General features: G+C 65.3%; 120 protein-coding genes (1 of these 120 only partly in view). 57 read left to right on the forward strand and 63 right to left on the reverse strand.

Annotation, left to right across the window (positions count from 1 at the left end):
• Positions 1-298: 298 nt before the first annotated feature.
• Positions 299-1,465 carry a mandelate racemase/muconate lactonizing enzyme family protein gene (locus HMI57_RS04275; RefSeq protein WP_171584708.1) on the reverse strand — a complete coding sequence of 389 codons (1,167 nt, stop codon included), beginning with the start codon at positions 1,463-1,465 and terminating at the stop codon, positions 299-301.
• A gap of 112 nt (positions 1,466-1,577) precedes the next feature.
• On the opposite strand from HMI57_RS04275, the gene HMI57_RS04280 reads away from it, so the two are divergent.
• The 4 genes from HMI57_RS04280 to HMI57_RS04295 all read left to right on the forward strand — a co-directional run bounded on the left by HMI57_RS04280 (position 1,578) and on the right by HMI57_RS04295 (position 5,379).
• Positions 1,578-2,231: a GntR family transcriptional regulator gene (locus HMI57_RS04280; RefSeq protein WP_171584709.1), complete on the forward strand. Its 654-nt coding sequence runs from the start codon at positions 1,578-1,580 to the stop codon at positions 2,229-2,231.
• 121 nt (positions 2,232-2,352) lie between these two features.
• A complete protein-coding gene (locus HMI57_RS04285) occupies positions 2,353-3,534 on the forward strand; it encodes a mandelate racemase/muconate lactonizing enzyme family protein (RefSeq protein WP_171584710.1) in 1,182 nt (393 codons plus the stop codon).
• Positions 3,531-4,238 carry a FadR/GntR family transcriptional regulator gene (locus tag HMI57_RS04290; protein ID WP_171584711.1) on the forward strand — a complete coding sequence of 236 codons (708 nt, stop codon included), beginning with the start codon at positions 3,531-3,533 and terminating at the stop codon, positions 4,236-4,238. The genes HMI57_RS04285 and HMI57_RS04290 overlap by 4 nt, the downstream gene beginning before the upstream one ends.
• On the forward strand, positions 4,231-5,379 hold the full coding sequence (locus HMI57_RS04295; protein ID WP_171584712.1) for an acetylxylan esterase: 1,149 nt from the start codon (positions 4,231-4,233) through the stop codon (positions 5,377-5,379). The genes HMI57_RS04290 and HMI57_RS04295 overlap by 8 nt, the downstream gene beginning before the upstream one ends.
• A gap of 3 nt (positions 5,380-5,382) precedes the next feature.
• Here HMI57_RS04295 and HMI57_RS04300 read toward each other — a convergent pair whose 3' ends face one another.
• Entirely contained in the window at positions 5,383-6,027 is a 645-nt protein-coding gene (locus tag HMI57_RS04300) for a hypothetical protein (protein ID WP_171584713.1), read from the reverse strand.
• Positions 6,028-6,275: 248 nt separating this feature from the next.
• Here HMI57_RS04300 and HMI57_RS04305 point away from each other — a divergent pair, with 248 nt between their 5' ends.
• The gene (locus HMI57_RS04305; protein ID WP_171584714.1) at positions 6,276-7,316 is read left to right on the forward strand and encodes a LacI family DNA-binding transcriptional regulator; all 1,041 of its coding nucleotides are present in this window, start codon (positions 6,276-6,278) and stop codon (positions 7,314-7,316) included.
• 7 nt (positions 7,317-7,323) lie between these two features.
• On the opposite strand, the gene HMI57_RS04310 is transcribed toward HMI57_RS04305, so the two are convergent.
• The 6 genes from HMI57_RS04310 to HMI57_RS04330 are packed head-to-tail and all read right to left on the reverse strand — an operon-like array spanning position 7,324 to position 14,782.
• The gene (locus HMI57_RS04310; protein ID WP_171584715.1) at positions 7,324-8,859 is read right to left on the reverse strand and encodes an alpha-N-arabinofuranosidase; all 1,536 of its coding nucleotides are present in this window, start codon (positions 8,857-8,859) and stop codon (positions 7,324-7,326) included.
• 57 nt (positions 8,860-8,916) lie between these two features.
• Entirely contained in the window at positions 8,917-10,890 is a 1,974-nt protein-coding gene (locus HMI57_RS04315) for a beta-galactosidase (RefSeq protein ID WP_346655134.1), read from the reverse strand.
• Positions 10,891-10,931: 41 nt separating this feature from the next.
• Positions 10,932-11,567 carry a hypothetical protein gene (locus HMI57_RS19475; RefSeq protein WP_346655135.1) on the reverse strand — a complete coding sequence of 212 codons (636 nt, stop codon included), beginning with the start codon at positions 11,565-11,567 and terminating at the stop codon, positions 10,932-10,934.
• Between the two features lie 2 nt (positions 11,568-11,569).
• On the reverse strand, positions 11,570-12,475 hold the full coding sequence (locus tag HMI57_RS04320) for a carbohydrate ABC transporter permease (protein ID WP_171584717.1): 906 nt from the start codon (positions 12,473-12,475) through the stop codon (positions 11,570-11,572).
• Positions 12,472-13,458: a sugar ABC transporter permease gene (locus HMI57_RS04325; RefSeq protein WP_171584718.1), complete on the reverse strand. Its 987-nt coding sequence runs from the start codon at positions 13,456-13,458 to the stop codon at positions 12,472-12,474. Before HMI57_RS04325 ends, HMI57_RS04320 begins: the two co-directional genes overlap by 4 nt.
• Before the next feature lie 28 nt (positions 13,459-13,486).
• Complete coding sequence (locus HMI57_RS04330; RefSeq protein ID WP_171584719.1) at positions 13,487-14,782, reverse strand: extracellular solute-binding protein; 1,296 nt, start codon at positions 14,780-14,782, stop codon at positions 13,487-13,489.
• A gap of 190 nt (positions 14,783-14,972) precedes the next feature.
• Here HMI57_RS04330 and HMI57_RS04335 point away from each other — a divergent pair, with 190 nt between their 5' ends.
• Entirely contained in the window at positions 14,973-15,956 is a 984-nt protein-coding gene (locus HMI57_RS04335) for an acetylxylan esterase (RefSeq protein ID WP_171584720.1), read from the forward strand.
• A 59-nt stretch (positions 15,957-16,015) separates the two neighbouring features.
• Here the strand turns inward: HMI57_RS04335 and HMI57_RS04340 are convergent, their stop codons facing one another.
• The 4 genes from HMI57_RS04340 to HMI57_RS04355 form a co-directional block, all read right to left on the reverse strand.
• Positions 16,016-18,589, reverse strand: a complete 2,574-nt coding sequence (locus tag HMI57_RS04340) for a rhamnogalacturonan lyase (RefSeq protein WP_171584721.1) — start codon at positions 18,587-18,589, stop codon at positions 16,016-16,018.
• 171 nt (positions 18,590-18,760) lie between these two features.
• Positions 18,761-19,699, reverse strand: coding sequence for a glycosyl hydrolase (locus HMI57_RS04345; RefSeq protein WP_171584722.1), 939 nt, complete (start codon positions 19,697-19,699; stop codon positions 18,761-18,763).
• Between the two features lie 15 nt (positions 19,700-19,714).
• Positions 19,715-20,047 carry an L-rhamnose mutarotase gene (locus HMI57_RS04350; protein WP_171584723.1) on the reverse strand — a complete coding sequence of 111 codons (333 nt, stop codon included), beginning with the start codon at positions 20,045-20,047 and terminating at the stop codon, positions 19,715-19,717.
• 70 nt (positions 20,048-20,117) lie between these two features.
• Positions 20,118-21,116 carry a LacI family DNA-binding transcriptional regulator gene (locus HMI57_RS04355; protein WP_171584724.1) on the reverse strand — a complete coding sequence of 333 codons (999 nt, stop codon included), beginning with the start codon at positions 21,114-21,116 and terminating at the stop codon, positions 20,118-20,120.
• 248 nt (positions 21,117-21,364) lie between these two features.
• Between HMI57_RS04355 and rhaI the strand changes: the two genes are divergently transcribed.
• The 3 genes from rhaI to HMI57_RS04370 are packed head-to-tail and all read left to right on the forward strand — an operon-like array spanning position 21,365 to position 26,084.
• Positions 21,365-22,531 (forward strand): L-rhamnose isomerase, encoded by a 1,167-nt coding sequence (gene rhaI, locus HMI57_RS04360; RefSeq protein ID WP_171584725.1) that lies wholly within the window; start codon positions 21,365-21,367, stop codon positions 22,529-22,531.
• A complete protein-coding gene (locus HMI57_RS04365) occupies positions 22,519-24,579 on the forward strand; it encodes a bifunctional aldolase/short-chain dehydrogenase (protein ID WP_171584726.1) in 2,061 nt (686 codons plus the stop codon). The genes rhaI and HMI57_RS04365 overlap by 13 nt, the downstream gene beginning before the upstream one ends.
• Positions 24,576-26,084: a rhamnulokinase family protein gene (locus HMI57_RS04370; RefSeq protein ID WP_171584727.1), complete on the forward strand. Its 1,509-nt coding sequence runs from the start codon at positions 24,576-24,578 to the stop codon at positions 26,082-26,084. The genes HMI57_RS04365 and HMI57_RS04370 overlap by 4 nt, the downstream gene beginning before the upstream one ends.
• Here HMI57_RS04370 and HMI57_RS04375 read toward each other — a convergent pair.
• The 3 genes from HMI57_RS04375 to HMI57_RS04385 form a co-directional block, all read right to left on the reverse strand.
• On the reverse strand, positions 26,032-26,718 hold the full coding sequence (locus HMI57_RS04375; protein ID WP_171584728.1) for a M23 family metallopeptidase: 687 nt from the start codon (positions 26,716-26,718) through the stop codon (positions 26,032-26,034). The two genes, HMI57_RS04370 and HMI57_RS04375, sit on opposite strands and share 53 nt — an antisense overlap.
• Positions 26,719-26,829: 111 nt before the next feature.
• Positions 26,830-27,198, reverse strand: coding sequence for a cupin domain-containing protein (locus tag HMI57_RS04380; RefSeq protein ID WP_171584729.1), 369 nt, complete (start codon positions 27,196-27,198; stop codon positions 26,830-26,832).
• 9 nt (positions 27,199-27,207) lie between these two features.
• Entirely contained in the window at positions 27,208-27,654 is a 447-nt protein-coding gene (locus HMI57_RS04385) for a VOC family protein (RefSeq protein WP_171584730.1), read from the reverse strand.
• Between the two features lie 85 nt (positions 27,655-27,739).
• On the opposite strand from HMI57_RS04385, the gene HMI57_RS04390 reads away from it, so the two are divergent.
• Positions 27,740-28,720 (forward strand): DUF5937 family protein, encoded by a 981-nt coding sequence (locus HMI57_RS04390; protein ID WP_171584731.1) that lies wholly within the window; start codon positions 27,740-27,742, stop codon positions 28,718-28,720.
• A 64-nt stretch (positions 28,721-28,784) separates the two neighbouring features.
• On the opposite strand, the gene HMI57_RS04395 is transcribed toward HMI57_RS04390, so the two are convergent.
• Entirely contained in the window at positions 28,785-29,279 is a 495-nt protein-coding gene (locus HMI57_RS04395) for a GNAT family N-acetyltransferase (RefSeq protein WP_171584732.1), read from the reverse strand.
• 89 nt (positions 29,280-29,368) lie between these two features.
• On the opposite strand from HMI57_RS04395, the gene HMI57_RS04400 reads away from it, so the two are divergent.
• On the forward strand, positions 29,369-30,367 hold the full coding sequence (locus HMI57_RS04400) for an acetamidase/formamidase family protein (RefSeq protein ID WP_171584733.1): 999 nt from the start codon (positions 29,369-29,371) through the stop codon (positions 30,365-30,367).
• A gap of 9 nt (positions 30,368-30,376) precedes the next feature.
• On the forward strand, positions 30,377-31,138 hold the full coding sequence (locus tag HMI57_RS04405; RefSeq protein WP_171584734.1) for an SDR family oxidoreductase: 762 nt from the start codon (positions 30,377-30,379) through the stop codon (positions 31,136-31,138).
• Between the two features lie 139 nt (positions 31,139-31,277).
• On the opposite strand, the gene HMI57_RS04410 is transcribed toward HMI57_RS04405, so the two are convergent.
• The gene (locus HMI57_RS04410) at positions 31,278-32,105 is read right to left on the reverse strand and encodes a DUF1206 domain-containing protein (protein WP_171584735.1); all 828 of its coding nucleotides are present in this window, start codon (positions 32,103-32,105) and stop codon (positions 31,278-31,280) included.
• Positions 32,106-32,215: 110 nt separating this feature from the next.
• A complete protein-coding gene (locus HMI57_RS04415) occupies positions 32,216-32,971 on the reverse strand; it encodes a MerR family transcriptional regulator (RefSeq protein WP_171584736.1) in 756 nt (251 codons plus the stop codon).
• Positions 32,972-33,242: 271 nt separating this feature from the next.
• Between HMI57_RS04415 and HMI57_RS04420 the strand changes: the two genes are divergently transcribed.
• The gene (locus tag HMI57_RS04420; RefSeq protein WP_171584737.1) at positions 33,243-33,734 is read left to right on the forward strand and encodes a nucleoside deaminase; all 492 of its coding nucleotides are present in this window, start codon (positions 33,243-33,245) and stop codon (positions 33,732-33,734) included.
• Positions 33,735-33,749: 15 nt separating this feature from the next.
• On the opposite strand, the gene HMI57_RS04425 is transcribed toward HMI57_RS04420, so the two are convergent.
• The 4 genes from HMI57_RS04425 to HMI57_RS04440 are packed head-to-tail and all read right to left on the reverse strand — an operon-like array spanning position 33,750 to position 36,100.
• A complete protein-coding gene (locus HMI57_RS04425) occupies positions 33,750-34,037 on the reverse strand; it encodes a DUF1905 domain-containing protein (protein ID WP_171584738.1) in 288 nt (95 codons plus the stop codon).
• Positions 34,038-34,081: 44 nt separating this feature from the next.
• Positions 34,082-35,344 carry a hypothetical protein gene (locus HMI57_RS04430; RefSeq protein WP_171584739.1) on the reverse strand — a complete coding sequence of 421 codons (1,263 nt, stop codon included), beginning with the start codon at positions 35,342-35,344 and terminating at the stop codon, positions 34,082-34,084.
• A gap of 12 nt (positions 35,345-35,356) precedes the next feature.
• Positions 35,357-35,632: an SHOCT domain-containing protein gene (locus HMI57_RS04435; RefSeq protein WP_171584740.1), complete on the reverse strand. Its 276-nt coding sequence runs from the start codon at positions 35,630-35,632 to the stop codon at positions 35,357-35,359.
• 39 nt (positions 35,633-35,671) lie between these two features.
• Positions 35,672-36,100: a DUF6325 family protein gene (locus HMI57_RS04440; RefSeq protein ID WP_171584741.1), complete on the reverse strand. Its 429-nt coding sequence runs from the start codon at positions 36,098-36,100 to the stop codon at positions 35,672-35,674.
• A gap of 273 nt (positions 36,101-36,373) precedes the next feature.
• On the opposite strand from HMI57_RS04440, the gene HMI57_RS19005 reads away from it, so the two are divergent.
• The 4 genes from HMI57_RS19005 to HMI57_RS04460 all read left to right on the forward strand — a co-directional run bounded on the left by HMI57_RS19005 (position 36,374) and on the right by HMI57_RS04460 (position 41,080).
• Positions 36,374-39,052: a LuxR C-terminal-related transcriptional regulator gene (locus tag HMI57_RS19005; protein WP_171584742.1), complete on the forward strand. Its 2,679-nt coding sequence runs from the start codon at positions 36,374-36,376 to the stop codon at positions 39,050-39,052.
• A gap of 29 nt (positions 39,053-39,081) precedes the next feature.
• Positions 39,082-39,510 (forward strand): PLD nuclease N-terminal domain-containing protein, encoded by a 429-nt coding sequence (locus tag HMI57_RS04450; protein ID WP_171584743.1) that lies wholly within the window; start codon positions 39,082-39,084, stop codon positions 39,508-39,510.
• Positions 39,507-40,076, forward strand: coding sequence for a two pore domain potassium channel family protein (locus HMI57_RS19480; protein ID WP_171584744.1), 570 nt, complete (start codon positions 39,507-39,509; stop codon positions 40,074-40,076). Before HMI57_RS04450 ends, HMI57_RS19480 begins: the two co-directional genes overlap by 4 nt.
• 158 nt (positions 40,077-40,234) lie before the next feature.
• Positions 40,235-41,080: a hypothetical protein gene (locus HMI57_RS04460; RefSeq protein ID WP_171584745.1), complete on the forward strand. Its 846-nt coding sequence runs from the start codon at positions 40,235-40,237 to the stop codon at positions 41,078-41,080.
• A gap of 1 nt (position 41,081) precedes the next feature.
• On the opposite strand, the gene HMI57_RS04465 is transcribed toward HMI57_RS04460, so the two are convergent.
• Positions 41,082-41,885 (reverse strand): MBL fold metallo-hydrolase, encoded by an 804-nt coding sequence (locus HMI57_RS04465; RefSeq protein WP_171584746.1) that lies wholly within the window; start codon positions 41,883-41,885, stop codon positions 41,082-41,084.
• Between the two features lie 52 nt (positions 41,886-41,937).
• Here HMI57_RS04465 and HMI57_RS04470 point away from each other — a divergent pair, with 52 nt between their 5' ends.
• The 4 genes from HMI57_RS04470 (at position 41,938) to HMI57_RS04485 (ending at position 43,492) form a co-directional block, all read left to right on the forward strand.
• Complete coding sequence (locus tag HMI57_RS04470; protein ID WP_171584747.1) at positions 41,938-42,579, forward strand: NUDIX hydrolase; 642 nt, start codon at positions 41,938-41,940, stop codon at positions 42,577-42,579.
• Between the two features lie 106 nt (positions 42,580-42,685).
• Entirely contained in the window at positions 42,686-42,940 is a 255-nt protein-coding gene (locus HMI57_RS04475; RefSeq protein WP_171584748.1) for a hypothetical protein, read from the forward strand.
• Positions 42,937-43,236: a hypothetical protein gene (locus HMI57_RS04480; RefSeq protein ID WP_171584749.1), complete on the forward strand. Its 300-nt coding sequence runs from the start codon at positions 42,937-42,939 to the stop codon at positions 43,234-43,236. Before HMI57_RS04475 ends, HMI57_RS04480 begins: the two co-directional genes overlap by 4 nt.
• On the forward strand, positions 43,229-43,492 hold the full coding sequence (locus HMI57_RS04485) for a hypothetical protein (protein ID WP_171584750.1): 264 nt from the start codon (positions 43,229-43,231) through the stop codon (positions 43,490-43,492). The genes HMI57_RS04480 and HMI57_RS04485 overlap by 8 nt, the downstream gene beginning before the upstream one ends.
• 41 nt (positions 43,493-43,533) lie before the next feature.
• Here the strand turns inward: HMI57_RS04485 and HMI57_RS04490 are convergent, their stop codons facing one another.
• Positions 43,534-44,319 carry a hypothetical protein gene (locus tag HMI57_RS04490; RefSeq protein ID WP_171584751.1) on the reverse strand — a complete coding sequence of 262 codons (786 nt, stop codon included), beginning with the start codon at positions 44,317-44,319 and terminating at the stop codon, positions 43,534-43,536.
• Positions 44,316-44,855 (reverse strand): sigma-70 family RNA polymerase sigma factor, encoded by a 540-nt coding sequence (locus HMI57_RS04495; RefSeq protein ID WP_171584752.1) that lies wholly within the window; start codon positions 44,853-44,855, stop codon positions 44,316-44,318. The genes HMI57_RS04490 and HMI57_RS04495 overlap by 4 nt, the downstream gene beginning before the upstream one ends.
• Positions 44,856-45,034: 179 nt before the next feature.
• Between HMI57_RS04495 and HMI57_RS04500 the strand changes: the two genes are divergently transcribed.
• From HMI57_RS04500 to HMI57_RS04515, 4 genes are all read left to right on the forward strand, one after another.
• On the forward strand, positions 45,035-45,745 hold the full coding sequence (locus HMI57_RS04500) for a CHRD domain-containing protein (RefSeq protein WP_171584753.1): 711 nt from the start codon (positions 45,035-45,037) through the stop codon (positions 45,743-45,745).
• Between the two features lie 192 nt (positions 45,746-45,937).
• Positions 45,938-47,113: a DUF2092 domain-containing protein gene (locus HMI57_RS04505; RefSeq protein WP_171584754.1), complete on the forward strand. Its 1,176-nt coding sequence runs from the start codon at positions 45,938-45,940 to the stop codon at positions 47,111-47,113.
• Positions 47,110-48,090, forward strand: a complete 981-nt coding sequence (locus HMI57_RS04510) for an ATP-binding cassette domain-containing protein (RefSeq protein WP_171584755.1) — start codon at positions 47,110-47,112, stop codon at positions 48,088-48,090. The genes HMI57_RS04505 and HMI57_RS04510 overlap by 4 nt, the downstream gene beginning before the upstream one ends.
• A gap of 49 nt (positions 48,091-48,139) precedes the next feature.
• Positions 48,140-48,937, forward strand: a complete 798-nt coding sequence (locus HMI57_RS04515; RefSeq protein ID WP_171585017.1) for an ABC transporter permease — start codon at positions 48,140-48,142, stop codon at positions 48,935-48,937.
• A gap of 75 nt (positions 48,938-49,012) precedes the next feature.
• Here the strand turns inward: HMI57_RS04515 and aceB are convergent, their stop codons facing one another.
• Entirely contained in the window at positions 49,013-50,611 is a 1,599-nt protein-coding gene (gene aceB, locus HMI57_RS04520; RefSeq protein ID WP_171584756.1) for a malate synthase A, read from the reverse strand.
• A 246-nt stretch (positions 50,612-50,857) separates the two neighbouring features.
• On the opposite strand from aceB, the gene HMI57_RS04525 reads away from it, so the two are divergent.
• Together HMI57_RS04525 and HMI57_RS04530 are read left to right on the forward strand one after the other, a co-directional pair.
• On the forward strand, positions 50,858-51,619 hold the full coding sequence (locus HMI57_RS04525) for an IclR family transcriptional regulator (protein WP_171584757.1): 762 nt from the start codon (positions 50,858-50,860) through the stop codon (positions 51,617-51,619).
• Positions 51,620-51,682: 63 nt separating this feature from the next.
• Positions 51,683-52,312, forward strand: coding sequence for a GNAT family N-acetyltransferase (locus HMI57_RS04530; RefSeq protein WP_216607116.1), 630 nt, complete (start codon positions 51,683-51,685; stop codon positions 52,310-52,312).
• Here the strand turns inward: HMI57_RS04530 and HMI57_RS04535 are convergent, their stop codons facing one another.
• Complete coding sequence (locus tag HMI57_RS04535; protein ID WP_228720932.1) at positions 52,313-52,675, reverse strand: VOC family protein; 363 nt, start codon at positions 52,673-52,675, stop codon at positions 52,313-52,315. It abuts the gene before it with no gap.
• Positions 52,676-52,766: 91 nt separating this feature from the next.
• On the opposite strand from HMI57_RS04535, the gene HMI57_RS04540 reads away from it, so the two are divergent.
• Positions 52,767-53,786, forward strand: coding sequence for a PHP domain-containing protein (locus tag HMI57_RS04540; protein WP_171584758.1), 1,020 nt, complete (start codon positions 52,767-52,769; stop codon positions 53,784-53,786).
• Positions 53,787-53,835: 49 nt separating this feature from the next.
• Entirely contained in the window at positions 53,836-54,600 is a 765-nt protein-coding gene (locus HMI57_RS04545; RefSeq protein ID WP_171584759.1) for an SDR family oxidoreductase, read from the forward strand.
• 16 nt (positions 54,601-54,616) lie between these two features.
• Here the strand turns inward: HMI57_RS04545 and HMI57_RS04550 are convergent, their stop codons facing one another.
• On the reverse strand, positions 54,617-54,883 hold the full coding sequence (locus HMI57_RS04550) for a hypothetical protein (RefSeq protein ID WP_171584760.1): 267 nt from the start codon (positions 54,881-54,883) through the stop codon (positions 54,617-54,619).
• 175 nt (positions 54,884-55,058) lie between these two features.
• Here HMI57_RS04550 and HMI57_RS04555 point away from each other — a divergent pair, with 175 nt between their 5' ends.
• Positions 55,059-55,460, forward strand: coding sequence for a helix-turn-helix domain-containing protein (locus HMI57_RS04555; protein ID WP_171584761.1), 402 nt, complete (start codon positions 55,059-55,061; stop codon positions 55,458-55,460).
• A gap of 19 nt (positions 55,461-55,479) precedes the next feature.
• Here the strand turns inward: HMI57_RS04555 and HMI57_RS04560 are convergent, their stop codons facing one another.
• Positions 55,480-56,691, reverse strand: a complete 1,212-nt coding sequence (locus HMI57_RS04560) for a helix-turn-helix domain-containing protein (protein ID WP_171584762.1) — start codon at positions 56,689-56,691, stop codon at positions 55,480-55,482.
• A 279-nt stretch (positions 56,692-56,970) separates the two neighbouring features.
• On the opposite strand from HMI57_RS04560, the gene ald reads away from it, so the two are divergent.
• Positions 56,971-58,083 (forward strand): alanine dehydrogenase, encoded by a 1,113-nt coding sequence (gene ald, locus HMI57_RS04565; protein WP_171584763.1) that lies wholly within the window; start codon positions 56,971-56,973, stop codon positions 58,081-58,083.
• A gap of 1 nt (position 58,084) precedes the next feature.
• On the opposite strand, the gene HMI57_RS04570 is transcribed toward ald, so the two are convergent.
• The 4 genes from HMI57_RS04570 to HMI57_RS04585 all read right to left on the reverse strand — a co-directional run bounded on the left by HMI57_RS04570 (position 58,085) and on the right by HMI57_RS04585 (position 60,741).
• Positions 58,085-59,104 (reverse strand): Gfo/Idh/MocA family oxidoreductase, encoded by a 1,020-nt coding sequence (locus tag HMI57_RS04570; protein ID WP_171584764.1) that lies wholly within the window; start codon positions 59,102-59,104, stop codon positions 58,085-58,087.
• A gap of 65 nt (positions 59,105-59,169) precedes the next feature.
• Positions 59,170-59,361 (reverse strand): hypothetical protein, encoded by a 192-nt coding sequence (locus HMI57_RS04575; RefSeq protein ID WP_171584765.1) that lies wholly within the window; start codon positions 59,359-59,361, stop codon positions 59,170-59,172.
• A 51-nt stretch (positions 59,362-59,412) separates the two neighbouring features.
• Positions 59,413-60,483 carry a lantibiotic dehydratase C-terminal domain-containing protein gene (locus HMI57_RS04580; RefSeq protein WP_171584766.1) on the reverse strand — a complete coding sequence of 357 codons (1,071 nt, stop codon included), beginning with the start codon at positions 60,481-60,483 and terminating at the stop codon, positions 59,413-59,415.
• An 87-nt stretch (positions 60,484-60,570) separates the two neighbouring features.
• Entirely contained in the window at positions 60,571-60,741 is a 171-nt protein-coding gene (locus tag HMI57_RS04585) for a hypothetical protein (RefSeq protein WP_171584767.1), read from the reverse strand.
• 379 nt (positions 60,742-61,120) lie between these two features.
• Between HMI57_RS04585 and HMI57_RS04590 the strand changes: the two genes are divergently transcribed.
• Together HMI57_RS04590 and HMI57_RS04595 are read left to right on the forward strand one after the other, a co-directional pair.
• Entirely contained in the window at positions 61,121-62,089 is a 969-nt protein-coding gene (locus HMI57_RS04590; protein ID WP_171584768.1) for a helix-turn-helix transcriptional regulator, read from the forward strand.
• A 47-nt stretch (positions 62,090-62,136) separates the two neighbouring features.
• Positions 62,137-63,432, forward strand: coding sequence for a PLP-dependent aminotransferase family protein (locus tag HMI57_RS04595; RefSeq protein WP_318779210.1), 1,296 nt, complete (start codon positions 62,137-62,139; stop codon positions 63,430-63,432).
• A 7-nt stretch (positions 63,433-63,439) separates the two neighbouring features.
• On the opposite strand, the gene HMI57_RS04600 is transcribed toward HMI57_RS04595, so the two are convergent.
• From HMI57_RS04600 to HMI57_RS04620, 5 genes are all read right to left on the reverse strand, one after another.
• Complete coding sequence (locus tag HMI57_RS04600) at positions 63,440-63,676, reverse strand: hypothetical protein (protein ID WP_171584769.1); 237 nt, start codon at positions 63,674-63,676, stop codon at positions 63,440-63,442.
• Between the two features lie 28 nt (positions 63,677-63,704).
• Positions 63,705-65,057 carry a dihydrolipoamide acetyltransferase family protein gene (locus HMI57_RS04605; protein ID WP_171584770.1) on the reverse strand — a complete coding sequence of 451 codons (1,353 nt, stop codon included), beginning with the start codon at positions 65,055-65,057 and terminating at the stop codon, positions 63,705-63,707.
• A 9-nt stretch (positions 65,058-65,066) separates the two neighbouring features.
• Positions 65,067-66,041: a transketolase C-terminal domain-containing protein gene (locus tag HMI57_RS04610; protein ID WP_171584771.1), complete on the reverse strand. Its 975-nt coding sequence runs from the start codon at positions 66,039-66,041 to the stop codon at positions 65,067-65,069.
• A complete protein-coding gene (locus HMI57_RS04615) occupies positions 66,042-67,214 on the reverse strand; it encodes a thiamine pyrophosphate-dependent dehydrogenase E1 component subunit alpha (RefSeq protein WP_171584772.1) in 1,173 nt (390 codons plus the stop codon).
• 119 nt (positions 67,215-67,333) lie between these two features.
• A complete protein-coding gene (locus HMI57_RS04620) occupies positions 67,334-68,473 on the reverse strand; it encodes a histidinol-phosphate transaminase (protein WP_171584773.1) in 1,140 nt (379 codons plus the stop codon).
• Positions 68,474-68,524: 51 nt separating this feature from the next.
• On the opposite strand from HMI57_RS04620, the gene HMI57_RS04625 reads away from it, so the two are divergent.
• On the forward strand, positions 68,525-68,917 hold the full coding sequence (locus HMI57_RS04625; protein WP_171584774.1) for a phage holin family protein: 393 nt from the start codon (positions 68,525-68,527) through the stop codon (positions 68,915-68,917).
• Positions 68,918-68,953: 36 nt separating this feature from the next.
• On the opposite strand, the gene HMI57_RS04630 is transcribed toward HMI57_RS04625, so the two are convergent.
• Together HMI57_RS04630 and HMI57_RS04635 are read right to left on the reverse strand one after the other, a co-directional pair.
• Entirely contained in the window at positions 68,954-70,204 is a 1,251-nt protein-coding gene (locus HMI57_RS04630) for a hypothetical protein (protein ID WP_171584775.1), read from the reverse strand.
• Positions 70,201-70,509 (reverse strand): hypothetical protein, encoded by a 309-nt coding sequence (locus tag HMI57_RS04635; protein WP_171584776.1) that lies wholly within the window; start codon positions 70,507-70,509, stop codon positions 70,201-70,203. The genes HMI57_RS04630 and HMI57_RS04635 overlap by 4 nt, the downstream gene beginning before the upstream one ends.
• A 175-nt stretch (positions 70,510-70,684) precedes the next feature.
• Here HMI57_RS04635 and purB point away from each other — a divergent pair, with 175 nt between their 5' ends.
• Positions 70,685-72,115 carry an adenylosuccinate lyase gene (purB, locus tag HMI57_RS04640; RefSeq protein WP_171584777.1) on the forward strand — a complete coding sequence of 477 codons (1,431 nt, stop codon included), beginning with the start codon at positions 70,685-70,687 and terminating at the stop codon, positions 72,113-72,115.
• 102 nt (positions 72,116-72,217) lie between these two features.
• Positions 72,218-73,138, forward strand: coding sequence for an AEC family transporter (locus HMI57_RS04645; RefSeq protein ID WP_171584778.1), 921 nt, complete (start codon positions 72,218-72,220; stop codon positions 73,136-73,138).
• 24 nt (positions 73,139-73,162) lie between these two features.
• On the opposite strand, the gene HMI57_RS04650 is transcribed toward HMI57_RS04645, so the two are convergent.
• The 6 genes from HMI57_RS04650 to HMI57_RS04675 form a co-directional block, all read right to left on the reverse strand.
• Positions 73,163-73,672: a 2'-5' RNA ligase family protein gene (locus tag HMI57_RS04650; RefSeq protein WP_171584779.1), complete on the reverse strand. Its 510-nt coding sequence runs from the start codon at positions 73,670-73,672 to the stop codon at positions 73,163-73,165.
• Between the two features lie 9 nt (positions 73,673-73,681).
• Entirely contained in the window at positions 73,682-74,596 is a 915-nt protein-coding gene (locus HMI57_RS04655) for an FHA domain-containing protein (RefSeq protein WP_171584780.1), read from the reverse strand.
• A 3-nt stretch (positions 74,597-74,599) separates the two neighbouring features.
• Positions 74,600-74,851: a hypothetical protein gene (locus tag HMI57_RS04660; RefSeq protein WP_171584781.1), complete on the reverse strand. Its 252-nt coding sequence runs from the start codon at positions 74,849-74,851 to the stop codon at positions 74,600-74,602.
• Positions 74,852-75,016: 165 nt separating this feature from the next.
• Positions 75,017-75,403, reverse strand: coding sequence for a phage holin family protein (locus HMI57_RS04665; protein ID WP_171584782.1), 387 nt, complete (start codon positions 75,401-75,403; stop codon positions 75,017-75,019).
• 106 nt (positions 75,404-75,509) lie between these two features.
• Positions 75,510-77,228 (reverse strand): alpha/beta-hydrolase family protein, encoded by a 1,719-nt coding sequence (locus HMI57_RS04670; protein ID WP_171584783.1) that lies wholly within the window; start codon positions 77,226-77,228, stop codon positions 75,510-75,512.
• A gap of 86 nt (positions 77,229-77,314) precedes the next feature.
• Positions 77,315-78,772, reverse strand: a complete 1,458-nt coding sequence (locus HMI57_RS04675) for a cryptochrome/photolyase family protein (RefSeq protein WP_346655136.1) — start codon at positions 78,770-78,772, stop codon at positions 77,315-77,317.
• 95 nt (positions 78,773-78,867) lie between these two features.
• Between HMI57_RS04675 and HMI57_RS04680 the strand changes: the two genes are divergently transcribed.
• On the forward strand, positions 78,868-79,923 hold the full coding sequence (locus tag HMI57_RS04680; protein ID WP_171584785.1) for a lactonase family protein: 1,056 nt from the start codon (positions 78,868-78,870) through the stop codon (positions 79,921-79,923).
• A gap of 117 nt (positions 79,924-80,040) precedes the next feature.
• Here HMI57_RS04680 and HMI57_RS04685 read toward each other — a convergent pair whose 3' ends face one another.
• Positions 80,041-80,619 (reverse strand): dihydrofolate reductase family protein, encoded by a 579-nt coding sequence (locus tag HMI57_RS04685; protein WP_228720933.1) that lies wholly within the window; start codon positions 80,617-80,619, stop codon positions 80,041-80,043.
• A 96-nt stretch (positions 80,620-80,715) separates the two neighbouring features.
• Between HMI57_RS04685 and HMI57_RS04690 the strand changes: the two genes are divergently transcribed.
• On the forward strand, positions 80,716-81,108 hold the full coding sequence (locus HMI57_RS04690) for a VOC family protein (RefSeq protein WP_171584786.1): 393 nt from the start codon (positions 80,716-80,718) through the stop codon (positions 81,106-81,108).
• Positions 81,109-81,214: 106 nt separating this feature from the next.
• Here HMI57_RS04690 and HMI57_RS04695 read toward each other — a convergent pair whose 3' ends face one another.
• Complete coding sequence (locus HMI57_RS04695) at positions 81,215-81,568, reverse strand: metalloregulator ArsR/SmtB family transcription factor (protein ID WP_171584787.1); 354 nt, start codon at positions 81,566-81,568, stop codon at positions 81,215-81,217.
• A gap of 110 nt (positions 81,569-81,678) precedes the next feature.
• Here HMI57_RS04695 and arsB point away from each other — a divergent pair, with 110 nt between their 5' ends.
• The 4 genes from arsB to HMI57_RS04715 are packed head-to-tail and all read left to right on the forward strand — an operon-like array spanning position 81,679 to position 85,241.
• A complete protein-coding gene (gene arsB / locus HMI57_RS04700) occupies positions 81,679-82,779 on the forward strand; it encodes an ACR3 family arsenite efflux transporter (protein WP_171584788.1) in 1,101 nt (366 codons plus the stop codon).
• Complete coding sequence (locus HMI57_RS04705) at positions 82,772-83,185, forward strand: arsenate reductase ArsC (protein WP_171584789.1); 414 nt, start codon at positions 82,772-82,774, stop codon at positions 83,183-83,185. The genes arsB and HMI57_RS04705 overlap by 8 nt, the downstream gene beginning before the upstream one ends.
• Complete coding sequence (locus HMI57_RS04710; protein WP_171584790.1) at positions 83,182-84,546, forward strand: FAD-dependent oxidoreductase; 1,365 nt, start codon at positions 83,182-83,184, stop codon at positions 84,544-84,546. Before HMI57_RS04705 ends, HMI57_RS04710 begins: the two co-directional genes overlap by 4 nt.
• 47 nt (positions 84,547-84,593) lie before the next feature.
• Positions 84,594-85,241 carry an arsenate reductase ArsC gene (locus HMI57_RS04715; protein ID WP_171584791.1) on the forward strand — a complete coding sequence of 216 codons (648 nt, stop codon included), beginning with the start codon at positions 84,594-84,596 and terminating at the stop codon, positions 85,239-85,241.
• 6 nt (positions 85,242-85,247) lie between these two features.
• Here the strand turns inward: HMI57_RS04715 and HMI57_RS04720 are convergent, their stop codons facing one another.
• Positions 85,248-85,796 (reverse strand): TetR/AcrR family transcriptional regulator, encoded by a 549-nt coding sequence (locus HMI57_RS04720; protein WP_171584792.1) that lies wholly within the window; start codon positions 85,794-85,796, stop codon positions 85,248-85,250.
• A 61-nt stretch (positions 85,797-85,857) separates the two neighbouring features.
• Between HMI57_RS04720 and HMI57_RS04725 the strand changes: the two genes are divergently transcribed.
• Positions 85,858-87,405, forward strand: coding sequence for an MFS transporter (locus HMI57_RS04725; RefSeq protein ID WP_171584793.1), 1,548 nt, complete (start codon positions 85,858-85,860; stop codon positions 87,403-87,405).
• A 55-nt stretch (positions 87,406-87,460) separates the two neighbouring features.
• Here HMI57_RS04725 and HMI57_RS04730 read toward each other — a convergent pair whose 3' ends face one another.
• Entirely contained in the window at positions 87,461-88,105 is a 645-nt protein-coding gene (locus HMI57_RS04730) for a DUF3105 domain-containing protein (RefSeq protein ID WP_171584794.1), read from the reverse strand.
• Positions 88,106-88,157: 52 nt separating this feature from the next.
• Positions 88,158-88,796, reverse strand: a complete 639-nt coding sequence (locus HMI57_RS04735) for a DUF305 domain-containing protein (RefSeq protein ID WP_171584795.1) — start codon at positions 88,794-88,796, stop codon at positions 88,158-88,160.
• 152 nt (positions 88,797-88,948) lie between these two features.
• Between HMI57_RS04735 and HMI57_RS04740 the strand changes: the two genes are divergently transcribed.
• The 3 genes from HMI57_RS04740 to HMI57_RS04750 are packed head-to-tail and all read left to right on the forward strand — an operon-like array spanning position 88,949 to position 91,841.
• Positions 88,949-89,260, forward strand: a complete 312-nt coding sequence (locus tag HMI57_RS04740; RefSeq protein ID WP_171584796.1) for a metal-sensitive transcriptional regulator — start codon at positions 88,949-88,951, stop codon at positions 89,258-89,260.
• Between the two features lie 29 nt (positions 89,261-89,289).
• Positions 89,290-89,514 carry a cation transporter gene (locus tag HMI57_RS04745; RefSeq protein ID WP_171584797.1) on the forward strand — a complete coding sequence of 75 codons (225 nt, stop codon included), beginning with the start codon at positions 89,290-89,292 and terminating at the stop codon, positions 89,512-89,514.
• A 35-nt stretch (positions 89,515-89,549) separates the two neighbouring features.
• Positions 89,550-91,841 (forward strand): heavy metal translocating P-type ATPase, encoded by a 2,292-nt coding sequence (locus HMI57_RS04750; protein WP_171584798.1) that lies wholly within the window; start codon positions 89,550-89,552, stop codon positions 91,839-91,841.
• Between the two features lie 4 nt (positions 91,842-91,845).
• Here the strand turns inward: HMI57_RS04750 and HMI57_RS04755 are convergent, their stop codons facing one another.
• Entirely contained in the window at positions 91,846-92,652 is an 807-nt protein-coding gene (locus HMI57_RS04755; protein ID WP_171584799.1) for a hypothetical protein, read from the reverse strand.
• 56 nt (positions 92,653-92,708) lie between these two features.
• A complete protein-coding gene (locus HMI57_RS04760) occupies positions 92,709-93,677 on the reverse strand; it encodes an EamA family transporter (protein ID WP_171584800.1) in 969 nt (322 codons plus the stop codon).
• 86 nt (positions 93,678-93,763) lie between these two features.
• On the opposite strand from HMI57_RS04760, the gene HMI57_RS04765 reads away from it, so the two are divergent.
• Entirely contained in the window at positions 93,764-94,309 is a 546-nt protein-coding gene (locus HMI57_RS04765; protein WP_171584801.1) for a CGNR zinc finger domain-containing protein, read from the forward strand.
• Between the two features lie 9 nt (positions 94,310-94,318).
• Here HMI57_RS04765 and HMI57_RS04770 read toward each other — a convergent pair whose 3' ends face one another.
• The 4 genes from HMI57_RS04770 to HMI57_RS04785 form a co-directional block, all read right to left on the reverse strand.
• The gene (locus HMI57_RS04770; protein ID WP_171584802.1) at positions 94,319-94,747 is read right to left on the reverse strand and encodes a DUF1761 domain-containing protein; all 429 of its coding nucleotides are present in this window, start codon (positions 94,745-94,747) and stop codon (positions 94,319-94,321) included.
• A gap of 106 nt (positions 94,748-94,853) precedes the next feature.
• Entirely contained in the window at positions 94,854-95,192 is a 339-nt protein-coding gene (locus HMI57_RS04775; protein WP_205207778.1) for a hypothetical protein, read from the reverse strand.
• Positions 95,193-95,251: 59 nt separating this feature from the next.
• Positions 95,252-95,866: a hypothetical protein gene (locus HMI57_RS04780; protein WP_171584803.1), complete on the reverse strand. Its 615-nt coding sequence runs from the start codon at positions 95,864-95,866 to the stop codon at positions 95,252-95,254.
• A 111-nt stretch (positions 95,867-95,977) separates the two neighbouring features.
• Complete coding sequence (locus HMI57_RS04785; protein ID WP_171584804.1) at positions 95,978-97,315, reverse strand: MATE family efflux transporter; 1,338 nt, start codon at positions 97,313-97,315, stop codon at positions 95,978-95,980.
• Between the two features lie 122 nt (positions 97,316-97,437).
• Here HMI57_RS04785 and HMI57_RS04790 point away from each other — a divergent pair, with 122 nt between their 5' ends.
• Positions 97,438-97,794, forward strand: coding sequence for a hypothetical protein (locus tag HMI57_RS04790; RefSeq protein WP_171584805.1), 357 nt, complete (start codon positions 97,438-97,440; stop codon positions 97,792-97,794).
• Here HMI57_RS04790 and HMI57_RS04795 read toward each other — a convergent pair.
• Positions 97,791-98,432, reverse strand: coding sequence for a WHG domain-containing protein (locus tag HMI57_RS04795; RefSeq protein WP_171584806.1), 642 nt, complete (start codon positions 98,430-98,432; stop codon positions 97,791-97,793). The genes HMI57_RS04790 and HMI57_RS04795 overlap by 4 nt on opposite strands.
• Positions 98,433-98,508: 76 nt before the next feature.
• Entirely contained in the window at positions 98,509-99,387 is an 879-nt protein-coding gene (locus HMI57_RS04800; protein ID WP_171584807.1) for a DUF4031 domain-containing protein, read from the reverse strand.
• Positions 99,388-99,477: 90 nt separating this feature from the next.
• Between HMI57_RS04800 and HMI57_RS04805 the strand changes: the two genes are divergently transcribed.
• From HMI57_RS04805 to HMI57_RS04840, 8 genes are all read left to right on the forward strand, one after another.
• The gene (locus HMI57_RS04805) at positions 99,478-99,966 is read left to right on the forward strand and encodes a histidine kinase (RefSeq protein ID WP_171584808.1); all 489 of its coding nucleotides are present in this window, start codon (positions 99,478-99,480) and stop codon (positions 99,964-99,966) included.
• Between the two features lie 80 nt (positions 99,967-100,046).
• Positions 100,047-100,892: a DUF4097 family beta strand repeat-containing protein gene (locus tag HMI57_RS04810; RefSeq protein ID WP_171584809.1), complete on the forward strand. Its 846-nt coding sequence runs from the start codon at positions 100,047-100,049 to the stop codon at positions 100,890-100,892.
• Between the two features lie 38 nt (positions 100,893-100,930).
• Entirely contained in the window at positions 100,931-101,875 is a 945-nt protein-coding gene (locus tag HMI57_RS04815; protein WP_171584810.1) for an ATP-binding cassette domain-containing protein, read from the forward strand.
• On the forward strand, positions 101,872-102,705 hold the full coding sequence (locus HMI57_RS04820) for an ABC transporter permease (RefSeq protein ID WP_171584811.1): 834 nt from the start codon (positions 101,872-101,874) through the stop codon (positions 102,703-102,705). Before HMI57_RS04815 ends, HMI57_RS04820 begins: the two co-directional genes overlap by 4 nt.
• Positions 102,706-102,838: 133 nt before the next feature.
• On the forward strand, positions 102,839-103,927 hold the full coding sequence (locus HMI57_RS04825) for an exo-alpha-sialidase (protein ID WP_171584812.1): 1,089 nt from the start codon (positions 102,839-102,841) through the stop codon (positions 103,925-103,927).
• 1 nt (position 103,928) lies between these two features.
• The gene (locus HMI57_RS04830; RefSeq protein WP_171584813.1) at positions 103,929-104,228 is read left to right on the forward strand and encodes a MoaD/ThiS family protein; all 300 of its coding nucleotides are present in this window, start codon (positions 103,929-103,931) and stop codon (positions 104,226-104,228) included.
• A 19-nt stretch (positions 104,229-104,247) separates the two neighbouring features.
• Positions 104,248-104,598, forward strand: a complete 351-nt coding sequence (locus HMI57_RS04835) for a DUF1801 domain-containing protein (RefSeq protein WP_171584814.1) — start codon at positions 104,248-104,250, stop codon at positions 104,596-104,598.
• A 90-nt stretch (positions 104,599-104,688) separates the two neighbouring features.
• Complete coding sequence (locus HMI57_RS04840; RefSeq protein WP_171584815.1) at positions 104,689-106,083, forward strand: DUF2254 domain-containing protein; 1,395 nt, start codon at positions 104,689-104,691, stop codon at positions 106,081-106,083.
• A 21-nt stretch (positions 106,084-106,104) separates the two neighbouring features.
• Here the strand turns inward: HMI57_RS04840 and dnaB are convergent, their stop codons facing one another.
• Positions 106,105-107,484 (reverse strand): replicative DNA helicase, encoded by a 1,380-nt coding sequence (dnaB, locus tag HMI57_RS04845; RefSeq protein ID WP_171584816.1) that lies wholly within the window; start codon positions 107,482-107,484, stop codon positions 106,105-106,107.
• A 671-nt stretch (positions 107,485-108,155) separates the two neighbouring features.
• On the opposite strand from dnaB, the gene HMI57_RS04850 reads away from it, so the two are divergent.
• Positions 108,156-108,653, forward strand: a complete 498-nt coding sequence (locus tag HMI57_RS04850; RefSeq protein ID WP_171584817.1) for a hypothetical protein — start codon at positions 108,156-108,158, stop codon at positions 108,651-108,653.
• 45 nt (positions 108,654-108,698) lie between these two features.
• Here the strand turns inward: HMI57_RS04850 and rplI are convergent, their stop codons facing one another.
• The 3 genes from rplI to HMI57_RS04865 all read right to left on the reverse strand — a co-directional run.
• Entirely contained in the window at positions 108,699-109,148 is a 450-nt protein-coding gene (gene rplI / locus HMI57_RS04855; RefSeq protein WP_171584818.1) for a 50S ribosomal protein L9, read from the reverse strand.
• An 18-nt stretch (positions 109,149-109,166) separates the two neighbouring features.
• Entirely contained in the window at positions 109,167-109,406 is a 240-nt protein-coding gene (gene rpsR, locus HMI57_RS04860; protein WP_005273147.1) for a 30S ribosomal protein S18, read from the reverse strand.
• A gap of 108 nt (positions 109,407-109,514) precedes the next feature.
• A protein-coding gene (locus HMI57_RS04865; RefSeq protein ID WP_171584819.1) for a single-stranded DNA-binding protein crosses the window boundary here: on the reverse strand, positions 109,515-109,833 show its 3' portion. The gene runs 254 nt beyond the window's last position; 319 of the gene's 573 nt are visible here — the last part of the coding sequence; the start codon falls outside the window, past its right edge; it ends in the stop codon at positions 109,515-109,517.

The raw sequence follows: 109,833 nt of genomic DNA on the forward strand, positions 1-109,833 counted from the left end.
TCTTCTCAGCATCAGTCAGCTTCCGCTTAGGACCCTTCGGCCCCCGCTTCATCTGGGAAAGTTCACCTAACGCAGACATAACCCGTCCTTACCGGCCGCCGGGGAAAGTGAGCGGGAGTAGCAGTCGGTTTCCGATCTGGCACCGTACCCATTCCGTCTCCTATCGAATCGTCATTGGTTCTCATGGTTGCAAGCGATCTGAGAAAACGGTTTCTCAGGCGGCCTTAGTAGACAATAACGTGTGACGTGGCGCACGTCAAGGAAAGCGGTTTCCAACCGATCAAGCCGGCGACATATATCAGCCGTGCAGCGCGAGGAGGTGCTTGTAGAACGCTGATTTGAGTTCGAACCCGATCCCCGGCGCCTCGGTGGGACGGGCCCGGCCGCCCTGGACCACGGTTTCGTCGGCAAAGCCGCCCGTCGGGAAAAATTCGCCGGGGTACGATTCGTTGCCTCCCAGCTTGAGAGCCGCGGCAATGTGCAGGGCGAACTGATGCCCACCGTGTGGGATGCAGGACCGCGGGGACCACCCGTACTCGGGCAGCAGTGCCTGGATCCGCAGATACTCCACCAGGCCGTACCCGAGGACGGGGTCGAACTGGAGAATATCCTGGTCCGGTCGCATGCCGCCGTAACGCAACAGGTTGCGGGCGTCCGGCAATGAGAAGAGGTTCTCACCGGTGGCCATCGGGTGGGGATACCGTCCCCCGAGGGTGGCCTGCAGCTGGTAGTCCAGCGGGTCGCCCACTTCCTCGTACCAGAACAGGTTGTACGGGGCGATTGCGTCGGCGTAGGTGAGCGCCGTCTCGAGGTCGAAGCGTCCGTTCACGTCCACCGCAAGGTTCTGACCGCTTCCTACCACCTCGATGGCCGCTTCGATCCGTCGCAGATCCTCTGCCAGGCTCGCCCCGCCGATCTTCATCTTGGCTACCGTGTAACCGAGGCCAAGGAATTTTCTCATCTCGTCCTGGAGTTCAGGGAGTCCCTTGCCCGGTGCGTAGTACCCGCCGGCCGCGTAGACAAACACGTCCTCGTCGGGGGAACCGTCACCGTAGTTCTCCGAGAGGTAGCGGTAGAGCGGCTTGTCCTCGATTTTGGCAGCAAGGTCAAAGAGCGCCATGTCGAGAACGCCGACGGCGACAGAGCGTTCACCATGGCCACCTGGCTTCTCGTTCTGCATCACGATGTCCCAGATCTTCTCGGGCGAGAAGTTGGTGCCGTCCTCACGAAGGATGTCGTTCGGGTCTGCAGCCATCAGGCGGGGAATCACGCGGCGGCGGAGGATATCGCTTGCGCTGTACCGGCCGTTGGAATTGAATCCATAGCCCACCAGCGGCTTGCCGTCGCGGATCACGTCGCTGACCACCGCGATGATCGACACGTCCATGGTGCTGAAGTCGACCCAGGCGTTGCGCATGGTCGAGCTGATGGGCAGGGTTCCCTCGTGGATGGAAACGATCTTCATAATGAACCTCCAGTGTTATAAGTTATAACTTGAGCCGGACGCTACCGGGCTGTTTGGGCAGTTGTCAACGGCACTGCGCCGAAGATCGGCGCTATCAGGAGAGAATGTTGCAGTGATCTACAAAACCAAAAGCGACCTCGCCTACGCCGAAGTCCGGCAACGGATCCTGTCGGGTGCTATCCCGCCCGGTTCGCTGTTGCCGCAGCGACAACTGGCCGAGTCCCTGGGGATGAGCCTGACCCCGCTGCGGGAGGCGCTCAAGCGACTGATGTCCGAGGGCCTCGTGGAACTGGAAAGCCACCGTGATGCGCGAGTGTCCGCGATCAGCTCCCAGGAAATCAACGATTTCATGGATCTGCGCCTCGCCCTGGACCCGTTCGCCACCGCACTGGCCGCCGAACGTCACACCGACGCTGACGCGGCAGCCATGAAAGAGTCCTTCTCACGATTGCTGCCGGTGACCCGCGACCAGGGTGACGCCGCCCTCACGGCGCATCGGGATTTCCACGAGGCAATCTACCGCGGGTCCCACAACCCGCGCCTGATCCACCTGCTCGATGAAATCTGGGACCTCTCGGATCGATACCGCCGCCTCGGCCTCTCGTTGCCGGAAAGCAGCGCGTCCCGTGAGCAGGATCACGAGGAGCACGAGGACCTCCTGCGACTGGTCCTGGCCCGCCGCGGCGAGGACGCGCACCGGCTGATGGAAGGCCACGTGCGGCGTAGCGTCATCGGGCTGGCGGCAGAGGGTCTCGCCGGCAACTAGCAACAACCGGATGGGACCCCGCCTGACAGAAGTGGTACCACTGGTGGCCTGTCACTACTTGTATGACAAGTTCGCTACTTGTACTATGTGTGAAAATACTTCCAACGGCGGGACACCCACCATGAGCACACTTCAGCACGCAACCGACCCGCTGGCCGCGGTATCAGGCGGCGCAGCGACCACCGACCGGATTCGGCACGTGAAGCTCTCCACGCTGACCCTCCCGCTCACCACCGCGATCAGCGATGCCAAGGTGCTGACGGGTCGCCAGAAGCCAATGACTGAAATTGTCTTCCTCTTCGCCGACATCCGCTCCGAACAGGGTCATCACGGCACGGGTTTCAGCTACTCCAAACGGGCCGGTGGACCCGCCCAGTACGCGCACGCCAGGGAGGTGGCCGACAACCTGCTGGGGGAAGACCCCAGCGACATCGGTCGCGTCTACCAGAAGCTGCTCTGGGCTGGTGCGTCGGTGGGACGAAGCGGAGTCGCAACCCAGGCGATCGCGGCCCTGGACATCGCCCTTTACGACCTGTTGGCGAAGCGGGCCGGGCTACCGCTGGCGAAACTGCTGGGTGCCTACCGGGACTCGGTAAGAACTTACAACACCTCCGGAGGCTTTCTGCAGGCCTCGATCGATGAGGTGAAGGAGCGGGCAACCGAGTCGCTGGAGGACGGTATCGGTGGCATCAAGATCAAGGTGGGCCACCCCGATTCAGCCGTTGACCTGTCACGCGTCGCCGCACTCAGGGAACACCTCGGTCCGTCAGTCCCCCTGATGGTGGATGCCAACCAGCAATGGGACCGGCCCACCGCCATGCGGATGGGGCGCACGCTCGAGCAGTTCAACCTCACCTGGATCGAGGAGCCCCTCGATGCTTACGACGCCGAGGGTCACGGCCAGCTGGCCCACGCCCTGGACACCCCGATCGCGACAGGTGAGATGCTTTCCAGCGTCAGCGAGCACATCAACCTCATCACCCACCGAGCGGCCGACATCATCCAACCCGATGCACCACGCATTGGCGGAATTACGCCGTTCCTGCGGCTCGCGGCCCTGGCCGACCAGGCTGGCCTGCAACTGGCGCCCCACTTTGCCATGGAGATTCACCTGCACCTGGCCGCGGCCTACCCACGGGAGCCATGGGTGGAACACTTCGAGTGGCTGAACCCGCTCTTCAACGAACGGTTGGAAACCGTCAATGGACGGATGATCGTGCCGAACCGCCCGGGCTTGGGGTTCACCCTCAGCGAGCAGGCTGCCGCGTGGACCACCGATTCGGTCGAGTTCGGCGTGCGATGACGGCTCTCGCCACCCGGCTCGTTGACGAACTGCGGCAAAGCATCCTCGATGGACTGCTGGTGCCAGGCGACAAGCTCCCCTCCGAGTCAGCGCTGGAGAAGCAGTTCGCGGTCAGCCGGACGGTGGTGCGCGAGGCGCTCTCCCGCCTGCAGGCGTCCGGGCTGGTCGAAACCTACCGGGGTAAAGGGACCTTCGTGCTTACCAAGCCCACCGGTCAGCCGTTCACCGTCGAACCCGGCGGTATCCGCACCCATCAGGACCGGCTGGACCTCCTCGACTTCCGGATTGGGGTGGAAGGGGAGGCAGCGGCGCTGGCCGCCCGCCGCCACACCGCAGCCCAGCTTCGCTCCATCAGCGGGGCGCTCTCCGATTTCGGTGCCGCCGGGCAGTCCCCCCGGGCAGCCATCGAGGCGGACTTCGCGTTCCACCGCGGCATCGCCATCGCCTCCCATAACCGGTTCTACCTCGACCTGATCGCCTCCCTGGGGGCCTCGATGATCACCATGCCGCAGACGCGGCTGGCTCCCCAGGATGGCGTCGCCTCGGCCGCCGGCTTCGAGCTGGTGGGGGAAGAACATCTGGCGGTGTTCAACGCCGTGTCGGCTGGTGACGCGCAGGGCGCAGCAGCGGCGATGCGCACCCACCTCACCAATTCGCGCCTGCGGCTTTCACCCCACTCACCGCCGGCTGCCGCACATGGCTAAAGCCAGCGCCATCGGCGGGTACGAGGACTGGCCAGCGTTCATGACCAGTCGGAGACGGTTCGCCCCCACCTCCGCAGACAGCGAGCGCGTGGCCAATGTGGTGGGAGTGCCGGCACTGCCAGCGCCCGATGATTCGGCCTACACCGTCACGCGAAGTGAAGAGTCGGTAGTTGGGGGTGTGCGGGTGAGCCGCCTGAGCTGGCAACTGCCCTTCGGGCCGCCCACCTCAGCGCGGCTGGTGACTCCGCTGCACCACGAGGGACGATTGCCCGGCCTGTTGTGGATGCACTGCCATGGCGGCAACAAGTGGCTGGGGGGCGAGCGGCTGGTCGACCTCGGCCAGGCGACCGACCCTGACGTCGTCGCTCTCCAGCGGAAGCTGTACGAGGGCCGGGCCGTCGCCAATGACTTTGCCCGGGCGGGTTTCGCGGTCCTGGTGCACGATGCCTTCAGCTGGGGAAGCCGCGGGTTCGTGTTGGATCCGGCACCGGAGCGGGCGGGTGATGCCCTCCGCGCCGCCACCGCCCAGTGGACCGCCGACGGGGTCCGCCCCAGCCCGGAACTGACCTACAACACCCTGGCCGCCCAGCACGAGAATACGGTGGCGAAGGCGGCAGCGCTCCTGGGCACCAGCTACGCCGGGATGGTGGCATACGACGACCTGGTTGCCCTTGCCATCCTCCGGCAGCTCCCGGAAGTGGATCCGGACTGGGTCGGCGTCGGCGGCTTTTCCGGCGGCGGCGGGCGGGCACTGATGCTCGCAGCGCTGGATCAGCGGCTGACCGCCTGTGTGGTGTCATGCATGATGACCACTCATGAGTCGTTGTTCCCGGCGTACCTGGAGAGCCACTCATGGCTGCTGAGCACGCCGGGTCTCGCCGCCGTCTGCGACTGGCCAGCACTGTCATCCCTGGCTCCCACGACGCGCTTCCTCGTCCAGTACGCCCTTGACGACCCGCTCTTCCCCGTCGAGGGGATGCGTGACGCCGACAGGTTGCTCCGGGACCAGACGGACGCCGGGCCTGAGCACTACCGCGGCGCCTGGCACCCGGGTGGCCACATCTTCACCGCTGCGATGCTGGCGGAGGCCGGCGCCCACCTCAGCACTGCCCTGCAGGAGGGGCTACCCGGGATTTCCTGAGGGTTAGCTGCCAGGTCCCGGACCGGCGCCACGGCGGGGACGCACATTGACGGTGAGCACGGTGAACAGAAGACACCCCACCCCCGCGACGACCAGCGGGGAAAGCAGCCAGGCGATCACCCCGGCTACTGCGGCAACTGCGGCGATCAGCGCACCCCCAACCGGGTCACCGCTGGTCCGCCGCAGGCCCTCACGCACCGCCACCTTCCACCCTGTTTCCGGCGCCCAGTGAAAACCAACCTGCAATAGCGCGACCACCGTCGCGGCGATACCCAGGATGCCGACGCCAAGGATGACTGGCCACAGCACCAACACCTGCGTGGCGGCGAGGAAGCTGTTCAGCCCCAGGACAGCCGCGAGTGCCAGGGCGACCACCCCCACCAGGAGCCCTCCGGGCAGCGCGCGCAGGAAATCGGACCCATAACTGCGGACGGTGCTCCGCTCCGCGCGAAGATACCGGTTCAGGTGCCGGGTGCCGGCGGCGATCGCCGCCGGAAGAGTAATGATCGCCAGTCCTGCCAGCGTGGTGAGCACTCCCGCCCAGATCACCTGGGCGAACAACTCCACCCGGTTGGTGGCGCCGGGCCACTTCAGTTCGGTGCCATCGGGTTCCGGGGGCAGTGGCCGCGGCCGGCGGCGGCCGATCATGCCGCCCCGCGCTCGGTGAAATGCCGCCGCGCCCTGGTTGCTGACCTGCCGACTGCTGCCACACTGCAAGAAATCATAGTTACAGCATGACAGGCACTGGCGCGGCGGGAAAAGTGGGAGCAAGATGTCTAGAAAGCGCTTACCCTCAGTGTGCAGCACGGCTGTCCACACCAGGCGCGTGCAACAATGCTAAGGGCACCGGCTGGGGACGAGCGTCCAGCGGGCCATCGGAAGGATACGCCGCAGCAATGGAACCAGGCACCAACAAGCCGGCAGTAACACTCAACGATGTGGCGCTGGCCGCTGGAGTGTCGCTGGCAACCGCGTCCCGCTCCCTGAACGGGAGCGCCCGCAAAGTCAACGAGACCTACCGTCTGCGGGTGGTCGACGCCGCGCAGCGCCTCGGCTACATCCCCAACCTTTTCGCCCAGGCCGTCGCCAAGGGCACCACCACCACCGTCGCCCTGTTGGTCGCCGATATCTCGGACCCCTACTTCTCCACCATTGCGTCAGGGGTGATCAAAGCCGCAGAGACCGCGGGACTGGTGGTGACCATCGCGGTGACCGGCCGCAATCCGGAGCGGGAACTGGCAACGGTTCGCGCCCTCCGCGGGCAACGTCCCCGGGTGATGATCCTCGCCGGATCGCGGGTCGCCGGCTCCCCGCAGGAAGCCGAGCTGCGCCGGGAACTGTCGGCGTTCGAGGAAAACGGTGGCCGGGTCGCCTTCATCAGCCAGGACGCCTCACCGTTTGCCACCGTGTTGCTGGATAACCGCGGCGGCGCGCGTGCCCTCGCTGAATCCCTGGTCGGGCTGGGGTATCGCCGGTTTGCCGTCCTCGCCGGGCCGCCGGACATCGTTGCCGCCCAGGACCGGTTGCGGGGATTCCGCGACGCCCTGGCGGCCCATGACCTGGAGCTGGCCGACCGACACGTCATCCACACCGACTTCAACCGCGACGGCGGGTACCAGGGTGCCACCGAACTCGTCAGGAACGGACTCGACGACGTCGATCTGCTCTTCGCCGTAAGCGACGTGATGGCGATGGGCGCCATGTCGGCGCTCCGGGAGGCGGGCGTGGAACCCGGCCGGGATCTGGGCATCGCTGGCTACGACGATATTCCTACGGTCCGGGACATCACCCCTGCCCTCACCACTGTCCGTATCCCCCTCGAAGAGGTGGGACGCCGGGCGCTGGAGCTGTCCTTCGGCGTCGGTTCGGTTGCCGGAGCGGCCAACGGGCCGGTTGTCACCGAGGTCGTCTGCCGGGACAGCACCCCCCGCCGCTGAACCCGCGTCAGCCCAGGCGGGTCTCGATCTCAATGACGGACCAGGACAGGGCGGGCAGGCTCACCCGGACCTCCTGACCCCCTGCGGTGACATCCCGCAACGGTGTCATCCCCACGTGTTCACCCCGGGCCAGGTTGTTGGTGGTGAAGCGGTCCTGGCCCGCTGGCGTGCGCAGCACCTCCGCGCGGGTGACCCGCACAGCGTCCAGCCCGCGGAGGGTCAGTTCGACGTCGGCTGCTTCCTCCAACGACCGGTTGGCCAGGAAGAAGACCACCCGGCCGGTCTCCTCATTGAAGGTGGCGGCACCATCCACCAGGTCCGTGTCCCCGAAGCGTGCGTTCGTGTAACGGTCCGACTCGATGGTGAGCTGCAGGATCTGCCCCGTCGCCAGCTCGGCCATCCGGGCGAATGGCCAGAAGATGGTTTGCCGCCATGCGGGTCCACCCGCCTCGCTCCTGATGGGCGCGATCACATTGACCAGCTGTGCCTGGTTGGCGATCTTCACCCGGTCGCCGTGCCGGAGCAGCGAGTTCAGGAACGTCCCGACGACGACGGCGTCGGTCACGTTGTACTCGTCCTCAATCACCCGGGGGTGCTCGCGCCAGCCGAGGTTGCCCACCTGTTCGGGGCTGTCGGCGTCCCCGGGGCGGGAGTACCAGACGTTCCACTCGTCAAAGGACAGATTGATGTGTTTGCTGTGCTTGCCGCGGGCGCGGACCGCGTCAGCGGTGGCCACTACGGATTCGATGAACTGGTCCATGTCCCGCGCGCTGGCGAGGAAACTTCCGACGTCGCCGGCCTCCTCCTGGTAGTAGGCATGAAGGGAGATGTAGTCCACCTGGTCGTAGGTGTGGGCGAGGACTGTCTGTTCCCAGGCGCCGAAGGTCGGCATGTGGGCGTTGGAACTTCCGCAGGCGACGAGTTCCAGGGAGGGGTCTACCAGGCGCATCGCCTTGGCCGCCTCCTGGGCCAGGCGCCCGTATTCGTCGGCGGTCTTGTGGCCGATCTGCCAGGGTCCGTCCATCTCGTTTCCGAGGCACCACAGCTTGATGGCGAACGGGTCCTTGTGCCCGTTGGCCGCCCGCAGGTCCGAGAGGTAGGTGCCGCCAGGGTGGTTGGCGTACTCAACCAGCTCGCGGGCGGCATCGACACCGCGAGTGCCCAGGTTGATCGCCTCCATGATCTCCACCCCGGCCTGCCGCGACCAGTCGACGAACTCGTGGAGACCGAACACGTTGGTTTCGACAGTGTGCCAGGCGCCGTCCAGCCGGCGCGGGCGCTGCTCCACCGGGCCCATCCCGTCCTCCCAGTTGTACCCGGAGACGAAGTTACCGCCGGGGTAGCGCACCACCGTGGCGCCGAGCTCGCGGACCAGCTTCAGGACGTCCTGCCGGAAACCTGCCTCGTCGGCCTCGGGGTGGCCGGGCTCGTAGATCCCGCTGTAGACGCACCGCCCCATGTGCTCCACGAAGGAGCCAAACAGCCGACGGGGTACCTCGCCGATGGTGAAATCCCTGTCGATCACAATACGTGCGCGGGCCATGACTCTCCTCGTGTTGGGCGGTGATGCAGGCTGGCGGTTCAAATGCTGGTGGACCGTTCAGGGCCGGCGCAGCAGCGCGTACCCGAAGGACTCGAGGTGCACCTTGTCCACTGCCTCACCAGTCAAAAGGTTGGTTCCGGACACCTCGATGGCGACGGCGTCCGCGCCGTGGTTGATCAGGGTCGTCACTTCGCCACGCTGCGCGGCTTCAACGGTATCGGGCAGCCCCGCGAGCACGGGTTCGATGCCCGCGGTCGCGAAGACGTGTGCGCTCACCAGGCGTGCACCGTCGTCGTCAGGCACGGTGGCGAGATAGTAGGCCCGGCCTGCGCCGCTGACCCTGGTGGTGAACGCGGGTAGCCCCTGGGTACGGCCGCCGCTGAAGGTCGCCAGAACCTCGGCGTCGACGGTCGCGATCTCCTCCGCAAGGTACAGTCCGTCGAAGGTTGACTGGCCCAACGCCACCGGCGCGGTGCGTTGTCCGGGCCCCGACGATGCGGGCGGCACCAGCGCCCCGAAGTCCTCGAGGGTGATCCCGAGCAGGGGTCCCAACTGGGTGAGGAATCCGCCCTCACGGAAACGGTCGTGCTCGTCGACGATGTCGCTGAACGCTGTCACCAGCAGGTGACCGCCGCCCTGGACGAAGCCGGTAAGGTTCGCTGCACCGTCGTCCGTCAACAGATACAGCTGGGGTGCAACGACCACCGCGTAGTCCTCCAGCCCGGAGGTCGGGAGCACCAGGTCCACCTGGACGTGTTGGCGGTGGATGGCCCGATACCAGCCCTGCACGCACTCGACGTAGTCCAGGACCACCGGGTGGTCGGGGTTTTCCAGGGCCCACCAGTTCTCCCAGTCGAACACGATGGCCACGCGGGCATCCCGGGTGCCCGCGGGGAGCTCTGGCAGGGCGGCCAGCTCGAGGCCCAGGCCCTGCGCCTCACGCCAGGTGCGGGTGGAAGTGCCGGCGTGCGGCAGCATCGCAGAGTGGAACTTTTCGGCCCCGGCGCGGGACTGTCGCCACTGGAAGAACAGGATGCCGTCGGCGCCCCGGCCCACGCTCTGCATGCTGAGCGCCTGCATCTGCCCGGGTGCTTTCGGGGCGTTGCTGGGCCGCCAGTTCAGGGCATTGGTGGACTGCTCCATGAGGAGCCACGGCGTCCCGGGTTTCAGGGACCTCATCAGGTCCCGCTGGAACGCGCCAGCCCGGAAGCTTTCCGGGTCGTTGGGGTCGGGATAGCAGTCGTCGGAGATGACGTCCATCTCCTGCGCCCACTGCCAGTAGTTGGCTGGTTTGAAGGCGCCCATGAAGTTGGTGGTGATGGGCTGGCGCGCCCCGGCTGCCCGGATGATGTCGCGCTCCATCAGGTAGCACTGCAGGAGCATGTCGGAGGTGAACCGGCGGAAGTCGAGCAGCTGGCCGGGGTTGTGGCTGTAGGGCGCCTTGCGGGGTGGGTAAATGTGGTCAAACGATTCATAGTGCTGAGCCCAGAACCAGGTTCCCCAGGCCTCGTTCAGCGACTTAAGGGTTCCGTACCTAGCACGCAACCAGTCACGGAACGCGTCGCGCGCTGAGTTGGAGTAGTCCAGGTTGAGGTGGCAGCCGTACTCGTTGTTGACATGCCACAGCACCACCGCCGGGTGGTCAACGTACCGTTCGGCGAGCCGCTTCACCAGTTCACCGGCAAGCCGGCGGTACGTCGGCGACGACGGCGCATAGTGCTGCCGACTGCCGTGCCAGTACGTCGCACCGTTTTCGTCGGCGGCGAGGATCTCCGGGTAGGCAGCGGTCATCCATGGCGGCGGTGAGGCGGTCGCCGTCGCCAGATCCACGGCGATCCCTCCCTCGTGCAGCAGGTTGATGACCCGGTCGAGCCATCCGAAGTCGAAGACACCCTCCGCAGGCTGGATCCGCGACCAGGCGAAGATGCCCAGGCTCACCATGGTGACCGACGCCTCTCGCATCCGTTCGACGTCGTCCGGCCAGACGGATTCGGGCCACTGTTCAGGGTTGTAATCGGCGCCGTAGTGCACGGGAATGGTCCTTTCGACCTGGGGAGGGACGTGGGAAGAGGTTACTTCGCCGGACGCTCGCGTTCCTTGACGGCGAGCACCGCGAAAACAAGGCAGCCCAGGCCGGGCACCAGCAGTGGCAGCAGCTGCCAGGTCACGATACTGGTCAACAGCAGCGCGAGAACCAGCTGGATGATCGCTCCCGGATCGGTGATCAGTGACCTGGCGCCGTCCCGGAGGGCCCGCCTCCAGCCGTGCTCCGGGCTCCAGCGTGCCGCAGACTGCAACAGAATCAGCGCCACCAGCACCCCGGCGAGGGCTCCACCAGCGACTACCACCTGCCATCCGGGCAGCACCCGGGTGCCCGCCAGGAGGAGGTTGAAGGAGAGCACGACGGCCGCCGCCGTCGTCGCCAGGCCAACGATCCAGCCGGTGCGCAGTGCCGCGCCGAAGTCCGACCACCATTGGCCGATGGTTGAGCGGTCGGCCCGCAGGTAGCGGTGCAGGTGACGGGTGGACGCGGCAAGCGCAGCGGGCAGGGTGACGATCAGCAGGCCACCTGCGACGGTGAGCACGCCAATCCACAACACCTCGGCGAACAGCGCGAACTTCCCTTCGGCACCCGGCCACCTGAGTGTGGTGCCGTCGGGCAAGTCGCGCCGCTGACGCTGGTTGCGGCCGCCCCGGAGGCTGAGCACTGTCACCCCTTCAGGCCCTGGGTGGCAACCCCGGCCACGAGGAACCGCTGGAAGATGACGAAGAACAGCATCACCGGCAGGAGGGCGAGAACCGAGATCGCAACGGTCGCGCCGTAGTCGGAGGCACTGGATTGGTCGTTGAACACGCGCAGCGCCAACGGCAGCGGATAGTTCTCCGGCGAGTTGAGGTAGAGCAGCGGGCCGAGGAAGTCGTTCCAGCTCCAGATGAACGCGAAGATCGAGGAGGTGATCAGGGCGGGCTTGATCAGGGGGACGGTGATCGACCAGAAGATCCGCCAGTGCCCGCACCCGTCGATGCGGGCCGCCTCGTCCAGTTCCTTCGGCAGGTTCCTGATGAACTGGACAATCAGGAACACGAAGAATGCCTCGGTGGCGAGGAACTTGCCCACCAGCAGCGGGGCGAACGTGTCCACCATGCCGAGGTTCCGGAAGATCATGTACTGCGGGATGATCAGCACGTGGAACGGCAGGAGCAGCGTGCCGATCATCATGGCGAAGAACAGCGGCCGGCCCTTGAAGTTCAGGCGGGCGAACGCGTAGGCCGCCATCGATGAGGAGATCACCGTGCCGATGACCGCCCCGATACCAAGGATGGTGGAGTTCCAGAAGAACCTCCAGGTGGGGATGCCGGCGACACCCTCCATCACCTTGATGAAGTTGTCGAAGGTGGGGTTCTCGGGCAGCAGACCCTGGTTGGACCCGAACTCCGAGCTCGGCTTGAACGACGCGGAGATCATCCACACCAGTGGATACAGCACGACGACGGTCAGCAGCACGATGCCGACAATCCAGGCCACATTCGCTGCGGTCCGGCGGGGTGGCTGGCGACGCTTGTGAATGGGTTGCACCGGCGGGGGCGCGGTGGGGGTTGATTCGATGGTGCTCATTTGGTGTCACCTCCGTAGTGCACCCAGCTCTTGGAGGTGCGGAAGAGAATGAAAGCGAGGATGCCCACCGCGATCAGCAGAACCCAGGCCATCGCCGAGGCGTAGCCCATCTGATTGTTCGTGAACGCGCGGGTGTAGAGGTAGACGGTGTAGAAGTTGGTGGCGCCCGCGGGACCCCCGGAGCCTGAGCCGATGATGTAGGCGGATGCGAAAATCTGGAAGGCGCCGATCATCTCCAACAGCAGGTTGAAGAAGATCACCGGCGAGAGCATCGGCAGGGTGACGCTGATGAACTTCCGCCAGGCCTTCGCCCCATCCACCGACGCAGCCTCGTAAAGTTCGGCTGGCACCTGCTTCAGTCCGGCCAGGAAGATGACCATCGGTGCGCCGAACTGCCAGACAGCCAGCAGGATCATCATGGGCATGATCAGTGCTGGCACGCCGACCCAGCCACCCAGGTTGATCCCGAGGAAGCTGAGCCCGCTGTCAACCGGGCCCTCGGCGGAGAACATTGCCCGCCATACGATCGCGATGCTCACCGAGGCGCCGATGAGACTCGGTGCGTAGAACGCCGAGCGGAAGAAACCGGACCCCTTCGACTTGTAGTTCAGCAGCATCGCGACGCCCAGGGCGGCCGCCAGCTTGATCGGTGTCCCCACCAGTACATAGATGAGGGTGATCTGGACCGAGCCCCAGAACACGGTGTCGCCGGCCATCCGTTCGAAATTCGCCAGGCCTGACCATTCGGGGGCAGTGAAAAGGTTGTAGTCGGTGAAAGCCAGATAGAGGGAGAACAGCATGGGGCCCAAGGTCAAGGCGAAGAGTCCCACCAGCCAGGGGGCGAGGAAGGCGTACCCGGCGACCGTCTCCGAATTGCCCTTGCGTTTGGGGTGCCCGCCCGCCCGGCGGTTGCCCGCCGGACGGGCGCCGGGTTCGGCGGTTGTGCGGGTGTTTTGTGGCGCTGGCGCCGATCCCGTGGTCATCACACTGCTCCTAGGCTCTACGGTCGGTTCAGCTGCCGAGGGTGACAGCGACCTCGTCGAAGAACTGCTGTGCAGCTTCCTCCGGCGTGATGGCTCCCAGACCGATTGAGGTACCGAGCGTGAGGAAGGTGTTCTCCAGCGCGCCGTAGCCGACGACGGGCGCGGCGGGAGGGTCTCCGATGCGGTCAGCGACGGAGTCGAGGTATTCCTTGACCCCCAGATCCGGCCCTTCGAGGCTTGCCCCTTCCAATGCGGTTTCCGAGGCGGGAACGCCGAGGCTGGCCCCAAAGATTGCGCCGACCTCCGGGCTGTTGATCAGGAACTCGACGAACGCCACTGCAGCTTCGGGGTGCTCGGTGCCCGCGGAAACCGCGTGCAGCATGCTGGGCTTCTGGTACAGGTCCTTGACCGAGGGGTCGCTGGTGGGCGGCGCCAGGATGGTCAGGTCCTCGGCGCCGGTGTCGCCGAGGTAGCCGCCCATGAAGTTGGACCAGGTCATTTCGCTTGCGGTGAGGTTGGACCCGAAGCCTGACTTCGGGGCAACCTCTTCCAGCTGGCGGGCGGGGATGGTGACGTTGTCGCGCAAGCCCTGGGCGCTGCTCCAGAATTCGGCAAGCTCCTCCTGGGTGAAGTTCAGTTCTCCCTCGTCGGTGAACAGCTCACGGCCTTCCTGGCGCATCTGCAGTTCAAGGTTCTGGATGCGGCCGGTGTAGTCGGTGCCGCCGTAGACCTCTCCCCCGGACGCCTCGGTGACGCTGGTCATATACGCGTCGTAGTCCTCCCAGGACGTGCCGCCTTCATATCCGGTAGCACCTGTTTCCTCAAGCACTGCCGGATTCTCGAAGAGGGACCAGGCGTTGTAGCCGGTGGGGACGGCGAGGGTCTGATCCTCGAGCCGACCGGTGGCCATCAGCGTCTCGTCGATGCCATCGGTGGTCAGGCCGTTGCCCTCGTATTCGGTGAGGTCAAGCAGCACGCCGTTCTCGCCGTACTGGCGAAGGTAGCTGTAGTCGAACTGCATGACGTCGGGCAGGCCGCCACCGGCAGCCTCGGTCTGGCGCTTCTCCCAGTACGCAGGGAAGTCCATGAAGGTGCCGTTGACGTCAATGTTCGGGTTCTCATCCTCAAACAGGGCGATGGCTTCCTCGTAGCGGGAGGCACGATCCTCGTTGCCCCACCAGGTGAAGTTGAGGGTGACTTCCTCATTCGGGTCGGGGGTTCCGCCGGCGTCGCCGCCGTTGCCACCGCAGGCGGTCAGCATCAGAACCGCTGCGACCGTGACCGCTACGCCGGACCCGGCGCGTCGTGAAAATTTGTTGAACATCTTTGTCCTCCTGGGAACGGCTCAGATAACTGGTGAAGCTCTTCTGACCCGCTGGTACTATGACTTACATCACGGGGGAAAGCGCTCTCCGATGAGACTAAATTGAATCGTCTCAATTTGCAAGGCTTTGTTCTGAAATACTGTGATCCAAGACTCCTCCGAGACGACAACGAGCTAAGGAAACCGCTAGATGCCGCAGTTTGACCTCCCGCTCAGCGAGCTCCAGCAGTACCTCCCCGCCCGGAGTGAACCCGCGGATTTCGACGCCTTCTGGGAGAAGACCCTGGCCCAGGCCGCGTCCTTCACCCTTGATGCCCGCTTCGAGGAGGTCGACGCCGGATACTCGGAACTGGTGACCGAGGATGTCACCTTCGCTGGCTACGGGGGCCACCCCATCAAGGGGTGGCTGCTCCGGCCACGCTCCGCGACCGGGCCGCTGCCCACCGTGGTGACGTACATCGGATACGGCGGCGGCAGGAGCCTCCTCGGTGAGTGGACCGCCATCCCGAGCGCCGGCGTCGCGCACTTCGTGATGGACCTGCGGGGCCAGGGCGCCGGACACCGGAGCGGCGACACCCCCGACCCCGGCGTGGGTGGGCCGCACTTTGGCGGTCATCTGACGCTAGGTATCGATTCCCCTGAAACCTACTACTACCGCCGGCTGTTCACTGACGCGGTCCGCGCGGTGGAGGCTGCCCAGTCGCACGCCTTCGTGGACCGGGAGCGGGTGCTCATCTCGGGCGGAAGCCAAGGCGGCGCAATCGCGCTGGCCGCAGCCGCCCTGACACCCCTGCGGCTGGAGCACCCTCCGGTCGCCGCGATTGTCGACGTGCCGTTTCTCGCGCATGTTCGCAGGGCCACTGAACTGGTCAATACCGCCCCCTACAGCGAGCTGGTGCGCTACCTCGGGATCCAGCGCGGCCGCGAGGAGGAAGTCTTCGCGACGCTGGCCTATTTTGACGGGGTCAACTTCGCCGCCCGGGCGGGTATCCCGGCACTGTTCTCGGTGGGCCTGCTCGACGACATCTGCCCGCCGTCATGCGTGTACGCCGCCTACAACCACTACGCGGGGCCAAAGTCGATGAATGTCTTCCCGTACAACGGCCACGAGAACGGCGGACCCGCCCAGGCGGCCGAACACATCAGGTTCCAACGGGACGTCTTCTCCCGCTGAGCGGCCAGGCTCAGCTCCTCACGAGGAGCTGAGCCTGGCCGCCGGCAGGAAAGGGCGGGCTACCCGACCATTCCGAGGATGGTCCGGGCACCGTTATCGAGCACCGCGCGCGCCGGGGCGGGGACAACGTCGGGCTTCTTGGACTGCCCCAGGAACTTCACGAACTTCTCCATTGCCTTGCGCACCTTCGCCAGATCACCCTGTGCGGCCGCACGTTCGGCCTGGGCCAGCGACGATTCCAGTTGCTTCGCCACCGGGCCAGCAACCTCCCCGCTGACGGTCAGGGTCTCGAGGGTGGAGCCGAGGGCGCTGACGATACCGGGGGTCCAGGCCTCAGGGACCGGAACCGCGGCGAAGTCCATATCCGAGGCGAGGTAGTAGCTCGGGTAGGACGGCTGGTTGTAGGTGGTGTTCTGGCGGGCCACCTCGGCCCGGTACTGCGGGTCGTGCATCAGCGTGGAGAGCTTATGCTCGGTTACCTCAGTGCTCAGGTAGACCCGAATTGCTGAACTGTCAGCGGTGCGGACAAACAGTTCCTCGCGCCAGTCCCCAAAGGCATCCGCGACCAGCGAGGGGTTGCCCTTGGTGCCGTTATTGGTACGGGTGCCGTCGGCGGTCAACAGGGTGCCGCGGGTCCAGTCGTCGATAGTGGGAGTGCCGTCGCCGGAGCCATTGACCAGTTGCGTGGTCAGGTCTGCAGCCCATTTGATGCTCATGTTGGTGCCCGGGGTCCGGGGTTCGAGAATGTCGCCGGTCGAGCTGAGCAGCCCCGATGCGTCGGTGCCGCCCGGCATGCTCGACCAGACCTCGATCCCGTCGACGTCGGCACGGACGTCCCCGATCATGCCGCGCCCGGTATCGCGCCCCGAGTAGGCACCGAAGAGCACTTCGCCGGTTGCCGCATCGCGGAGCGCCGATCCGTAGGGGGCATAGGCTCCACCCTCGTGCACGGTAAAAATCTCCAGCCCGGGCCGTTCCGGATCAATATCGGTCACGTGCATCGCATCGCCATGCCCCAGACCAGCTTCAACGCCGGGCGTCGCGCTGCCCTCAGGCATGGTGGCGAATGAGCTGTAGAGCAGGGAACCGTCGTCGTCGATCGTCGCTGAACCATAGACGATCTCCTGCCGGCCGTCGCCGTCCACGTCAGCCGCGCTCAGCGAGTGGAACCCCTGAGTGTTGAGCGACCCGAACTCCGGGTCGGTGCCGGGGCGGCCGTGCGGGCTGTCGTTGAACGGGTTGCTCATGGGCGCGTGGCCACTGTCCACGTTCCATACGGTTGAGAGATTTTTACCGTCCCAGGTGTAGGCGGCCATTGTGGTGCGGGTGTAGTAGCCGCGGGCAAACACTGCCGACGGACGCTGGCCGTCCAGGTAGGCGACCCCCGAGAGGAAGCGGTCCACCCGGTTGCCGGGCTCGATGCGGCTCATCGCGTAGTCGCCCCACATGAGGCCGTCGTCGCCCCGTCCGGGTTCATAGTCGACGGTTTGCAGTTCCTCGCCGGTGGCGCCATCGAAGACCGAGAGGTACTCGGGGCCGCTCAGGATGAAGCCTTCAAACGCCCGCAGGTTGTTCCGGGCGCTGCGCCCGGGCGCGTACTCGTCAATGAAGTAGTCGGCCAGGTCGCGGGCATTCGTATCCGAAAGCGGGTAGGCGTGGCGTGGGTCGATGCCGAAAGCCTCCTCAAGCGTTGCGGGCCAGTTGCCGGAAACCACCTCCGGGTGTTCGTGCCACTGGGTGAAGAGGTCAACGACATGTTCGTAGTAGTCGGCTGCGCTCTTGCGGTAGTCGTCGTCGTTGGCGTAACCGGCGGCAAGGTCGTCTTCCGGCATGGTGATGAAGCGCTCGTCGGTGACGTTGCCGGCGTCGTCGTAGGACAGGATTTTGGTGCCCGGCGCCGTTTTCATCATCATTTCGGTGCGGCCGTCGCCGTCAAAGTCATAGACCATGAACTGGGTGTAGTGGGCGCCGGAGCGGATGTTGACGCCGAGGTCGATCCGGTGCAGCAGCGCGCCATCCATCGTGTAGGTGTCGATGTAGGTGTTGCCCGTGTAGCCAATCTGGGAGACGTCTTTGGAGTTTGTCGGCTCCCACTTGACCACGTACTCGAACTGTCCGTCGCCATCTGCGTCGCCGAGACTCATGTCGTTTGCGGCATATGTGTAGTTCTCACCCGCCGGGGTGACCCCGTCAGCGGGTTTCTGGAGTGGAATTTCGGCATATCCCTGGGCCCAGGGGCTCACGTCCCCACTGCGGGCAAGCTCCACCCCGTCGACGACGGCGGCTACCTGGTAAGTGGCGGTGTCATCGGTGGCCGCGGGGTCGAGGTAATTGGTGCTGTCGGTAACCGTGGCGATCTTCTTGCCGTCGCGGTAGACGGCGAAGTCCGGGCCCGCCTGGCCGGTGGTGGTGGAACCGGTCACCTCGGTGGCCAGGAGACGCCAACTGAGGAACGTGCCCTCGGTGGTGGCAGCCGCGACAAGTCCGCGGTCGAGGTGCTCCAGCTGGATCCCCGGCCGATTCTGGTGGTGGGCTGGTGCGGCGACCGCAGGAAGGACGCCACCTCCAGCGATAAGGGCCAGGCTCAGAGCGAGCGTAGCTGGCACAGGAGTGAGGCGATAGCGAGTATTCATCTTTGAATCCTTTCAATGGAAAGCGCTTTCACCAACCTAGGGCAGCCTGGATAGACGGTCAAGGGTGGGCGGGATCTTTGAGCGTGAAGCTCCGCCGTGCAGTGATGGGGCGAGGCAGTTCCAGCACCACCGGTCAGTACTGAGGTTGGCCTGCTCCCGCGAAGCACTACATTAGGGCCGGCCGCGTCCCGTTGACAGCGGGCTGGCCGCCGGAACGTCCCGGTCACACCGCAGTACACCCTCGCTTACCCAGAGGCGTGCCCGGTGAACCGTCGACTCGCGCAGTGCTCCCACCTGCGCCTCGACCGCGTTGCTGCCACCCCAGTGGGGATGCGTGAAGTAGAAGACGACCGCCTCCTTTCCCCGTACGACGACGTCGGCATGCCGTCCCACTTGTCGGTCGCCGGCGTGGGATCCGGGAATGTCGAGAATGCGCCCCTGCGCGGACCATGTGACGCCGTCGTCGGAGCGATAGACGCGCTGGCCACACCACTCGTCCGCGATCAACCACTGCCAGCCGTCGAGCGCGAAGACGTTCGGACCCTCGTGGGGCACGCCCCCGATGACCTGCCCTTCCACCGCGAAGGTGTGCCAGTCCTGGCTGACGGCAGCATGAGTTGTGGATCCGTCAGCTTCGTCCTTGTACCAAAGGCGCACGCGACCATCCGCTGTGGTGGCGACGGCGGCATCGATCACGTACCGGGAACCGAGGGCGAGGAACCCGTGGTGCTCCCACCGCACAAGGTCCGGGCTGGTGAGGTGGGCGATGTGCCGCTCATGTCCCGCCCAGGCCGACGGGACCCCGTGGATCCAGCTGAGATACATGTGGTACCGGTTCCCATCCCACGCGACCTCGGGTGCCCAGTGGGTGTGGCGGCCCGGAGTGTTGGCGGGATCCAGGCCCTCGACCACCCCGCGGTAGCGCCAGGCCGCGCCGTCGTCGGACACAGCCGTGCCAATCCGGCTGCCATGCACCCACTCCACGCCGAGCCCTCGTGCATGCGGGCGCCGCTGGGTATAGAACATCCACCATTGACCGGTGCGCTGGTGCTGAATGACCGTGGGGTCGGTCGGCCCGCCCAGCGGGTCGGCCAGTAAAGGAGCGCTCATTGCCGGGACACCTTCTTAGGGGGCCAACTGGTCCTCGAGGTTGAAAACCTCCTCCAGGATCAGGAATCCTTCATCCGGGCGCCCCTCGAGTTCAATAAAGAAATCGCTCATCTGGGCCTGCCAGCGGCCGTTGACGTCAGTGGCGGCCATGGCGCGCTGGGCCGCGGCGAAGTCGTCAGCTTCCACGTAACCGATCAGCAGTCCATCCTGCCGCAGGAAGAGCGAATAGTTGTTCCACCCCGAATCCTTGAGAGCGTGCAGCATGTCGGGCCACACGGCGGCGTGACGCTCCCGGTACTCCTCCAGCCGGTCGGGCTTCACCTGCAGTTGGAAACAGACGCGTTCCATGGCGCTCCTCCTCGAGTGGGGTGAATCGTTTCAGACAGATGCTATCACTGACGACGGCGAGCGGGGAGGCCTAGAGCGTGCTCCCCCGGCTGACAAGTTCTGGCTGGAAGATGACCTGCCGGCTCTCTGGCGAGAGCCCCTCGATTGCCTCAAGCAGCAGTTCGACGGCGGTGCGTCCCATCAGTTCGGTCGGTCGCCGCACCGTGGACAGGGGCACCACCGTGGACTGGGCGAAATCAATGTCGTCATAGCCGATCAGTGCAAGATCCTCGGGGATCCGCAGACCGCGGATCAAAAGTACTGCCTGCATGACGCCGATGGCCAGCAGGTCGTTGGCGCAGAAGATGCCATCTGGAAGTCCGTCCCGGCCCCGCTCGGCGAGCAGTTCGCCGGAGGCGCGTCCGGCGAGGACTGTCATAGCGGTGGCTTCGACCACCTCCAGCTGGGCATCGGGAACCTCGGCCACCGCCTGCTGCGCACCTTTGAGCCGGTCGGCGACCTGCAGGATGTCGGTCGAGGCGCCGACGAAAGCGATCCGCCGTCGTCCTCGGGACAGCATGTGCTGCACGGCCATGTACCCACCGGCAACGTCGTCAACTGATACCGAGCTCACCCGGCCCTGCGGGTCCACCCGGTCCACAAGGACCACCGGGACACCGTGGGCACTCAATTGCTCCAGTCGTGAATCGATGTTGCCGACGGGAGAGATCAGGACGCCCTTGACGCGCTGCTGCTCGAACACGTCGAGGTAGCGGCCCTCCCGGCCAACGTCGTGTGCGCTGTCCCCCAGTAGCACTGTGCTGTCCGATTCCGCTGCGCGGTCTTCCGCGGCGCGAGCCAGCGCCGAGAAGAATGGGTTGCTCACATCCAGGACGATCAGGCCAATAGTACGGCTGAGGCCTGCCCGCAACTGGCGGGCCGCGTCGTTGCGCACGAAGCCGAGTTCGGAGATCACTGCCAAGACCCGTTCACGGGTCTTTTCGGCGACGCGGTCAGGATTGTTGAGCACGTTGGAGACTGTCCCCACAGCCACCTGCGCCTGGTCGGCGACGTCCTTGATACTGACCATTCGGGTTCTCCTCGCTTCGCGGAACTACTGGACGGGGAGTGCGGCATCCTGCCGTGCTGCCTGCGAAAGATTGCTTGACACCGTCTCAGTGCCAAGGATACCTTTGAAACGTACCAATGAATCGATTCAATTTATGGTTCGCTTTATGACATTCGATCGCCTCCCGCGGCGGACGGCCCGATGAGTCGGTGCATAACAACTAAAGGCGCGCGCCGGCCCGGGCCAGCAGCGATAGATGTGGAGAAGCAATGGTTGACCTGAGCCGAATATCGGCCACGCTGGAACAGCTCGCCATCGAGGTGCCCTCCTGGGCTTACGGGAACTCCGGAACCCGCTTCAAGGTCTTCCAGACGGCCGGGACACCGCGCACCGTGCAGGAGAAGATTGCCGACGCGGCGAAGGTCAACGAACTGACCGGGCTCGCGCCGTCGGTTGCCCTCCACATCCCGTGGGACAAGGTGGAGGATTACGCGGAGCTGTCCGGGTTCGCGGCTGACCACGGCATCAGGCTCGGCACGATCAACAGCAACACCTTCCAGGACGACCTTTACAAGTTCGGTTCGCTCACCCACAGTGACCCGGCAGTGCGCCGCAAAGCGATCGACCACATGTACGAGTGCATCGACGTCATGAACGTCACCGGCTCGCGGGATCTGAAAATCTGGCTGGCCGACGGCACCAACTACCCCGGGCAGGGCGATATGCGCTCGCGTCAGGACTGGCTTCATGAATCCCTGCAGCAGGTCTACTCCCGGCTCGGGGCAGCTCAGCGGATGGTGCTTGAATACAAGTTCTTCGAGCCGGCCTTCTATCACACCGACGTTCCTGACTGGGGTACCTCGTACGCCCACACGCTTGCCCTCGGAGAGAAGGCCCTGGTCTGCCTCGACACCGGACACCACGCTCCGGGCACCAACATCGAGTTCATCGTCGCGCAACTCATCCGCCTTGGAAAGCTGGGCTCCTTCGACTTCAATTCCCGTTTCTACGCCGACGACGACCTCATTGTCGGGGCAGCAGATCCGTTCCAGCTGTTCCGCATCATGTATGAGGTGGCCCGGGGTGGCGCACTCGACCCGGCCAGCAATGTGGCCCTGATGCTGGACCAGTGCCACAACCTTGAAGAGAAGATCCCCGGGCAGATCCGGTCGGTGCTGAATGTCCAGGAAATGGCCGCCCGCGCCCTCCTCGTCGATCGCACGGCACTCACCGCAGCCCAGGAAGCAGGCGACGTCCTCGGAGCCAACGCACTCTTCATGGATGCCTTCTACACCGATGTGCGGCCGGCACTCGCCGCGTGGCGTGAATCGCGCGGTCTTCCCGCGGACCCGCTGGCCGCCTACGCTGCCAGCGGATATCAGGAGAAAATCAACGCAGACCGCGAGGGCGGGCAGCAGGCAGGATGGGGCGCGTGACAGTGAACAGCTCAACGATGTCAACGGTGGAGGACCTGATTGCCCGGTCCAACCGGCTCGGCGCGGACAAGCGGAACACCAACTACGCAGGCGGCAACACCTCGGCGAAAGGCGTCGGCACTGATCCGGTGACAGGCGAGAACGTGGAGTTGCTCTGGGTGAAGGGCTCCGGCGGTGACCTCGGAACGCTCACCGAACAGGGACTGGCGGTACTTCGCCTGGACCGGCTGCGTGCCCTGACCGCCGTGTATCCCGGCGTTGACCGGGAGGACGAAATGGTCGCGGCCTTCGACTACACCCTGCATGGAAAGGGCGGCGCAGCACCGTCGATCGACACGGCGATGCACGGCCTGGTCGATGCCGCCCACGTTGACCACCTGCACCCGGACTCCGGCATCGCTATCGCCACGGCCGTTGACGGCGAAGCGCTGACCGCTAAGATCTTTGGCGACAAGGTGCTCTGGGTACCCTGGCGCCGCCCCGGGTTCCAGCTGGGACTGGATATCGCGGCGATCAAGGCCGCCAACCCGCAGGCAGTCGGCACCATTCTCGGCGGTCACGGAATCACAGCCTGGGGCGAGACCTCCGGGGAGGCCGAACGCAACTCGCTGTGGATTATCGAGACCGCTGAACGCTACCTGGCGGAGAACTCGCGGCCGCAGCCGTTCGGCGCTCCACTGCCAGGCTATTCGGCCCTACCGGTGGACCAACGCCGCGCGAAGGCAGCCGCGCTGGCACCTGTCATTCGGGGCCTGGCTTCGACTGACAAGCCCCAACTCGGGCATTTCTGCGACGACGCCGCCGTCCTGCACTTCCTTGAGAGTGCCGAACACCCGCGGCTGGCGGGGTTGGGGACGTCCTGCCCCGACCACTTCCTGCGCACCAAGGTCAAACCCCTGGTCCTGGACCTCCCGGCCGATGCGCCCGTCGAGGATGCCGTCGCCCGGCTGAAGGAACTGCACCAGGCCTACCGGTCCGACTACCAGGACTACTACGACCGGCATGCGACAGCGGCGTCCCCCGCCATCCGGGGGGCGGACCCGGCGGTGGTGCTGGTTCCCGGCGTTGGCATGTTCAGCTTCGGTGCAACCAAGCAGACCGCCCGGGTCGCGGGTGAGTTCTACCTGAACGCCATCAACGTGATGCGGGGAGCGGAAGGTATTTCCACCTATTCCCCCATCGACGAGTCGGAGAAGTTCCGGATCGAGTACTGGGCGCTGGAGGAAGCGAAGCTTGCGCGTCTGCCCAAACCCAAGTCGCACGCCGGCCGGATCGCCCTGGTGACCGGGGCGGCGTCGGGCATCGGCAAGGCCATCGCCACCCGGCTGGCCGCGGAAGGCGCCTGCGTGGTGATCGCCGACCTGCACCTTGACAGCGCCCAGCAGGTCGCCGCAGAGCTCGGCGGCACCGACGTCGCAGTCGGCGTCCGGGCGGACGTCACCGATCCCGTCCAGGTGCGGCAGGCGATCGACGCCGCGGTGCTCGCCTTCGGCGGGCTGGACCTGGTGGTCAATAACGCCGGACTGTCGATTTCCAAGCCCCTGCTCGAAACCACCGAACAGGACTGGGACCTGCAGCACAACGTCATGGCCAAGGGGTCCTTCCTGGTGTCCCAGGCGGCAGCGAAGGTGCTCATCGACCAGGAGATGGGTGGGGACATCATCTACATCTCCTCGAAAAACTCGGTTTTCGCCGGCCCCAATAACATCGCCTACTCCGCCACAAAAGCGGACCAGGCGCACCAGGTGAGGCTGCTCGCCGCCGAACTCGGCGAGTACGGGGTCCGCGTCAACGGGATCAACCCCGATGGAGTGGTCCGCGGTTCGGGGATCTTCGCCGGCGGGTGGGGCGCAAAGCGTGCTGCGGTCTACGGGGTCGACGAGGACAAACTCGGCGAGTACTACGCCCAGCGCACCCTGCTCAAGCGGGAGGTACTCCCAGAGAACGTGGCCAGCGCCGTCGCCGTCCTTACCTCCGACGCGCTGTCCCACACCACTGGGCTGCACATCCCCGTGGATGCGGGTGTTGCCGCGGCCTTCCTCCGATGATCGACGACGCCCGGCCGGTGTTTGTCGCCGTCGACATCGGCGCCTCCTCGGGCCGGGTCATCCTGGGCCGGGTCGGGACAGACGGGCCGCGGCTGCAACTGGTGCACCGGTTTTCCAACGGTGCGGTCGAGGTCGATGGCACGCTGCGCTGGGACGTCCACTCCCTCTTTGAGCAGGTGCTTGCCGGGCTGACGCTGGCGTCGGGCGCACTGGAGCCCGGGGAACGGATCGCGAGCATCGGCGTGGACACCTGGGCGGTGGACTACGGGCTGATTGACGACGACGGCGCCCTCGCCACCCTGCCGTACAGCCACCGGGACGGACGCGGCGAGACTGCAGTCGCGGCGGTGCACCAGCGCATGGATTTCGATCGCCTGTACAGCACCACCGGCGTGCAGTTCCTTCCGTTCAACACGCTCTACCAGCTGGCGTCCGAGGCCTCCCTTGAAGGGGTACAGGCGCTCCTGATCCCGGACCTGCTCTGCTTCTGGCTGACCGGCCGGCGGGCCAGCGAGGCGACCAATGCCTCCACCACGGGGCTCACGGACGCGCGCACCGGCGGCTGGGATCCCGGGATCCTTGCCCGGCTCGGGATTCCCGCTGGTCTTTTTCCGGCTCAGATCGAGCCGGGTCAAACGCTGGGGATGCTGCTGCCCGGGATTTCCCGTCAGACCGGGTTGCCGCCGAACACAGCTGTCGTTGCGGTGGGTTCGCATGACACGGCATCAGCGGTTGCCGCCGTCCCCGCCCTGGCTGAGGGGTTTGCCTACATTTCGTCGGGCACCTGGTCGCTGGTCGGCGTCGAGCTGGCCCAGCCGGTACTCTCCCCCGCGAGCCGCACCGCCAACTTCACCAATGAACGCGGCATCGACGGGACAGTGAGGTACTTGCGGAATGTCGGCGGGCTGTGGCTGCTCCAGGAGTGCCTGCGCTCCTGGACCGACGCCGGAGATTCCCCCGACCTGGCGGCGCTGTTGGCAGAGGCGGCGTCCCTGCCCGCCGGGGGCCCACTGATCGATGCCGACTCGCCGGAGTTCATCCCGCCCGGGAACATGCCGCGGCGGATCCGGGACGCAGCCCACCGTGCCGGGGGTGTGGCATCTGCCGGACCGGCCGGCGTCGTGCGGTGCATTCTCGAGAGCCTCGCCGCCGCCTATGCGCGGACCGTGCGGCAGGCTGTCGACCTATCCGGGACCGAAGTGGACGTGGTGCACATAGTGGGAGGCGGTTCCCAGAACACCCTGCTGTGCCAGCTCACCGCCGACGCGACCGGGCTGCCGGTCGTGGCCGGCCCGGTCGAAGCCACGGCACTGGGCAATGTCATGGTGCAGGCGCGGGCGGCCGGCCTGCTGGGGGAGACCGCCTCGCTCGCCGACATCCGGGCTGCCGTGGCCCGGACCGCCGACACCACCCGGTACACGCCGCATGGGGAGGGTGGAGTGCAGGACGCCGTCACCGAACCGGCTCGACGACGGCACCTTCTGCCGGAACTCCGCTCTCCCTAAGGAGGGCCCAGCTGGCTCCGCGCGGCCACTCGCGGAACCCTTCAAAGGCGAGGGGAATGCCATGCGCTGTGGCGAGGTCCAGGCTATCCATGACCTGCAGGTGCACATGCGGTTGTGTCGAGTTGCCCGAGTTGCCGCACTCCCCGAGGAACTGGCCAGGGGCCACCGTGTCACCGACTGTAACGTTCAGCGAGCCCTTCCGGAGATGGACGAGGGCGACGTACTCGGCGGGACCAGCGGCAATCACCACGTAGTTACCGGCAATTGACGCCACCCCCTCCCGCAGCCGGGCGGCCTGGCCCAGCGCATAGGACACCAGGGTGAACTGCGACCGGCGCGCCTCATGGTCGGGTTCACCGTCGTGCACTCGAACTACCGTTCCCGCCAGCGGCGCCAGGATCGGACGCCCGAAGGCAAAGAACCGGTCGACCGGTTCGGTGGAGAAGGCCGTCCGCCAGTCGTTTCGAATTGACGTACGCCGACGGTCATCCACCCCCACGAAGTCAATGGCATACCGACCGCCCAGCAGATCCGTTCCGTGGCTCGGCACGCGTCGGGCCGGGCTGTTCTCGGTCAGCCACCGACCCTCGAAGGGCAACGCCAAAGTGAATGGTTCATGCACTGTGCCGACCATTTGCTCATTCTAGGACTGCTACGCAGGAAACGGCCCGGAGGGCAGGAATCGCCGATTGCAACCGGCGGGTCTGTTCCTCAGGGCCGTTTCTGGACGGGTAGCTAGCGCCCTCTAGGGTCGCCACTCCTGGATGATCCGCGGGCTCGCGTGGATGCACATCATGGACAGGGTGACATCGCCGTTGTTGGTGAACCCGTGCCAGGTGTCAGGCGGCACCACGATGGTCTGGTCCGTGAGACCACCCTGGGACTCCTCGCCCACCAGGAACGTCGCTGCTCCGGAGAGGACCACCCACGTCTCGGAGTAGGGATGACGATGCTGGGCGACGCCCTGTCCCGGCTCGAACTGGACCCGGAAGAACGAAACACCGGATCCGTAGGACTCGCCTTCGAAGCGGATGGTCCTGCTGCCGTCCAACCTCAGCTGGTCGGCGTCGACGACCCTGGCCGTGCCCGGCAGGGGCTGGGCATCCCGTCTCATCGTGCGGCCTCACGCGTCCGACGGTTGCGAGTATTTCTGCTGAACGGCGTCCCAGTCACCGGCGGCGGCAATGGGGTCAATCCACATGATCTCCCACTCGTGCCCGTCCGGGTCGGCGAAGGACCGCGAGCGCATGAAACCGTGATCCTGGGTCATGCCTTCGGTGGCCCCCGCGTCCACCGCCCTGGCGAGGAGGGAGTCGATGTCTTCCGGTGCCTCGACACTGAGCGCGTGAATTGCTGCCGTGGTGGAGGTGGTATCGGCGATCTCCTTGGAGGTGAACTGCCGGAAGTGGTCGTGGCTGAGGACCATGAGGTGGATGGTCTCGCTCACCACGATCGCTGCGGCATTATCGTCGGAGAAGTCAGGGTTAAGCGTCCAGCCAAGGCTGGTGTAGAACGCCTTCGACGCCTCGACGTTCGTCACGGGCAGATTGATGAAGAGTTGGTGCGACATCTGGGCTCCTGGGGTTTCCTGGGATGGGTGAACTTCGGTGCCCCTAGTCTCCAGAACTGATCATCGTTGCGGCTAGTCTTTCGATGTGGATCGAAACGTAGTGACGTTCAGGTTGGGCGCCGACGACATCGGGCTCCTCCGCTTTGGTGTTTCGCCGGGGATAGAACTGGCCCACGCGGTCCGGGCCCTGCAATCGACGGGGAGCAGGCCGCTGCAGTGGGGGTGGTTCCGGAACATCCGGGCTTCAATCCCTGCTGACGCCTTCGCCATCCTGCGACTGGTCATCCCCCCGTCCGGCTACTTCCCAGATTTCCTCACCGGCCCCATTACCGCCGACACCTCCCCCGAGGAGGAACTCGATAACCTCCGCCGGACGGCCCCGGAAGTCGTCCAGGTTCATCTGGGCAAGCTCCTCAAACTGGCCACGGGACAACGCCACGCAACAATCACTGCACTCGTCAGCAACCCGGCCAAAGCCCAGGCCCGGATCGCCGAGGCGTGGGAGGAAATGTGGTCCGCGGTCATGGCTCCCCACTGGGAACAACTCCGCAGGATCCTACACGCGGACATCGCCCACCGGTCCCGCAGCATTGTCGATGCAGGAACAACAACAATGATCGGTTCACTCCACGAACGGGTGAGCTGGGACGGCAGTAACGTCAACGTTCGGATGCATAGTTGGAGCGAAGTGGTGCCCTGTGAAGGCAGTGGAATGCTGCTGGTCCCCACAGTCATCGGCAGTCCCTGGTGTTCAGTCCTCACCGAAAAGCCAGTGCAACCTACCCTCTTCTACCCGGCCCACGGCGTGACCAACACCTGGTATCAGGTGGGGCACACGGCCGAAAAGGCGCTTTCAGCACTTCTCGGCGAGGGACGCGCACGCGTGCTCCTCAGCCTTACCGGCCCTCGGTCCACCACCGAGACGGCCGCCCTCTGCAATCTCGCACTCTCGACCGCATCCCACCATCTCACCCTGCTCCGCGACGCCGGTCTGATTGCCAGTGCCCGGCAGGGGAGCCAGGTACTTCACTCACGGACGTTACTCGGCGATTCCCTCACCGGGTAGCGCCCCACACGGTCGGCATCCAGAGCTGGCATCGGGCGCCGAAACGCACCGAGCCCCTCACCCGTCATAGTGCGAGCTTGAATCCTTCATGAGACGCGGTGAAGCCGAGCCGTGCATAGAATCTGTGCGCATCAGCCCTGGACTTGTCGGTGGTGAGCTGGACCAGGGAGCATTCCCGCCGTTCCGCTTCCTCGATCGCCCAGGTGATCATGGCTGCCCCGAGCCCGGCGGACCGGTAGCCCCCTGCCACCCGCACCGCCTCGATTTGGGCGCGTAATGCTCCACGTCGCGCCAAACCGGGCAGAACGCTGAACTGCAGGGTTCCGACGACGACGCCGTCAACGGTTGCCACCACCAGCTGATGCGCCGGATCCGCGTCGATCGATGCGAAGGCAGTCAGGTAGGGCTCAAGCGACTCGCCACCGTCAATTCGGTCACGGGTGCGCCCCAGCCGGTCGTCCGCGAGCAGTGCCACGATCGGGTATACATCCTCGGTGACGGCCGGTCTGAGTTCGGCAGTCAGCCCATTTGAAAGGTCAATTGTTTTCAACTGTGCCATCGCCCCAACTTACTCTCCGATCTCCGGCGTGAGGCGGATGCCCTCGTGGCGAACTTGTCAGCGCCCCACCCCCGACATAGCATCCAGTAATGGATGCCGTTGAATACACTCCGCGCCGCGATCAGTTGGTCTACACCTTCGGTGGCGCCGCGCCGGTGATGACCGTCCAGCCCGGGACGGTGCTGAAACTTTGGTCTGAAGACGCCTTTAATCATGCGCTGACCAGCGTCGATGATCTGTCCAGCGAGAAGGTCGACCTGCGGTTCGTGAACCCCCAGACCGGGCCGTTCTACGTGGCAGGCGCTGAGCCCGGAGACACGCTGGCCATCCACATCGTGGATCTGACGCCAGCCCGTTCCTGGGGTGCGTCCGCCACCATCCCCTTCTTCGGCGGTTTGACCAGCACCGACCGGACCGCGTTCCTCCAGGAACCGTTGCCGGACACCACCTGGATCTATCACGTGGATACGGCCCGGCAGATGGTCGGTTTCCAGGCGCGGCACACCGACTTCGAGGTAGCCCTGCCACTCGAACCGATGCTTGGCACCATCGGCGTGGCGCCACCCGGGGGCGAGGTGCGCTCTTCACTGGTGCCCGAACGGTTCGGCGGGAACATGGACTCTCCCGAGGTCAAAGCGGGAACCACCGTCTACCTCGGCGTGAACGTCGAAGGCGCGCTGTTCTCGATTGGAGACGGGCACTACCGCCAGGGCGAAGGCGAGGCGTGCGGCACAGCCGTCGAAGGCGCCATGAACTCGACCATCATCGTCGAATTGATCAAGGGCGGAGCGCCCGCCTGGCCGAGGCTAGAGAGCGACAGCCACTGGATGGCTGTCGGTTCCTCCCGGCCCATGGAGGATTCCTGGCGGATCGGCCAGGTCGAAATGGTGCGATGGTTCGAGGAACTCTTCGGACTCCACCAAATGGACGCCTACCAACTCCTGACCCAGACTGCGTTGGCACCTATCGCCAACGCTGTGGACGCCAACTACAGCGTGGTCATCAAGGCGGCCAAGAACCTCTTCCCCCGGGCACATGCCTTTGACGGAATACATGACGAGCTGCGACGACGCAGCCAGAACCTCTAGGAGAAACCGATGGACCTACAACTCGGCGGACTGACAGCACTGGTGACCGGCGGGACCAAGGGAATTGGGCGTGCCATCGTTGACTCCTTCGCAGCCGAGGGCGCCAATGTCGCGTTCTGCGCCCGGAATGCCTCGGAGATCACAGCGACCGAGGAAGCCCTGTCAGGAAGCGCCGGGCGGATCGTCGGTACCGCAATGGATATGGGCGATGCGGATGCTGTCGCAGCCTGGGTAGCAGACGCCGCATCGACCTTCGGCGGGATCGACATGGTGGTGAGCAATGTCAGCGCCCTGGCCATACCCGACACCGACGAGAACTGGGAAGCCTCACTTCGGGTCGACCTGATGGGAACTGTCCGGCTGGTGAAGGCCGCACTGCCCCACCTGGTACAGAGCAACGCGGCGTCAATAATCGCAATCTCGAGCGTCTCTGGCCGTGAAGTGGATTTTGCCTCCGGTCCCTATGGGACGGTCAAGTCCGCCCTCATCGCCTACATGGCGGGACTCGCCTTCCAGCTGGCGGACCAGGGAATTCGCGCTAACACGGTCTCCCCCGGCAACACTTTCCACGAGGGCGGGGTGTGGCAAAGCATCGAAGAGGGCAACCCCGACCTGTTCAACATGGCGATGGGGTTGAACCCGACGCACCGGATGGGCACACCGCAGGAGGTCGCCGATACGGTGGTCTTCGTCTCCAGCCCACGGTCCAGTCGAACCACCGGCGCCAACATTCTGGTGGACGGTGGACTGTCGCGGGGGATTCAGTTCTGAAGCTGGGGAAATTCCCCACTCCATGAAGTGGATCCGGTGTTTTGATAACCACCGATATTCAATTGTTCTCGGGGCTTCAATTCTGTTTGGCTGCACCCTCCGCAGCTTTTGGTCAGAGCAACGGCCACCATGGCGGCAGTTACATCCGGCCGAACCGCGCGCGGATAACCGCAAAGATCCCGTAGCAGATCAGGCCAGCAGCGATGGCCACCAGCACTGCATCGCCAAACGGGTGGTCCTGCAGCGCCTTCAGGCTGCCGTCCAGCCCCGTGGACTCCGACGGCCGGTTGGTGACGGCAGCGACAACGAACAGCAGGCCGACCAGGAGCAGCGCTGCCCCCTTCGCCACATGGCCCACGACCCCCAGCGCGTCGATTACCGCTCCACGACGTGAGTCTTCGAAGTGCTGCAGCTCTGGCCTGAAAGTCCTGCGCAGTCCTTTGACCACAAAGTACCCTCCGATCCCCAACAGCGTTCCACCCACCACCAGCACGGCGACGAGTCCGAGGGGGTGCGCCATCATGGTCTGGGTGAAATCCCTGGTGAACTCGCTCGAGTCGGGTCCGTCCCCCATGGCGAACCTTCCCATCGTCACCGCCATGACACCGTAGGTGACCGCCAGGGACCCCGACGAAATGGCTTTCTCCAGCCGCTTCCCCACGGCATTCCGGCGGTACCGGAGGGTGGCTTCACTGAGCTGCCACAGGGCAAGTCCCGCGCAGCCGACCGCGCAAGCCCACATGGTCCAGGGCCCGACGGTCCCTGAGGCCAGCTGTTCCAGGGCTCCGGTGGGTTCGGCCTGGCCGGTTCCCCCGAATGCCACCTGCAGTGCGATGACACCGATGAGGATGTGAACCACCGCCAGCACCGCGAACCCAAACCGGGCGAGGACGTCCAGTGCCACCCCGTCGGTGATCTTCTCGGCGGTATCCGCGATCCCGGACCCAGTGCTTTCCTCAGCTGCCACGCGTTCTCCCCCAGTTTCCAGTCGCTCCACCCTATCCGCGTCAGTGAGTGGCACGGAAAACGTCGGGGCTGCTGGCGGGCAGCCCCGACGTGTGTGCAACCGCCGTCCGGTTAGAGCACCAGGTCCGCGTAAACCCGCAGTGAGTCCCGCACAAACTCGGCGCCCTTCTGACCGCCGTAGTTCTTCGCGAAGCGGGGGTCGGCGACATACATGTCACCGAGGCCCAGCACATACTCCTTCGACAACTGCTCACCTGAACGGGGGACCCCAGGGGCCTGCGAGAGCCATTCAATATGCCGCGCGGCCAGGCTCTGCGCTGTGCCACTGTCAGGGGTGATGCCATCTGCGGCAGCCTGAGTCCACTCAGCCCCAAGTTCAGCCGCCTGCCGCCGGAACACTGCCTTCTCGGCGTCGGTCTTGGACCGCCACCAGGCGTCACCCTGGGCGTACGCGTCCTTACCCCACCGCTCTTCGACCTCGTCCTTGTACTGCGTGTGATCAAATCCGTTAAACATGTTCTCTGCCACGAGTTCCTCGCCCTCTTCCAATCGATTTACTGTGTATTCGACCGACGCAATCTGCAACGCCAGCCTGTCCCGTTCCTGGCGCAGCCAGTCGAGGTGACGGTGCAGCGATTCAACTGGTTCCGCCGCGCCCGCGAGGACTTCTGCAATGGCGGGAAGGCCCAGGCCCAGTTCGCGAAGCATGAGGATGCGTTGCAGACGGACCAGCGTGGCGTCGTCGTAATAGCGGTACCCGTTGGCGCCGATCCGCGACGGCAGCAGCAGACCCAGGTCACCGTAATGCCTGAGTGTCCTGCTGGTGGTGCCTGCCAGCCGGGCAATTTCCTGGATGGGCCAGTCCATCCCGCCTCCTCCCGTTCGGTGTGGTGTCAACGCTAATAGTTGACGCTACGTCAAGGTCAAGACGGTCGGGGGGCATCTCCGCCGACCCCCTTCCGGGCAGTGAATGAGCGATGCTACAGTTCGATGACGAAGCCAACGGCGGGCGTCCTGCACGGGAGCGCTATCAACCAGGTGGACCTGCACATCGACCAACCCGCAGCTCTCTGGAACCGCCCCCGTAGAAATCCCGGCCGGGCGAGTGACGACAGTTGCCCACCACGGGAGAGTTACTTTGAGTACCAACGACGACGAGCGTTTCCTGACCGCCGCGATTTCGCTGGCCGTTGACAATGTCACCAACGACGGCGGCCCCTTCGGAGCGGTGATCGTTACCGGTGACGGACGGGCCTTCGACGGGGTCAACCGGGTCACGGCGAACAACGACCCGACCGCCCACGCCGAGGTAATGGCCATCCGGAACGCGTGCACGGCGCTGGAAACCTTCGACCTGTCAGGCAGCACCCTCTACACCAGCTGTGAGCCCTGCCCCATGTGCCTGTCGGCGGCACTCTGGGCACGGGTGGAGACCGTTGTCTACGCTGCGGACCGATTCGATGCGGAGCAAGCTGGCTTCGATGACGCAGTTTTCTACAACTTCTTCGCCACCCCTGTGGAGGAACGATCAATGCCAGTCCGGCATTTCGTTCCGGCAGCGGGATCATCGATTCCCGCCACAGCACCGTTCGATGCGTGGCGGAGCCTCACCGCGCGGGTGGACTACTGACCCACCCGACGACCGTCAGGACCGGATGGAGAGGCGGACCGTCATCACGTCGCCTTCGGCAAGCCCCTCAGCCTTCCTGACCGCCGCCTTGACCGGGACGAGGTAGCTTTCATCCTGCGGGAAGAGCGACGTCGGCCAGGTGCTGCCGCCGATCCCGGCGTCGACCGGGATCATCCCCCACCCGTAGCTCACGATGCCGGATTGCTCCCGCAGCAGCTGGCATTCGTCCGGCGGCACCGTGACAAAGTACCAGGGTGCGGGGCCTTTCCAATGCCACAGCGTTCCCTCGAATTCGAGTTCCATCCCGAGCCTCCCTGCCCGACCGTCCGTCGTCGGCTGCGACCACTTTATCGGGGTGGGTGAGTCCCTGGGAGGCCGCTCTCCGGTCGAAGGGGGGCGTCCTGGGACGGATGACTCTGGATCCCCGCCGGGCGGGCCAGCAGTTCAATCGCCAGAACCGTGATGCCCACCAAGGCCACCGCCCAGACAGCGACGGTGACGGTAGGCTCCGGCCAGAGGACCAGGACGGCCAGGGCCACCACGACGACGGTGCCCTCCGCTGCCCGACGGTAGCGGGCCAGCCAGTGCTGCCAGCGCGCTGGTTGGCCTGCGCCCGTCCGGCCAGTGCCAAGGTCGGCGAACCGGGCGAGCCCGCCGCGGAACCGTTGCGCCGCGGGAGATCGGCCGGTAAGGAACATGACGAGCACCACCACCAGCGCCCCAGCAAAGATGACCCGGATACTGGTCTGCAACGGGGAGAGCAGAATATCAATCAACCGCTCCGCCGCGCCCGGAGTCTGCACACCGGATTCAATGGCGTTCAGATAGTAGGCCCGACCCAGTGCGAGCCCGAGTGCGAGGACCGCCATCACCACGGTGATGCTGAAACCCAGTGCGCCCACCGCTCGCCGCCGCGATCCTGGGGGAGCCACTGCGACGGCGCCGACGGCTAGGGCAAGAACGAGAAACGCAAGGATGAGGGCACCCCGATCCAGGACAGCAATGGCCCGGCCCGCCCGCGCCAGTTCGGGTGACTGGAAAATGGTGACTTCCGCATCGATCTCCGGAATTCTCGATGCTATCGCCACCCCCTCCTGCATCAGGCGATCCTTGACCCGCGAAATGATGTCGCCGGTGGAAATGGTCACAGCACCACTGTCATCAACCCCGATGACACCGACGGGTTGACCGGTGAGCACTCCGACAAGTCGCTGGTGAGCCTCCCGGTTGGCAGTAATCCACAGTTCCTCGAACTCGGGGGTGGTCACCAGCCAGGAAGCAGCGGCGTCAATCCGGTCGTGAGCCTGGTCGGCGATGACCGGCGCCAGCCCTTCGACCAGCGGTTCCGCCCGGGGCGCTTGATCAGTCAGACCGGTCAACGCGTCCAACGCCAATTGTTCGACGTCAACCGCCGCGGCGATCCGGTTGGTGACCTGCTCAGCGATCGCTGCCTGAAGCACCGGGTCGGCTGCGAGCGGCGCGACGGTCTCCACATAGCGATCCGTGTTCAGGACCTCGGCGCGGAGAAACAGTGCCGGCACTGCCACCAGCATCAGGGCGCCAGTCACCACGACCATCACGATCGAGGTGACCCACCGCTTCGATGCCATCATCGGAACCCGTCAGGCCAGCAATCTGGACTTGGCAGCGGCAAACTCCTCAGGGGTCAACACGCCGCTGCTATGCAGCTGGGCGAGCCTCGCCAGCTGGTCAGCCAATTGGTCAGCGCCCGCATGCGGGCGGGGCGGGCCCGTCGCTGCAGCGGATTCCCGCGACCGGTCGTGCGCCCGACGGCTGGCTTCCGCCGTCGGGCCCTGCGCCTGCCCCGTCACTGACGGATCAGCCGTTGGCACGACGGCCCCGAGGAGTCCTGGTCTGCCCTGCCTACCGAATGGCATTGTCTGCCACCTCTCATCAGCCGTGAAGCCGGCTACGCGTCAGCTCGCCGCCACACCGTCAGCCTGGAATGCTTCAACGACGGTTTCGTGTGGAATGCGGACATGCAGGACCGTCACCCCTCCTGAATTCCGGACATCCTCCGTCAGGCGCCGCGCCCACCGGTGCTCAAGCGTGACCAGGACCGCCGACTCGTTCGCCCCCACCGACTCAGCAGCGACAGCGATATCCGTTTCGCTCAACAGGGTGATTGGTCGAGGGTCTACCACCAGCCGGGACCAAGCATCCGGCAGGTCGTCGCCCAGATCGCGAACACTGAGGATTCCCTGCGGATCCCGGGCCAGGGTCACCACATCCAGGAGGGCCACCGCGCCGGACTCGACGGCCTCGTTCAGGGAATAGGCAACACTTTGGTCAATCTCGGGGCTCGGGAAGGTGCAGATGAGTACTTCGACTGGGCCGACTCGCATCAGGGTTCCCTCTCCACGGCCACACTGGATTCGATCCCATTTTCCTTATCTTTAGGGGCTGACTAAATCACCCGGTATGGGTGATCTGCTCAGATTAGTTGTGCGGGCACAGTTACTTCAGGATCGGAAATTCCGGTTGGGCAACGTGTTTATTGAAAAAACGCTCTTGTGCTTGGCGCAAGGAACTCCCACGATTGATATCAACGGACGGGTTCTGCTGCAGGGGACGCGTTAGACCGCCCGCGAGGTCGTCGTGTAAGGACTGGGAAATCCATGGTCACATATGGAGCAGTTGCAGCAGCGAAAGTCAGGGTGCCCGCCCCGGACCGGTTTGCGCTGCACCGGCCCCGATTGGAGCGGGATCTGGATCCACTGCTGCAAGGAGATGCCCGTGCGGCACTGCTGACTGCCGGGACTGGATTCGGCAAGACCACCCTTGCAGCCCAGTGGGCGTCGCGCGGCAGCGCAAGCGGTCAGACCATAGCCTGGCTCACCATCGATCCCGACGACGACCAGCCACCCCGGTTCTGGTCCCTGATGTTGGCGGCCCTCGAAGAAGCCACTCCGGCGCTCGGGGTGGGACAGCTCCGCCACTATCCGGTCCCGGAGTCGGCTGGCGAGAACGCCTTCATCGACGGTGTGATCACTACGATCGCAGCGGCAGGCGAACCGATTGTCTTCGTCATCGACGACTGTCACCGACTTCAGGATCGCGGTGTGCTCCAGGATCTGGACTATTTCCTCCTTCGTTCGCCCCCAAACCTGCGGTTCATGCTGCTGGGACGGTCATTGCCGAACCTCGCAGCCCTCTACCAGCTGAACCTTGAGGACTCGTCGATCAAAGTGACCTGCGCTTCACTCGCCTTTACCCGGCGGGAACTCGTTCGTTTCATCAATGGATCGCCGCTCGACGTGGACCGGGTGCTTGAGCTCACCGAGGGGTGGCCCGCCGCGGTCCGGTTGGCGAAACGACAGCCAGCGGCGCTCAGCCGCCAGGATCCACCCAACACACTGTCCGATCCCCTGTTCGCGCAATTGATGCAACCGCTCTTCGATTCCTACCCTCCCGACCTGCAGGAACTGCTGCTCACCGTGTCGATCCTCGAGGATTTCAGCGCTGAGGACGTCACCCACGCTGTGGGACGCCCCGACGGCACGAGAGTGATCGCGCGTCTGCGTGCGGAGACCGGACTGGTGCTAGAAGTCAGCGGTCAGCCCGGAGGTCCAGACCGGTACCGTCTCCACCGCCTGCTACAGCGATTCCTCACCGTTCAGGCAGCAGCCCATCCCCAGGGCGTTCTTGCTGCGGCCCATTCCCGCCTGGCGGCCTGGCTACCCGGGCAGGAACGCCACGCGGAAGCTCTCGCGCATGCGGCCAACACCAACGATCCCCGGGTTGTGCAACAAACCCTCGCGGCCAGCGGCCTGGCCCTGCTCTGGAGCGGTGACACCGCCCAGATCCTCGAACTGGCCGACCAGCCCCACAGTCGTCAGCTGGATGAGCTGGGGCTCCTGTTGAGCGCAATCGCCGTCCTGGACGGAGACCCGTCGGTTGCGGCCAACTGCCTCGACCTACTCCGACGCCATGGCACCCCGAACCAGCTGCCCGGCACGTTCGCCACGCTCGCGACCGGGCTCCAGGGCCAGGTGCTGCTGTCCCAAGGCCGGTTCTTCGAGGCAGTCGAGCTGCTGGAAGCGTTTGGCGCGCATCCACCCCATGATGATCTTGACCTGTTTCTGACGAACATCCTGGGTGCGGCGCTCGTTGGCGTCGGCCGTTTCGACGAGGCGCTATCCCTCTCCGGCCAGGGAACGCGGGTGGCGCACGACCTGGGAAACATGCGGGCCCTGGTTGACGCACGTTCGGTTGCTGCGGCCGTCCACGCGGCGCGGGAAAACTTCGGTATGGCACGGATGGAGGCAGCATGGGCCATCCGCCATGGTGACGAGGCGGCGCTTCGCTATCGGCCCAGTCTCCGGCCGGCCCATCTCATTGCGGCGTGGTGCGCCTACCATGCCCTGGATGACGGATCAGCCCGGCTCCACAACGCGTACGTCCGGCGTGCGGACTCGGCCGCCCCCGTCATCGCCCAGTCCACCTCGAAGTTGGCACTCATTCTTGAGTTCCTCAGCGGCGAGCATCGCCACGACGCCGCGGCAGCCCTGCTGGACCGCGTGCGTTTCGACCTGGTGCACACTGCACTCCCCCAGGACGTCGCCATCTGCTCCCTGCAGACCGCCTCAATGCTGCTGCAGTTGAGGCACGGCGATGCACTCGAAACGCTCAAATCCGAGCTTCGCCAGCAACAGGGTGTCAGCGGCGAGCTACACACCATTTCTGCGTGGGAGCTCCTCGCGGCCGGCCACCTCACCGCCGCACGGAAACTCCTCACGGCGGTCACCTCCGGTTACGTCGAAAGCCAAAGCCGCTGCACGGTACTCACGGCCTGGGCTTTAACCTGCCGGATCGCCCTGGACGAGGAGCGTGCCTATCAGACCCGTGCAGCACTCAGCGAGGCTCTTCGACTGGGAGCTGATTACGGGATGCTGCGGGCTTTCGCTTTCGCCGGGCCCGAAGTGCGCGCGGCAGTTGTTCGTGAACAGGGCTACTTCCCGGCGTATGGTCAGGCGATTGCGCGGATCGCGCGTTTCCAGGCCAGTACACCCAGCGCGTTCTGCCCGCCGCTTACGCACCGCGAACTGGACCTGTTGACGCTGCTGCCCACCTTCGCGACCGTCGACGAGATCGCTGAACGTCTGCTCATCTCCACCAATACCGTCAAGACCCACGTCCGCGGGATCTACCGCAAGCTCGGTGCGACGTCCCGCAGGGAAGCCATCGCTATCGCTCAAGATTTGGGTCTGCTACCCCCACCGGCGCCAGCGCCCATCAGCTCAACGGCGTCCCTCGATGGATCGCTCCACCTTCTCAACCACCGCTACGGTAACTGACCATTTTCCACATCTCAGGAGGCCAAACAATGAGCATCAATTTCTGGGACTTTTTCTGGGCGACCCTGGTCTTCTTCCTGCTCGTGTCCTATCTGTCGCTGCTGTTCTTCGTGCTCGCTGACATCATCAGAAACCGTGAGATGGGCCGGTGGGTGAAGTTCGTCTGGATTCTGCTCCTTGTCTTCCTTCCCTTCCTCACCGCCCTGGCGTACCTGATTGCCCACGGTCAGGCGATGACACTGCGGGCGGAGGCGCTGAACGAGATGTCCCGGGCGCAGGTCGCCGGATCGGTGAGCAACGAGGAGGCAACAGCGGTGAACCAGCTCAAGACTGCCAAAACCCTGCTGGATGAGCGGGCTATCACCCAGACCGAGTTCCAGCGTCTGAAGGAAAGCATCCTGCAGAACTTGCCCTTCAGCTCTGGGCGGTCCTCCGAATCGGGTCCCCTGCCTCAGTGACAGCTTCCGGGCAACGACGAACCAGCCAGCCGACACCCTTTCAGGACCTCGACCAGCGACGGCGGCGGGAAGTGGTGCTCCTGGCCGCAGTCCGCGGAGCTGCAACCATTACCGCCATTCTGGGGGTGTACTTCCTGGTGCCGGTCACGGGCTTCAGCAACGGCATGCCGATCGCGGCCTGGGTGCGATTGATCGCGATCGTCCTCATCTTCGGCGTCGCCATGGTGCTTCAGGTCCAGTTGATCATCACTGCACATGTGCCCCAGGTGCGTGCGGCGGAAGCCGTCGTCGTGAGCGTGGTCCTTTTCCTCTGCCTCTTCTCATTGCTCTACGCGTCGATCGCCGTGACCGATCCGGCGTCGTTCAGTGAAGAACTTGACCGGGTGGACGCCCTGTATTTCACCACCGCCACCTTCGCGACGGTCGGTTTCGGTGATGTTGTCCCGGCGAGCAGTCTCGCCCGCGTAGCTGTCACCATCCAGATGATCGGTGGGCTGGGGCTGCTGGTGATGATCGCCAAAGTGGTGTTCTATGCGGCGCGGCAAGGACTGAGCAGAAGACCCTAGCCCCAGTTGTTATGGACCTTTCCGCGCGTCTGCAGGTGGCCGGAGGTGCAGTACCGTATCGTAAAATCGATGCTTAGCGGTTTCTCATGTCTGTCTCATCCAGCTTTATTACGCTGGCAATGGCGCAACACAGCGTATTACAGGAGCGGAAGGAAGCTATGAGTAGTTCCTTGGACAGGGCTGAACCCCTCGAGATGGATGAACCGGCTGCCAGAGACGTCTCTGCCAGCACCGTCCCGACGGCAAACACGTCGCTGGACAATGAGTGGGTCCGCATCCGGCTCATCAAATCGGTGCTGATCCTCGCCATTCCCGTGGCCCTCCTGAGTTTCCTCAGCGGCGTGCTCTGGCTCGCCATCCACCGGTCGACCCCCGAGAACTTCGACCGGATCCATTTTTGGTTCTACTTCTTCGATGTGGGCAGGGAAATCAACGTGCCCACCTGGTTCAGTGCCGGGCTCTGGATCCTTACCGGGGTGGTGGCTGGGTACTTCGCGCGGAAGGCGTCGAGATTCCGGAAGTCCTGGTGGCTGTTCGCCAGCGTCTGCGTCTTCTTCTCCCTCGACGAGACGCTCGAGCTCCACGAGCGGCTGGATCTGATCGGTGGACGCATCGCCCTGTTGCTGCCTTTCGAGGTGGGCTTCACCTGGGTGATTCCCGGGATCGCGATCGCCACGGTGCTGGTCCTTCTCCTGCTCCGACTCGTTCTGTCCCTTCCCCCGTCCGTCCGCAACGGCATCATTCTTGCCGGTGCCACTTTCGTCACCGGCGCTGTTGTTGTCGAAACCCTTGGCGGCTACTGGTTGGACGCGAACGGCATGACCTGGCACTTCTTCCTCATGGTGCTTGTCGAGGAAACGCTGGAAATGGCCGGGGTGGCGCTGTGCCTCGCCTCCCTGCTGCACCTGCTGGAGTACCGACGGGTGGACGGAGGCACCGCCTACCGCATGGCCGAACGCCTCCCCGATCAGCCGCGACGTCGGAAACGCGCTACCCGGGCGTGACCTAGCCCGCGGTCCGGAGGTAGTCCAGCTGGGCGGCAACCGAGGCCTCCGCAGCGCGCCGCACCGAGCGGTCGACGTCCGCATAGACCAAGTCGGTGACCTGCTGCACCGAGGCTTCAGCCCCGATTGCTGTCAGGGCGGCACGGACCTGGTCCAGCCGCTCCCGTCGGTGCAGTAGGTACGCCCGCGAGATCGCGGCAAGATCCGGGAGCATCGGCCCGTGGCCCGGAAGCACGGCGGCAGGGCCCAACCCGCCGAGCCGCTCCAGGGAGGCCAGATAGGGCCCAAGGCGGCCGTCGGGATAATCAATGATGGTGGTCCCCCGGCCCAGGATTGTGTCACCTGTCAGGATGGACCCGGCGTCGCCGTCGTCGGGAAGGACAAAACACACCGAGTCGGAGGTGTGCCCCGGAGTGGCAAGCACCCGGATGCGCACACCCGCGGCGAAGATCTCCTCGCCATCGACCAGCGGGGGCCCACCATGGCAGTGAGCGGGGTCCAGCGCCCGCACCGGCGCACCAGTCAGGTGATGGAAGCGGTCACTCGCCGCAGTGTGATCGGAGTGCCGGTGCGTGATCAGGACCAGCTCCACCGGACCGGTCCCGGCGAGCGCAGCGAGATGGTCATCGTCCAGCGGGCCCGGATCGACCACGACAGCGGGCCGCTCGGTCAGGTGATCTGCCGCTGGCGCCGCGATGAGATAGGAGTTGGTGCCCTCCAGACTCATGGGACCGGGGTTGGGTGCCAGCCGGTAGCGGGTCTGCGGACTGCTGGAAACCAGGCCGGGTGTTGTGGGGTTGGGCATGCGTCTACCCTAGTTCCTGCCCTTGGCTGCCCGGTCGGATAGAGTGCGCAGCATGAGCAGTTCGTCCCGCGGCACACCGACAGTTCCACGGCTGGCCGTCAGCGTCCTGATGGTGCGTGGGGAGGAGATCTTCATCCAGAACCGCTCCCACACCATGGATTTCGCCGCCGGTGCGGTGGTGTTTCCCGGCGGCAGGGTGGACGACGTCGACCGCGTCACCGCACAGTCCCTGCCCGCGCCGTCGTCGCTCCTGTCGGCCCATGCACGGTGCTGGGCGGAAACCAGTATCGCTGCCGGTCGGAACGCCGACCCCGCTGCCGGGGCGGGAGTGCTGTTGGCGGCAGCGGTCCGGGAGGTGCGGGAAGAGACCGGGGCTATTCTGTCCCCGCGGGACCTGACGCCCTGGGCCAACTGGATCACGCCCGCCAGTTACGGCAAACGTTTCGACACGTACTTCTACCTGACCGTGCTTGCGCCCACCCTGGCTCCCCAGCATCAGACCACTGAGGCGGATTCGTCCCACTGGTCCCCGGTGAGGAGCATTCTGGCGGGTGCTGCTGCGGGGACACTGGAGCTGATGCGGCCCACCGAAGCGCTGCTGCAGGAGTTGGCCGATCTCCCTGGGACCCTGCCACAGGCACTTGAACCGGTCCTGCGGGCACCCCGCCGCATTACGCCGGTGGGAACGCTCTAGGGGTCCACACGCAGGTACTTGTCTGCACTCTCCCCGATATTGGGGTGGAGGCAGTACTCTCTGAAGAAGGTCGCCGCCTGAGGTGGCGCGTTGATGGGGGAAATCAATGAACTGGATCCGCACACACCGGTGGTTCACGGCCGGACTAGGTGCCGCCGTCGTCGGACTGGCCCTGGTGATCACCGCCGCGGCGACTCAACCATCGCGGGAGTTTGGCTGGTTTGCCTATGCGCCCCTGGCTGATGCAGTGTTCCTGCCCGGCCCTACAGCGAGGGAAATGTTCGGTATCGGCCTGGCATCGTTGGGGCTGATCGTCATTACCGGATCGCTGGGATACCTTCGCGGCCGGCGGACGCAATGAACTCATTCACCATCCGTCCGGTGGCCGTGTGGCTCCTCGTCCTTTCGGCTGTGCTGATCCTCGGAGGGGTGTCACTGTTGCTCGGCACCTACCCGATCGCGCCGGTCTTCCCAACGACCCAAGATGGCGCGGTGAGCATCGCCTACTCGTCAGACCTGGTCCTCGCGGTCGACGGCGGATCGTGGGTTCCTGATCGGCGTGCCGTGTGGGGCGGGGTGCTGCTGGTCGGTGGACTGATGGTGAGTGCAACGGCCGCCGGGTGGCGGCTGGGACGGAAGGCCGCCGGCCATGAGTGAGGCAAAACGCCCCCGTATCAGTCAGCCTTTGATGGTCCTGCTGCTCGGTGTCGGGCTGGTAGTGGTGGGGACACTCATTGCGATAGTGCCTGGACTGATTCCGGCCGACACCACCTCCCTTGGTGACGGTTTCTCTACGTCCAGTGGAGGCGGGCTGGCCATCCGGCCGCTCGGTGTCGCGTTGCTCGCTGGCGGGATCGGCATCGGCGCGGCCGTGCTGGGCTATCTGTTCGGGTCACGACGCCGGACGACCTAGGTTCTGCCATCCCCCCTCGGAGCGGTGCGCACCAACGGGCGCTAGACGTCGGGGACGCTGGAGGACACCACGACGCTTCCTGACGCATCGCGGATCTGCAGTTGGGAAACGTCCTCCCGCATCAGGGCTGCGTTCATTCGGCAGGTAATGGTCTGTTCCGCTCCGAAGAACGTCCCCGAGGTCAGTTCCGTACCGTCTTCGCTGACCAGGATGACTTCGAAGATCTCGCCTTCGGCCAGACCATCAACCTCCAGAACCGTTTCGGTCCCCCAGGTATGGGCGACCAGTGCGGCGTCGAAGGAGGTCCCATCCGGAATCGTCGGGAAGGTGACTTCCTCGACAGCGCCGAGGGCCCCGGGCGGGCCCTCCGGGGGCGCCTGCAGCAGGGCGGAGACTGCTGAACCACCCAGCCCACCCAGAATGAGCAGTCCTGCTGCTGCGAGCCCGAGGAACGCCACCCGGGACCGGGGGGCACGGCGGCCGTTGGTGGGGCGAGTACCGCCAAGTCGCCGACCAGCAGGACGACTGCCAATCAGTTGAGGATCGGCGGTGGTCGATGGCCGAGTGGGCACCGCATGATCAGTGGAATCGCCGGAGGTGGCTGCGAAGACGCGACTGGCCAACCCGGGAGGGAGATCGGGCTCCTCCCAGTCGAGGCCGGATTGCGCGAGCCGGTCGGAAACCTCCTGCAGTGCACGGTATTCAGTGAGCATCCCGGGATCGGCAGCGCAGGCAAGATCAAACTCGCGTTGCTCCTCGCCACTGAGGTCACCGGCCAGGGCAGCGGCGATCAGGCGGTCGCGTCGACTCATTGGTTCTTCGGTCACTTCTCCTCCTCCTCTCCCAGAATCTCGCGGAGCGCTTTCAGTCCGTAGTACATCCGTGTGCGCAGCGTCCCTACCGGGACACCGCTGGTCTCGTGCAGTTGCTGATAGGTCATGCCATTGAGATGGACCGCCACAATGATGTCGCGGTGCTCGGGGCTCAACCTGGCCAGGCCGCCCGACAACACAATCCGGTCGTCAACTGTTTCCACCACTGCGACGGCGGGGGCATCGACTTCCATCAACTCATTCGTGGTGGGAGTGGGGCGGCGGGCCCGGGCTTTGATCTCGTCGATCACCACGTTGCGGGCGATCGCAAACAGCCAGGTCCGTTCCGACCCACGCTCGGAATGGTAGCGATCCCGCGCCCGCCATGCTCGCACGAACGTCTCCTGGACGCAGTCTTCGGCGATGGTCGAGTCGCGGGTGCTGTTGAGCGCGAATCCATAAATGGCCCGCGCATGCTCGGCGAACGCCTGGTGCACGTCGAAAACACCCGCAGATTGCCTGAACAGGCCGACCACCCTCTCTTCGCTCATCGTCCGAAGCGTCGCTTCCACCCGTTCACCCACCTCTACCTCGGAAGGGGGTACTGCTGTGAGGTGTCGGGCGTTCACCGGTAGCGCCAGAAAAGTTGTGATGAACGTTTGGCCGCAGTGGCGAGTATACCTTCGTACGTTGGCACCGACCCGCGGCGCCGCGCACCGAAAGGGACACCATGAAGACGACAAAGAAGGCACGATTTGCCGCTGTAGCGGGAGCGACCGGCGCGGTGGCGTTGCTGGCGGTTGCCGGCGCAGCACCAGCAGCGGCGGAAACTGTGGTCGACCGCCCCGACAGCTTCACCAGCTCGTACACGGTCGCGGCCACCCCTGATCAGGTAGTTGGACCCGACGGCGCGTTGGCACCCGGCGAACCCGGGGCGATGGGCACGTTCAACTTCATGATCAACTCCGATTCGGAGATCATCTGCTACGACATCACGCTCAACGGCGTGACCCCTCCCTACGAGAGCGGCGCGAAGACTGCCACCCACATCCACGAAGCGGTCGCCGGTGAGAGTGGACCCCCACGGCTCGCCTTCCCCAACCCGGAGGGTGATGGCGTCCTGACAAGCTCCGGCTGCCTCCAGGGCCCGTTCACCACCGGACTTGAGGGCGACGACGGCGTCGACACCGGGGAAGGGTTCTCCCTGAAGGAGATCGAGGCCAACCCCGCCGGATTCTCAGCGGATACCCACACCTCCACCTACGTTCCCGGTGCAGTCCGCGGTCAGCTGACCCTGCTGCCAGCCGGCGGTGCTGACACCGGCGTGGCGATGAGCCCTGCCGAGGAAACGGGCGCAACACTGCCCCTGACACTCGGTGCTGTTGGCGCCGTCGCGCTCGGTGCGGTCATGGTGGCACGGTCCCGCGCACGGACTGCCTAACCAGGCGCCGCCCAGGAATGGGTCGGTGTCCCGCGGGATGCTGGGGTCCTGCGGGGCGCCGCAGTCCCGCGGGGCACCGCGTCCGTGCTCCCCCCCCATGGGCTAATGGCATGGGGAAACTCAGATCGAATTCTCAGGAAATGGGAGTACCGTCCAGGTATACCCGCATGAGCTGAATCAGGGAGATGGACCATGAATCGTACCTGGCGAAACTGGGCACCGGCCGTCGCGATCACCGCCGTCGTCGGGGCGGGGGCTCTGGTTGTCCCGCTCACCGCGAACGCCGCAGTTGACCTCCCGGATCTGACTGCTGTCGAAGTCCTTGAACTGGCGACCAGCCATTCGGTTGACACTCTCTCCGGCACCATCGAGCAGACCTCCGATCTCGGGCTTCCCGATCTGTCCCTTCTGGGTGGGGCTGGCGGCAGCGCGAACGGAACCACGGGCGGCGCCAACGCTGCGCCCGGCGCCACATCCGACGCCGACACACCCTCAACCCCCGGGGCCTCAGTCCTGGAGCTGCTCACCGCCCCTCACACCGCCCGCGTCTACCTGGCGGGCCCGTCGCAGGCCCGCATTCAGGTGCTCGACGACATGGCCGAGCGAAATGTCATCCTCAATGGCACCGACCTCTGGTTCTACGACTCCGAAGACAACGCGGCGGTCCACGCCACGCTCCCTGACCGGACGCTCACCAGTGAGGACATCGATTATCTCGAAGGCCTTCCGGACGTTCCGACTCCGGACCAGCTGGCGGCGCAGTTCCTGGAGAAGGCGGACCCGACCACTGAGGTTTCGGTCGGACCCGACCGGTCGGTGGCAGGCCGTGCGGCATACCAGCTGATCCTGACACCCCGCGCTGATGACACCCTCATCGCCTCCATCACCGTCGATGTTGACGGCGACACCGGCCTTCCGCTGGCGGTCAGCGTCGCTGCGGCTGACAGTTCCGAGCCAGCGTTCAGCGTCGCCTACACCGATATCAGTTTTGACGCCCCACCTGCCGGGATCTTTGACTTCACCCCGCCCGCCGGGGCAACCGTCACCGAGGCGCCTGATCACGCCCGGGAGGGCGACCCCGGTACGGCGGAATCGCACGATGGGGATCCCTCGAACGACCCGGCGGAGAACTCTTCTAAGCCCACCGTCACCGGGACCGGCTGGGGGACAGTGCTGGAGTTCCCGGCAGGAGACTTCCCGGCGAACGCCGGCGAGCTAACCGGTATGATCGACCAGCTGAGCACTCCGGTGGAGGCCGGGCGCCTCCTGCAGACCCGCCTGCTGAACATCCTGCTTACCGACGACGGGAGGGTCCTGGTCGGGTCGGTTCCCGCCGACCGGCTCCAGGCAGTTGCCGACGGCGAGTGAGCGATCCAACCCTGCTGGAGGGTCCGGTCGTTCAGACCCGCGGGCTCACCAAGCGATTCGGTGGGCAGAACGTTCTGGACGGCATCGACCTCACCGTCCCACGAGGGTCAGTTTTCGGTTTCCTCGGACCCAATGGGTCGGGGAAAACCACCACCATCCGGATCCTGTTGGGGCTGGCCACCGCAACCTCGGGTGAGGTAGAGGTGCTGGGGCGCAGCATTCCCAAACACCTGCCCGAGGTTCTCCCCCGGGTAGGTGCGCTCGTGGAGGGCCCGGGCTTTTACCCGTTCCTGTCGGGGCGAGCCAACCTGCATCGTCTCGACGCAGCCGACCGCTTTGTCGATCCGTCGACCCGCCGCGCCCGGACCGACCGGGCCCTCGAACGGGTGGGGCTGTCGCAGGCGGCGGACAAAAAGGTGGGCGCGTATTCGCTGGGGATGAAGCAACGCCTGGGCATCGCCAATGCGCTCCTCACCCACCGGGATCTGATCGTGCTCGACGAACCCACCAATGGTCTTGACCCACAGGGCACCCGCGAGGTGCGCCACCTGGTGCACTCGCTGACCGCTGAGGGGACCACCGTCTTCGTATCGAGTCACCTGCTGGCGGAGGTGGAACAGATTTGCTCGCATGTGGCGGTCCTCCGAGCGGGACGGCTGGTCGCGCAGGGGTCGCTGAGTGAGCTGCGGGACGCCGGGCAGACCCGGGTGGAAGTGCTCACGCCCGACCCCGACGGCTGCCTCGCAGTCCTGACACGCCTGGGGTTGCTCCCACAACGGTCCACGCCGGTCCACTACACACCGCACGCGGGGATTGAAGCGGTCAGCGCACCGCTCCCGGACCAGATCGCGCCACACACCATCGTCGCCGCACTGGTTGCCGCCGGGGTCCGGGTAACCGGGTTCACCGTCGACCAGATGGGGCTCGAGGAACTCTTCGTGGCGCTGACCGGAGAGGGGTTCGACGTTGTCCAGTGACACGGGAGCGCGCAACGCCGAGCAGAGACCGGCCTCCGGGCTGGTTTTTCTGGCATCCGAGCTGACCCTCCTCTTCCGACGCCGACGGACCTGGGCGCTGCTGCTTGCCCTCGCGGCGATTCCCGTCATGATTGCCGTGGCGGTGCGGCTGACCTCCGGCCCACCCAGCGGCCGGGGGCCAGCCTTCCTTGACCAGATCACCCAGAACGGGCTCTTTGTCGCGGTAGCGGCCATCACCGTGGCCATCCCCCTCTTCCTGCCCCTTACCGTGGGTGTGGTGGCGGGGGACACCGTCGCCGGCGAAGCCAGTACCGGCACCCTGCGCTACCTCCTGGTCGCGCCGGTGGGCCGCGGGCGGCTCCTGCTGGTCAAGTTCACTGGGGCGGTGGTGTTCTGTCTCGCGGCAACCCTCGCCGTCGTCCTAGCGGGCACCCTCATCGGTGCCGCACTGTTCCCGGTGGGCCCCGTCACCCTGCTCTCCGGGGACACCGTCGGCGTCGCGGAATCACTCCTGCGGTCAGCTCTGATCTGCGCTTACGTCACGGTTTCCCTGACCGGATTGTGCGCCGTCGGCCTGTTCATCTCCACGCTCACCGATGTGCCGGTGGGGGCGATGGCCGCGACCGTGGTGATCTCCGTTGTCTCCCAGGTGCTGGGCCAGCTTCCCCAGCTGGAATGGCTGCACCCCTGGCTTCTGAGCCAGTACTGGTTCGGGTTCGCGGACCTGCTTCGGCAGCCGATCGAATGGTCGTCGTTCGCTGCGAACGCCCTCCTCCAGTCGGGCTACGTGCTGGTCTTCGGTGCCCTCGCCTACGGCCGGTTCACCACTCGTGACGTCCTGGCCTGAACAACCCCACGGCACACGAAAGAGGCGGCACCAGCAGCAATGATGCTGCCCGCGCCGCCTCCTTGGCGTGGAAGGTCAGTCCACCAGCTCGTAGGCGGGCAGGGTGAGGAAGTCCGTGTACTCCTCGGAGATGCAGATGTCGGCGATGAGACGGCTCGCCGGCTCGTAGAACCGGGTGAACGCCTCCTCGCCCACCTCGCCGCGGAGCCGTTCGGTCTCTTCGGCGAGGATGTCGGTGACCAGTTCGGGGGTCACTGTGTTTCCGGTGTCGGTCAGCTGCACCTTGTTGCGGATCTGCTGCCAGACCTGGGACCGCGAGATCTCCGCCGTTGCTGCGTCCTCCATCAGGTTGTGGATCGCCACCGCACCGTTACCGGAGAGCCACACCGCCACATAGGCGACCGCGACATAGAGGTTGGCATGCATCCCGGCCTCGGTCACGTCCCCTTCCGCTGAGGCGACGTCCAGAAGCTGCGCGGCGGTCACCTCCACCTCAGGACGCTGCCGGTCGATCTGGTTCGGGCGCTCCCCCAGGACACCGTCGAAGACCTCCTTGCACAGGGGCACCATGTCCGGGTGGGCCACCCAGGAGCCGTCGAAGCCGTCGGTCGCTTCGCGCTCCTTGTCTGCCTTTACCTTGGCGAAGGCCTGTTCGGTGACGGCGGGCTCGCGGCGGTTGGGGATGAACGCTGCCATGCCGCCCATGGCAAAGGCTCCCCGGCGGTGGCAGGTCTTGACCAGCAGTTCCGTGTAGGCGCGCATGAATGGGGCGGTCATCGACACACTGGCGCGATCCGGCAGCACGAATTCGCTACCGCCATCACGGAAGTACTTGATAATGCTGAACAGGTAATCCCAGCGCCCGGCGTTCAGGCCCGAGGCGTGGTCCTTCAGCTCAAACAGGATCTCGTCCATCTCGAATGCGGCCGGAATGGTCTCAATCAGCACGGTCGCCCGGACCGACCCCTGGGGCACGCCCACGTAGTCCTGTGCGAACACGAAGACATCATTCCAGAGCCGTGCCTCGAGGTGGCTTTCGAGCTTCGGCAGGTAGTAGTAGGGGCCGCTGCCGTTCTCGAGCAGGTGCTTGGCGTTGTGGAAGAAGTGCAGCCCGAAGTCCACCAGCGCACCGACAGCCGGTTCGCCGTCGATGGTGATGTTCTTCTCTGGCAGGTGCCAACCGCGAGGGCGGGCGACGACGACGGCGAGGGGCGCGTCAGTGCGCAACGCGTATTCCTTGCCTTCGGGCGAGGTGTAGCTGAGCTGCCCGCGTGCGGCGTCGAAGAGGTTCAGCTGGGAGTCGATCACGTTGTGCCAGGTCGGCGCCGACGCGTCCTCAAGGTCAGCGAGCCACACCTTCGCGCCCGAGTTCAGTGCGTTGATGGCCATCTTGGCGGGGGATGCTGGTCCGGTCATCTCAACGCGCCGGTCCTGCAGTTGCGGCGGGGCGCCGGCGACGGTCCAGTCACCGGCGCGAACCTCCTGCGTCTCGGGGAGGAAATCCAGCCGGCCGGTCGCAGCGGCCTCTTCGCGGCGACCGTTCCGTGCCGCCAGCCGCTCGTCGCGGGTTCCACGGAAACGCTGGTGCAGCTCTTCGAGGAAGGTGAGCGCCTCGGGCGTAAGGATGGTGTCTGCCCGATCAACTGGGAGTGGGTGCCTGGGTTCGATAGTCATGTACTGAGCTCCTGTCGTTTGCCCGCCGGGAAGGCGGGAGCCGCTGCTGGCACGATGGTGCGGGAAGGTGCAACGCAAACACTCTCACGTCCCGATTTCATATTATGGATATTATTATCTGACAGATGGAATCGCAACCCGGATTGGATTACTGATTCCACTCAGTGGAAAATAGGATAGTCTGACAAAAGTTTCCACCTCGCGAGTCAAGCCTGCTGATGGAAGCCCGAGAGCTGGGAGTGTTACATGGCCGAGAAAGCGGCTGGTGGCGGCGTGCAGTCCGTCGAGCGGGTCTTCGAACTGCTCGAACTCATTACGGACGCCGGCGGTGAGGTCTCCCTCAGTGAACTCTCCTCCTCCACCGACCTTCCCCTGCCGACCATCCACCGTCTGCTGCGAACCCTGGTCACCAAGGGATATGCCCGTCAGCTCCCTAACCGCCGGTACGCGCTGGGGCCCCGCCTCATCCGGCTTGGTGAAGGGGCCAACAAACAGCTCGGCGCCCTCGCACGCCCGCAGCTGAAGCACCTCGTCGACAGCCTGGGCGAAACCTCCAACATGGCGGTCCTGGACTCGGACATGGTCATCTACATTGCGCAGGTGCCCTCACCGCACTCCATGCGCATGTTCACCGAGGTGGGCCGTCGCGCCCACACCCATGACACCGGCGTCGGGAAGGCAATCCTGGCGCAGCTGAGCAACGACGCCGTCCGGAGCATCGTTGCCCGGGCCGGGATGCCCACTCCCACCGAAAAAAGCCTCAAGACCATCGACGAGCTGCTCGCCGAACTGGACCTCATCCGCGAGCGCGGCTACTCGATCGATGAGCAGGAGCAGGAACTCGGTGTCAGGTGTTTCGCGATGGCTGTGCCCAACGCTCCGACACCGAGCGCCATCTCCGTGTCCGGACCGGTCTCCCGCGTCGATGAGCATTTTGCCGAGAAGGCAGTGCCCCTGCTGCGCGAAGCGGTCCGCTCCATTGCCGAAGAACTCAACCTCACCTCCTGACCCGGATCGAGGCCCACCGCGTCCCGGTACCAGGGAAATCCGGCCGGGAGTATCATCCTCGGCATGGACACTGGTGGCATAAACATTGAGGTGCACCCCGCCACGGTTGAACGGTTCGACGACGTCGCCTCCCTGCTGCGCCCACGCCGGGATGATGCGTCAGCCTGCTGGTGCCTGGCCTTCCGACTGACCTCCGGCGAATTCAACTCCCTGACTCCGGCACAGCAACCCGATCGATTGCGGGAGCTCTGCCGCGACACCCCACCACCGGGCGTCGTCGCCTATCTGGGAGGGGAGCCCGTCGGCTGGTGTGGAATGGGGCCCCGGTCCGGGATGGAACGCCTGGTGCGCTCCCGCACCATCCCGAAGGTGGACGAAGTTCCCGTGTGGAGCGTCGTGTGCTTCGTGGTGAAGACGGGCCACCGCCGCCAGGGGATCGGGCACGCGCTCCTGACGGGGGTGATTGACTACGCCAGGGCGAACGGGGCTCCCGCGCTGGAGGCCTACCCGGTCGATCCCGAGGGCTCGCGCATCAGCCCTACCCTTGCGTTCGTCGGGACCACCGGCATGTTTGAAGGTGCCGGGTTCAGGCGCATCCTCAAGACCGACGCACGCAGCGGTGGTTTGCCCCGGTGGCTGATGCGCCTTGATCTGCAGCCGGTCATCGAAGGAGCCGGGACCGGCCCGGTTTAGTCAACGAAGAGGCAGAACGGATGGCCCGCCGGGTCGAGATAGACCCGCACATCGTCCTGCGGCTGGAACTCCGCGAGGGAGGCGCCCAGGGCCCCCCGCGTGCGCGCCCGCCTCGTCGAGGTCATCAACCTGGATGTCCAGGTGCATCATCATCGGCGGATCCGTCGGCCCCGCCGGCCAGACCGGCCGCACATAGTTGGTTTCGGTCTGGAAGGACAGTCCCGCGCCGCCGTCGGGTGCCGACAGGATCACCCAGTCGGACTCCTCGATCCGCACTTCCCAACCCATCAGCCGCTGATAAAACCGCGCCAGCTCCACGGCATCCGGTGAATCCAGGACCGTGGCAGTGAATGTGAACCGCATGGTGCGTCCTTTCGTCGCAACTTTTGGTGCAGATCCTAGCCGGTTTCCGCGCACAGGGGCGGTTCCCACAGGGATGAACGTAAGGTGAAGTATGGATGCCGTCGAAGCACTCAACGAAATTGCCTTCTGGCTCGAACGCCAGACCGCGCCCACGTTCAAAATCAAGGCCTTCCGCAACGCAGCCGCCATCCTGGGTGAGCTTTCCCCCGGCGAGATTGCAGCCAGAGCCAGGGACGGCCGGCTCAAGCGGATGAAAGGCATTGGGGCACGCACTTTCGAGGTTGTCTCCCAGGCCGTCGGCGGGCAGGTTCCGGACTATCTCGCGGAACTCCGTGAGCACGCTGCCCAGCCCCTCGCGACGGGTGGCCAGGAGCTCAGAAAATCACTCCGCGGGGATCTGCACAGCCACAGTAATTGGTCCGACGGCGGCAGCCCTATCCCACTCATGGTGCAGGCCGCCCGCGCGCTCGGCCACCAGTACCTCGCACTGACGGACCACTCGCCCAACCTCACCGTCGCCAATGGGCTGAGCGCCGAACGGCTCCTGGAGCAGTTGGAGGTGGTCACGGCGCTCAACGACGACGGCGACGACGGGTTCACGCTCCTCGCCGGCATCGAGGTCGATATCCTCGAGGACGGCACCCTCGACCAGACCCCCGAACTGCTGGGCCGGCTCGACGTCGTCGTCGCCAGCGTGCACTCCAAGCTTCGCGCGGACCCGGCCACAATGACCCGCCGGATGCTTGGCGGTGTACGACAGCCCCAGACGAACATCCTGGGACACTGCACCGGCCGCCTCGTTCAGGGAGCCCGGGGGACGCGCCCGCCGTCGGACTTTGATGCTGCAGCGGTCTTTGCCGCCTGCGTCGAGAACAATGTAGCGGTGGAGATCAACTCGCGGCCCGAGCGTCAGGATCCCCCCGATGACCTGATCCGGATGGCCCTGGACGCGGGATGCCTGTTCAGCATCGACAGCGACGCCCATGCACCCGGCCAGCTGGACTTCCTGCAGTATGGAGCCGAGCGCGCCGAGGCGAACGGTGTTCCCACCGACCGGATCATCACCACCTGGCCCCAGGACCGGCTGCTCAGCTGGCTGCAGGGCGGCTAGGGTGACCAAGCCGGCCAGACCAGACCAGACACCACAGCAGGGAACCTTGATGAAAGCAGCACCAAACGCACACGCCCGGACCCTGGTGGTGACTGGGGCCGGCTCGGGGATTGGGCGTGCCGTCGCCCGGCAGTTCCTGGCTGCAGGATTCGACGTCGTCCTTGCGGGGAGGAGGCGGGAAGCGCTGGAGGCCACCGCTGGCGACCACCCCCGCGCCCACGTTGTCCCCACCGATGTGACCGAGCCCGCCGACGTCGAGCGCTTGTTCGATTTTGTCCGCACCGAGCTGGGTTCGCTGGGCGTGCTTTTCAACAATGCAGGCGTGTTCGGGCCGGCCGGAGCGGTCGACGAGATCTCCCCCGCGGACTGGGCGGACACCCTCGCGGTCAACCTGACCGGAGCGTTCCTGTGCGCTGCCGCCGCAGTCCGCCTCATGAAAAGCCAGCAGCCGCAGGGCGGACGGATCATCAACAACGGGTCAATCTCCGCGCACGCGCCGCGGCCCCTCTCGGTCGCCTACACCACCACCAAGCACGCGATCACCGGCCTGACGAAGTCGATCGAACTGGACGGCCGGCCGTTCGGCATCACCTGCGGACAGATCGACATTGGAAACGCCCACACGCAGATCATGGAGACCATCGGCGTCAACGGCGGAGCCCTGCAGGCGGATGGCTCCCGACGCCCGGAACCGACGTTCCCGGTGGAGGAAGCGGCCCGGGCGGTGCTTCTGATGGCGCAACTGCCCGCATCGGCGTCGGTGGGGTCCCTGCTGATCACCGCCAGCGGTATGCCCTTCGTCGGGCGAGGCTGACCGGGCCGCCGGGGTCTCAGGTATACCAGAACCAGTTCGGCGGGCTCCAGGACGACGGCACCTCGTGTCCGTTGAACCTGCCGCACACCGAGCAGGAGTAATTGACTGAGGCCGCAATATACTCGTCGGCCCCCGCCGGGATCCTGGCCGGGACAAAGTCCTCATAGATGAGGTACTCATCGGTGTCGCAGTCGCTACACCATGGCAAGCCTGGGTCGTGTTCCCTGACCGCTCCGGTAGATGTCCGAGCCTGATTGAGGTTGTACGAATCGAAGGTTGCCATCGAAATCACCACTCCAGCCAGCTGTTTGTGCAGCTATTTTTCTTGCAGATCCCCTTGTGAGTGACCCCACCCTAGTCCTGTCCGGCCAAACAGGGAAGGGAATCAATTAGCCGTCGCTAACATATTGAATTCGGTTGAAACTTCCACTTTCGGTAGTTCTTGGCACAATAGGAGAATGCCAACCCGGATTCCCCTTTCCACACCCGCCCTCCCCGCCGCCCAGGCTGCGACCCTTCGCCGAGCACTTACCGACCGTGAAGACGTCACAGTCTTTGTCGATGGCACCGCGATGAGGCTGCCCGCGGAGGCCCGGGATGCGGTGGTCGATCTGCTGCGGAGGCTTGCCGACGGCGACGCCGTCACGGTCACGTCTGCGGCCGAAACCCTGACCACTTCCCAGGCCGCCGCGGCAGCCGGAATTTCACATACCTACCTGCGGAATCTCACTGATGCAGGTGTTATTCCAGTGGAATATCGAGGCACTCACCGGCGGATTAGGTCACAGGATGTGGCAGCCTGGCTTGCCACCCAAAAAGGGGACTCCAAAATCGATTCAGCCGATAAAGATCGGGATTAGAAAATAGTTTAAGTATTGGTCAGATTCGAGGCCGTCTGGCCCATTTCCTGGCTTTCAGCGCCAGATGAAGCTCCAGGCGCACATGACCGTTGAGCGGGTCGGCCCCGATAATGGCCCGGATGCGCGCCAGCCGGTTGTACACACTGCTGCGGTGCAGGTGGAGCTGTGACGCAACGTCCTGGACGGAGCCGTTCTTGTCGTACAGCAGTTCCAGCACCGGCAGCAGCTCGGCGTTGCGGTCATGTTCCTCGATCTCTGCGAAGTACACCGAGTTGGCTGCAGTAACTTTCCAGCCGCCAGCCGCCAGGAACTGATAACTGCCGGTGGCCCGGTAGTGGGTCACCGGGCCAAGCCCCTCGTCGACCGCCGACGCCTGGACGGCGTGACGGGCCTGACCATACGCCTTCGGGAGGTCCCGCAGGTCCAGGAACTGCTCACTGAGCCCCAGCAGAGCTACCCCGCCGCGGCCGCCTTCGCGTTTGGCGTGCTCGCTGTCATACCGACGCAGGATATCGGTGTAATCGCCGCCCGCCACCCCGCCGGTGAGCAGAAGCACCGCGAGCATCGGGGTGCCGGCGCTGAAAAGCACCGAACCCACCCCCACAGTTGCCTGGAGGGCGGCACTGCGGTGGGTGAGCAGGCTTGCCTGCGGATCGGCAGGTTCCGGGATGCCGGTCCGTGCGAACAGCACCGCTACCTGCCAGGGCGCCGTGTTGTGGAGCTCAGCCCATCCCGCGAGGTTGTCAGTGGCCGCCGCGGTTCCGTCGCACGCGGCCAGAAAGGTGGCCTCACGCTTTTTTCGATGCTCCGACGCAGCGGTATTGCCCTCCAGAAGCAGTGACGCCAGGTGGTCCAGGTCGCCGCGTACCTTCGGGAGCTGCCGCAGAATGTCGTCGGGCAACTCTTCGTCCGCTTCCTGCTGCACCCACAGGTAGCCCACCCGGAATCCACGGACCAGCAGGGGAACACACACCCGGCCGAGCATCCCCAGAGAAGGGTTGGCGGGAAGGACCACCGGCCGCACAGCCGATGAAATGCCGTGCTGCAATTGCCACTGGCTGACGTCGTCCGGCACCTTCTTGCTGAGCAGAAAGTTGACGCGCACCCGGTCGGCCGCTGACTGATGGCTGCTGTAGGCCAGCAGCACACCGTCCAGATCCTCCAGCGACAGGCCCCGCCCCAACCGCGCCGCAATGGCCTCGACGGCCCCGTCCACTCCGTCTGACTGCATCGCTTCATGCTACGGGTGGCGCTCCGGAGACGACAATTGATGCGCAAAGGGTCGACAGTTGTCGACTTCGGTGCCGCAGGGTCATGTGCTAGTGAACTGGATCACAACCCTCGTAATGGCCGGGTTGACGCCGAACCCGGTCGCCGCGGACCCTCGGCCCCGGGCTCGGCGACGAAAGCCGGGCCCGGTTGTCCTGTCCAGGTGGCGGGCGGCGTCCGTAGGCTAGGGGCAGGTCCGACAGGGCCTCACCCGCACCATCGAAAGTGAACGGAGAATCCCGTGATCGTCGGCGTTCCAAAAGAAGTCAAGAACAATGAGTTCCGCGTAGCCATTACCGCTTCCGGGGTGCATGAGTTCCGCACGACCGGTCATACGGTCCTGGTTGAGAAGGACGCCGGGGCGGGTTCAAACATCACCGACGCAGAGTACGTGGCCGCAGGCGCGGAGATTGTCTCCTCGGCTGATGAACTGTGGTCGCGCTCTGACATGGTGCTCAAGGTCAAGGAGCCGATCACCGAGGAGTACCATCGGTTCCGTGCCGGGCTGATCCTCTTCACCTACCTGCATCTCGCCGCCGAACCGGAGCTGACCCAGGCACTGATGGATGCTGGCGTCACCGCCATCGCCTACGAGACCGTGCAGGACGGCCGTTCCCTTCCGCTCCTCGCCCCCATGTCCGAGGTCGCCGGCCGCCTATCCGTGCAGGTGGGTGCCCAGGTGATGACAGCCCCCGCGGGTGGGCCGGGTCTGCTGCTGGGCGGGGTCCCCGGGGTTCGCCCCGCGAAGGTCGTAGTGCTCGGCGCCGGGGTTGCCGGAACGAACGCCGCGGCGATGGCCGTCGGAACGGGAGCGGAGGTCACCGTCCTGGACATCAACATCGGGCGGCTTCGCGAGCTCGACGCGCTGTACGCCGGACGGATCAAGACGATTGCCTCGAACGCGTTCGAGATTGAGCGGGCCGTTCTCGACGCCGACCTGGTGATCGGATCAGTGCTGATTCCCGGAGCCAGGGCTCCGAAGCTGGTGACCAATCAGATGGTTTCGCGGATGAAGCCGGGGAGCGTGCTGGTCGACATCGCCGTCGACCAGGGCGGATGCTTCGAGGATTCCCATGTCACCACCCACCAGGATCCGACCTTCACCGTGCATAATTCGTTGTTCTACTGCGTGGGGAATATGCCCGGCGCGGTGCCCAACACCTCAACCTACGCGCTGACCAACGTCACGCTGCGCTATGCGGTGGCCCTGGCCAACCGGGGCGTGCGCGGCGCCTTCGAAGCGGATCCGGCACTGGCCCAGGGACTGAATATTGCTGCGGGACAGGTGGCTCACCACTCAGTCTCCGAAGCCCATGGGCTGGCCCTGACGGCTGACTGGCGGGACCTGGTCTAGCTCATTCCTGGTGGGTGGCCTCGATGATCCGCAGGGCGGCGACGCTGTCCTGCGGATCCACCGGCGGCGGCGTCCCATGAAGCATTGCGGAGGCCATCAGCTCGTAGAACCTGGGGTACTGGCCCTTCTCGGTGCTCACCTTCGTGGCGTCGGCGTCGAATCCGAGCAACCCCCAGGCCAGCTCATCCTCCACTCCATACAGGGGATCAGTGGGTAGCATGCCCGCAACGATTGACGGCTCCTGAACGTCCACTCCCCATTTGGAGTACGCCGACGTGGATCCGACCACCCTGAAGCGTGGCGCCGCCTGGGGTGCCAGCGCGTTCATCCACAGATGACTGATGGTCCCGTTGGCGTGGCGCAGGGCGAGGAAGGCGTCGTCGTCAGGGCCGCCGTCGCCCCGGTGGGCGGCAAGCTCCGCATACTGCAGTTCCGCCGGCCCGAACAGCGTCAGTGCCTGGTCGATCAAATGCGGCCCCAGATCGTAGAGGATCCCCCCACCGTCGCCCGCGGGGGCGCCCTTCCACGGCTTGGAGAGGACCGGTTTGAAGGATTCCATCCGGGATTCGAACCGCCGGATGCTGCCGAGCAGGCCTTCATCGACCAGTTTTCGAACCGTGAGGAAGTCCCCGTCCCAGCGCCGGTTCTGGAAAACGGTCAGGACGCTCCCGCGTGATCGGGCCAGTTCGATCAACCGGACGCCGTCAGCGGTATCAATGACGAAAGGCTTGTCGACGACGACGGCGAGGCCGGCGTTCAGCGCATCCGTTGCCAGCGGGGCATGGGTTCCGGGTGGCGTGCTGATCACCGCCAGGTCAAGGTCCTTGGCCCGGGCAAACGCGTCCTGCGCTGTAGGGACCACCAGGACGCCCGGATAGAGCACCTCGGCTTCGGCCTTCCTGGCGGGGTCGGACGTAACGATGACGTCGAGTGAGTAGCCAGGATCAGCGTGGATGAAGGGGGCGTGGAACACGCGCCCTCCGAGGCCGTAACCGAACACTGCGGTGCGGATTGTCGTCATCCGCCCAGCCTACTGGTCACCGCTCGGCCTCTGCCGTTCAGGCGGGCTGCCCTGGGGGTGTTGGCTCAAGCCCAGAGGCTGTCAGCCCAGGCTGCGTCACGCAGGTAGTCGCGGGCTGGGCCAACTTCCCACAGTTCCCCGCGCGAGGCGAGAACCCCCAGATCACGCATGTCCTCAAGGGTGTCCGGCGAACATCCCAGGGCTTCGCTGAGTTCCCGTTCGTCTGTGGCCAAGATGACATCGTTGCTTGCCGCCATGGTGTTCAAATCCTTCCTCGGTAACCTTGGGTGGTTCGGTACTCATCGCGCCTAGTTCTGGTCGTAGGAAGCAGCCTCCCGCTCGATGCTCCAGGAGCGGGCATACAGACCGAGCACTCCCTCCTCGCGAGTGGTGAAACCCAGCCGGTTCAGGGTCATGTGTGCCTGGTACACGGTGAGGTGTTGCGCACTGCGGCTGACCCGCATCTTGTCGGCGCGGTACAGGTAGTTGTCGATCGCCCGAGCGTACCGGCGACGCCAGTTCTGGGCTGCGGATTCAGAGGCCGTCGCCGCCATCAGACCGTGGAACGCAGGCACCCGTGCGGCCACCTGGGCGGACAATGCGTCCCGCACACCCCCGGAGCGCGGGCCCAGGTCTGCGGTGCACGTGCGGAGGTGGCTGTCCCAGTAGAAGTCCCACGAGATACGGCGGCGGTCAGGCCAGCCGGCCGATCGCGGGCCCTTCATCATGGCGCGTGCGGAATCGAACAGGATCAGTGCCCCAAACGCGGAGCGGCTCTGCATTTTGGGGAAGCGTTTCGTGGCCCAGGCGGCGAGTTCGGAGGACAGCTCGAAGACTTCTTCGGCCAGCTGCAGACCGTCGACGCCCCCGTACTTCACCAACTCGGCCTCAAGCCGCGGTTCGACGTCGATGGCTGCGGCCTGCGACGGAAAGTTTCCGGCGGGGCGGGAAAAGTTCTGGCGCACCCTCAGCTCCGACAGGATGCCGGCAGGGCTGGTCTCGTGGTGGCCGGGCAGCGACCCATGCTCCACGGTAGGAGGCTTGTTCGGCGCCTGGTACTTGTCCAGTGCGTGGTCCGGGCGTCGATCGGCGCCCGCCAACCCGCCGTGTTGCAGTGCGCTTAGGAAGGACTGCAGTTGAGCGGTCACCGCGGGGCACGCGAGGACATGCAGCTGCACATGGGCCCCCGCTGGTTCCTCACACCGTGTGAAGAACCAGCGGCTGGCTCCCAATTTCTGAGCCTGCGCCGCCAGTGGGGTGACCAGGTCTCCAATGATGCCGTCCGCTACATCGAAGCCACCGGTAAAGACGGAGAGGTGCCACCATTGAGCGCTGTCTGCTGTTCGTGAGGCGATGCGAACTGCTGTCAGCTGGCTCATGGCCCTTTCCTTCCGGATATATGGTCACCGCCACTGGGGCGAGTCTGTTGTGCTGTCCCGCCGATCAGATCCGGCGCGAACAGCCAGCTATTTGGGCCACTCCCAATTGCTGGCCACCACTGTCTTGGGCCATTCCCAATTGGCAGCGACGACCGTTTTCGGCCATTCCCAGTTGGCTGCACTGAGTGCTGGGCTTGCGGGTGCCACGACGCCGATGACAACCAGAAGTCCAGCTGCGGTACCGACAATCTTTTTCACGAGATTCCCCTCCGAGTGGCTGCCAGTGGTGCTTGACCGGCAAGGAGTAGCCGGTATCCCTACAATGCGGCGGCCGCTCTGCCCCTGTCCAGCCGGATCACCACCCTGTTCTGGACATGGCCTAAAGAGGACTAGACGCGATCTGAGGGCAGTGATCAAAGGTACCCGAATGATCCGGAAAGGCCGCTCTGACATGGGGATTCGTCACATCCGACCGGTTCCTGCCAAAGTCCCTGATATTGATGTCATTAAGTGGACATGTCATGATTTAACCGGGCCATTTTGGGCAGGTCAGCTCGCACAGACACCAAATCGTTCGACGGTGAAACGGGTCTGTAGGCTACAGTCAGGCGTGCCGCCATGCCGGGGAGGAAAGTTCATGCTTGACGGAATATGCCTGGAACTCTATCGCTACGCCGTCGCCCATCCGGGCTGGACACGGCAGCAAGTTTCCGAGGCCCTCGGCTACACCCTGCGGGACATCGACGCTGCCATGGAGCAACTGACCCAGCGCAAGCTGCTCAGTGTCCACGCCGCGGACCCCGACGCCTATGTCGCGGTCTCGCCTGATGTTGCGCTGGCGGATCTGGTGGACGCGGACGAGCGCCTGGTACAGGACCTCAGGAGCCGGATCAGCACCAAACGCCGGGAGTTGTCCGGACTGGTCCCCCTTTACCTGGAGGCCCGCAAGGAAGTGATTTCCAGCGCTTCAGTGGAGGTCCTGGAAGATCCGCATCTGATCCAGCGTGTCCTCATCGAGTATGGCCGGGATGTTTCGGAGCAGGTCCTGATGGCCGTCCCCGGCCAGGGCGCCAATGCCGACTTCCAGGAGGAGAACGTCCGAAAGGATCTCGACCTGCTGAAGCAAGGGGTCAGCCGAAGGAACCTTTACGATCTCAGCACCCGGGACCATATGCCGACCCGTAAAGCGGTCAAGCTGATAGCGGCGGCGGGCGGCCAGTTCAGGACACTGCCCTCGGTTCCTTTTCGGATGCTGATCTTCGACCGGAAGCTGGCCGTTGTGGCACGCCAGCTCAACAGCACCGATAAGGCCGCGATGATGATCCGGGATCCCAGCCTGGTCAGTGTCTTCATCAAGGTGTTCAATTCGACCTGGGAGTTCGCTGACCCGTTCGTGGCCGAGGAGGAAACCACCTCAGCGCTCAGCGGTACCCAACAAGCCATCCTCGCAGGACTGGCTGCGGGGTACTCGGACGAGGTCATTGCCCGCCGGTTGGATCTGAGCGTGCGGACGTGTCGACGCCATATCGCCTGGATGCTCGAAACGCTGAAGGCCGACAGTCGTTTTCAGGCTGGGGCCAAAGCGAGGGACGCGGGCTGGATCTGAGGCAACACTCGTTGCTCATTGGTTAACCGCTGGCTTAGACTGCGTGAGTGAACTCACACGCAAACCTTGATCCGACATCCCTGCCCGCAGAAACCGAGGCGGCGCTCGTTCGAGCAGTCGACTCGGCCCACCGTCATGAGGCGTTGTTTTCCGATCGGGCTGCCAACATCAAGCAATCGGCGGTACGGGATGTCTTCGACATTTCCATCCAGCCGGGCCTGGTCTCGCTGGCCGGAGGAAGCCCCTATCTTCGGTCCCTGCCCCTGCAGGAGCTCGGCAACACTGCACAGCGGATCATCGCCGACCACGGCCTGGAAGCCTTGCAGTACGGCGGAGGTCAGGGGATGGAGAAACTCCGCCGCCAGATTTGCGAGGTCATGGCAGCAGAGGGGATCACAGGTGCTGATCCCGACGATTTGGTCATCACGACCGGATCACAGTCGGCGCAGGACGTCGCCGCCAAGGTCTTCTGCAATCCCGGCGACGTCATCCTCTGCGAGGACCCCACCTACGTGGGGGCGCTAAACACCTTCGAGGCGTACCAGGTGGATGTCCAGGCGGTCGCGATGGATGACAATGGTCTGGTCCCTGAGGAACTCCAGAAGAGGATCACCGAGCTTCAGGCCGAGGGCCGCACCATCAAGGCGCTCTACACGATCCCCAGCTTCAACAATCCCAGTGGGATCACTCTCGCGGCAGACCGGCGGCAGGTCATTGTCGACATCTGCACCGCCCACAACATCCTGATCCTGGAGGACAATCCGTACGGGCTGTTGCGCTTCGACGGCAAGCCGTTGACGCCCATGCGGGAGGGCAACCCTGACGACGTCATCTACCTGGGGTCCTTCTCCAAGATTTTCGCGCCGGGTGTGCGACTGGGGTGGGCGCTGGTGCCCAAGCATTTGCACCGGCGCTTCTATCTCGCCTGCGAGGCTGTGGTGCTGTGCCCGTCTCCCCTGACCCAGATGCTGGTCTCGGCCTACCTCAGCGACTACGACTGGCTGGGACACCTGGAAAATACCCGGGAGCTCTACAGCGAGCGGTGCTCCACCATGCTGGCGGCCCTGGAGCAGCACCTGCCTGCGTCGGTGACATGGACCCGCCCAGACGGTGGATTCTTCATCTGGGTTACCCTGCCCGAAGGGATCGACACCTACCCGCTGCTCTACCAGGCGATCGATGCGGGAGTGGTGTTTATCCCCGGCGCTGCATTCACGCCCTCCGATGAGCCGTCCAACAAGCTACGGCTCGCCTTCAGCGCCGTCTCCAGTGAAGATATCGTCACGGGCATCGAGCGGCTTGCCCCGATCCTGCAGAAGGCCATCGAGGTGAACCGTGCGTAAGCGGAAGCTAGCGGTTCCGGGAACGCAGGCGATCCAGGACCACCGAGACGGCCAACAGCAGGACGGCAAGAATCAGCAGCCGGACAACAAAGTTCAGTTCGGGGAAGAGGAACTGCAGCAGGGTTGATCCGAGGAAAGCTGCCAGAAGCATCGGCAGCAGCCGCTTCAGATAGGAGCCGGTGGACGTCGGGGTGTTGGCGCGGTCACGGTCGGGTCGCTGACCCGGTCTGGGATTATTTGGCATAAGGGTTTCCAGCCTAAGCGAGAAAACGTCAGTCGAGCAGCAGTGCTGGTTCTTCCAGGATGGATGCGACGTCGGCCATGAACCGCGCGCTCAGATCCCCGTCGACCACCCGGTGGTCGAAGGATCCGCCCAGCGTGGTGATCCACCGTGGGACAACGACGCCGTCGACCACCCAGGGTTTCTGTTTGATCGTCCCGAAGGCCACGATCGCCACCTCACCGGGATTGATGATCGGCGTCCCGGTGTCGATGCCGAGGGCTCCGATGTTCGTGACCGTCAGCGACCCACCCTGCATCTGTGCCGGCTGGGTTTTCCCTGCCCGGGCGGTGGTAGCCAGCTCATTAAGCGCCACGGCGAGTTCCTTGAGTGTCAGATCCTGTGCGTCCTTGATGTTTGGGACCATCAGACCCCTCGGAGTCGCGGCGGCAATGCCCAGGTTCATGAAGTGCTTGACCAGGATCTCGTCGCCGGCCCAGGTGGCGTTGACCGCCGGGTTGCGGGCTGCGGCCCAGATCACCGCCTTGCAGAGAATGAGGAGGGGGGAAACCTTGATGCCTTCGAAATCAGGCGACGCTTTGAGTCGCTTGACGAATTCCATCGTGCGGGACGCGTCAACATCCACGAAGATGCTGACGTGGGGTGCCGAGAAGGCACTCTCCACCATCGCTCTCGCCGTCGCCTTGCGGACGCCCTTCACGGGCAACCGTTCGATGCGCTGGTCCTGTGGTTTCTGCTGCGCGTCCCAGAACGTGTTGGCGCCGTCCTGGCCGGCGTCCCGTTGGTTCTGGTAACCCAGGAGGTCACGCTTGGTCACCTCGCCGGAGCGTCCGGTCCCCTCCACTTCGGCTAGGTCGATGCCCAGGTCACGGGCAACCTTCCGGACCGGCGGTTTCGCGAGGATCCGCGGGGGTGGTCCCGCCGCGGCGGAAGCCGCGGCCGGCGCACGCCCGGGTCGCACAATCGGCTCGGATGCGGGACGTCGTGGCCTCCGCTTCACCGAGTCGGCCTTCGGCCCGGTTCCCACGAGAGGACCCGCGGCAGGCGCCTCCTGGGAGTCCCGGGGGTCGGCGGCGGTCGGCGGGTTGCTGGCCGGCGGGGTGGCCAGCTCACCGGGCATCTGGGGGGCGGGGACATCGCCGTCACCGTCAGCGACAGAGATGATCGGGGTGCCGACCTCAATGGTTTCCCCCTCAGCGGCGAGCAGCTCCGCGACGACGCCAGCGTACGGGGACGACAGCTCGACGAGCGACTTGGCGGTCTCGATCTCCACAATGATGTCGTTGACCGCCACCACACTGCCGGGCTGAACCACCCAGCGCACGATCTCCGCTTCGGTGAGTCCCTCGCCGACGTCGGGAAGGTTGAATGTATTAAGTGTCATGGGGTTCCTCTAGTAGGCCAGGGCACGGTCGAGGGATTCGAGGATGCGGTCGATATCGGGAAGGTAGTGATCTTCCATCCGGGCGACCGGGTAGGGCAGGTGGAAACCGCCCACGCGCATCACGGGTGCCTGCAGCGACAGGAAGGCCCGTTCCGACACCCGCGCGGCCAGCTCACCACCGATTCCCCCGAAGGTGGGGGCCTCATGGGCGATGATCAATCTCCCGGTCTTCTGCACGGAGGCTGTTACGGTGTCGAAATCCATGGGAGAGACCGACCGCAGGTCAATGACCTCGACACTGGTGCCATCCTCTGCGGCGGCGTTGGCCGCCGCTAAGGCAACCGGCACGAGGGGGCCGTACGTCACCACGGTGGCGTCGGTGCCTTCGCGGAGCACGTGGGCGGCAAACGGATTTCCCGGGGGTGTGATGAGGTCAACCTCGCCCTTCAGCCAGTACCGCCGTTTGGGCTCGAAGACGATGACCGGGTCGTCACAGTCGATGGCCTGCTGGATCATCCAGTAGGCGTCCTGCGGGTTGGAAGGGGTGATGATTCGCAGCCCAGCGGTGTGGGCGAACAACGCTTCGGGTGATTCGGAGTGGTGCTCGACGCTTCCGATCCCACCCCCGTACGGGATCCTGATCACCACAGGAACCCGCAGCATTCCGTCGCTGCGGGCGTGCATCTTCGCCAACTGGGTGGTGATCTGGTTGAAACCGGGAAAGACGAATCCGTCGAACTGGATCTCACAGACTGGTCGGTAGCCGCGCAGGGCCAAGCCGATGGCCGTCCCGATGATGCCCGACTCACCGAGCGGTGTGTCGACCACCCGGTCGGCACCGAATTCGGCCTTCAGCCCCTCGGTGACCCGGTAGACACCCCCGAGTGCTCCAATGTCCTCCCCCATCAGCAGGGTGGCGGGTGAGTCTTTCAGGGCGGCGCGGAGGCCCTCGTTAATCGCCTTGGCGATGGTCATGACCGGCATCTACTTGCCCCCTTCGTCCGCCGGTGCGAAACCGGCCTCGTAGTCCCGCCACTGACGTAACTCTTCCTGGACGAGGGGATGGGGCTCGGCATAGGCGGTGCCGAAGCGGTGGCTCAGGTCCGGGGCCTCCATCGCCAGCACGGCTTTCCGAAGCCTCGCCGCCTGCTCCACCGCCTCCCCTTCCAGATCGGTGAAAAAGGAATCCGGTGTCCCGGTGGCCCTGAGGTGGCTTTCCAGCCTACGCAGCGGGTCACGGGCCACCCAGGACTCTTCCTCGGCGGAGGCCCGGTACTTGGTCGGGTCGTCCGCAGTCGTGTGGGCGCTCATGCGATAGGTGAAGGCCTCGATCAGCACCGGACCCTTGCCGCGCCGGGCATGGTCTAGCGCCCACGCGGTGACAGCGTTGACTGCGAGTATGTCGTTGCCGTCCACGCGGACGCCGGGAAAGCCGTAGCCCGCAGCCCGCTCGGCGAGGGGCACCCGGGTCTGGACCTCCGACGGCACCGAAATGGCCCAGTGGTTGTTCTGGCAGAAGAAGACCACCGGGGCGTTGAACGAGGCGGCGAACACCATTGCCTCGTGGACGTCTCCCTCGGAACTGGCACCGTCACCGAAGTAGGCGACAGCCGCGGCGGGCACAGCGTCCGGATCGGCGGCCCGGTCCCGCTGGATGCCCATCGCGTAGCCCACCGCATGGAGCGTCTGGGCGGCAAGGACTAGGGTATAGAGCTGGAAGTTGTGTTCCCGCGGGTCCCAGCCGCCATTGGTGGTCCCGCGGAAGAGACGCAGGATGTTGGGCAGATCAACCCCCCGGGTCAGGGCGACGCCGTGTTCCCGGTAGGTGGGGAAGGCGTAGTCAGCTGCCTGCATCGCCCACCCGGAGCCAATCTGGGCGGCCTCCTGGCCGGTGAGGGGAACCCACAGGGCGAGCTGGCCCTGGCGCTGCAGGGCCGTCGACTCCTGGTCAAAACGCCTGATCAGGAACATATCCCGATACAGGCCGGGATAGGTTGCCGGATCCGGGGCGAAGTCGCCAAAGCGATCATCCGGGACCAGGTGCCCGTCCTCGGTGAGCAGCTGGACCATCGCTGGCTGCTCCTGCGGGGGTCCGGTCACCACACCGTCGGTGCGGCCGGGCTCGAGTCCGGAGGTTGTTGATCGCGCACCGTCCATACATGCTCCCTCAGCGTCTTTATATACCTCAAATGGAATGTTTTGGGGGGACATGCCATCCTGCGCATGTACCTCGTCCACCCTAGCGACGTGATCGTGTGCAACCCATTTGTGACGTTCTACGAAACCCCGGGGCCGAACGAAAAGGAGGCGCACAGTTCGAGGAAACGGGTGTTTGCCTCGGGCTCACCGATGCTTACCCGGGCTCCCTCGGCGCCGAAGGCGCGCACCGACAGGGCCTGTTGCTCGGCCAGGGCACCGAATTCGGCGGTCTTCTCACCCAACGCGAGCCAGACGAAGTTGCCCTCAGCGTTCGGGACCGTCCACCCCAGTGAGCGCAGGCCGTCGACAACCCTGGTGCGTTCCTCAACAATTCCCTGGACACGTTCCTTGACCTCGTCGAAGTGCTCAAGGGACGTGACCGCTGCCTGCTCGGCGATCTGGGAGACCGCGAATGGCACCGCGCTCACCCTCAGGTGCTGGGTCAACTCCGGCTGTGAGACGGAGTAACCGACGCGAAGGCCGGCCAGCCCGTGCGCCTTGGAGAAGGTGCGCAAGACCACCACGTTCTGATGCTCCCGGTACATCGACAGCCCGTCCACAGCCTCCGGGTCGCTGACAAACTCCTGGTAGGCCTCATCGATGACCACAACGATGTGGCCGGGCACCCGACGCAGGAAGTCGCTCACGTCGGCCTGCTTCAAAATCGGCCCGGTGGGATTATTGGGGGTGCAGAGCAGGATTACCCGCGTCCGGTCGGTGATGGCGGCCAGCATCGCTTCGAGATCGTGGGTGCCATCTTGCTGCAGCGGGATCTGGACCCCTGCCGCCCCGGCCAGGCCCACACAGATCGGATACGCCTCGAAGGACCGCCACGGGTAGATCACTTCGTCAGCGGCGTCGTAGTCATTCTGTCCGGCGAAAGTGGCAAGGACCTGGTTCAGCGCCCCCAAGCTGCCGGCGCCGGTAACGATATCCTCGGCGGGAACCGCGAGGAATGCAGCCAGCGCGTTGCGCAGCGCAGTGGTCATCGGATCCGGGTACCGGTTGATGTGGGTTTGGGAGGCAATAGCCGCCAGCACCGAGGGAAGGGGCGGGAGCGGGTTCTCGTTGGAGGACAGCTTGTAGCTCTGCAGGCCCTCCACCACAACGGGAGGCTTGCCTGCGGCATACCGGGGGAGGCGTCCCAGCACGCTGCGGGGATGGACTGAAAGTTCCTGTGCCCCGGCGTCGTCGCCCTGGCGCTCTGGTGTTGTCATGGCCCCAGCTTATCGCTGGGCTTGCATCACGCCGTATGACAGCATGGAGGGATGCTCAAGTTCATTGTCCGGATCCTGATCAATGCGCTGGCACTGTTTGTCGCGGCCTGGCTCCTCCCGGGGATTGCCGTCGGGTCCACAACTGCCGGTGAAGACACCACGGCCGTGGTCCTTTCCTACCTGTTTGTCGGCCTGGTGTTCGGAATCGTGAATGCGCTGGTCCGCCCGGTCGTTGCCCTCCTGTCCCTGCCGTTCACCATCCTCACCTTGGGGCTGTTCACTATTGTGATCAACGCCGGCATGCTGATGCTCACGGCGTGGCTGACCTCGTTCACGCCGATTCAGTTCTCGGTCGATGACTTCTTCTGGTCTGCCATCCTCGGATCCCTCATCATCAGCGTGGTGTCGATGGTCGCCGGATCACTCACGGGAACACGGCGGTAGGCTCCAGAACAGCCGCTCACCCGAGACTGACCCAGGTCAATCCCGCCCCTGCCGGTCCGGCAGGGCTGTGCCGTCACTGCGTGGCAGTCGCCGCACCCGGAACACGTGCCGCTGTGCTGGTGACCGCCTGCCGAGCGTGGTGCCCACCACGCCAAGGGTCGCGACGATGGAGGGGTGAACGCTGGCATCCACCGCCTCGGCTCCAGCGAGATAAGTCGGGAGCTTATGGGCGGGGCCGAGCCCCTTTTCACTGGCAGGGACATCCTCCGCCGGCTCTTCGAGCGTCACAGTGACCCTGTTGTGCTCGTCGGGGTTCGCTGTGCCGTCTACCTGATGGACCCAGTCGTCGGCGTGTTCCAGGTGCAGGTAGGTGGCGTCACCGGAGGCCTCCCGCCCGGTGGGTGACCCGGCCGTGAGAACCAGTTCCAGTGAGTAGTCTTCGACCACCCGCGGATCCTGAGCAATGTTGGCAGCATGCATACCGCCCTGGCTGTACCCGACCACCATGACCCGGTCCCCGCGGGAGGCACCCGACTCCGCGAGCGCTCGATGGACGGCGTCGGCGACGAATGTGCTGTCGTAGTGGACCGCCTCGACTATGCCGGTCGGGTCAAAAGGATTGTCGGTGGCGACGGCAGCTGTCCCCTGGGTGCCCGGCAGTACCACCACGAAAACCGGACCGTCGGGGCGTTGCACCTTAAGCACCTCGAAGATGCCGGGCCCCTCAGCATCAAGCGAATCGATACGCTGCAGCAGGCCTGCGGCAGTCCCGTCAACGGTGATGGTGGTGTCTGCTGGCAACCGGTCCAGGCCGAGGGGTGTGGGTTCCGCGAAATGGCCGGCATTGGCGGTTCCAATCAGCCGATGCAGGTCATGTTCAATCATTCCCACCCCGGCATGCACTGCGCCGGCCGCCATCTGGGCCATCGCCTCGGCCGCCGCGTAGGCGAGTCTGCAGAATTCGATCCGTTGGGCGGTGTCCCGCATTTCAGCGTCGCAGCTGGACAGCGCGGCGCGCGCGCCGTCGAGAGCGTTGACGGCAGCGTATCCGATAGGGTCGGAAGCTACCTCAGTGGAGTTGAGGAGCATCTGCAGTCGCCACTGCAGGTCGCCGCACTGATGCAGAATCTCACGCAGTTCATCCGCCAGGACCCCGAGAAGATGCGCCCCGTGCCCCAGTTCGCTCCACTGGAAGCTGATGCTTCCTACCCCGCCACGCACCGCGATACCGTCGGGGCCGCGACTCTGGGAAAAGGGGATGGGGACCAGGTCCGGTGTTCCGGTCATGGGCGCTGTTGCTCCAGGAACCGGCGGAGTTCGTCAGTGCGGAGGGTCGCGGCGAACGCGGCAACCTGGGCGGCGGACTCCCTGAGTTGCTCACCGGCCTGCCGCACCCCGCGCACCTGACGCGTCAGGTAGGCGCTGAAGTTCCGGCCGGCCGGCGATTCCCAGTCGAGAGCGGTCACCGCTGCCATGCGGGAGGCAACGTCATCGACTGTCTCCGCGTACACCAGTACCTGCGAGCTGATCGAGGCGGCGGCCGAACTGTCCACAGCCCAGGGTTCGCACGACCAGTCCGCGCGGTAGCTCACCTGTCTGCCCTCCCTCCCACCCGATACCCGTTCGGCTCCCCTTGCACCGTAGAACCCGGTGCAAGCTGACCGGCACAGGCGGAGCGCCTATGTGGGCAGGGACAGGGCCCCGATGGCTGGGGAGGAGATGTCACACGGGAGACCGATTCCAGCGGATCATGAAATGATCGAGGGTATGGCTGATACCGCACCTTCAAGGGTGAACCTCGCATCGACATCCACTCCGTCGGGCCTTCCCCTGGCACTCGGGCCGCTGGACGGCCGGTACAGAGGAGCCGTCGCACCGCTGGTCGATTACCTGTCGGAGGCCGCCCTCAACCGGGACCGCGTCCATGTGGAGGTGGAATGGCTGATTCACCTGACCCGAAACGCCGTACTGCCGGGGACGGCACCGCTGAGCGGGGACCAGGAGGCCGCGCTGCGCACGATCGTCACCGACTTTGACGGCGGGTCGGTTGCTGAACTCGCCGAGCTTGAACGCGTCACTGTGCATGACGTCAAGGCGGTCGAATACTTCATTGGACGCCGGCTCCCCGAGATCGGGATCTCCCAGCTGAAACCGCTGGTGCATTTCGGGTGCACGTCGGAGGACATCAACAACCTGTCCTACGCGCTGGGCGTCAAGGGCGCCGTCGAGAAGGCCTGGCTTCCCGCCGCCCGCTCCCTGACCCAACAGATCTCGGAGATGGCCCGCGAGTCGGCGGCTGTGCCGATGCTGTCACGGACCCACGGGCAGCCCGCCACTCCCACCACGCTGGGCAAGGAACTCGCCGTCGTCGCGCACCGGCTGGACCGTCAGCTTCGGCGTATCGAACGCACCGAGTATCTGGGAAAGATCAATGGAGCGACCGGCACCTACGCCGCCCACTACGCATCGGTTCCGGGCGCCGACTGGCAGAAGGTGTCCCGGGACTTCGTGGAAGGGCTGGGACTGACCTGGAACCCGCTGACCACCCAGATTGAGTCGCACGACTGGCAGGCCGAGTTGTACGCCGATGTGGCGCGGTTCAACCGAATCCTGCACAATTTCTGCACCGATGTGTGGAGCTACATTTCGATCGGGTACTTCGCTCAGGTTCCCGTCGAGGGAGCCACCGGTTCCTCGACCATGCCGCACAAGGTGAACCCGATCCGTTTCGAGAACGCCGAGGCGAACCTGGAGATCTCCTGCTCGCTGTTGGACGTGCTGGGCGCAACCCTTGTCACCTCGCGGTGGCAGCGCGACCTCACCGACTCGTCGTCCCAGCGCAATATCGGGGTCGCGTTTGGCCACTCATTGCTGGCCCTGTCGAACGTGGCGAAGGGCCTGGAACGGCTGGATGTCGCCGGCGCGGTGCTCGCCGCTGACCTCGACTCGAACTGGGAGGTTCTGGGCGAGGCAGTGCAGATGGTGATGCGGGCGGAGGGGCTGGCCGGCGTGCCGGGCATGGACGATCCCTACGAACGCCTGAAGGAACTCACCCGCGGACAACGGGTGGACGCCGCCCGAATGCAGGAGTTCGTTGCCGGCCTGGGACTTTCCCCGGACGCTGAGGCACGGCTGATGGCGCTCACACCGTCGACCTACACCGGAATAGCGGAGCGGCTCGTCAGCCATCTTGGCTAGATGTCACGGCACGATCGCCTCCCGGATCCGGGCGACAACGGCGCGGGGCTCCCGTGGGCGGGCCGGGCGTCCCCCGAGATGCATGTGTAGCTGGAGGAAGTGTTGAGCGGCGTACTGGCAGGTTTCGCGATTGTCGGTGCCGTGATCATGGCCGGCTATATCGCTGCCCGCCTGCGGATCGGCGGCCCGGAGACGGTGAAGGCGCTCACCCAGACAGCCTTCTTCATCACCAACCCGGCGCTGCTTTTCACCATTCTGGCCCAGGCTGACCTCACCGCCGTCGTGTCCGCGTACCTGCCGATCGCCCTGATCACCGCGGTATTCGCCGCGCTCCTGTACGTCGTGGTCAGCCGGATCTGGTTCCGCCGGCCGGCCGCGGAGACCGTGATCGGCGCGATGGGCGGGTCAATCGTGAACGCTAACAACATTGGCATTCCCATCGCCGTCTACGCGCTCGGCAACGCCACGGCGGTGGCCCCGGTCCTGCTGGTGCAGCTGCTCTTCCTCACGCCGCTGTACCTGACCATCCTGGATCTGTCCTCAGGGCGGAAACCGTCGGTGGCCAACATCCTCACCCAGCCGTTCCGCAACCCGATGATCATTGCCTCGTTCCTCGGTCTGGCCGTGGGCTGGGCTGGGCTCGACGTACCGCAGCTGATCTGGGAACCGCTGGAACTGCTGGGCGGGGCGGCGGTTCCCCTGGTGCTGCTGGCGTTCGGTATGTCGTTGCGCGGTAGTCGGCCGTTACGGGCCAGCGAGGGCCGCACCGAGGTCATCGTGGCCACAGCGATCAAGGTCTTCATCATGCCGGCGTCGGCGTACCTGCTCAGCAGGTTCGCCTTCCAGCTGGACGACGACATGGTGTTCGGTGCCGTGGTGATGGCAGCCCTGCCGGCCGCGCAGAACGTGTTCCTGTTCGCGGGCCGGTACAACCGGGGACTCACCGTCGCCCGGGACGTGATCCTGATTTCCTCGATGTTGTCGGTGCCAGCCCTCATTCTCATCGCCTGGCTCCTCACCTAGGTGTACTGGGCCAGGTAAGGCAGATCAGCCCAGCGCCGTGACGGTTTTGGCGTGGCTGTCCCAGCGCCGCATCGCTACCAGCTGTCCTTCCGGCATCGTCGTCGAGAGGACCGCCAGCGCGTCGGCGAGGCGCTCCGGCGGCACGGCGTTGGCGAGGGTGATGTGCGGGACCCAGGCGTCCGGCAGCGTGGTGCCCGCTGGTCCCTCGAGCTGGCCGACGTCGTGTACGCGGCGGTGCAGCGCCACCAGTGCAGCACCACACACCACCTGGCGGGCCAGGACGTATCCCCTCCGGCCAGCGTTGAACAGCAGGATCCCGGAACACCCGAAGGCTAGGGGGAGCCCCACGCCCTCACCCAGCTGCCCATCCCGGCCATCGGTGATGGTCGGGGCCGCTACTAGGGTGATATGCGGCCGGTTGTGCGGGGAGGTGTGGGACGCCCGGCTGGGCAGTCCGGCCGCGAGGAGGGCCTCCCAGTCGCGACGGAGAAGCTGCTCCGAAGCCTCGTCCAGGAGCAGCTCGATGCTATCCACCGTGTCGGCTCAGCGCGGATGGCGGCGGAAATCTCCGACGCCCTCCGAGCCGTCACCCTCAGAGCGGCCGGTCCGAGGATCGAACTGTGGTCGCTGGTACGCCAGCTCGCCGCCGCTACGGCCACCGAACGGCCGACCATGGTCGGCGTACTCCTCGCGGAAATAGGCAAGGCACCAGGGCCCGAGTTGAATCCGCGCGCCGGTCCGGAGCACCGACGGCCCCGCAGGGTTGATCCCGCCGCTGACGGGTCCGTGCGGAATCAGCACGTACTCGTCGTCGTCGTTATGGACCACCTCGGCGTGCAGTGCTTCCAGCCCCGGCAGGACCAGGTCGACGTCGTCGGCGCTGCCGATCCTGGTGGCGGCAGGAAGCAGGTTGAACTCGCGGGGCACCTGACCGTTCCAGGTCGCTGAGTCCTGGACGAAGATCAGCCGGGCCCGACCACTCCCGGGGGTGTGGTGCGTGGTGGTGACCTTCCGGCGAATCTTCCGGTTGACGGTAGGCACCAGGGGAAACGGTGTCGTCGGCGGCACCAGACCGGGTGACGTCGACGCAGCGGACCCGCGCACGCTTTTCGCCAGCGGCGCGAGGGCACCGACGGATCCCAGCCGAATGTGCGGGGACCGGGTCAGCAGCCGCTGCACCCGTGGCACATCGACTGCCCCCAGGCTCACCAGGTTGCCCTTGGGGCCCGTCACCGACACTGCCACACCCTTGTCGGCGAGTGATTTCGCGAGCTCCCGGACGGCTTCGAGGGTGGGCGCAGTGGTCCCGCCGAACGCCTCGGGCTTGTCGAGGTAGACATCCACAGTTGAACCGTTCGCGGTGACGGTTCCCGTGACTGTGGTTGAGTCCTGGTGGTCGGTGGTCGGCTCGGTCACCGAAAACTGGAGATCAATCTCCAGCCGGATTTTCGCTGCCACGACTCAGTTACGGTGGGTGTCGGAGCCTGCTGCGTCGTTGTCACTGGTGGTGACCCGCAGTGTTCCGTTCAACTTCCAAGTGGCGCGGGGTGCGTCCGGGCCAATGTCGCGGGGAACTTCGACGGTCATGTCGATGAAGCTATAGTTCACCGCTGCGCCCTTGCCGGTAAGGTAGCTCCACATTTCCTCGGCGAGATCCGCCCAGTCGCGGATGTTGTGGTTTCCCTGGGCTTCTGGGGAGGTGTTTTCAGTCATGAGTGATTCCTCTAATGGATTCTGCACAATGACAGACGCCCTCTACCCGTCTGACGCTAACCATTCCACCTTAGTACGCAGTTGATCTGGCGACCAGCGGATCGGCCCACTTTCATTGGATCTCATCTGGGCAAGGACTGCATGGTGGACTGGACCTTACTGCGCCTAGGCCTTGCGCTGCTCGCTCCGCTTCTTGAGGAAAATGGCGCCGAGGATCCACCCACCGAGCGCGGTGACGATCCACACGATCAGGGTGCCGAGCACCCAGGCCGAGACTCCCCGAATCTGCAAGCCACCGTCGAAGAACGAGGCAATGAACAGGGCGATCAGCGTGGTGACGAGTCCGATCCCGCCCAGGATGGGCGATGCGTACTGCCGCGCTACGTTGAACACGAATGGGCCCAGAATGCCCTGCGCAAGGGCGAACACCAGGACGGCCACGGTGAAACCTGCTGGCTGCAGGGTCACTCCGGGGATCAGCCAGCTGGCGATGAGGAGCCCGAGGGCTACGGTCACCAGGTTGATGATGGCATGGAGGAGAAACCGGATCATGAGAACCTCGCTCTCTGGGACATCTTGCCCGCTCGATGCGCTTATCGTTCCACCGCACTCCACCGTCAAGGCTCACCCGTAGCGGGTGGTCTCGGGACCCTGAGGCTTACTCCCAGATGGGATCGTGGGTATTGATCTGCTCAATCGCTGACTGGATTGATGCCAGCTGCGCGGGGCTGCGGCCATGGCCCGGCAGGACTTGCGCCCACCCGTCCACTACGACATCGCCAAAATTGTGGCCGTGGCTGGGCGGAACCGCCTCGCTGACGAGCATGTCGGTCACCAGGTGCAGGAAGGTCACGCCGGGGATCCACCGCATCGAATCGCTCACGTCCGCGCCACGCCCTCCAGATGCAGCAGGTCCGGCCAGCCACTCGGGCCGCTGGATAATCACCGCGGGATCAAGCCACGTGATCGGGTCGGTGGCGTGTTGCAGGTAACCCAGCCGGGGCTGCCGCCATTCGCCACCCAGCCGCTCGAAGTCCCCCGGCTTGGACTGCCACCGCACGTCCCTGCCCTGCTGGTAGGTGGGCTGCCAGACGGGACTGCCCGCGTCCCGGGTTTCCTGCAGGGTGCGCCACGGTTGCGAGTTCGCTGGTGGACCGGTGAACAGGGCCGCGTCGGTGCGCGACAGCAGGTCAGCCAGACCCGCGAAGCTGCCCTGCATTCCCTGTGCACCCAGACTGAGTCCGTACACCGCGAGGCGGGGCCGGTCGCCGTCGGGCAATTCCGCCCAGCGCTCATACACAGCGTCGAAGAGTGCACGACTGGAAGCGGCGGCCAACTCCGGGTCGAAGAGGAAGGACACCCAACTGGGCTGAAAGGAGTACTGCATGGACGCTGTTGCGGTGTCGCCGCCGTACAGGTACTCCAGCGCCGCGATGGCCTGCGGCTCAAGCCATCCTGATCCGGTGGGCGTCGCCACCACCAACACCTCGCGGTCGAATCCACCAGCCCGCTCCAGTTCCTCGACCACCAATCGGGCTCGTTCCACCACACCGGCACCCTGCGAAAGCCCGGCGTAGACGCGGACAGGCTCGACGGCGTCGGCCCCCGTCACCTCACCAATATTCCGTGCGCTCGGTCCGCCTCCGGCGAACGCGCGCCCCTGGCGGCCCAGACCGTCCCACTCGGCTGCGGACTGGGGCGACCCGGATCTGGTAGCCACCGCCGGTTGCCCACTGCCAGAGAGAGTCTGCGCATCGCGGCCCTCGTAGATCTGCCTGACCGCTCCCAACCCTGCCCCCACCACGACCACTACCAGGAGCACCGTCGCCACGAGTCCCGCGCCCCTCCCGATCCAGCGTGCTGCCTGTGGCGACGCCCCACGGCGACCCGCCACGCCCGACGCCAGGCGGCGCACCGCAGAAATGCCTCGGAAGATCCCGAAGCATAAGGCGCCAGTAGCCAGCGCGCTCAATACGGCGGTGAGGTAGCCGGGCCCATCGATCGGCTCCATTTCCACCAGCGCGCGGACCTCGTTCTGCCACGACACCACCAACGCCCCGTACCCGATCGCGTAGGCAACCACACCGGCGCCCACGATCAGCCCCCACCGAACTGCGGACCGCGACGGGACGGGGGTGGTCGGCCGCCGACGGGGTGCAAGGGACCCGAATCTGCGGGACACCACCCGACCCAGGGCACGGAGCGCAAACCCCAACTGGAAGCCGAGCATGAGCCACAGCCCTGCAAGAAATCCCTGGAACACCGTGGGACGGGGCACCAGCGACGGGGTCAACGCCAGGGATGCCAGTGCCAGGGCGCACAGCAGGTTGATCCAGTTGTCTCGGAGGTAGGCGGCACCGCCCTGTAGAAGCCTCACCTCCCCGATTATTCCGCTAACTGAGAGGAAGTGGGTCGATGATGTCCATCCTGGCTGGGGTCTCCGCGGTGCTGGGCTCCGTTGCCCTACAGCCACCGCCCTGCTTCCTCCCGCAGGCGGGCCTTCTTCTCGTCGTCGAACTTGTCGTAGAGGCTGACCATCATCGATGAACGGGGGTTGCGGCTGAACATGTCGCGGTGGTCGCTGACGAATTGCCAGTACAGCGCGTCCCAGCTGTCCTGCCAGGGGCCAGCCGGGAAATTGCTCATCTTCTTCAGGTAGTTGCTGCCGCTCACATAGGGCTTGGTGGTGATCATGTTCCCAGCCGCGTATTGGCTCATCGCGTACACGTTGGGGACCATCACCCAGTCGTAGGCGTCGATGAACATTGCCATGAACCATTCGTAGACGGCGTCCGGGCCGATCCGGAGCAGGGCCATCGCGTTGCCCAGGACCATCAGCCGCTCAATATGGTGCGCGTAGCAGGTGTCCATGACGCGGCGGATGACGACGTCGACCGGCTCCAGCCCGGTGTCCCCAGTCCACCAGCCCTGGTCGAGGGTACGGTCAAACCCGAGGGTGTTACTGGTGCGCATTTCACGGCCGCGCAGCAGGTAAGCGGCCCTCATGTACTCGCGCCAGCCGATGACCTGCCGGATGAACCCCTCGACGCTGGCGATCGGCGTGTCATGCCGTCCCGCATGATCCAGGGCCACATCCATCACCTCCAGCGGGCTGAGAAGCCCCAGGTTCAGGCTGGAGCTGAGCGCCGAATGGAACAGGAAGGAGTCGGGGGCAGAGATGGCGTCCTCGTAGGGGCCGAAGTCTGCGAATCGGTCGTTCAGGAACGCCTCGAGCGCATCAGCGGCCTGCCGGTGGGTGACCGGCCAGTTGAACTCCCCGCCGGTGCCCGGATTGTCGGGGAACTCGCTGGCCACCCAGTCGATAGCGTCCCGCACCTCGGCGTCGGCGTCAAAGCGGGGCAGGTCCGGCAGCGTGGTCCCCCGGGGGAGCTTCTTCCGGTTCTCGGTGTCGAAGCTCCAGCGTCCGCCGACGGGGCCGCCGTCGGGCTCAACCAGGATGCCCAGGCGCAGCCGCTGCCACTCGTAGAAGTTCTGCATCCGCCAGCCGTTGGTCCTGAAGTATCCGGTGAGATCATCCTGACTGAGGAGAAACCCCGGACTTGTCCTGACCTCCGGGGACAGTCCACACTTCCCGAGGGTCGCGGCGAGCCGCTGGTTCAACCAGTCGTCGACGACGTCGAAGTAGCTGCACCGGGTAGCGCCGACCTCACCGAGCAGGGCACCCAGACGTTCCTGGCTGGGAGCAGCAGCCGAGGACTCGAGGTATTCCACCGTGTAGCCGGCATCCCGGAGCCGCTGCGCGAACAGGCGCATGCTGGCCCGGTGGAGCACCAGCTTCTGCTGGTGAAAGCGGTAGTGACGGAAGAAGAGGTCGTCCTCCACCAGGATGAAGCTCTCCGACGTGGGCGCTTCGAGGTGCTCCTCGAAGAGCTGGTGTGGGAAGACCAAACGGACGTGCACAGTTTTGCTCCTTCTCCTGCACCTTCGGTGCATCTGCTCCGCTGTAATGCTTGCACACCGGTGACGCCGTACTGGCTGTTGCTAGGGTGTTGAGTATGACTCGATTCGCTGTTCATGTTGCCTGCGCCGACGGCCAGAGCATTGACACCTTCCAGCTGGACACCGGGGCGGGTACGCTCACGGCCGGCCCGTCCCTGACGCTGGGATCGAAGGTTCAGTGCCTGGCAATGCACCCCGAAGACCGCATCCTGTATGCCGCGCTGGCCACCAGCTCGCCGACGGTGCGGGCACTGACCGTCGACGGACAGGACGGCTCCCTCACCCCGGGCCAGGACGCTGACCTGCCGGCAGGGATGGCGTACCTCAGCGTCAGCCCGGCGGGCAGCGTGCTGCTCGGCGCTTCCTACAATGACCATCTGGTCAGCGTGATGGCCCTCGACGCCGACGGCGGCATGCTGCCCGACACCACCTTCACCGAGGCGCCGGGTGAACACGCCCACGCCGTCGTCACCAGCCCCGATGGCCGGTTTGCCTACGCCACCGCCCTGGGCGATGACCTGATCGTGTGGTGGGCCCTGGACCCAGTCACCCCGGCACTGACCAACCGCGGCCAGATTGCCACTCCGACCGGCAGCGGACCGCGGCACCTCCGCTTCTCTCCTGCCGGGGACACCCTGTATGCGCTTCATGAAATGTCGGGAGACATCGCAGCCTACGCGTGCGACCTCGAGACTGGGGCCCTTACCGAGCAGCAGCGGATCTCCTCGGTGTCCCCCGGGCTGAACCTCGTGCCGGGTCGGGTCCGGGACGGGTCCGGGCCGGAACCGGCTGCCAACGCCATCTGGTGCGCTGAACTTCAGGTCTCCCCTGACGGTCGCTTCCTGTACAGCACCGAACGCTCCAGCAGCACGATCGCCGTCGTCGCCGTCGCTGCCGACGGAACGCTGACCCTTGTCGACACCGTGCCGACTCAGGCGCAACCCCGCGGGATGAACATCGACCCCACGGGTGGTTTTCTCCTGGCGTGCGGGGAGGCGTCCGGCGGACTGACCCTGTACGCGATCGACCCGGAGAGCGGCGCGCTACGCGAGCGCGAGAGCCTCGACAGCTCGGCGGGGCCTCGGTGGATTGAGTTTTCGCCGCTGACGTAGGGTCCTGCCTGCTCCTCCGGCACAGGAACAGCTCCAGCGGCCCAGAAAAGTGGTGGAGCAGCAGCCTCGTGGTGGGGCCACCACTGATATGCGGGTCCGCCACTTTTCTGATGCGCTTTAGCCGGTTTTGACCCGGTAACGGGTCTGGACGGCGCCGCCGGAGAGCACCTTCGTATCCTCGTGCGTCAGCGGGATGTCAGCCGATAGTGAGCCGAAGAGGGGTTTACCATCGCCGATCAGCACCGGCACCCGGGTGAGGGTCAGCGTGCTGATCAGCCCCTCCGCCAGGAACGTTCGGACCGTCCGGCCGCCGTCGACGTACACGTGCCGGGCACCGTCGTCGTCAAGCCGGACCAGTGCCTCGTCGAGGGACCTGACCACCGTGATCCGGGGATCGGCGGAGTCAAGAGTGGTGCTGAGCACCAGTACCGGGGTGTCCCCGTAGGGCCACTCCCCGAAAGACTGCACAATCTCGTAGGTGCTGCGCCCCATCACCATGTGGTCCACCAGCTGCATGAACTCGGTGAAGCCGGCCGCCTCAGGATCATTCGCGCCGTCAGCCGGAGGGTCCGCACCCCCGGTCAGCCAGTCGAGGTCGTCGTCGGCGCGGGCAATCATGCCGTCGACGCTCATCCCGATAAAGACGTGCCCCTGCCAGCCCCTGTTCCCCATGGGGTGCTCCTTCCTGGTGGTCATCAGCTGTATTTTTCGCAGTCTAGCCCTGTCGGAGAAATTTGATCTATGGCAATGTGAACGACGTACACATTGGTTGAGACCGGGTAGGAGCCGACAATGTCTGATGCCAAGCTGTTTGATACCAAAAATGCGTTCAGCGGAATGTCGGTGGACAACATCGACGCCGCGCGGGAGTTCTACAGCGGGACCCTGGGACTGGAGGTGGTCACCAACGAGATGGGCTTCCTTGAGGTTCATCTGGAGACGGGCGGGATCATTCTGATCTACGGCAAACCCGACCACGAACCGGCGTCGTTCACCGTCCTGAACTTTGCCGTACCGGACATCGATGAAGCAGTTGACGCCCTCAATGCCGCGGGGATCAAGACCAAGATCTACGAAGACGGACTGCCGACCGATTCGAAGGGGATCATGCGCGGCAACGGCCCTGATATCGCCTGGTTCAAGGACCCTGCGGGCAACGTCCTCTCGGTGCTCACCACGGTATAACCCCCCTCCGCCGAACCGTGAGATCTGGCGGGTTGAACCCGGGATGAGTCGCCAGGTCCAACAGTTCGGCCCGTGGGACGGGCAAGGTGCCGGCGGGGTTTTGGTCCTAGGACCGGCCGGTAAGCGCTCCGGCGAGGCTGTCGAGCGCCCCGGGAACCAGCGAGTAGTAGGCCCAGACGCCGCGCTTCTCACGGGTCAGGACGCCCGCGTCCACCAGGATCTTCAGATGGTGCGAGACGGTCGACTGCCCAAGATTGAGAGGCTCGGTGATGTCGCACACGCACGCCTCGGCGTTCTCGCTCGAGGAAATGATCGACACCATCCGCAGCCGGTTCGGGTCAGCGATGGCCTTGAACTGGGCAGCCAACGACGACGCCGTCTCCACCGACATCGCCGGCTCGCCCGTGGGGGTGCAGCAGGCGGTCAGGGTATCGGGAGGTGCGGTCACTGCGGTAGTCATCCATCCATTATGCACTGACATTGACATTCGTCGATGTGTTGGGAAATACTTCAGGCATCGACGACCATCGATTTATTAGATGGTCATCCCCCGAAGTTCAACGGAGCCCCTTGAGTACCCAAACCCCTCCCGCCGAAGACACGGCCGGCAGACTGTCCACCCTCGACCGGCTTCTCCCGGTCTGGATCATCGCCGCCATGGTGCTGGGCATCGCGCTCGGCCAGTTCATTCCCGGGATGGCCGGCGCGCTGGACTCCCTGGCCATCGGCTCGGTATCCCTGCCCATCGCCGTCGGCCTGCTGGTGATGATGTACCCGGTGCTGGCCAAAGTCCGCTACGACCAGACCGGAGCGGTAATCAAGGACCGGAAGCTCATGATCACCTCACTGGTGATCAACTGGGTCGCCGCACCCGCATTCATGTTCATTCTGGCGTGGGTCTTTGTTCCGGACCTGCCCGAATACCGCACCGGCCTGATCATCGTGGGCCTGGCCCGCTGCATCGCCATGGTGATGATCTGGAACGATCTCGCCTGCGGCGACCGCGAAGCAGCCGCGGTACTCGTCGCCATCAACTCGGTCTTCCAGGTCTTCGCATTCGGCGCGCTGGGCTGGTTTTACCTGCAAGGGCTCCCGAGCCTGCTGGGACTGCCCACCACCAGTGCCGACTTCTCCTTCTGGGCCATCACCATCAGCGTCCTCATCTTCCTGGGGATCCCGCTGCTGGCCGGGTTCCTCACCCGGACCATCGGCGAGCGCACCAAGGGGCGCGACTGGTACGAGGACAAGTTCCTCCCAAAGCTCGGACCCTGGGCCCTCTACGGACTGCTATTCACCATCGTGATCCTCTTCGCCCTCCAGGGCGACGAAATCCTTGCCCGTCCGCTCGACGTCGCCCGCATTGCCTTGCCCCTCCTGATCTACTTCCTGGTGGTCTTCGCCGCGGGCATGGTAATCGGCAAGCTGCTGAACCTTGGCTATGCCAAAACCACCACCCTCGCGTTCACCGCCGCGGGCAACAACTTTGAGTTGGCCATCGCCGTCGCCATCGGCACCTATGGCGTGACGAGCGGCCAGGCCCTGGCCGGCGTCGTCGGGCCCCTCATTGAAGTTCCCGTTCTTGTTGCACTGGTCTATGTGGCCCTGTGGGCGCGGAAGCGCTTCTTCACCACCGACCCCCTGACACCCGCAAAGGAAAGCTCACATGTCTGATTCACCGACCAAACCCTCGGTCCTCTTCGTCTGCGTCCACAACGCCGGCCGCTCACAGATGGCCGCCGCGTTCCTGACCACCCTCTCCGAGGGCAGGATCGAGGTCCGCTCAGCCGGATCGCAGCCAGCCGAGTCCATCAACCCGTCAACGGTGGAGGCGATGCGTGAACTCGGCATCGACATGTCCGCTGAGATCCCCAAGGTGCTGACCGACGACGCCGTCAAGGACTCCGACGTTGTCGTCACCATGGGCTGCGGCGACGAATGCCCCTATTTCCCGGGCAAACGGTACGAGGACTGGGTGCTGGAGGACCCGGCGGGCAAGGGCGTCGAATCCGTACGCCCCATCCGCGACACCATCAAGGGCCGCGTCGAGACGTTGATCGCTGAGTTGCTGCCAGCATGAGCGGGCTCCCAGTCGTCGTGATCGGGGCGGGGCCCACCGGACTCGCCGCTGCAGCCCACCTGCTGGAACGCGGCCTACAGCCGTTGATCTTCGAAGCGGGTGCGACGGCGGGCGCTGCCATCAGCGACTGGGGCCACATCCGATTGTTCTCGCCGTGGCAGTTCAACATCGACGCCGCAGCGCGTCGGCTCCTGGAGCCCACCGGTTGGATTGCGCCACGAGGTACCGCACTGCCGTACGGGGCTGAGCTGGTGGTCGACTACGTGGCGCCGCTAGCAGCCGCGCCGGCGATAGCCGAGGCACTCCACCTCAAGACCCGGGTCATCGCCGTAACCCGCCAGGGCATGGACAAGACCCGCACCAGGGGCCGTGACACCCAACCGTTCCTGGTCCGCGTCGACGGCCCCAACGGGGTCGAGGACCATCTGGCTCGGGCGGTCATCGACGCCTCCGGTACGTGGGACCAACCGAACCCCCTCGGTCAGGGTGGACTCCCCGCTCACGGCGAGAGCGCAGCGGCACGATTCATCACTCACCCGTTGCCCGACGTGACGGGCGATGACCGGGACAAGTTCGAAGGCAAGCGCGTGATGGTCGTGGGTGCCGGGCATTCAGCGGCAAACACCCTGATTGCCCTGGGGCAGGTAGCCAAGGCCACCAGTTCAACCTCGATCATCTGGGCCGTCCGCGGTACCGGTTCCGCCGACCGCCTCTACGGTGGCGGCGACCTCGATGGCCTGCCCGCCCGGGGCCAGCTTGGCTCCCGGCTGCGCAAACTGGTTGAGGACGGCGTCGTAGAACTCAGGACGTCCTTCACCATCACAGGGTTCTCGGCGGACGAGGCGTTGACTGTTCACACCTCCGACGACTCCGTCGACGTCGACATCCTGATTCCGGCAACGGGATTCCGCCCGGATCTGGACATCCTGAAAGAACTTCGCCTGGAGCTGGATCCGGCGGTGGAAGCGCCGCGAGCGCTCGGACCACTCATCGACCCCGAATTCCATAGTTGCGGAACGGTGCAGGCGCATGGAGCAAAAGAACTGGCCCATCCCGACAAAGACTTCTACCTCGTGGGGATGAAAAGTTACGGGCGCGCTCCCACCTTCCTGATGGCCACCGGCTATGAGCAGGTGCGGTCAGTGGTGGCGGCGATCGCTGGTGACATGGCCGCCTCAGCGGAGGTCCAGCTTGACCTCCCGGAGACCGGAGTTTGCAGTACCGATCTGGGTGGCTCCTGCGACGCTCCCGCATCGCCTGCAGACGCGGAGGCTGACAACTGCTGCGCCGCGCCGCAGCTGGTCACCATTGGCCTCCCGACGGGAACGCTCCACGGGCGCTCCAACGACCCGGACTACTAGAACCAGCACTGGGTAAACACACCAAAGATTCACCTCAAGGAGCAAAGATGTCCTCTCGATCCCACCCAATGCCCGGCCTGATCAATGATGAGCATGTTCTGCACCGGATCAGCGGTGAGCTGGCCAGGAAGTTTGAGGGCGTGTTCAGCCCGGAGATGGTGGACCGCTATGTCTTTGAGTCCTACACGGCGCTGGCCAGGACGGCCAAAATCAAGACCTATTTGGCCTCCATCACCAAGCACTTTGCCGAGGATCGTCTGGATGCCCTCGCCCATGCACAGGGCATCCGTCCCAGCGGGAAGCCTGAGGTCCTGTTTGTCTGTGTCCAGAACGCGGGTCGGTCACAGATGGCTGCCGGGTTGCTCAAGCAGTACACGGAGGGCCGCATCAATGTGCGGTCGGCCGGATCGATGCCGGCTGAGCACCTCAACCACAACGTCATTCATTCCATGAGTGAGCTCGGCATTGATCTGGGTGCCGAGTTCCCCAAGCCACTCACCGACGACGTGGTCCGTGCCGCCGACGTCGTCATCACCATGGGGTGCGGCGACACCTGCCCGATCTATCCGGGAAAGCGGTACGAGGACTGGCAGGTGGAAGACCCCGCAGACCTTGACCCCGCCGGAGTCGCCCGTGTGCGTAACGAGCTGGCCGAGCGGATCCGCACCCTGGCCACCGAGCTGCTGGGCGAGTAGCGGAAGTCAGGAACCGCCGCGGTCCGAGGACTGCAGCAGATCCACCAGTTCCAGGAGTTGCTCCATTTCAGCGGTGGACTGCTGGTTTGCCCCGCTGCCGGCAAAGAAGGCAGCTTCGTAGTAGAGCCCGTCACCCATGAGCTTCACCGCGCGGGCAACCGTGTGGCTACCCAGTGCCGCTTCCAGCGCCTCCAGCCAGAAGGCCTGAATCCGGGCAAAGTTCTGCTGCGCCTTGGGGTGCCCCTGCTGCGCCAGCCGGGCCATCGCCACCAGCGCACGGTCCAGGGCACTGTCCTCATACACCGAGGTTCGCACGTAGTAGCGGGCCGCGCCGTCGGGGTCGGCGGCCATCAGCTCACGGTCCCGCGCCGACAGAGCGAGCAACCGTTCTCCCAGGGCGTCCACCAGGGCCTCCTTGGACGGGAAGTGATACAACAGGCCACCCTTGGAAACGTCAGCTGCGGCGGCCACTGACTCCATGGTGGCGGCCCGCTCCCCGTCGCGGATAAGGATGTTCTCGAAACTGTCGAGGATGCGCTCTTTGGAACTAGCCATATGTTCATCGTAACGTTCTCTTCAGCTTTACTGTACCGGCTGGACGGTATAGTATCGAGAAATGAGCAACTCGACCCATCTCTCTAAGCCGACCCCTGGAGCGGCTGCCCTCACACCCGCTGTCGGCCGTGCTGGCCGGCGCGAATGGACAGCCCTCGTTGTCCTCATGCTCCCCGTCCTCCTGGTGGCCGTCGACAACACGGTGCTCGCGTTCGCCACCCCGGCCATCTCGCTGGCGTTCAACACCAGCGGCACCACGCTGCTGTGGATCATCGACAGTTATCCGCTGGTCCTGGCCGGCTTGCTGGTGGCCATGGGCAGCTTCGGCGACCGGTTTGGCCGTCGTCGGCTGCTCATTATTGGAGCGATCGGTTTCGCCGTCTTCTCGGTCGCCGCAGCCTACTCGCCCACCGCTGAACTGCTGGTCGCGTCCCGGGTGGGTCTCGGTGTCTTCGGCGCGATGTTGATGCCCTCGACCCTTTCCCTGCTCCGGAACATTTTCACCGACCGCAACCAGCGCCGCCTGGCCATTGCCATCTGGGCCTCGGGATTCTCAGCCGGCGCGGCCATGGGACCGTTGGTGGGCGGAGCCCTGCTTGAGCACTTCTGGTGGGGATCGGTGTTTCTGCTGGCTGTTCCGGTGCTGGTGCTGATGCTGGCCCTCACCCCAGCACTCGTCCCGGAGTCCAAGGATCCCAACCCCGGACGCGTGGACTATGCGAGCATCGTCCTGTCCGTTTCGACCATGCTGCCCATCGTGTTCGCGATCAAGAACTTCGCGAAGGGCGACTCCGTCACGGTGACCGTTGCCGCCGTCGTCATCGGGCTCACCGCCGGCACCCTGTTTGTCAGGCGGCAACTCGGACGGTCCAACCCCATGCTGGATGTGCGGTTGTTCACGGTGCGGGCATTTACCGGTGCGGTGCTGGTGAACCTGCTCGCGATCTTCTCGCTGGTCGGCTTCATTTACTTCGTCTCCCAGCACCTGCAGCTGGTTCTCGGGCTCAGCCCACTCAGCGCGGGCCTGATTCTGGTACCGGGGCTGGTGATGACCATCATTGCTGGCCTGGCGGTGGTGCCGGTGGTGCGCCGGGTGCCACCACGGATCGTCGTCCCTGTCGCCCTGCTGCTCTCGGCGGCCGCGTACGCCTTTGTTGCCGTCACCGGCCAGGGTGGCTCCGCGGCCATCCTGCTGTTCTCCTTCATGCTGCTCGGCGTGGGAGTGGGTGCGTCCGAAACGGTGTCGAACGACCTGATCCTCGCCACCGTGCCCGCCGAAAAGGCCGGGGCGGCATCAGCGGTCTCCGAAACGGCCTACGAGGTGGGCTCAGTCTTCGGCACAGCACTGCTGGGCAGCGTGCTGCTCGCCTCGTACCAGCGCAACCTCGATCTGCCCGCAGGACTGAGCCCTGAACAGGCCACCACCGCTACCGAAACGCTGGGTGGGGCCGTCAACATTGCCGCTGAACTGCCGGCCGACGGCGGCAGTCAGCTGCTGGCGTCAGCGTTCCACGCGTTCGACAGTGGAGTGGTGCTGACCTCGGGGATCGGTGCCGCGCTGATGGTCTTTGCGTCGGCGCTGGCCCTGTGGAGCCTGCGGCGCGCCTAAGGATCCGGGAGGGATCCGTCAGGCGCGCCGATGCGGTCGATTCGCTAGAGGGAACCTAGGCCGTCGGGGTGAGGGCACCGGAGCAGGCAGCGCCTGGCTCGCGGGTCTGCTCGCCCTGGATGTACCGTTCGAGGAAGACCGCAAGGCGGTCATCATCGGCGGAATCGACGCCGAGCTGAAGGCCCCAGGCGCTCGCCATGACGGGTGATTCCTGATCGGCGTAGGGGCTGAGCAGCACGTACCCACTGGAGCCCACCAGATCGGTGAGGGTGTCGATCTCCGCCTGGGGGAGGTCCGGCTGGTAGGTAATCCAGACGGCGCCATGCTCCAACGAGTGGACGGTGTTCTCGTTCGGGATCTCAAACGGGTAGATGCCACAGTTGGTCCAGGTCGCGTTGTGGTCGCCACCGACGGGAGGGGACTGCTCGTATTCGACCGGCGCATCGGTGTGGTTGAAGCTGAGGTCCTCGAACTCCTGCAGGCCCTCGATGGGCTGGCTCGCGAGCTCTTCGATCCGCTGGTTTTCCTGGACCTGGCCCACAATCACAATGGTCACCGCAACGATGATGGCCACAACCACCGCGCCGATACCTCCGAGGATCAGCGTGGTGCGCTTCCGGTCGCTGGCCCGCTGCTTGGACTGGATGGCCGCCAGCCGCGCCTGGCGGTCGGCATTGTCCTGAGCTCGCTTCTTATTCAACGCGTGAATCCTTTTTTCCGTGGGTGTGTCTACAACAAATGTACCGTCGGTGTTACGGCAGTTCGTCCAGCATGTCTTCCATCGCCGTGATCTCGGCGACCTGGGCTTCAGCCATCTTCTCGGCGGCAACCTTGACCCGGGGCTCCTGGGCAAGCTCAGCCCCTGCCTGAGCCATCTCCGCGCCCGCTTCATGGTGGGTGATCATCAGGCTCAGGAAGATCCGCTCGGCCTCAACCCCCGAGGCGTCGGCCAGTTCCTGCATCTGTTCCTCGGTCGCCATGCCGGGCATCAACCCGTCGTCTCGCAGCATGCTGCCTCCGCCGTGGTGATCCATCGATCCTTCCATCCAGGCCATGTTGGAAGTGGAGGAGCTCTGCGGGAGCCCCCACTCCTCGAGCCAGGCATACATCTGGCCGATCTGGTGCTGCTGGGTCATCGCGATGTCATACGCGATGACCCGCACCACCTCGTCATCGGTGCGGTCACGCACCAGCCGAGACATTTCGACCGCCTGCGTGTGATGAATCTGCATGTCGCGGGCAAAGCCCGCGTCGGCGCTGTTAGCGGCGGGATGCTCGACGCCGGTTCCGACCCGGCCTGCTACAAATGCGAGCGCGAGGAGGGAGAGCACCAGCGCTCCGGCCAGGGCAATGAGCGCGCGCTTCTGCCACGTCTCGAGGTGCAGGGTCATCTACCTTTTTCCTTGTTCATCAGGCCTATCCAGTCTCTCTAACGTATTGCATGAGGCTCGGCGTTCCCTGAGAAAGATCAGGTATACCCCCCTGGGGTACTTGATATATACGGGTGGGGGGTATACTTTGGACTGAGATCAAGGAGGACTAGATGACCGACACCACCGTTGAACACGGATACACCGCCGACAAGGACGCCTACCTGCGGCGCTTACGGCGCATCGAAGGTCAGGTCCGCGGGATCGCGCGGATGATCGAGGAAGACAAGTACTGCATTGACGTCCTCACCCAGGTGTCGGCCATCAACAAGGCCCTCCATGCGGTGAGCATCGGCCTGCTGGAGGAGCACATCGCGCATTGCGTGGTGGGCGCCGCCAACGAATCCCAGCTCACCGGCAACCCCGAAATTGTCCAGGAAAAAGTCCAGGAAGCCTCAGCAGCGATCAGTCGACTGCTGCGGTAACACCTGGCCCACCTCAAGGAGCACCACCCATGAGCACCACCACCGTCAATATCTCCGGAATGACCTGCGGCCACTGCGTCGACGCCGTCAGTGAGGAAATCAGCGCGCTCGAAGGCGTCGAGAAAGTCTCAATTGACCTGAACAAGGGCGGTATTTCCACCGCCACCGTCACCTCCACCACTGATCTCGACCCAGAGCAGGTGGGCGAGGCAGTAGCCGAGGCCGGCTACCTGGTTGTCGCCAACGACGCCTAGCACCGCACCCCACCGGAGCCACCAAAGGATTCCCCATGAGCACCGACCAGCTTCCCACCACCCCCACCAGGATCGTCGAGCTCGACATCCAGGGCATGACGTGTGCCTCCTGTGTGGGACGGGTGGAACGCAAGCTCGGGAAGCTTGAGGGGGTCCAGGCAAGCGTCAACCTGCCCCTGGAGTCCGCCACTGTCACCGTCCCCGACACCATAACGGATCAGGACATTGTCGACACGGTGCAGGCGACCGGGTACACCGCCCAGCTCAAAAAACCGGCGCACAGCGCTCCGGGGCGGGGCCCGGCCGCCGATCCAGCCCTGGAAGGCACCCTTCCCGCCGACTCCGACCACCTCTCCCACGGTGGAACGGCAGCACAGTTGCGCCCCCGGTTGATCGTCGCTGCCGTCCTGACCCTACCCATCGCGATCATCTCCATGGTCTCAGCCGCCCAGTTCCCCCACTGGGGGTGGGTGGTCTTCGCCCTGACCCTGCCGGTGGTCACCTGGTCCGCCTGGTCCTTCCATCGGGCCGCCGCCATCAATGCCCGGCATCTGGCGTCCACGATGGACACCCTGGTATCGATCGGCGTCGCCGCAGCCTTCCTCTTCTCCGCCTGGCAACTGATCACCGACCCGTCGATCACCGAGCACGCCGGCATGTCGATGAGTGACCACTCCCTTTACTTCGAGGTCGCAGCAGTGGTGGTCACCTTCCTCCTGCTGGGCCGGTACCTGGAAGCCAACGCCAAACAACGCGCTGGCGAAGCGCTTAAGGCGCTGCTGAGCCTCGGCGCCAAGGATGCGACAGTACTCCGTGAGCAGGACGGACGCCGCGTCGAAGTGAGGGTGCCTGCAGATTCCCTGGTCCACGGAGACGAGTTCGTCGTGCGCCCCGGCGAGAAGATCGCCACCGATGGGGTGGTCGTCGACGGTTCCAGCTCCGTCGACACCTCCCTGATCACCGGCGAGTCCCTGCCGGTGGACGTGGGCGTCGACGACGTCGTCACGGGCGCCACCATCAACACCTCCGGGCGGCTAGTGATCCGCGCCACCCGGGTGGGCAGCGAGACCACCCTGGCTCAGATGGGGCGCCTGGTCAGCCAGGCGCAAAGTGGGAAGGCTCCCATCGCGCGGCTCGCGGACCGGATCAGTGCGGTCTTCGTGCCCATTGTGCTGGCCATCGCCGTCCTGACCTTCATCGTGTGGATGGTCCTGACCGGGGACCTTCAGTCGGCGTTCACCGCGGCCGTCGCGGTCCTCGTGATCGCCTGCCCGTGTGCGCTGGGTCTGGCCACACCGACGGCGTTGCTCACCGGGTCAGGCCGCGGCGCCCAGCTGGGAATCCTCATCCGCGGACCACAGGTCCTTGAGGACACCCGGACCGTCGACACCATTGTGCTGGACAAGACGGGCACGGTCACCACCGGCAAGCTCGCGGTGACCGACGTCGTCGTCCTGGGAACACTGGACCGGGATCGCGTCCTGTCGCTGGCCGGCGCGGTGGAGGCGGCCAGCGAGCACCCCATTGCGCAGGCAATTGCCGCTGCTGCACCAAGCCATCCTGCCGTGACCAACTTCAGGAGCTCAGCTGGCGGCGGGGTGATCGGAACCGTCGTCGACGGCGGCCGTCCGGTCACTGTGGTCGCCGGGCGGTCCGGGTGGCTTCAGGAGAACGGGGTCCCTGTCACCGATGAACACCTGGCCGCGCTTGCTGACCAGCAGGACGCCGGTTCCACCGCGATCTGGGTCGCTGTTGACGGCCGGGTTGCAGGGTTAATATCACTGAAGGACACGGTGAAGGACTCATCGGCGGCCGCCATTACACGGCTGAAGGACCTGGGGTTGCGGCCCATCCTCCTGACCGGTGACAACGCATCGGTCGCCCGCCGGGTGGCGGACCAGGTGGGCATTGCTCCCGAGGACGTCCTCGCTGGTGTCCTGCCCGAGGGCAAGGTGGAGGCGATCCGGAAGCTGCAGGCTGAGGGAGCCACCGTTGCCATGGCGGGGGACGGGGTGAACGACGCCGCTGCCCTGGCACAAGCGGATCTGGGCATCGCGATGGGATCCGGCACCGATGTGGCCATCGAGGCAGCCGACCTGACAGTGATGGGCAACAGCCTGGAGCAGGTGGCGCAGGCCATCGAACTCTCCCGCAAGACACTGTCCACGATCAAGAGCAACCTGTTCTGGGCCTTCTTCTACAATACGATCGGTATTCCGGTCGCAGCCCTCGGCCTCCTGAATCCGATGGTCGCGGGCGCGGCGATGGCCGCCAGTTCGGTGCTGGTGGTGGCCAACTCGCTGCGGCTGCGACGCTTCGGCCGGTAGCCGCTCAGTCGAGCCGTGCCAGCAGGTGTTCGGTGATCATGGCCGGACCTTCCCCCACCCCACGGAAGCCGGGGAACGGGTTGACGTCGACGATCACGGGGCCGGCCTCCCCCATCAGGAAGTCGACACCGAAGATCTCCAGACCGGTAACGTCGGCGACGCGCCCTGCCAGCCGGGACAGGGCGTCGTCGACAGCAATCGGCGCACCCCCGGTGACGTGGCCGTGCGCCAGCGGCGAGGGTTTCAGCAGAGACCTCACCCGCGCGCCGGCGACATAGAGCTTTCGGTCCCACCCGTCGTTGGCGATGAAGGGCTGGACAACGTACGGTCCCGGGAAGGGCGGGGCGCCCGGCAGATCGCCCCTGGTCCCGGCCAGAACATTTTCACCACGTCCGTCGCCTCCCTCCGCCGTTTTGATCACGCTCAGGGTGGTTGCCGCGGCCCGTGCTTCCTGCCAGTCGCTCACCGCCACTGTCAGCGGGACCGGGAGGCCGGCCTGGCTTAGGAGCGCCATCAGGGCGGGCCGTTTACGGGTCAGTGCTACGGCGGCGGGCGGGTTGCAGCAGGGAACCCTGGCCTCAGCGAGCTGCGCCACAGAGCGCAGGGCTGACCATTTGAGGCCGCGGTGGACCACCAGATGGGCGCCCGCCACCCAGTCGGGTAGCTCCGGCTGGTCATGGGGCAGGTGAACGGCCGTGTCCACGTCGGCGGCGTTCAACAACGCCATGACCTCGGGGAGCAGCGTGCCCGCCCTGGGTGGTTTGCCCAGCAGGAAGGCCACCGATCGCTGTCCCTGCCGGTGATCCAGCACCCGCCCACCTCCCTGTGGGCTCCAGCATAGTGGTAGCAGGACCTGGTTCGGTGGGGTCAGGGCAGGGGGACCGGCTCGACGTCGTTGGCCCGGTCAAGCGGCGGATTGCCGTCCGCTGGTGCCCGCAATTCATCAACCCGCACCATCACCACTCCCCCGACAATCAACAGCCCACCGAGGAGCTGGATGGGGCCGGGCAGTTCGCCGAGCATGAGCCAGGACGCAAGCACCGCAAACATCACCTCGGTGAGACCCACAAAGGAGGCCACCTTGGACCCTAGCTGGCGGGCGGCCAGGATGCCGGTGAAGTAGGAAACCACTGTAGAAATCAGCACGAGGCCCAGCACCGGCACCAGCCAGCTGGTCTCCCACCCAGCCAGGGTCACGTCGCGGAACTCGAAGGCGAACGGCATGATGCCGACCAGCCCCATCAAGCCGATGGCGACCGCACCGACCACCATGCCACCACCTGCCATGACCAGCGGGGGCAGCCCGTCGTCGGCCCGGGCTGACATCAGGAAGAACACCGCGAGGCAGACCGCGGCCGCGAGTCCAAAGAGAACACCGATCGGGTCCAGCCGCTCATCGGCGGTCAGATCCAACACCAAAAGCAGACCGAGCATCGCCGTCACCGAGCCGGCAGCGGTGAGGCGGCGTGGCGCTTTGCGGCTGCGCGCCCACAGCCAGCCCACGATCAGTACCGGTGCAAGGTACTCCAGCAGGAGGGACACCCCCACCGACATCCGTTGGACAGCGCTGAAGTAGAAGAACTGGCAGAGCGCAATTGCCGTGACCCCGTAGATGATCAGGGTCAGCGAACTGCCGCGCAGTGCCGTCCACCGCCCGCGCAGAGCAAAGAGCACCGGGATCAGCAGAACAAGGGCGGCACCGCCGATCCGAACACCCACCGCGGCGCCCGGGCTCCAGCCGATCTCCAGGAGGGACTTGGCAAACGGTCCGGACACGCCGAAGGCTGCCGCCGAGATGATCGCGAACCACAGGCCCGCCGCTGCACCATTCTTCATCCCGAACCTCCGCCGAACCCGTTAGTGTCATGACCAAACTATGATTATGGTAGTGACAGTAGACCCGAACAATGTCAGGAGTCAACATGGCCTTTGCCAATGACACGGAGATTGCGTTGATCTCCGCGGCGGCCCTCATCAACACCGGGAAGGAAGACCCCGACCAGCTGACCACCCTGGCGGATCTGGACCAGTTCCTCGCCGAGCAGGACTTTTCAGGTTCGCGGGCGCGGACCGGTGACGAGCTGAGTGCGGTACGGCGTCTGCGCGCGGAGCTGGAAGAGGTCTGGACGTCGTCCGAGAACGACGCCGTGGCCCGCATCAACCGGATGCTCAGCGACGCCAAGGCCCTTCCCCGACTGGTCCGTCACGACCACTGGGACTGGCACCTCCACGCCACCGGCCCCGAGGCGCCACTGGAAGACCGGATGGCCACCGAGGCGGCGATGGCACTGATCGACGTCATCCGGACCCACGAAATGGACCGACTGCGGATCTGCGCAGCCGAGGACTGCAGCGCCGTGGTCCTGGATCTGAGCCGCAACCGCTCCAAGCGTTTCTGCGACACCGGGAACTGCGCCAACCGCACCCACGTCAAAGCGTATCGGGCCCGTAAGGCGGTTACGGGATAGGCTGCCGCGCTAGGCGCCGCTGATGCCGAACAGCCCAATGATGAGCGCCATCACCAGGTAGGTCACTAGCTCGTGTGCACAGTTCAGGACGGTCAGCCCGGCGGGGCGTCCCTCGAACGCGTCGTGGGTAATGAAACGGGACGCAGTGAACCCTGCCCACAGAATCACTGCGGTAATCAGGGTATTGAGCAGGAAGTTTCCGCCATAGAAGTCCTGGGCAATCGCGGCGCCGCCAGCCAGAACCCAAGCGCTGATCAGGCTGACCACCAGGGTGATGAGGATGGGCCGAATGGCGTCCTTCGAATCGCCGCTGACATCGACTTTCGCAACCCGCATCCAGTAGTTGCCGAATACCTTGGGCGTGTACCAGACGGTGCCCACTACCATGGTGGAGAGGGTGGCAACAAGTACCGCCCAAATATTGATCTCCGGAATCATGCTGCGCCTCTTCCCTGCTGGGGTTGTCTCTCCAGCTGAAAGTGTAGACCTGGCGCAGCGGGCGGGTCGCTATTGCCTACTGAACAAGAAGGAAACCGTTGGCGGGTCAGTTCTCGGTGGTGCTGTCCGGACCGCCGCGCGGCGTCCCTTTGGGCTGTCCGTCCTTGTCGACATTGCCGGCACCCCCGGGAATCTTCGCCGACGAGCGGTTGATGCCGGTGCCCTTGCCCAGGTGATCGGCATTCGGCTTTTCAGTCATCATCAGCATCGCGCAGACCACGAGGGCGGCAATGAAAGCGATCCCCGCCGCCGTAAGCCCGAGATCCACCCGCAACTCCCTGGTGCCCCCACCGGTGGAGACGATCATGGCCACGACTCCCGCGACCGCCGCGAGGGCGGCAGAGAAAATGAGCGGGCCTTTGACGCCCCTACTGGATTTGGACACTGTTACTCCTTGGGAAATTGCGGCTGATTTTTCTACGAGGGGTAGAAAGACTGCCGGTCCTAGTTTACGGGGTGGACGGCACCCGCCGGGGCCGGGTGACGCACGTCATGCCGGTATCCCAGCGATGCAATCGCGAGGACGACGGCGGTGATCACCGCCCCGCCTCCTGCCACTCCGAGCAGTGCATGGGCGCCAGCACCCTGGAAAATCGGCAGCAGCGCCCCGGATGCCAGGGTCACCGTGCCGACCACGATGAGATCCTTGGCGACAACGTTGGTACGGCGCTGCCTCAGGCCGACGTACAGCTCCGCGGAGCCAGCAATCACCAGCACGAGGGCTCCCGCCTGGGCGAACATGGCATCCGTGTGGATCCACAGGTTGAGGAAGGCGCCGACAGCCAGGAACCCTGGCGCGATGGAGACAAGCCACCGGTCCCCGCTGGACCGCAATCCAATTGCGCGCTCCAGCCAGGCGGCCGAGACGGCGAGCGCCAACAGGTACACCCCGCCGGCCACCGACATCACATGGACTGAGGGCTGCACCCAGAAGATCGTCAGCGCGCCGAACGCGGCCGACACCACGGCGCGGAACAGGAGGGGCTGCCACACGGCTGCGGCCTGCTCGCGCGGTTGGCTCGGCGACTGAGCCGTAACATCGTGCTGTGCGGCACCCATGCGCAGACCTCCGGTTCGACGTAGGGCTGATCAGTTCAGTCCCGGACACTCCAGTTTATCCCCGCCCCGGCTCCCAGGGATGCTTCGGTACCCCCTCCGGGCCGACGCCCCCTAGCTCGCGCCGGTGACCATCCAGCGATCGTTCCGCACCCGCCACGCGAGCGTCCCGGCGCGCGCCGCCATGTAACCGACGCCAAACGCCAGCCACAGCCAGACGATGCCAGCCGGGCCGGACAGACCGGCAGTGAACACCCAGACCAGCAGGGGCACATACAGCAGCAGATTCACAACTCCGGCGATCGCCAGGTACCGCGCGTCGCCAGCACCGATGAGAACCCCGTCGAGCACAAATACCAGCCCGCAGATCGGTTGCGAGGCTGCGAGGACAAACAGGCCTGCGGCGAGCGCAGCCTGCACCGACTGGTCGGTGGTGAAGATCCAGCCAACAAACGGTGCCGCCAGCGCCAGGACTCCGCCGGTGATGACGCCGAACCCCAGCCCCCACAGGATCATCCGCCGGGTCAGCGCATGCGCCAGCGGCTTGTCACCGGCACCGAGCTCCTTGCCGATCAGAGCCTGTGCGGCGATGGCGAGCGCGTCAAGGGCAAACGCGAGGAAGATGAAGATGGTCATCACCAACTGGTGGGCCGCGAGGGAGACCGAGCCCTGCGCCGTCGCGACATATACCGTTGCCAGGATCGCGATCCGCAGGCTCATCGTGCGAAGCATCAGCCAGGAACCGACCCGCGCCGTGGCCCGCAGTCCGTGCCAGGACAGCCGAAGGGGAACGTGGTTCGTTCGGGACAGGCGATAGACGATCGTCAGGTAGACCGCCGCCATCCCCCACTGGGTGATGCTGGTTCCCAGCGCGGATCCGGCAACCGAGAGACCCAGCCCGTAGACCAGCAGGAAGTTCAATCCGATATTCACGGCAAAGCCGATACCGGCCACCAGCAGCGGGGTCTTGGTGTCCTGCAGACCCCGGAGCACGCCGGTTGCTGCGAGCACCACCAGCATCGCCGTCAGGCCCGGCATTGAGTAGCGCAGATAGTCGACAGCGAAGTCGTGCACCTGCCCTTGGGCCCCCATCAGCGAGGACAAGCCGGGGGCGAGGATCCAGCCCAGGGTGGAAAGAAGGACACCCAGCACGAGAGCCAGGCCAATACCGTCCCGGCCGGCCGCCACCGCATCCTGAAGCCTGCCGGCCCCCAGGAACCGTGCCACGGCCGGAGTGGTGGAGTAGGCAAGGAACACCATCAGGCCGACGGCGGTGTGCAGCACCGTGGAGGCCAGCCCCACACCAGCCAGTTCCTCCACTCCAAGATGACCCACGATGGCAGAGTCGGCCAGCAGGAAAAGTGGCTCAGCGATCAGTGCACCCAGGGCGGGCACGGCAAGGTGCAGGATGCGCCGGCTCAGTTCACGGGTATCGGGAAGGGTGGTGCTCACAAGGCCACCCTATGCCTTGCCCTGGACAGTCTGCGCGCCGCCGCCTGACCCCCGCCAGCGGCTCGAGCGTCGGTGTCGGCTACGCTGAAGAGTGAGGCACCACCGTCGGACAGGGAGTCCACATGAAAAAAGAAGTCTGGTTCTACATCGGCGGTCTCGTCGCGTTTTTCCTGAGCACCCTCTTCATCCCGCAGGGTATTTCGGACTTCGCACGCGCGGCAGCCCTCAACGAGGCGGTCCCCTCCGGCGCCGGCCTGAACCTCGCCATCGGCGCCGTCCTGATTGCGACGGCGATCACCCTCCTCGCCAGCGGCTACGTGATCCGCCGGAGACAGCTCACCACCACCCGGACCTACGGCAGCGACGACCCGGATGAAATCACCCGTCAGCGCCCCACCCAGGGGTACACGAATCGCCCGGAGTGGATGGACCGACCGTCCAACCACATGGGTGATAACACCGGCCACAAACGGGACTAGATCCCCTTCTCGACCATCTCCAGCAGCCGCTGCGCAGCCACCAACCGCTGATCCGGGTCCAGTCCGCGCAACGGGCCGTCGATCACCAGCATTGCGAGTCCGTGGACGGATGACCAGGCCACGAATTCGGCTCCCGCCCGCCGGTCCACTGGCAGCACCCCGGCGTCGACCAGCGCATCCAGGGCGTCGGACAGGAGCTGGAAGGGAGTCCGGCCGTGCGGCCCCGCGGAATCCCCGGTTGCCGCGTCCCGCAGATCAACGTGGTTGGCGAACGCGGTCCTGAACAACCCGGGCTCGGTTTGGGCGAAGCGAAGGTATCCCGCCCCCACGGCGCGGAGTCTGGCCCGGGCCATCGCCGCGTCATCCTGGCGGGCGCCGTCATCGATCGCTGACAGCTCATCTTCCATGGCCGCCGCCAGCCTCGACTGGGCGGCAAGCGAGACCGCCCAGAGCAGCGCACCCTTGTCGGTGAAGTGGCGGTAGGCGGCGTTCGGGGTGACCCCGGCGCGACGGGTGACTTCCCTGAGGACGACCGCATCCGGCCCGCCCTCGCGTGCCAGACCGGTACCCGCGTCGATCAGCGCCCGGCGAAGGTCGCCATGCCGGTAGGTGGTGCGCGGACTGGACTGCTCGGTCACTGGATCATTGGCCTTACCTCGGATGACTGCAAGTGAACACTGTCTACAAGTCTGTCACGGAGTCCACTGCACTGGTTCAGGACCGCAGTTCACCCGTCAAATTCGCCAGGGCGGCTTCCTGCCACAGCCGCCGGGCTGGGACGGTACGGAACAGCTGGTTCATGGCGAGGAGCCTGCGCACGACGTCGTCCCTGCCTACCGCGAAGTCCGCATCGGACACATGGGCGTACTCCTGTCGCACCGCCGCGACATACCGCTCGTAGCCCTGCGCCGACCGGCCGAGTACCGCCAGGTCGGCATCACACAACAGCTCACCCGCCCGATCACCCGGGGCCGGGTCATGCGACGCCGTCAGGAGCACCAGGCGCACCACCTCCGACACCTCGGCTGCGGGCAGGAGGCCAGTCAGCCACTCCTCGGCGAGCGCAGCGGACGCGCGCTCATCCTCTCCAGCCATACCCTCGTACACGGCGTCATGGAACCAAGCCGCGAGGCGCACCTGGCGGCGAAGGGACCCGTCGTCGTCGGGCTGGAAGATCGCATCGAGCGCCTCCAGGACGTCCAGGAGATGGGACGGGGTGTGATAGCGGCGATGAGCCTCGGACCATCGGTTGACCAGGGACTCGCCGAGCTCCGGGCTCCGGGGCGCCAGCGCCGCCCAGCGCGCAAGCAGTGCCCGCCGCAGGCGCGGCGTCCGCTGCCGAGCCGGGATGCGCAGCCCGCTGGCAATCAGGATCCGCGTCAGGGTTCCGCAGTCCACCTCTGTCGCCCCCAGCGCCACCAGTTTCCGGTAGCGGCGGACGGGGACGTCATAGTGATCGCCGTCGAATGCCCGCTCGGCAATGCCGGCAGCGGCGGCAAAGGAGTGGAGTTCGGTGAGTGAGGTGTCGGAGATCAGGTGGGAGAACTCGGTCCCGTGGGCCGGCCACAGTGGGGGGTCGATGTAGATGGCCATCGTCCCAGCCTACCGGCGGCCTTCCCGAACTTTCTGAAGGTGACACCACTTTTGCTTGACATGACACCACTATGGTGTCACTCTGGTGTTATGGAATTGGGACGATACGTCAGTGACCTGCAACGCCAGTTGGTGGATGCGTCGGAAGGCGGCTCCGAAGATACCCGCGCCGCCGCCGAACGCCTTGCCGCCGGACTGGACGCCGCCACCCGGATTGTCCTCCTTGACGTTCTGTCGGCCGCGGCCGGAGAGATCACCCGCGATCTCGCCCCCGGTTCGGTTGACCTCCGGCTGAGGGGGCGCGAGGTCGAGTTTGTCGTGACCCCGTCAGCAACCGACGCCGATGCCGACGAACCGACTGCCGTGACCGTGGACCAGGACGACGCAAGCACCACCAGGACCACCCTGCGCCTCCCCGACGCCCTGAAAGCGCGGGTGGACGACGCGGCCGCAGCCGACGGCATGTCCGTCAACACCTGGCTGGTCCGCGCGGTGGCCTCTGCGCTCCAACCGAAGCAACGACGCTCCGCCCAGCGCGCGCTGCGCTCCGGCGACAACTTCGCGGGATGGGCGCGCTAGCCAGCGCCCGCCCCACAACTTAATCCGCCCCGCGGACCCGCGGGGATAATCCACCACGCCTACCAGGGGAGTACTTCAGCATGCCTACTTACACCACCCCCACCGCCATCGACCTCGCCGTCAACCTGCAGGTCGGTGCTCTGGACGTCATCGCCAGCGACCGTTCCGACACCGTGGTCACTGTGTCACCCACCAACCCGGACCGGGCCGTCGACCGCCGGGGGGTCGAGGCGACCACCGTCGACTTCGACGGCACACGGCTCACCGTCACCGGTCCGAAGCCCCGATTCAACATGATCGGACCCACCGAGTCGGTCGACCTGCTGATCGAGTTGCCCACCGGCTCCCGGCTGACCGCCAGGGTGGCGACCGGCGGGGTACGCACCGTCGGCCGGCTGGGCGCCACCCGGATCAAGAACTTGATGGGGCCAGTGGACATCGACGCCACCGGCGAACTGTGGTTGCGCGCCGGGCACGGCAACGCGACCGCCGGATCCGTCGGCGGCGGTGCCGAAATCACCGCTGACCACGGCCAGATCCGGGTCGGCGCCATCGGCGGGGAGTCAATCCTCAAAGCCTCCCACGGTGCCATCTCCGTCGGGGAAGCGGGCGGCGACCTAGAGGCGAAACTCTCCTACGGCGACTTTGAAGTCGGCAGGGCCCTCGCATCAGTGACGGCCAAAACCGCCTATGGCAGCATCACGCTTCCCGACGTAGGAAGCGGATCCATCGCCGTTGAGAGCGGGTACGGCCAGGTCACCATCGGGATCCGTCCAGGAGTTGCGGCCTGGCTGGACCTGTCATCCAAAGTCGGCCACATCCGCAACGAGCTCGACGGCGACAGGGCCCCGGCGCCGTCCGAGCAAACCGTCGCCGTCCGTGCGCGCACCCAGGGCGGCAACATCTCCATCCACCGGACCCGGTAGCGGCGCGCCAGCCGGGCACACCTGATAAGGAACCTGACATGCATTCGACAGCAATCAGCCTTGAGGGACTCCGTAAGTCCTACGGCGACAAAATGGTGCTCGACGGCGTCGACCTCGGTGTCGGCACCGGAACAGTCACCGCACTGCTCGGCCAGAACGGGGCGGGCAAAACCACCACGATCCACATCCTCTCGACACTGATCCACGCCGACGCCGGTACCGCCTCGGTGGCCGGCTGCGACGTCGCCGGGGATCCCGACGGTGTTCGCGCCGCGATCGGCCTGACCGGGCAGTTCTCGGCGGTCGATGACCTGCTGACGGGCGAGGAAAATCTTTACCTAATGGCCCGCCTCAGGCACCTCGGGGCGAAACGCTCACGAACACGAGTGGCTGAGCTCCTGGAGCAGTTCGACCTGGCTGAATCGGCACGAAACCGCCTGTCCACCTACTCCGGTGGGATGCGACGGCGGCTCGACCTTGCGATGACCCTGGTCGCGACGCCAAGCGTGATTTTCCTCGACGAACCAACCAGCGGCCTGGATCCGCGGAGCCGCCACACTATGTGGGACATGGTGCGGAACCTGGTCGCCGAGGGCACCACAGTGCTGCTCACCACCCAGCATCTGGAAGAGGCGGACCGGCTTGCCGACCGGATTGCGGTTCTCGACGGCGGCCGGATCGTGGCCGAGGGAACACCGGACGAGCTCAAACGGCTGGTGCCCGGCGGTCACGTCCGGCTCCGTTTCGCCGACGCCGCTACTTTGGGGTCCGCCGCGCAGCTGTTGCAGGAGTCGGAGAGCGATGAGTCGGGGCTTTCCCTCACAGTGCCGAGCCAGGGCGAACCCGCCGCCCTCCGTGCGCTCCTGAACCGCCTCGACGCGGCGAACCTTCCCGTTGACCACCTCAGCATCCACACCCCCGACCTCGATGACGTGTTCTTCGCCCTCACTGGCCGGGTCGAGACGAAAGGAACCCTCCCATGACCACCACCGCCGCGTCACCGGTCCGCCCGGGCGCGAAACGGCCATCCCACGCCGTGGCAGATGCGATCACCCTGCTGCGCCGCAACCTGCTCCACATGGTCCGCTACCCCGGGCTGTCCCTGTTCACCATCCTCGGCCCCGTGGTCGCCCTCCTGTTCATCGTGCACGTGTTCGGTGGCACCCTCGGGGCGGGCCTTCCCGGCGTCGACGCCGGTGGCGGCCGCGAGGCCTACGTCTCCTACGTCCTGCCAGGAATCCTGATGGTCACTGTCGCGAGCAGTGCCGGTGGGGTCGCCATCACCGCGGCGATGGATATGACGGAGGGGATCACCGCCCGGTTCCGGACCATGGCCATCTCGCGGTCCGCAGTCCTCGCCGGGCATGTGCTGGGAAACACGATCGTGGGCCTGATCGCCGTCGTCCTCGTCTTCGGCGTCGGCCTGCTCATCGGTTTCCGTCCGACGGCAGACCTGCCCGGGTGGCTTTCCGCCCTCGGCCTCATTGCCCTGACCTGCTATGCGATCAGCTGGCTGGGCGTGGCCATGGGAATCCAGGCGAAATCGGTCGAAACGGCGAGCAACTGGCCGTTGCTGTTGACCCTCCTGCCGTTCCTGGGGAGCGGGTTCGTCCCGACAGCATCGATGCCCGAATGGCTGCAGTGGTTTGCCCAGTACCAGCCGTTCACTCCCCTCATCGAGGCCCTCCGCGGCCTGCTGTTCGGCACCGACCCGGGCTGGAACCTGTGGGTGTCACTGGGCTGGTGCGTGGTGATTATCGCCATCGGCTACGCCTGGTCCATGAGCATCTATGAGCGGAGGTCGGTGCGCTGACGGGTCCCTGACCGGTCCACCCGATACCGAAACAAAGGCATGGCCGCGGCCGCAGGGAAGCTATGTACAGGGCACCGCGGCTGTGCCATTGTTTACAGTGTTCACATCAGTTACCCACTGAACCGAGGACCCCATGACCACAACACTGATGGCTATCGGCACCAAGAAGGGCCTGTGGCTCGCCACCAGCACTGACCGCCAATCCTGGACACTGTCCGAGCCGCACTTCCTCATGCAGGAGGTCGCCAGCGTCGGCATCGACACCCGCGAGGACCGGACCCGTATCCTCGTGGGAGTGCTCTCCTACCACTGGGGTCCAACAGTGGTCTACTCCGACGACCTGGGGGCCACCTGGTCCGAACCCGAGCAGGGTGCCATCAAGTTTGACGGATCCGATGACACAGCGGTCGGGCGGATCTGGCAGCTCCAACCGGACTCCGCCGACCGCCCCGGAGTCGTCTGGGCCGGCTGCGAACCCATCTCGGTGTGGAAGTCGACCGACTACGGTGAACACTTCGAATTGAACCGCGGCCTCTGGGACCACCCGCACCGTTCCGAATGGGGCGCCGGGTTCGGCGGTGCCGCAGCGCACTCGGTGATCCCGAGCCCCGTCAGCGACACGGTCCACGTGGCCATGAGCACCGGTGGGGTATACCGCTCCGACGACGGCGGCGCGTCCTGGGCCCCCCGGAACAAGGGAATCTCGGCCTACTTCATGCCGGACCCCAACCCGGAATTTGGCCAATGCGTCCACAAGATCGCCCGGGACGCAGTTGAACCGAACCGGCTGTACGCGCAGAACCATCACGGGGTGTACCGCTCCGATGACAGCGGTGAGACCTGGGAGTCGATCGCTGACGGGCTGCCCGCAGACTTCGGGTTCGTGATGCTCACCCACCCGCGCCGCAGTGGCACGGCCTGGGTGATCCCGTTGAAGGCCGATGGGGAGCGGATCCCGCCGGAGGCGAAGCTCGCGGTCCACCGCACTGACGATGCCGGGTCCTCCTGGACCCGTCAGGACCGGGGGCTGCCCGACAACGAGTACAACGCCGTCCTGCGGGACGCCGCCGGGGTCGACACGCTGGAGCCGGTGGGCGTGTACTTCGGCACCCGCGGGGGCACCGTCTATGCGAGCAACGATGAGGGTGGCTCGTTCAGCGAGGTGGCCTCCCACTTGCCGGACGTGCTGTGCGTCCGTGCGGCCGCCGTCGTCGGCGCCTAGGATGGCGACCCCGACCAGCGAGGTGACCGTCCTGATCCCCACCCTCCTGCGACCGCTGATTGGCGACCGGGCCACGGTTCCGGTGCCCACCCCGTCGGCGGTCCCGCTGGCCCAACTCCTCGACGACCTGCACCAGGGGTATCCGGTGTTCGCCCGGCGGATCAGGGATGAGACCGGGGCTCTGCGCCGGTACGTCAACGTGTATGTGGACGGGGAGGACGTGCGCCGGCTGGAGGGCCTGTCGACGCCGGTCCCACCCGGCGCCGAGGTGATGATCGTGCAATCGGTCGCTGGCGGGTAGCAGGACGGACGGCCGGGGAATGGATTCAGTTGATGAGGCTCTCGCAGCGATCAAGAACCCTCAGCGCACCTGCCTGCAGCGGATCGTGGCCGTCGCCCGTGATGCGGCGCCCGAAGCGGTGGCCGGGACCAGTTACGGCATGCCGGTGCTGAAGGTTGACGGCAAACCACTCATCGGCTTCACCGTGAGCGCCAGGCACCTGTCGGTCCATCCGTTCTCGCCAGCCGTCATTGACCGGCTGCGTGCCACACTGGACGGCTTTGCCCTCTCCAAGGGCACCGTCCGGTTCACCCCGGAACACACCCTTCCGGACGAGGCGGTCAGGGAACTGGTGCTGGCACGCCGGGCGGAGATCCGCGGCACCGCCTGATCCTCCTGGTGTGGCAGTTCGGGCTGAGGGAACCGCCTGGTTTACGCTGTGCAGGTATCCCGTCCACGCCAGCAAGGAGCCGTGCAGCCCATGACCCGAACTTCAGGGCCGGTCGGCCAATTGCGGGGCAGATTTCGGACCGCGGGCGATGCGCTCCGCACGCAACTGTGGCCCCTGCCGGTTTTCGCCGTCCTGGTCGCCATAGGGCTGGGGGTCTGGATTCCCACCGTCGACGCAGCGATCGGCTCCGAGATGCCGTCGACCATCTCCTACTTCCTCATCAACGGCGGACCCGACGCCGGACGGGCCATCCTGGAGGCGACGGCCGGTTCGCTGATCACCGCAACCTCGTTGACCTTCTCCCTGACCGTTGTCACCCTCCAGCTGGCCAGCAGCCAGTTCTCCCCCCGTCTGCTGCGCACCTTTGCCGGCGACCGGGTGGTTCATGCAACCCTCGCCCTGTTCCTCGGCACGTTCGCGTACGCCCTCACGGTACTGCGGACAGTACGGTCCGGCGACGACGGTGACGAACCCTTCGTGCCCCACCTCGCCGTGACACTGGCGTTCCTGCTCGCTATCGCCAGCATCATCGGCCTTGTGTTCTTCCTGGCGCATCTGGCACGCGAGATCAGGGCTGAAACGATCATGCGCAAGGTCCACCAGGAAACCAGCGGAACCATTCGGCGGGTGTACCCGGATGAGCGGGGCTCACAGGCCCCGGTGCTCCCGGTGGCCCCCGACGCTGCGGTATGGATTGGCGCGCCACGCTCGGGGTTCCTCACCGGGATTGACGAGGAAACCCTCCTCGCGGCGGCGGTCAAGCATCGGGCGATCATCAGGGTCGATACCCAGGTTGGCTCGTCACTGGTCCAGGGCATTCCCGCCGCGGCCGGGTGGGTGCGCAGCGGGGAGCCCAGTATGGAGCCGGAAGCGGTTCAGGAGTTCCGCGATGACGTCGCCAGCGCGTTCACCTGCGGGTTCGAGCGGACTGCCGTCCAGGATGTCGCCTTCGGATTCCGGCAGCTCATCGATGTGGCGGCCAAGGCGTTGTCACCGGGTATCAATGACCCGACGACCGCAATCCACGTCCTCGGCCACACCTCAGCCCTGCTGTGTGACCTTACCCAGCGGGATCTCGGGCCGCGCGTGCTGCACGACGACGACGGCCTGGTCCGGGTGATTCTGCACCGGCCGGACTTCGCCGCGTTCCTGAATATCACCCTCGACCAGCCGGTGCTGTATGGGAGCGCCGACCCGGCGGTGCTGGACCGGGTGCTCAGCCTGCTGCAGGAGGTCGCCTGGCATGCCGCCGCGGAGCACCGGCCTGCCATCCGGGAACAGCTGGAACGGGTCGTGTCCGCCGTCCAGGAGGAAACCTATCCGGATGCGGTAGCGGCCCACCTCCAGCAGCGAGCGGACGAGGTGGAACGGGCGCTGGGCGGGGAGTGGACCCCCCGCGGCCCGGTGACGGGCGGCCGGGTCTAGCGGGCCATCGTCACGGCGCCGCTAGAAACCACCACCACCATCCACTGCCATGTTATTGAACCGCGAGTAGTGGCCCTGGAACCCGACAACGATGGTCTTCGTGGGCCCGTTACGGTGCTTGGCGACGATCACGTCCGCTTCACCGGCGCGCGGTGACTCCTTGTCGTACACGTCGTCGCGGTGCAGCAGGATCACCATGTCCGCGTCCTGCTCGATCGACCCGCTCTCTCGGAGGTCAGAGACCATTGGCCGCTTGTCGGTGCGCTGCTCGGAACCACGGTTCAGCTGCGACAGTGCCACCACGGGCACGTTCAGTTCCTTCGCGAGGAGCTTCAGGGCACGGGAGAACTCGGAGACCTCCTGCTGGCGGGACTCCACACGCTTACCCGAAGACATCAGCTGCAGATAGTCCAGGACGACCAGCTTCAGGTCATGGCGCTGCTTCAGCCGCCGACATTTCGCGCGGATTTCCATCAGCGACATGTTGGGGCTGTCGTCGATGAACAGCGGCGCATCATTCATCCGCCCCATCGTGGTGGCAATCTTCCCCCACTGCTCATCCTTGATGGTGCCCTTGCGGAGATCCTGCAGCCCAATCGTCGCCTCGGCGGAAAGGAGGCGCATTGCGATCTCGTTGCGACCCATTTCGAGGGAGAAAAAGACGGTGGTCATGTTGTGCTTGATCGCCGCGGAGCGTGCCCAGTCCAGGGCGAAGGTCGACTTACCCATGGCGGGACGTGCCGCGACGACGATCATCTGCCCGCCGTGAAGCCCCTGCGTGAGCTCGTCCAGTTCAAAGAAGCCCGTCGGGACCCCTGTCATGCCTTCACCGCGGTGCCCGGCTGACTCAATCTCATCGACGGTGCTCTCGATGATGTCTTTCAGCGCGACGTAGTCTTCAGCACTGCGACGCTCGGCCACGGCGTAGACCTCGGCCTGCGCGGCGTTGACTATGTCATCGACCTCGCCGTCGTTGGAATAGCCGAGCTGGACGATCTTGGTGCCTGCGTTGACCAGGCGTCGCAGTACTGCCCGTTCACGGACAATCTCTGCGTAGAATCCGGCGTTGGCCGCTGTGGGCACCGACTGGATCAGCGTGTGGAGGTAGGCTGGCCCTCCGATACGCGAGATCTCGCCGCGTTTGGTGAGTTCGTCGGACACGGTGACGGCGTCAGCTGGCTCGCCCCGACCATAGAGGTCGATCACGGCTTCGTAAATGCTCTCGTGGGCGGGGCGGTAGAAGTCCACACCCCGCAACACCTCGACGCAGTCGGCGATCGCATCCTTGGACAGCATCATGCCGCCCAGGACTGATTGTTCGGCAACCAGGTCCTGCGGCGGGGTTCGTGTGAACTCCGGGGACCGGGTGTCCTCCTTGGAATCAATCTGCGTGAGGGACACCGCTGCACTCTCTTTTCTAGGTAACCTACCCCGGGAACCAGCTGCAGACAGATTGTCCGTCAGTGGTCGTATCCGGCCTGATGACTGATTTTTATCACCTAGTGCGGACAGTTTGGCCTCTGGGATACTCCGCAACGGTAGTGCCGAAGCACCATCCTGCCAAGCGAGCAATCCACAGGTCCTGTGGATTGACTGTGGATAACGCGGCGTGTCTTGTGCACAGGATGGGGACAAGGGTGTGGATAACAAAATAGTTATTCACCGAATAGGGCTCTGACCTGCGCAAACATTCGTTATGGGCTGTGGAGTAAATGTTCCTGGATACAACATTCATGCTCTACTTGCGTGTTGACAGATGCTCTCAAAGGCCGTACAGGACCGGGTTATTCACCAGCTATCCACAGCTTTCGGCCCTCTCTATGTGTGCCAGGACACATGTGTTTTCCCGCTGGGACCGGCCTATATAGCCCGCAGCGCACCCTGAACAGGCTCCCGTCGGCGGTTCCCTTACTTCATATTCCAGCAACGGAATACCTTTCGTGGGTAGGTCGTCGGCGGTTGAACGCGTCCGGACCAGGGGCAGACACCATCGGACGGGTGCACAGGCGGGCGCCTCGACGACGTGGTGGGATACTGGCTCAACAGACCCGACCGGTGCGGAGGACAGGAACGTGGAACTGCTGGTGATCACTGTGGTCGTCCTGGCCACCACCCTTGCGGCAGGCGGAGCGATCAGCTACATCACCCGCCGGGACCGGCGGACCCAGCCATCCACTCTCGATACTCCACCGCTTCCACCGCGTCCTCTCCGTCCGGCCCGAGACCTCCGTCCGGCCCCTGACTTTTCACCCCCCGGGCCGCTACCGGTCAACGAGACCAGCCAGGTCAGCGGTCCGGCGCCCGTTCCGGATCCACCCCCGCCCGCCGTGGGCGCACAGGAAACGACGCAACGCCCTGTCGGGGCGCCGGGCGTCCAGGAGGGCACTTACGCCGCACGGGAGGCGCTGCGGGCCAACCAGAGGGCCATGAGCGATCCCAGGCTCAGCACCCTTGACCGGGTGCAGGCGTTGATGGCAAGTCAGGCGTTCGCGTTGCATCTCACCGATCAGCCCGCGCTACCGCCCGATAACGACAAAAAGGGCCCCCGCGATCAGCGGGAGCCCCTCTAGTCGTTCTGTGCTACCAGCTAGTGGTGCTGAGTGAACAGCAGTGAATTAGTTGGCGACAACGTTCAGATCAATTACTGCTGCAACGTCATCGTGCAGGCGGACGTTCGCCTGGTAGGCGCCGACCGACTTGATGTGGGCGGGCAGTTCGACCTTGCGCTTGTCGATGGTGCCGAGACCTGCGGCCTCGACAGCCTTTGCGACATCCTCGGCCTTGACAGTGCCGAACAGACGCCCGGACTCTCCAGCCTTGACGGTCAGCGTGACCGGCTTGGCGGAGAGAGCAGCTGCCTGCTTCTGCGCGTCTTCGAGCGTTGAGTGCTCGCGGGCAACGCGGGCAGCCTTGATCGACTCGACCTGCTTTTCGCCGCCCTTGGTCCAGGTGAGAGCGAAACCGCGGGGCAGAAGAAAGTTACGTGCGTAACCGTTCTTTACCTCGACAATGTCGCCTGCAGCACCAAGACCGGTTACTTCATGGGTCAGAATGAGCTTTGCCATTGGGTTGGGTTCCTTTCCTTAACCGCGGCCTGCGCCGGAGTACGGCAGGAGGGCAACTTCACGGGCATTCTTGATTGCCTGCGCAATTTTGCGCTGCTCCTGCACGGTGACACCGGTGACGCGGCGGGCACGGATCTTTCCGCGGTCGGAAATGAACTTACGCAGCAACGCTACGTCCTTGTAGTCGATGACGGTAACGTCAGCGGCCTTCAGGGGATTGGACTTTGGTTTGGGCTTACGAAGTTCAGCCTTAGCCATCGTGGTGCTCCTTATGTCTGGTGGAGCCCGCAGAACGATTCTGCGGGATGGGAACTACTTGGCGGGTGGCCGCTACCGAAACGGGCGGGCCTGCCGGGTAAAGAAGGGTTAGAAGGGAGGTTCGGACGAGTCCGGACCGTTGCCCCACCCGGAAGAGTTACCTCCGGAAGAGTTGCCCCCTGCGGGTGCGCCCCACGGGTCATCAGCTGGCTGCTGAGCCTGCTGACCGCCCTGCTGGCCGCCGCCCCAACCTGAGTTGGAGTTGTTGCCGCCGCCGCTGTTGCCGCCGAAGTTGCCTCCGCCGCCACCGCCGGAGCGCTGGGTGCGGGTGACCTTCGCTGATGCATAGCGCAGGGATGGACCGACCTCGTCCACCTCAAGTTCCATGACAGTGCGCTTTTCGCCTTCTTTGGTGTCGTACGAACGT

This window comes from Arthrobacter sp. 260 (genome assembly GCF_013116745.1).
GTDB lineage: Bacteria > Actinomycetota > Actinomycetes > Actinomycetales > Micrococcaceae > Arthrobacter_D.

Bases quoted from the DNA above. Each gene is read 5' to 3' on its own strand.
- HMI57_RS04310 (WP_171584715.1), bottom strand. From the start codon at position 8,859: ATGGCCCGCGCACGTATTGTGATCGACAGGGATTTCACCATCGGCGAG.
- HMI57_RS04740 (WP_171584796.1), top strand. From the start codon at position 88,949: ATGACCGACACCACCGTTGAACACGGATACACCGCCGACAAGGACGCC.
- HMI57_RS04600 (WP_171584769.1), bottom strand. From the start codon at position 63,676: ATGCCAAATAATCCCAGACCGGGTCAGCGACCCGACCGTGACCGCGCC.
- HMI57_RS04440 (WP_171584741.1), bottom strand. From the start codon at position 36,100: ATGCGAGTCGGCCCAGTCGAAGTACTCATCTGCACCTTCCCGAGCCCC.
- HMI57_RS04300 (WP_171584713.1), bottom strand. From the start codon at position 6,027: ATGATCGGCCGCCGCCGGCCGCGGCCACTGCCCCCGGAACCCGATGGC.
- HMI57_RS04425 (WP_171584738.1), bottom strand. From the start codon at position 34,037: ATGGAACTCGAATTCGAGGGAACGCTGTGGCATTGGAAAGGCCCCGCA.
- HMI57_RS04555 (WP_171584761.1), top strand. From the start codon at position 55,059: ATGCCAACCCGGATTCCCCTTTCCACACCCGCCCTCCCCGCCGCCCAG.
- HMI57_RS04710 (WP_171584790.1), top strand. From the start codon at position 83,182: ATGAGCGGGCTCCCAGTCGTCGTGATCGGGGCGGGGCCCACCGGACTC.
- HMI57_RS04370 (WP_171584727.1), top strand. From the start codon at position 24,576: ATGATCGACGACGCCCGGCCGGTGTTTGTCGCCGTCGACATCGGCGCC.
- HMI57_RS04810 (WP_171584809.1), top strand. From the start codon at position 100,047: ATGCCTACTTACACCACCCCCACCGCCATCGACCTCGCCGTCAACCTG.
- HMI57_RS04750 (WP_171584798.1), top strand. From the start codon at position 89,550: ATGAGCACCGACCAGCTTCCCACCACCCCCACCAGGATCGTCGAGCTC.
- HMI57_RS04825 (WP_171584812.1), top strand. From the start codon at position 102,839: ATGACCACAACACTGATGGCTATCGGCACCAAGAAGGGCCTGTGGCTC.
- HMI57_RS04330 (WP_171584719.1), bottom strand. From the start codon at position 14,782: ATGTTCAACAAATTTTCACGACGCGCCGGGTCCGGCGTAGCGGTCACG.
- HMI57_RS04570 (WP_171584764.1), bottom strand. From the start codon at position 59,104: ATGACGACAATCCGCACCGCAGTGTTCGGTTACGGCCTCGGAGGGCGC.
- HMI57_RS04400 (WP_171584733.1), top strand. From the start codon at position 29,369: ATGGATGCCGTTGAATACACTCCGCGCCGCGATCAGTTGGTCTACACC.
- HMI57_RS04575 (WP_171584765.1), bottom strand. From the start codon at position 59,361: ATGGCGGCAAGCAACGATGTCATCTTGGCCACAGACGAACGGGAACTC.
- HMI57_RS04625 (WP_171584774.1), top strand. From the start codon at position 68,525: ATGCTCAAGTTCATTGTCCGGATCCTGATCAATGCGCTGGCACTGTTT.
- purB (WP_171584777.1), top strand. From the start codon at position 70,685: ATGGCTGATACCGCACCTTCAAGGGTGAACCTCGCATCGACATCCACT.
- HMI57_RS04580 (WP_171584766.1), bottom strand. From the start codon at position 60,483: ATGAGCCAGCTGACAGCAGTTCGCATCGCCTCACGAACAGCAGACAGC.
- HMI57_RS04560 (WP_171584762.1), bottom strand. From the start codon at position 56,691: ATGCAGTCAGACGGAGTGGACGGGGCCGTCGAGGCCATTGCGGCGCGG.
- HMI57_RS04475 (WP_171584748.1), top strand. From the start codon at position 42,686: ATGAACTGGATCCGCACACACCGGTGGTTCACGGCCGGACTAGGTGCC.
- rpsR (WP_005273147.1), bottom strand. From the start codon at position 109,406: ATGGCTAAGGCTGAACTTCGTAAGCCCAAACCAAAGTCCAATCCCCTG.
- HMI57_RS04485 (WP_171584750.1), top strand. From the start codon at position 43,229: ATGAGTGAGGCAAAACGCCCCCGTATCAGTCAGCCTTTGATGGTCCTG.
- HMI57_RS04685 (WP_228720933.1), bottom strand. From the start codon at position 80,619: ATGACCACCAGGAAGGAGCACCCCATGGGGAACAGGGGCTGGCAGGGG.
- HMI57_RS04695 (WP_171584787.1), bottom strand. From the start codon at position 81,568: ATGACTACCGCAGTGACCGCACCTCCCGATACCCTGACCGCCTGCTGC.
- HMI57_RS04780 (WP_171584803.1), bottom strand. From the start codon at position 95,866: ATGGGTGCCGCACAGCACGATGTTACGGCTCAGTCGCCGAGCCAACCG.
- HMI57_RS04305 (WP_171584714.1), top strand. From the start codon at position 6,276: ATGGAACCAGGCACCAACAAGCCGGCAGTAACACTCAACGATGTGGCG.
- HMI57_RS04275 (WP_171584708.1), bottom strand. From the start codon at position 1,465: ATGAAGATCGTTTCCATCCACGAGGGAACCCTGCCCATCAGCTCGACC.
- HMI57_RS04620 (WP_171584773.1), bottom strand. From the start codon at position 68,473: ATGACAACACCAGAGCGCCAGGGCGACGACGCCGGGGCACAGGAACTT.
- HMI57_RS04760 (WP_171584800.1), bottom strand. From the start codon at position 93,677: ATGAAGAATGGTGCAGCGGCGGGCCTGTGGTTCGCGATCATCTCGGCG.
- HMI57_RS04665 (WP_171584782.1), bottom strand. From the start codon at position 75,403: ATGATCCGGTTTCTCCTCCATGCCATCATCAACCTGGTGACCGTAGCC.
- HMI57_RS04590 (WP_171584768.1), top strand. From the start codon at position 61,121: ATGCTTGACGGAATATGCCTGGAACTCTATCGCTACGCCGTCGCCCAT.
- HMI57_RS04465 (WP_171584746.1), bottom strand. From the start codon at position 41,885: ATGCCCAACCCCACAACACCCGGCCTGGTTTCCAGCAGTCCGCAGACC.
- HMI57_RS04435 (WP_171584740.1), bottom strand. From the start codon at position 35,632: ATGCCATTCGGTAGGCAGGGCAGACCAGGACTCCTCGGGGCCGTCGTG.
- HMI57_RS04765 (WP_171584801.1), top strand. From the start codon at position 93,764: ATGGCCTTTGCCAATGACACGGAGATTGCGTTGATCTCCGCGGCGGCC.
- rhaI (WP_171584725.1), top strand. From the start codon at position 21,365: ATGGTTGACCTGAGCCGAATATCGGCCACGCTGGAACAGCTCGCCATC.
- HMI57_RS04505 (WP_171584754.1), top strand. From the start codon at position 45,938: ATGAATCGTACCTGGCGAAACTGGGCACCGGCCGTCGCGATCACCGCC.
- HMI57_RS04345 (WP_171584722.1), bottom strand. From the start codon at position 19,699: ATGAGCGCTCCTTTACTGGCCGACCCGCTGGGCGGGCCGACCGACCCC.
- HMI57_RS04380 (WP_171584729.1), bottom strand. From the start codon at position 27,198: ATGAGACGGGATGCCCAGCCCCTGCCGGGCACGGCCAGGGTCGTCGAC.
- HMI57_RS04615 (WP_171584772.1), bottom strand. From the start codon at position 67,214: ATGGACGGTGCGCGATCAACAACCTCCGGACTCGAGCCCGGCCGCACC.
- HMI57_RS04680 (WP_171584785.1), top strand. From the start codon at position 78,868: ATGACTCGATTCGCTGTTCATGTTGCCTGCGCCGACGGCCAGAGCATT.
- rplI (WP_171584818.1), bottom strand. From the start codon at position 109,148: ATGGCAAAGCTCATTCTGACCCATGAAGTAACCGGTCTTGGTGCTGCA.
- HMI57_RS04450 (WP_171584743.1), top strand. From the start codon at position 39,082: ATGAGCATCAATTTCTGGGACTTTTTCTGGGCGACCCTGGTCTTCTTC.
- aceB (WP_171584756.1), bottom strand. From the start codon at position 50,611: ATGACTATCGAACCCAGGCACCCACTCCCAGTTGATCGGGCAGACACC.
- HMI57_RS04295 (WP_171584712.1), top strand. From the start codon at position 4,231: ATGGCTAAAGCCAGCGCCATCGGCGGGTACGAGGACTGGCCAGCGTTC.
- HMI57_RS04745 (WP_171584797.1), top strand. From the start codon at position 89,290: ATGAGCACCACCACCGTCAATATCTCCGGAATGACCTGCGGCCACTGC.
- HMI57_RS04430 (WP_171584739.1), bottom strand. From the start codon at position 35,344: ATGGCATCGAAGCGGTGGGTCACCTCGATCGTGATGGTCGTGGTGACT.
- HMI57_RS04705 (WP_171584789.1), top strand. From the start codon at position 82,772: ATGTCTGATTCACCGACCAAACCCTCGGTCCTCTTCGTCTGCGTCCAC.
- HMI57_RS04355 (WP_171584724.1), bottom strand. From the start codon at position 21,116: ATGGTCAGTATCAAGGACGTCGCCGACCAGGCGCAGGTGGCTGTGGGG.
- HMI57_RS04350 (WP_171584723.1), bottom strand. From the start codon at position 20,047: ATGGAACGCGTCTGTTTCCAACTGCAGGTGAAGCCCGACCGGCTGGAG.
- HMI57_RS04335 (WP_171584720.1), top strand. From the start codon at position 14,973: ATGCCGCAGTTTGACCTCCCGCTCAGCGAGCTCCAGCAGTACCTCCCC.
- HMI57_RS04820 (WP_171584811.1), top strand. From the start codon at position 101,872: ATGACCACCACCGCCGCGTCACCGGTCCGCCCGGGCGCGAAACGGCCA.
- HMI57_RS04725 (WP_171584793.1), top strand. From the start codon at position 85,858: ATGAGCAACTCGACCCATCTCTCTAAGCCGACCCCTGGAGCGGCTGCC.
- HMI57_RS04375 (WP_171584728.1), bottom strand. From the start codon at position 26,718: ATGGTCGGCACAGTGCATGAACCATTCACTTTGGCGTTGCCCTTCGAG.
- HMI57_RS04790 (WP_171584805.1), top strand. From the start codon at position 97,438: ATGAAAAAAGAAGTCTGGTTCTACATCGGCGGTCTCGTCGCGTTTTTC.
- HMI57_RS04470 (WP_171584747.1), top strand. From the start codon at position 41,938: ATGAGCAGTTCGTCCCGCGGCACACCGACAGTTCCACGGCTGGCCGTC.
- HMI57_RS19005 (WP_171584742.1), top strand. From the start codon at position 36,374: ATGGTCACATATGGAGCAGTTGCAGCAGCGAAAGTCAGGGTGCCCGCC.
- HMI57_RS04530 (WP_216607116.1), top strand. From the start codon at position 51,683: ATGGACACTGGTGGCATAAACATTGAGGTGCACCCCGCCACGGTTGAA.
- HMI57_RS04610 (WP_171584771.1), bottom strand. From the start codon at position 66,041: ATGCCGGTCATGACCATCGCCAAGGCGATTAACGAGGGCCTCCGCGCC.
- HMI57_RS04840 (WP_171584815.1), top strand. From the start codon at position 104,689: ATGACCCGAACTTCAGGGCCGGTCGGCCAATTGCGGGGCAGATTTCGG.
- HMI57_RS04340 (WP_171584721.1), bottom strand. From the start codon at position 18,589: ATGAATACTCGCTATCGCCTCACTCCTGTGCCAGCTACGCTCGCTCTG.
- HMI57_RS04480 (WP_171584749.1), top strand. From the start codon at position 42,937: ATGAACTCATTCACCATCCGTCCGGTGGCCGTGTGGCTCCTCGTCCTT.
- HMI57_RS04325 (WP_171584718.1), bottom strand. From the start codon at position 13,458: ATGACCACGGGATCGGCGCCAGCGCCACAAAACACCCGCACAACCGCC.
- HMI57_RS04395 (WP_171584732.1), bottom strand. From the start codon at position 29,279: ATGGCACAGTTGAAAACAATTGACCTTTCAAATGGGCTGACTGCCGAA.
- HMI57_RS04720 (WP_171584792.1), bottom strand. From the start codon at position 85,796: ATGGCTAGTTCCAAAGAGCGCATCCTCGACAGTTTCGAGAACATCCTT.
- HMI57_RS04630 (WP_171584775.1), bottom strand. From the start codon at position 70,204: ATGACCGGAACACCGGACCTGGTCCCCATCCCCTTTTCCCAGAGTCGC.
- HMI57_RS04660 (WP_171584781.1), bottom strand. From the start codon at position 74,851: ATGACTGAAAACACCTCCCCAGAAGCCCAGGGAAACCACAACATCCGC.
- HMI57_RS04735 (WP_171584795.1), bottom strand. From the start codon at position 88,796: ATGACCCTGCACCTCGAGACGTGGCAGAAGCGCGCGCTCATTGCCCTG.
- HMI57_RS04830 (WP_171584813.1), top strand. From the start codon at position 103,929: ATGGCGACCCCGACCAGCGAGGTGACCGTCCTGATCCCCACCCTCCTG.
- HMI57_RS04540 (WP_171584758.1), top strand. From the start codon at position 52,767: ATGGATGCCGTCGAAGCACTCAACGAAATTGCCTTCTGGCTCGAACGC.
- HMI57_RS04770 (WP_171584802.1), bottom strand. From the start codon at position 94,747: ATGATTCCGGAGATCAATATTTGGGCGGTACTTGTTGCCACCCTCTCC.
- HMI57_RS04385 (WP_171584730.1), bottom strand. From the start codon at position 27,654: ATGTCGCACCAACTCTTCATCAATCTGCCCGTGACGAACGTCGAGGCG.
- HMI57_RS04525 (WP_171584757.1), top strand. From the start codon at position 50,858: ATGGCCGAGAAAGCGGCTGGTGGCGGCGTGCAGTCCGTCGAGCGGGTC.
- HMI57_RS04800 (WP_171584807.1), bottom strand. From the start codon at position 99,387: ATGGCCATCTACATCGACCCCCCACTGTGGCCGGCCCACGGGACCGAG.
- HMI57_RS04545 (WP_171584759.1), top strand. From the start codon at position 53,836: ATGAAAGCAGCACCAAACGCACACGCCCGGACCCTGGTGGTGACTGGG.
- HMI57_RS04290 (WP_171584711.1), top strand. From the start codon at position 3,531: ATGACGGCTCTCGCCACCCGGCTCGTTGACGAACTGCGGCAAAGCATC.
- HMI57_RS04835 (WP_171584814.1), top strand. From the start codon at position 104,248: ATGGATTCAGTTGATGAGGCTCTCGCAGCGATCAAGAACCCTCAGCGC.
- HMI57_RS04365 (WP_171584726.1), top strand. From the start codon at position 22,519: ATGGGGCGCGTGACAGTGAACAGCTCAACGATGTCAACGGTGGAGGAC.
- HMI57_RS04320 (WP_171584717.1), bottom strand. From the start codon at position 12,475: ATGAGCACCATCGAATCAACCCCCACCGCGCCCCCGCCGGTGCAACCC.
- HMI57_RS04500 (WP_171584753.1), top strand. From the start codon at position 45,035: ATGAAGACGACAAAGAAGGCACGATTTGCCGCTGTAGCGGGAGCGACC.
- HMI57_RS04415 (WP_171584736.1), bottom strand. From the start codon at position 32,971: ATGGACTGGCCCATCCAGGAAATTGCCCGGCTGGCAGGCACCACCAGC.
- HMI57_RS04535 (WP_228720932.1), bottom strand. From the start codon at position 52,675: ATGCGGTTCACATTCACTGCCACGGTCCTGGATTCACCGGATGCCGTG.
- HMI57_RS04715 (WP_171584791.1), top strand. From the start codon at position 84,594: ATGTCCTCTCGATCCCACCCAATGCCCGGCCTGATCAATGATGAGCAT.
- HMI57_RS04805 (WP_171584808.1), top strand. From the start codon at position 99,478: ATGGAATTGGGACGATACGTCAGTGACCTGCAACGCCAGTTGGTGGAT.
- HMI57_RS04405 (WP_171584734.1), top strand. From the start codon at position 30,377: ATGGACCTACAACTCGGCGGACTGACAGCACTGGTGACCGGCGGGACC.
- HMI57_RS04460 (WP_171584745.1), top strand. From the start codon at position 40,235: ATGAGTAGTTCCTTGGACAGGGCTGAACCCCTCGAGATGGATGAACCG.
- HMI57_RS04550 (WP_171584760.1), bottom strand. From the start codon at position 54,883: ATGGCAACCTTCGATTCGTACAACCTCAATCAGGCTCGGACATCTACC.
- HMI57_RS04815 (WP_171584810.1), top strand. From the start codon at position 100,931: ATGCATTCGACAGCAATCAGCCTTGAGGGACTCCGTAAGTCCTACGGC.
- HMI57_RS04285 (WP_171584710.1), top strand. From the start codon at position 2,353: ATGAGCACACTTCAGCACGCAACCGACCCGCTGGCCGCGGTATCAGGC.
- HMI57_RS04690 (WP_171584786.1), top strand. From the start codon at position 80,716: ATGTCTGATGCCAAGCTGTTTGATACCAAAAATGCGTTCAGCGGAATG.
- HMI57_RS04605 (WP_171584770.1), bottom strand. From the start codon at position 65,057: ATGACACTTAATACATTCAACCTTCCCGACGTCGGCGAGGGACTCACC.
- HMI57_RS04495 (WP_171584752.1), bottom strand. From the start codon at position 44,855: ATGAGCGAAGAGAGGGTGGTCGGCCTGTTCAGGCAATCTGCGGGTGTT.